Here is a 115,343-nt window from a genome sequence, read left to right as displayed (position 1 = left end):
GGTTTGGCGTCGGGTATTTCCACTGTTTTCAAGCAGCTCTCTCCCAAAACACAGCTTATCGGCGTGGAACCGGAAGGCTCGCCTACCATGCATCGATCCATCCAGGAGGGGCATGTGGTGACGCTGGACAATATTGACAAGTTTGTGGATGGCGCGGCCGTGCGGCGTGCGGGCGACATTACATTCGATATTTGCAGCAAGAGTTTAAATCAAATCCTGCTTGTGCCTGAGGGCAAAGTTTGCTCTTCGATTTTGCAACTATATAATGAAGAAGCAATCGTAGCCGAACCTGCCGGCGCGTTGACAGTGGCGGCATTGGACCTGATCCGGGAAGATATCAAAGGCAAAAACGTTGTCGTATTGATTAGCGGTGGTAACAACGACATTACCCGTACCGAGGAGATCAAGGAGCGCTCGTTGCTTTATGAGGGATTGAAGCATTATTTTATCATCCGTTTCCCGCAACGCTCGGGCGCATTCCGGGAATTCCTGAATGTCCTTGGTCCGAATGATGACATTGCGCGTTTTGAATATGTAAAGAAAACCAACCGCGAGCAGGGGCCTGCATTAGTCGGCATTGAATTAAAAAGCAGGGAGGACTTTGCACCGCTGATCGAGCGAATGGATGCGAACCGCGTGGTTTATGAGTATCTGAACGATCAGCCGGATTTGTTTCAGTTTATGGTTTAAATATTACGGATATCATTCTATGAATTCAGGTTTACGAAGTAACTCGCGTTGCTTGCTTATCGGCGGATTGGTTGCCATAGCGGCTCTTTCACGCGGCTTTGGTCAGGGGAAAATGCTGGATAGCTATATCGTTTCGGCTAAGGGTGATACGGTCAGGGGCTTTATCCGTTACGACGGCTGGGGTACGAGTCCGATGACCGTCGATTTTGCCAGAGAAAAGGATGGCGGAGTCGAAAAAGTGGGACCGGGCGCGGCGGCACAGTTTTACATTTCATCGCTTAACGAGCGTTATATCAGTAAAAGGATTGGGATACTGAATATCGATTTGAGCAAAACATATGAATTGGCACCGTCTTTCGAGGCCACGGATTCGGTAACGGTTTATTTGCGCCAGGTAACCTCTGGCCCGAAAGCGGCTTTACTGGAATATCTGGATCTGACCGAGCAGTCGCATTTCTTTCTGGAAAAGGACGGGAAGTTGACGGAACTGTTCAATTATCCTTTTTACAGAGTGACCGGCGGAAAAAAGTACCTCATTCAATATGATGAGTATGTGCGCCAGCTACCGGTGTTACTGTCCGACGGTGCGGATAATGGCCCTGTTCGTAGCTATTCGGCAAAGGATTTAGGGCGCTATGTCGACCGTTACAATGGAGTGAGTGCTTCGGAAAAGCAGCGCAAAGGTGCCGCCGCTGAGTCGGAGATGGAGGTAGACGCGTATGTGATGGGGGGTATCGAGGCTTGGGAGGAGACCGATGTTAATCTGGGGGCAACGCCTACATTCGGAGCGGGGTTGCGGATAAACCTGCCGAGAAGATTTCACAACAGGTATTTCAAAATACTGTTTGCGACAATGCCGGGTGTTTCGGTGAGCAAGGTGTACAATTACATCCCGGACGAAAAGATCAGTTTAAACACATTGGATGTTGGTGCAGGAACTTACATAGGTTCGGGTGATTTTCGGCCTAACATCGGTTTTGAGTATAGCTTTCCCATGGATAGCTGGCGGACTTCCATCTTGGGGCCGCATGTTGGTATTTCTTATCGGAGACGGTTCAGTCTTGAAGTCACGCATTTCGCGAATTTTTCATCGTTGTTTTCAGACGACGTTACATTTTTCAATCGCCCGCGCATCAGTTTGAATTACTATATGAACCTGAACAAACTTTTTAAAAGCGGGAGATAGCCGCCGACCTACAATGCTCCGCGTACCATCCGACATCAGCTCCCAGGAATTCGAGTCCCTGAAAATTCAGGATATGACCTTCGTGGCCTATCGGAATGAAGTGTATCCTTCTAAATATGATGTGTTTTTTGAGGAACATGCGGTGATTGTGGTGTTGGAAGGAGAAAAAAAATTCACCAGCCCTACGCAGGAAGTACATGTTGAGAAGGGGGATATTCTCTTCATTCAGAGGGGCTTTTATCTGATGTCGGAATCCATTCATGAGGCTTACAAAAGCCTGGTTTTCTTTTTTGATGAAAAGCTTCTGAAAGAATTCGTAGGGCTGCATCCCGAGCTTTTCGGCGCGCAGCAACCTTCCGAAACCGTTGAGTATCCGATTCTGCTTTTGAAATCCGATGATAACTTTGAGAAGTTCATCCAATCGGTATTTCCTTATTTCCGCTCACGTACGGAGTTGAAGAACCACTTTCTGAGGCTGAAATTCCAGGAACTGCTGCTGCATTTGATGGAGCTGGATAATTCAAACCAGCTTCGGGGTATTTTGTATAGTCTCTATAAAGGCGAAAAGGTCGATCTTTCTTTTTTGATGAACAGCTACTATTTGAAACCGCTTACATTGAATGAGCTGGCGCGGCTATCCGGGCGGAGCCTTTCGGCATTCAAACGTGACTTTCAGGATGAATTCAACACTTCCCCTGCATTGTGGCTGAAAAACAAGCGGCTGGATTATGCGGATTTCTTGCTGAGGAATAGTACGAAGAACGTTTCGGAGATTAGCACGGAGATCGGGTACGAGAGCGTTTCGCATTTTATCAAGACTTATAAAGAGAAGTACGGGACTACGCCGAAGCGGCAGGGGTAAATTAAAACAGTCCGTGAACAATATCCGGAAATCGAATGGATGAGAATCATCCGGTCGCGGCACATTCTGGTACATGATTACGCAGGGATTGATTATGAGATAGTTTGGCGAATTATCGAAGTGCATTTACCTCCATTAAGAAACGCACTGCGTGATATTTTGAACGACTCCAAATAAAGATTTCCGCTCAAACTACTGCCCCAAACCAAAATCACTATTTTTTGAACCTTTACCGTTATACATATTCGTTTGAATTTGCGGTAATTTGTAATGTCGGTTCTCCTTTTGAGAAAGGCGTTGATTATCAGCTCTTTCTTTGAAGCCTGAACGACGAGGCGAAATTCTAATTTTAATCAAAATGAGTAATCAAGCGAGTACCCTTTTCGACAAAGTGTGGGATGCCCACGTTGTCCGTAAAATCGAGGACGGTCCCGATGTTTTCTTCATCGACCGCCATTTTATTCACGAAGTAACAAGCCCTGTTGCTTTCCTAGGACTCGAAACCAGAGGCATTGGCGTGATGTACCCGGAGCGCACGTTCGCAACGGCAGATCACAACACTCCGACCATTAACCAACACCTTCCGGTAGCCGATCCGCTTTCTGCGAACCAGCTGAAAGCCCTTGAATCAAATGCTGCGAAATATGGCATTTCACACTGGGGACTGGGTCACGCTCGTAATGGTATTGTGCACGTGGTAGGACCTGAAAACGGTATTACGCTTCCTGGTATGACCATCGTTTGCGGTGATTCCCACACTTCTACCCACGGTGCATTCGGCGCGATCGCGTTCGGTATCGGTACTTCGGAGGTGGAAATGGTGCTTTCTTCGCAATGCATTATGCAGCCTAAGCCTAAGAAGATGCGTGTAAACGTGAATGGCCAGCTGGGTAAAGGTGTAACTCCGAAAGACGTAACGCTTTATATCATCTCGAAACTGACTACTGCCGGTGCAACGGGTTATTTCGTTGAATATGCAGGTGATGTGTTCGAAAATATGTCGATGGAAGGTCGTATGACCGTCTGCAACATGAGCATCGAGATGGGTGCACGTGGTGGTATGATTGCTCCCGACGAAACAACATTCGCCTACATCAACGGCCGCGAGCAAGCTCCGAAAGGCGAGAAGTGGGACAAGGCACTGGCTTACTGGAAAACTTTGAAAACAGATGAAGATGCTGTTTTTGACAAAGAATACAATTTCGATGCTGCCGACATCGAACCGATGATCACTTACGGTACCAACCCGGGAATGGGTCAAGGTATCAGTAAAGCGATCCCTACTTCGGATCAGGTGGAAGGGGGTAAAGCTACTTATGACAAGTCGCTGAATTACATGGGCTTCCATGAGAATGAGAGTATGCTGGGCAAGAAAATCGACTACGTTTTCATCGGTAGCTGTACCAATGGCCGTATCGAGGACTTCCGTGCATTCGCTTCTATCGTGAAAGGCCGCAAAAAGGCGGATAATGTAACAGCGTGGATCGTTCCGGGCTCGCACATTGTGGAAGCGCAGATCAAAGAAGAGGGTATTTTGGATATTCTTACAGAGGCTGGTTTCGAATTGCGTCAGCCAGGCTGCTCGGCTTGTCTTGCGATGAACGACGACAAGATCCCGGCCGGCAAATATGCGGTAAGTACTTCCAACCGTAACTTCGAAGGTCGCCAGGGTCCAGGCGCGCGTACCTTGCTCGCGAGCCCGCTCGTGGCAGCTGCCGCTGCCGTAACCGGCGTAGTAACCGACCCAAGAACGCTTTTATAATCAGCACCAAAACAATGGCTTACGATAAATTCACCATACTGAAAAGCTCGGCAGTTCCTTTGCCGATTGAAAACGTAGATACCGACCAGATCATCCCGGCGCGCTTCCTGAAAGCGACCAAGCGGGAAGGTTTTGGCGACAACCTGTTCCGCGACTGGCGGTATAACGGCGACGATACGCCGAAGCAGGATTTCGTTTTGAACAACCCTATTTATTCCGGCAAAATTCTTGTAGGAGGCCACAACTTCGGTAGTGGTTCCAGCCGCGAGCACGCTGCCTGGGCAATCTACGATTACGGTTTCCGCTGCGTGGTTTCCAGCTTCTTTGCAGATATTTTTAAAGGGAACTCATTGAATATCGGTATTTTACCGGTACAAGTGAGCCCGGAGTTTCTGAACAAGATATTCGAAGCGATCGAAGCCGATCCTAATGCGGAACTGGAAGTAAACCTGCCCGAGCAGAAAATCACGATCCTCGCGACCGGCGAAAGTGAGTCTTTCGACATCAATGGTTATAAAAAACATAACCTGACGAACGGCTTCGACGATATCGATTATCTGCAAGCTATGAAGGGGGAGATCAAGGAATTTGAAGCAGAGAGAATATTTTAACGGGCTGTCGGCGATCGGCAGTCGGCTGTCGATTTTTCTGACCGCCGACTGCTCATTGCCGACGGCTGACCGCCTATGAACAGCCGCTATATTGAAATAATGGATACGACACTTCGCGATGGTGAGCAAACCAGCGGGGTGTCGTTTTCCGCATCAGAAAAACTGACCATAGCCCAGATCCTCTTGCAGGAAGTGAAGGTCGACCGCATTGAAGTAGCCTCGGCACGTGTGTCGGAGGGTGAATTTCAGGCGGTTAAAAAAATCACGGATTGGGCCGGTGCGAATGGTTTTTTGGATAAAATAGAAGTACTCACATTCGTCGACGGCGACGCGTCCATCAACTGGATGGTGCAGTCCGGCGCGAAAGTGATGAACCTCCTCACGAAAGGGTCTCTTAACCATTTGACCCACCAGCTTAAAAAATCGCCGCAAGAACATTTCGAAGACATTCGTAATGTGATCGAGCTTGCGGAGACGAAGGGCATTCAATGCAATGTGTACCTGGAAGATTGGAGCAATGGCATGCGCAGTTCGCATGATTATGTATTTCAGTCGCTTGATTTCCTTACCACATTGCCGGTAAAGCGCATACTTCTTCCCGATACGCTGGGTATTCTGACGCCGTCGGAATCATATTCCTTTGTGAAGGAGATAGTAGACCGCTATCCAAACCACCATTTCGAATTCCACGCACACAATGATTACGATCTGAGCGTAGCGAACGTCATGGAAGCGCTTCGCGCGGGTGCGCACGGGCTGCACCTGACCGTGAACGGTATGGGTGAGCGTACGGGCAATGCGCCGCTCGCGAGCACGATTGCCGTCCTGAATGACTTGATGCCCGAATGCACGACGGCCGTGAATGAGAAGTCGCTGTACTCGATCAGCAAGCTGGTGGAGACTTTCTCGGGTATTCGCATTCCTGCCAACAAGCCCATTGTAGGGGAAAGTGTTTTTACCCAAACAGCTGGTATCCACGCCGATGGCGATAAGAAGCACAACCTCTATTTCAGTAAATTGATGCCCGAGCGCTTTGGTCGTCAGCGCTTGTATGCATTGGGTAAAACTTCTGGGAAGGCCAATATTGAAAATAACCTACGCGACCTGGGTATTACGCTTTCGGACGCCGACCTTAAAAAGGTAACGCAGCGGATTATCGAGCTCGGCGATCGCAAAGAAGCGGTTACACCCGAAGACCTTCCTTACATTATCTCCGACATTCTCGACAGCGATGCTATCGAGGAGAAGGTGGTAATTACCAATTACGTGCTCACGCATTCCAAAAACCTGAAACCTTCCGCCACATTGCAGATTTGTTTTGGCGAAGAGGTTTTTGAGGAAAATGCACAGGGCGACGGGCAGTACGATGCGTTTATGAATGCATTGAAAAAGATTTACATTAAAAAAGGGATCAGCCTGCCTATGCTGACCGACTATACCGTTCGCATTCCTCCGGGCGGTAAAACGGATGCATTGTGCGAAACCATCATTACCTGGGAAATTAATGGGAAAGACGTGAAAACCCGCGGCCTCGATTCGGACCAAACGTTCTCGGCGATCATGGCCACGCAGAAAATGCTGAACCTGATCGGTATTCCGGAAGAAAAGGTCACTCCCGAACCATTAGTTGATGTATTGCCGTGATGTGATGCGTCTATTTATTTATAATTTATTGATTATCAATTAAACCACTTGATGAAAAAGCATATCCTTATCGTTCCGGGCGACGGAATCGGACAAGAAGTTACAGAGGTAGGAAAGGCAGTGTTGGTAAAAATCGCCGAGAAGTTCGGCCATGAATTCACTTACGACGAGGCATTAATGGGCCACGTAGCGATCGAAGCTACCGGTAACCCGCTTCCTGACGAGACATTGGAAAAGATGCGCAATTCCGACGCAATTCTTTTCGGTGCGGTAGGTCACCCAAAATATGACAATGATCCTACTGCCAAAGTTCGTCCTGAGCAAGGCTTGCTGAAAATGCGCAAGGAGCTGGGCTTGTACGCCAACCTTCGTCCTATCAAGTTGTTCGATGAACTGCTAGGGGCATCTTCTATCCGTCCTGAAATCCTGAAAGGCTCGGATATCCTTTTCTTCCGCGAACTTACCGGCGACATTTATTTTGGAGAAAAAGGCCGTAAAAACGATAACAACACTGCTTACGACATCGCTGAATACAGCCGTTACGAAGTAGAACGCATAGCCCGCAAGGCTTTCGAAGCTGCTCGTACGCGTGGAAAGCGCCTTTGCTCTGTGGATAAGGCAAACGTACTGGAAACCAGCCGTCTGTGGCGCGAGGTGATCCAGGCTTTGGCTCCTGAATATCCCGACATCACCGTTGAGCACCAGTTTGTAGATGCAGCAGCGATGATGCTCATTAAGGATCCTAAGCGTTTCGACGTAGTTGTGACGGCTAACCTCTTCGGAGATATCCTTACGGACGAGGCGAGCCAGATCGCCGGATCGATGGGAATGCTCGCTTCGGCGTCGGTCGGCGACAGCACAGGCGTTTATGAACCGATTCACGGCTCGGCGCACGACATCACCGGTAAAGGTGTTGCAAATCCGCTGGCATCAGTGCTTTCGGCGGCATTGCTTCTCGATATTTCATTTGGTTTGAAAGAAGAATCGGAAGCGATTATTTCGGCGGTCGACAAGTTGTTGAAAGATGGTTTCAGAACGCGCGACATTGCCGATGCTACCACGCCGGCTGACAAGGTTCTGAACACGCAACAGGCTGGTGAAGAGCTTTTGAAAAGAATATAAAAAATATCAAAGTTTTGCCAAACAATATTTGTTGCAATCAAAACTTATGCTTTCTTTGCAGAAGAAACTCGCGGCCAGCGAAATTTCGCAACAAAAGGATGAACCAGAAAAATAGCCTTAATCTTAATCTCCAACAACTACCGTGAGACCGGGAAAGGTTATGTTTTGATAAGTTTCAAACCCTTTCCCTCACACGGAAAGGGTTTTATATTGCCTGAAATATTGTTAAATTCGTGTCCCATAAAAAAATTAATACCCACCAATGAGTAATCGAGTTCAGATCTTCGACACTACTTTACGAGACGGCGAGCAGGTACCGGGCAGCCAATTGACCACTGAGGAAAAGATTGTTGTTGCCACACAACTCGAAAAACTGGGGGTAGATATTATCGAAGCCGGTTTTCCGGTGTCAAGTCCTGGGGATTTCCGTTCTGTGGTAGAGATTTCCAAAGCTGTTCGCGAACCCATCATCTGTGCGCTGTCACGTGCGGTGCAAGGCGATATCGACGCTGCGGCCGAAGCATTGCAGTACGCCCAGCGGGCACGGATTCACACGGGCATCGGTTCGTCGGACATTCACATCCAGCATAAGTTCAACACAACACGCGAAAAGATTATCGAAAGGGCGATTGCGGCTACGAAATATGCCAAATCGAAGGTAGAGGACGTTGAGTTTTATTGCGAAGACGCGGGTCGTGCAGACCTCGTTTTCCTTTCACAGCTTGTAGAAGCGGTGATCGGCGCAGGTGCGACGGTGGTGAATATCCCGGATACAACAGGCTATTGCTTGCCCGACGAGTACGGAAACAAAATCAAATACATTTTCGAACACGTTTCGAATATCCACAAAGCGACTATCTCGATCCACTGCCACAACGATCTGGGCCTTGCTACGGCGAACTCCATCGCAGGTATTAACCAGGGTGCGCGCCAGGTAGAGGTGACTATCAATGGTATCGGCGAGCGCGCCGGTAACACTTCGCTGGAAGAGGTGGTAATGGCATTGAAAGTACACCAGGAGCTGGGTCTTGAAACAGGTATTAACACGCAGCACATTTACCCGACGAGCCAGCTTGTCTCGAAAATGATGCGTATGCCCGTGCAGGCGAACAAGGCGATCGTTGGTCGCAATGCATTCGCGCATTCATCGGGTATCCACCAGGACGGCTTCCTGAAAAACAACCTGAATTACGAAATTATGAACCCGCAGGATGTGGGTGTAGATAAATCCGATATCGTTCTGACTGCCCGCAGCGGACGCCACGCATTGAAACACCGCCTGGAATTGCTTGGGTTCTCCTTCGAAAAATCTGCCCTGGACGAACTGTATACAAGGTTCCTTGAAGTAGCCGATATCAAGAAAGAAGTAAACGACGGAGATCTGGTTGAACTGGTGCGTACAGCCGAAGCAGTTTAATTAGAATATCCTTAGAATTAGTTAACAGCTTGAACCTGAATTTGATGTTTTAAAGAATTTTTTGTAAGATTACATATTCAATAACATCCATCAGATTGTAAAAAGCCCTCGGTGATTCTGACTAAGGGCTTTTTCTTTGTTTTACAGAATAATGGTGCGGTTGTGGTGGATGAAAACACGGTCGTTAAAAACCAATTTCAACGCCTTTGACAGAACTGCTTTTTCGGTATCTTTTCCCAAAGTTGCCATATCCGAAGCGGTCAGTTTGTGATCCACCTCCTTAACATCCTGCGCGATGATCGGGCCTTCATCCAGGTCATTATTCACAAAATGCGCGGTTGCCCCAATAATCTTCACACCGCGCTCGTAAGCCTGCCGGTAAGGGTTTGCCCCGATAAATGCGGGTAGGAATGAATGATGAATATTCACGATCCGGTTCGGGAAACGCTCCACAAATTGCGGCGTGATGATGCGCATATATTTCGCCAACACAACGTAATCGGGCCTGTAAATATTCAGAGTTCTTAATATCGCCTGCTCATGCTCCTCGCGTGTTTTGTTTTCATGCGAAACAAAATGAAAAGGTATTCCAAACTTACTTACCAGCGGCTGCAACGAGTTATAATTGCTTACTACCGCCAGAATCGTAGCGTCCAACTCGTTGAATGCGTAGCGGATAAGCAACTCGCCCAGGCAATGATGTTCTTTGGTGACCATCAGCACAATATCCTTGTTCTTTTTAGGATTAATGCGAAGGTTCAGGCCTGCCGGCAATTCGGATTGAAGAGCCTTTAACAGCTCGGGAATATCGGTGTCGCCCTCGAATTCAGTACGCATAAAGAAATAGCGCGATGGGCTTACGTACTCGTCGTTACTGATAATGTTCTGATTGTGGGCAAAAAGAATGCGGGTAACATGGTAGATCAAACCCTTGTGATCGGGGCCGTCCATTAATAAGATATGTCGTTGACTCATGAAGGGGCTTGCTTGTAGCGCTTATCGAACTTCAAATATACAACAGAAGCGGTGGTAGTAGCGGCCCGGACCGGGCGCATTTGAATATTTTTGTAACTATTCAAAAGGCATCTGTGTTTACCAAAAATCCAGCAGTATTTAAAGTTATGGCAGAGACATTATTTATACCAACTGATACCAGCAGAGCTGAGATTTATAAAGCACTTTTTCCACAAATCGAAGCGCTTGTCATTGACGAAAGCGACCTTACTGCCAACCTCGCGAATATAGCAGCAGTTTTAAAGGAAGCATTCGGCTTCTTCTGGGTAGGTTTTTATTTGGTAAAGGAAGGGCAGCTCGTACTTGGCCCGTTTCAGGGGCCGATCGCCTGCACGCGGATACCCTTCCACAAGGGCGTGTGCGGCGCGAGTTACACGCGTGCTGAAACGATTATCGTGCCGGATGTAGAGCAATTTCCGGGACACATTGCATGCAGCTCGGCATCGCGCTCTGAGATCGTAGTGCCTGTTTTCCATAGAAATGGAACATTAGCAATGGTGCTGGATGTGGATAGCGATCAACTCGACGATTTCAGTGAAGCCGACCGGTTCGAGTTAGAAAAGATTGCAGCCCTGATAACCAGAAAGCTCTGACTATCAATAAAAAACCTCGCACAAGCATTGTGCGAGGCCGCTTGGGCGAGGGTACTTTTGCCCTGCCACGGAATGTTTTCAATGAGTGTCAGTTCAATGAGAACATGGGCAAGCGAAGGGCTACCACATTATTGAACATAAGCTTGGTTATTTTGGGATCCATATAATCGATCAGCGGAAATTCCGAGACGAGTGACATTACTTCAAATTCTGTTTCTGCTCTTACCACGCACCAGAGCCGGGAGTAATCGTCGGACAAAGCATAAGACATCAGCCTTCCTTGCTCCATCAGTTCATTTATCTTTTTTCTCTGAGCAGGTATTTTTGCTGTGAAATCTTCCGACATGACAGCCGGCAGCTGGATTTCAACCATATATTGGCTCATGGGCGATAGATTTTAGGTTGTACTTATTAAATGATATGCGCCACTGAATAGTTCCTTGGCGTAAAGTAGCCAACATTTGGCAATAGTTTTACGAAGTGTTCCAACCATTTTCATAATGAGGGTGTCAGACAATTTACGACGGGCTCGTGAGAGCGAGTCGGATCATAACGCAACAGTAATCGGCTATCTTATGGGTAGAGGTGCTGAATTTTTTTACAAACCGAACGAAGCACCCCTAACCTTCGGATGACGTTTAACGAACAGGAACTGGTGAAAGGCTGCAAGCAGCGCAACCGCATCGCCCAGAAACAGCTATACGATGTTTTTGGGGGTAAGTTGTTTGCTATTTGTATGCGCTACACGAAAAACCGCGCCGACGCGGAAGACGTGTTGCAGGATGCCTTCATCAAGATTTACGAGAATATAGATTCTTTCAGGGCCGACAGCCCGCTGGAATATTGGCTCAGATCGGTGGTAGTGAATACAGCGCTGAACCATTTGCGGCAACAGAAATACCTGAAAGAGCTGGATGACATAGATATACATCATAATGGTTTGTCCGACAGGGAGTTTACCCTCGGAAATTTTCAGATGCAGCAGTTGATGGAAATGATCCGGGAACTACCGCCCGGTTGTCAGACGATCTTCAATCTGTATGCGATTGAAGGTTACCAGCACAATGAGATCGCCCAGATGTTGGGTATCTCCGAAGGAACGTCCAAGTCGCAGTACTCGCGTGCAAGGATGTTGCTTCAACAAAAATTGAACAAAGAAAAAAGATTTGATGATGGATCCGTCCAACATAAACAATTTTGAGGAACAGTGGAGAAAGGCCTTGAAAGAGGCCTCCGAAGCTCCCCCGCCATCGGTGTGGGAGGGTATCGAGGCGCGTCTTGACGGGGAACAGGAAAAAGTTACTCCCCTTTGGTGGCAGTCACCGAAAATGTGGTATGCAGCCGCGTCCATTGCGGCATTGCTGCTGGTAGGCGGCGGGCTCTGGTATTCAGGCGGCCAGAAAGACAAGGTAGAAGTGGCAGTGAGCACAAAACCGGTTCAAAAAGCTGAAACGGAGCCTGCTAAATCCGTGGAAGAGCAGCCAAATGCGGTTCAAGGCCAGGATAAGGAAGAGCTCGCAGCAACTGTTGAACAAGGCCCAATTGCCGCAACAGGCAGTGAGCCAACCCGGAGTGATCTGAAAGGTGGTATCGCCGGAAACTCAAATACTGGTATCGCAGCAGCAGCCCGGACAAATGCGCGTGGCAAACAGAATGAGCAGCATGCGGATAACATTTCTTCGGCGGCAAGCATCATCCAGGAAAGGCCGGCAAGCAACAATCAGGATGTTATTGCGAGTAAAACAGAGCCTGCTAATGGAACCGTTGAGGTTTCTGTTGAGAATAGCAACGCCGCAGTGGCTGCGGTGCAAAACCAGGCGACCTCTGCGGAAATGCTGGCGTCCTTGCCCTATAACGACCTGGATGTTTACGTTCAGAAGCGTCATGTTTTTTTCCGGCCCGAGGTCAGAATAGAAGAGCCGGTTAAAACCACAAAACCTAAGGAGTATTATGCAGGAATAGGCATTATGCCCGCCTCGTTTAATCCTAATGTGAAATTGAGAGAAGCCCCGCAGGCTTTCATGGCGCAGTCGGTGAGCCAGAAGCGGTCGGTTTCCGGAACCAGCGAGGCGCGTGCTTCGTATGCCGTGCAGACGCAGGGTGGGGTGCGCTTGTCGAAACACTGGTCTGTGGAGACGGGAGTAAGCTATCTCCGGGGGAATTCGGCCTACGAGGGTGGCGGATATGTACTGAATGCATATAACAGTGCGGCGTCCAATGTGCTGGAAAATGCATTGGCAGCCAATAATCCTGCTTTGAGCGATAAGGCGGCCGGCTTTAACAATGGTGCATTGTATATTGATGTGGCCAAGAAGGTCAGCAATAATTACCAGTATTTGCAATTGCCGGTTCAGGCGGGCTTTACTTTAAACCCCGATAAGAAATTCAGCTATTCGGTATTGGGCGGGATGATGGCGAACTTCTTTTTAGTCAACGAACTGGAATCTGCGTCGGGAGATATTATTAGAACAACCGCCAGTGATGAAATATACCGTGGCACAAACTGGGCCGCAACAACAGGATTGCGGTTGAATTACAAGCTTTCTGCCAACTGGGGCGCTAACCTGACGGGCTCGTACCAGAAAGCGGTTTCATCGAGCTTTAAATCCAATCAAAGCCTCGATTCCAGACCGTATTTGTATGGCGTTTCGTGGTCGGTCCGCTATTCTTTTTGAGATAATTTTAAATAGTTTCCAACCAATGCCGGTTGATTTGAATCTATTGATTTGTGGGTTGATTGTGGAGAAAGAAGATATTCTTGCATCTGTTAGCCATGAAAATTTTAAAGAAGTCGATCACCGTTCCGATGCTGGCAGCCGTAATGCTGTTTGGCTGTACAAACGATAATGTTGGTCCGGATAACGAGGTGAATCCGGTTGAAATACCGGCCTTGGTTTCGAACGGGACCACTTCTTTCGCATTTGATTTTATTCACGCGTTACAAAAAACGCAACCGGCGGACGATAATTTCTTTGTATCGCCGCTCAGCCTGCACATGGCTTTGGGAATGCTTTTAAATGGAGCCGAAAAAGAAACTGCCGGCGAAATTCAAAAAGCATTAAATATGGATGCCGTCGCATTGGCTGATTTGAATGCGGCATATAAAACATTGATCAACGATTTGCCCGTCGCCGATTCGAAAGTGAGTTTGGGATTAGCGAATTCGGTTTGGTATAGAAATGACTTTTCCGTTGAAAATGATTTTCAATCTGTTCTGAAAGACTCGTTTGAATCGGAGGTAACAGGTTTGCCATTTGATGATGCCGCAAAAGATCGCATTAACAAATGGGCAAGCGACAAGACCAACGGTAAGATCAAGAATGTTCTTGACAAGATTCAGCCACAACACGTAATGTTCCTTTTGAATGCATTGTATTTCAAAGGCGATTGGCAAACCAGGTTTGATCCCAAGAAAACGCAGGACGCACCGTTCAGGATGGAAAACGGACAAAGCAAGAACGTCAAAATGATGTATGCCGAATCCGATTTCAAAGTAGGCTCAGGAAGCAATTACAACGCTGTTCGCCTTCCATACGCCAATGGGCAATTCAATATGACCTTGCTCATTCCGAAAGGTCAAAGTACAGTCGATGAAGTGCTGAAAGGAATCACCGGCGAAGGATGGTCGGGTCTGAATAGCGGGATGGCAGAGCGGGGTATTACAGTAGGTTTACCCAAGTTTACAGTCGACTATTCAGCTCAATTGAAGGAGACATTGCGGGGAATGGGTATCAAACGCGCATTTGAAGATAGCGCACAACTGGGTAAGATCAATAAAGCAGCCGAACTCTATGTCGATTTTGTGAAGCAGGATGCCTACCTGGGTATCGACGAGCAGGGAACAGAGGCAGCAGCAGTGACGACAATCGGTGTCGGCCTTACTTCCGCCGGGCCCGAGTCACCAAGGTTCATTTGTGACCGCCCATTTGGATTGGTGATCAGTGAAAATACTTCCAATACCATTCTTTTCGTAGGCAGGATCAAAAATCCGGAATCGAAATAACAGTGCTGAAAAGCATTTAAAAATATCAAAGATAAAAAATACCGGTTCGCCGGTATTTTCGGGGTGCGTTATCGTCCGAAGGCCTTGCTTTCGGACGATTTTGTTTTGTATTCCAACTAATTACAAAAAAACAGTGTCCTGCATTTGTCGAAGTCATAATATAATTTTTACAAGCCTCTAATATCTAACCGTATGAAACCTAAACTTTTACTGTTATGCGCCGTGGCATGGCTTTGCTGGTCATGCAACGATCAATGCAAGGAGACACGCGTAGTGCGTCGGTTTAGTAACGTGACACATTCTTTGATGGAGCTCCGGACGCAGGTAAAGGCCGAATCGCCGCGTACCTTAGAGCAGCCTGGAAAGATGTATGTGAAAGGCAAGTATTTATTTGTCAATGAAATAAAAAAAGGGATTCATATTATTGACAACGGCAACCCTGCCAACCCCAAATTTGTGACATTCATTAATATTCCGGGGAATGGCGATATCGCCGTTCGCGATAATGTTCTCTATGCCGATAGCTTTTCAGACCTCGTTTCAATCGATATTACCGATCCCGCTGCCCCGAAAGAAGTAGGTAGGGTTAAAAATGTATTCAAGACAGGCCTTTTCGACGGAGGCGGCTGGTCGCTGAACGAATCAGTCGGCTCTATTACCGATCAGAATGTTGAATGGGTCACCGAAACGGTAACCGTTAATTGCGAAGACAACGTTCCGCCCATGACGTGGTGGGGCGGCATCTGGATGCTGGCCGATAGGGTGTCTTTCAATAGCTCATCGTCGGCTTCGCCGCAATCCTCTGGTGGTACCAGTGGTCAGGCAGGCTCGATGGCGCGTTTTGCATTGGACCGCAATTTCCTCTACGCGGTCAGCCAAAGTGACTTGCATCTTTTTAAGATCGACAAACCTGCACAGCCGGCCGACTTCGCCACGGTGAATCTGGGCTGGGGCATTGAAACCATTTTTCCCTACGACAATAAACTCTTTATAGGCTCTTCCACCGGGATGTTTATTTATGACAATACCAACCCGGCAGAGCCGAAACAGCTCTCGAACTTCCAGCACGGCCGCGCCTGCGACCCCGTGGTAGTGCACGAAAACATTGCGTATGTGACGCTGCGTACAGGTACCGCATGCGGAGGCGGGCAGAACCAGCTGGATCTCGTCGATGTAAGCAATCCGGCGGCTCCACAGCTTATTAAAAGCTATCAAATGGAGAGTCCACACGGCCTGAGTATCGATTTCCCGACGCTTTTCCTTTGCGAAGGCGAACATGGTTTGAAGGTCTTCGACGTGACCGACAAGTTTTCAGTGGACCGCAACCAGCTGGCACATTTCAAGGATATGCATGCCTATGATGTGATTTCACTAGGCAAAACATTGATGCTCATCGGCGAAGACGGATTTTACCAATATGATTCGTCGAATCCGAAAGATTTGAAAATGCTGAGTAAAATTCCGGTTGGAAAAGCGATTTGATATGAAAAAGATCGCCTACTTTCTGCTATTGCTGGTCAGTTCGGTGTCTTACGGGCAGACGGCCAGGGGCGTGAGATTTGTCAACCACACCGAGTTCGGTGGATTGTTCGGGAGGGTCAAATACCAGAATCCTTATGCCGGAAATGGCGATCAGGTCGATAGCAAAACCAGCCTCACGGTTCAGACCTTTAATGGAGTCCAAATCAACAGGAAGTTGTCGGCTGGGGTAACGCTTGGGATGGATTGGTACAAGACGGCCTTGCTGAACCCGATCGCCGGCGGTGTTCGATATGATCTCCTCGGTCGTAAAAACGTGCAACTGTTTGGAACAGTCGATGCCGGTTATGCATTCGCGTGGTTTCACGACGATCCCGACGGCGCCGATACGAAAGGCGGACTGATGGTAAACCCAGGCGTAGGGATGAAGGTAGGAAAACCGGGAGTCGCTGCATTTACGATTGCATTAACCTACAAAAGACAAGAGGCGCACGTTACCAAAGTGCCTTTGTGGGACCAAAAAGAGCGGTTTGAAGACCGGGTTTACAACAGGCTGGCATTGCGGTTAGGGATCAGTTTTTAAAATAGATGAGCCATGAAAAGGATCGCGTTTTTATTTCTCTGCGTCTGTTTTCTTGCATTAACTGCATTCGAATGCGGGGGTGGCAAGGATTGTTGTGCATTTCCGCCATGTTCGGAAATCGCTTCATTGAAAGGAGCCTGGCGCCTGGATTACTTCCAGAATACCGCGACGGGTGCAGTGGACAAAGACCCGGAGATCAGTGGCAAAAGTGTCGTTTTCAGCTTTTCCGATGATCAAAGGAGCGGAACGATTGAGGGCCATACTTTTGTGAATACGATTAGCGGGGCTTATACGCTGGGGGCAAATTGTACCTTCAGAATAACCAGCTTTGGCGGAAGCAAAGTAGGTGAGCCGGAATGGAGCCGGAAGGCCTGGCTTCCATCTGATTCAACAGGCGGTAAGGGGAAGTATCACGTATCGGGCGATAAGTTGATCCTCAAATTCGATCAAAACCCCGAACAGCTTGTTTTCAAGAAAGATAAGTAAGGTATCCGGCGGAAAGTATCAGATCTCCGATTGTATTTTCCGCCGGATATCAATTGATTTTTCAAATTCCGCGATTTCCCGTACAAACATTTGATGCCCGCGATGGTACCAGTCCCTGAATTTCTCCGACTGGTCAATATGCTTCGGCAGGTAATCAAAAATCACTGAGAGATCGAACGATCTGGACATTACTCCTGCGCCCGATATAACCCCATCTATCGCATTGCATTCCTGCTCGAAGTGGTTAGGGACAGGCACCATCATCACAGGTTTCCCGAGATACATGGCCTCGCAAACAGATTCGAAACCGGCCGTGGTAACCAATGCGCGGCAATTTGCGAGCATTCGCAGGTATTTTTCGCTGTTGATTTGGTGAAAAGTAAGTGTACTGTCAAAAACAAATTCCTCCGATGCATCCGGGTTGTCCCAAAAGCAGTGCAACTGCACATCCTTATGCTTCCGATGCCAGTCGATGACCTGCGTGCTCAGGCTGTGGTGCGTCATGTACACGAGTATAAATGAGCCCTTTTGCGGAATGAGGCGTGTAACTTCCTTGCGGAGCAATGGAGGTACGACCGTGATTTTAAGATTGGGGGCCGAGGGCATTTCCCGGAAAGATAATGCAAGCCGGTTCGCCGAAAGCCACGACGTCGACTTGGAGTTGAGGTTGATCAGGAACTGGTTGACCCGGCTGTGTTCCGGAAATATAAACTTCGGATGAAGCAAAAGGTATTGATGCGCAATGCAGACCATCGGTATGCCGGAGCGGTAGATCATGTTATAGAGCCCGCCGTAGGTATCGTAGAAGCTCACGATCAGGTCGGGGTTGATCCGCCGAACCGTTTCGTGGATGCGGTGAAGGCTTTTGAGGTATTTGGGCAAATGTGCCAGATGTGTGGCAATCGTGCGGCCTACATTCATGCCGCCGCCCTGGGCTTTGTAAATGATATTGGGCGCGGCGAAATGATGTACCGGCGCAAAGATCTGCTCCTGGAAGAATGAAGGGATATTCCGACCCGGAGACGTCCCTACCATCGCGCCCACAACCTTGTGTCCCGCACTACGTAATACCTGGCCGAGCGAAATGGCTTGCGTCAAATGCCCCCGGCCCTCTCCCTGAACCAGAAAAAGGATTCTCATAATTATAGATAGCGCTGATTCCGCCCCGTTAGAAAACCGGTGAACGCCACCTGCTTTTCCATGCCGGGGAAGTTTTCAACGACTTTTTTGGTACTCGTTTTTTTTACAGGCTTCTCGACGATCTCTTGCTGGTCGTAATAGAGCAGGCTCCAGTTACCGTCGAAATCCTCTACCAGCGCGCTCAGGGTTTCGACCCAGTCGCCGGAGTTCATGTACTTGATACCGTCGATTTCTCGGATCGCCGGATGGTGAATATGCCCGCAGATCACGCCGTCGCAGCTGCGAGAGCGGGCGAGCTCGGTTAGTTTCTCTTCAAAGTCGGTCATGTAGTTCACAGCCATTTTTACCGATTGCTTCACACGTTGCGACAAAGAGTAATAGGAGAGGCCGCGCCATGCGCGGTATTTGTTGTAAAATTTATTGACCCACAGGAGGAACGTATAACCGATATCGCCCAGGTAGGCCAGCCATTTCAAATGCGTGGTAATGGAGTCGAAAACATCGCCATGGGTAACATAGAACCGCTGTGTACCGGAAGTGAGTATGTAGTCTTTCCGGATCTGGAAATGCTTGCCAAGGCGCAGGGGGATAATCTGGTCGAGGAAATCATCGTGGTTTCCGCGGATGTAAATCACTTTCGTTTTGTTGTCTTCTATCATTTTCAGCACGCGCTTGAAGAAAAGCGTGTGCTTCCGTTTCCAGACACCATATTTTTTCAGCTGCCAGGCATCGATAATATCACCATTCAGGATAAGCTTTTTGCAAGAATAGTTTTTCAGAAAATTGGTGACTTCTTCTGCCTTCGAGCCTCCGGCGCCGAGGTGAATGTCGGAAATGATGATCGTGCGAAAGTGAGTTGTATCTCCCATGATACAAATTTTCTCATTTTATATTAACTGCATATTACTGGCAGGTTATCAGTTGGTTAAGTTTATATTCAAAACTAGTTCTACGAATCAATTTTGAAATATTTGCAGAGTAACTATGAGTTTCTTTAAAAGAAAAACATCATTTTTACTATTGGTATAACTCATCAACCCTAATGAAAAAACTGTTTACGTTTCTATTGTTTTTAGGCACGCCCGCGTTCGCGCAGCAAGTTTATTTGCCGCATGAGGTAGAAAACAAGGCCGAGCCGGCGGGGGGCCTTGCTGCACTCAATCAGTTTGTCAATTCCAACCTTCAGGTACCTTTTTCTTCATCTGTGAAGGGCGTGAATGGCCGGGTTTATCTCAAAGGTGTTGTACAGCCAGACGGGAGTATGAGCGACATCGAGGTAACGCGCGGGATCGACACGCTGTGCAATGCGGCGGCTGTGAATGTGCTCCGTATGTATCGCGCCTGGCGACCCGCAACGCTGGGAGGGCAAAAAGTGCGGCAGACGGTATTTTTCCCCGTGACATTCAAAGCGGACGCCAAACCGACCTACGACACGGCAAGGCGGGCATTTGTGGACTATTTCAACGAGAACTTCGCGCCAATCGATTCCGCACGGGCCAAATACCGCCGGACAATGCCTGTCGATGAACGGGGATTTGTATCCGGGGATGTGGCTTACGAAGAAGCCATGAGGAGAAAATGGAAGCGGCTCGGCGAGGCGAAATTTGCCAAAACGCCAATCCGCTACAAATCGCGTTTTGTAAACCCGGAAAGGGACTCAATACCTGCTTACCGCATTTCTGCCCGAGATTACAATGAGGCCAGCCATGCTACCGAGGTCACATTCGATTCCGACGGGCATATACTTTCTTACGTAGAATATGGTGTGGATGGAAAAGCATCGCTTATCAAGGATTATGACCTAACCGGCATGGTAAGGCATCAGCAACTCCTGACCGATTCGCTAGTTACGGACGTCTACTGGGACTCCAACGGGCAAATAAGGGCTCACAGAGATTTTCCTATCAACAAAATGGGCGTAAAGGACGAACCGTTTCTGATGAATTCGTGGGGGCCGGATGGCACACAGTATGTAAAAAACGGCGAAGGATATTGGCGGGCGGTTGGTGAAACGCCACACGGGAAATGGCTTTTTGAGCAAGGAAAAGTTGTGAATGGGATCAAGGAAGGCAAGTGGAGCGGAAAATTGGCCGATAGCACCCAATACTACGAGGAGATTTACGATCTCGGACAATTTAAAAGCGGGATTTCCTGGGTAAATGGCGAAAAAACAGAATATACCAAACCGCAGGTGCAACCTGAATTCAAAGGTGGGATCAAAGAATTCTATAAGTTTCTGGGCATGAATATTCGCTATCCTTCCGCAGCGGCAAGGAGTGGTGTTGCAGGGCGTGTGATGCTTTCATTTGTGGTATGCGAAGACGGGTCTATGTGCGAGTATAAAGTGGAGAACCGGGTCGGCTACGGCCTCGATGAGGAGGCATTGAGGGTTGTGAAGCTCATGAACGGGAAGTGGAACCCGGGGGAGCTGAGGGGCCAAAAGGTAAGGGTTAAATACAATGTCCCGATCAATTTCCAGATAGAAACCAGTCACCAGATGATCATCCATAGGTAGAAGCATATATTTAGCCATTCATCCCTTCCCGGAGCCGGTCACAGGCCCCGGGAATTTTTTGTACCAAATAGCTTAGGAAATTATAGGGAGTTTGATAATATTGTGATATTAATTTAATATCAATTTAAACCAGCTATGATCGAAAAGGAATTACGCTCAATCTCTGGCTATCTGCTGTTTGTGATAGGCCTGGCGCTGCTTTTTGGTGGCTTTGTGTATTTTATAACCACCGGTAGTCCGGTTACGGGGATCGTCATTGCGGTAACCGGATTTATCATTCTCATCGGACTCACGGTCATTAACCCGAACGAAGCAGTGGTAACCACTTTTTTTGGCGACTACATGGGTACTATGAAGCAAAATGGGTTGCGCTGGGTAAACCCGCTGTTCCGCAGAAAAAAGATCAGCCTCCGTGCCCGCAACCTGAACGGCCAAAAGCTGAAAGTGAATGACAAGCTAGGTAACCCGATCGAAATCGCGGCGGTGGTCGTGTGGCGCGTGGGAGATACGGCCAAATCCTCGTTTGAAGTGGACGACTATGTGAAATACGTCGAAATCCAGTCGGAAGCGGCCGTGCGGCATTTGGCGGGGATATATGCTTATGATTCGATGGAAGACGAAGAGGCGAGCACCCAGGAGGTGACGCTGCGCGATGGCAGCGGGAAGATCAACGAAATGCTCGAAGCCGAGCTGACCGAACGTTTGAGTCGTGCGGGGATCGATGTCCTCGAATCGCGGATAAGTCACCTGGCATATGCGCCCGAGATTGCGGGTGCGATGCTGCAACGCCAGCAAGCGTCGGCAGTAGTGGCGGCGCGGCGCCAGATCGTGAATGGGGCAGTTGGAATGGTGGATATGGCTTTGGCCATGCTTTCGGAGAAGGGTATTGTCCAGCTCGACGAGGAGCGTAAGGCGGCGATGGTGAGTAATTTGCTGGTAGTTTTGTGCGGTGAGAAAGCGGCGACACCGATTCTGAACGCCGGAACTTTGTATCCATGATATGGCGGAGAAAAAAGCATTTGTTTTGCGGATCAATCCTGATGTGCTACGGGAACTCGAGACCTGGGCACAGCAGGATTTCCGCAGTTTGAACGGCCAGATCGAGTTTTTGCTGAGTGAGGCATTGAAAAAACAAAGGCGCTCAAAATCAAAGGGACACGATGAGGACGGTGCAAAAGATTAATTAAAATGTTAAAATTGCACTTATATAGTTGTCGTACTAATTTTTTTAAGCTCACATGAAGCAAATAATCAGGACACTTTCATTAACAATCCTCTCCTTTCAGCTTTTTGCGCAGATTCCCGACACATTTCAATGGCTGCCCGACGGTAGCGGCTACCGCGATGCCGGCGATGGCCAGATCGTGGAGGTAACATTGCCCGCCAATCAGGAAAAAGTCATTGTTTCATCAGCGGAGCTCACGCCGCAAGGGGGCGCGCCGTTGACTATCCGCAGCTATTCCATCAGCAAAGCCGGGGATAAGGTTTTGGTTTATACCAATACCAAACGGGTGTGGCGCTATGACACCCGCGGCGATTACTGGGTGTACGATATGACAGCCAAGACCCTGAAACAACTCGGGAAAGGCTTGCCGGAGTCGTCGCTGATGTTTGCTAAATTTTCGCCCGATGGCAAAAAGGTCGCGTATGTGAGCAAGCATAATGTATATGCTGAAGACCTGACAAGCAATTCGATCAAGCAATTGACGACCGACGGTACCGACCGCGTGATCAATGGTACATTCGATTGGGTATATGAAGAGGAATTCGACTGCCGCGATGGTTTCCGTTGGAGCGACGACAGTAAATCCATCGCCTACTGGCAGCTCGATGCCCGCAAGATCCGTAACTTTTTGATGATCAATACCACGGATTCCATTTATTCATTCAATGTGCCTGTGGAATATCCGAAAGTAGGTGAAACACCTTCTCCGTATAAAATCGGTGTGGTGGACATCGCTTCGGCCCAGACCAAATGGATGAACATCCCTGGTGACCCACAGAATACCTACGTTCCACGCATGGAATGGTCGGGAATGCCGAACGAGCTCGTGATCCAGCAATTGAACCGCAAGCAGAACGAGAGCACATTGATGTACATCAATACCACCGACGGGAGTGCCAAACCATTTTATAGTGAAAAGGACGAAGCCTGGATTGATATCAAAAGCCGTTGGGAAAGTGATCCGATGGGCTGGGACTGGATCAATGGCGGTAAGGAGTTTTTGTGGGTAAGCGAGAAGGACGGCTGGCGCCATACTTACCGCGTGAGCCGAGACGGAAAGAAGGAAACACTCATTACTGCGGGCAATTTTGACATGATCAACCCCGTCCGCATCGACGAGAAGAACAATACCTATTATTTCATGGCCTCGCCTGACAATGCGACGCAGAGCTATTTGTACAAAACCACGCTGGACGGCAAAGGAACGCCTGTACGCATAACCCCGGCCGATCAGGCAGGAACGCATGCTTACGACATCTCGCCACTTGCCAAATTTGGTCGCCACCAGTTCTCAAATGCCAAAACATCACCTTTGGTAGAATGGATTTCCTTCCCTAAGCACGTTTCGATAGACCCAAACAGTTCCATTGCGCAATCAAAAGACAAAATCAATTCCTCAAAAGCGAATATTGAGTTTTTCAAAGTAAAGACCGACGAAGGCGTGGAAATCGACGCATGGATGGTGAAACCTACCAATTTCGATGCCGGCAAAAAATACCCGATCGTGTTCATGGTGTATGGCGAAGCAGCCGGAAGTACTGTGAAGGACGTTTGGGGGACCGGCCGCAACCGCTTGTACGCAGGCAGTATGGCCGATGACGGGTACATCTACGCTTCCATCGACAACCGGGGCACGCCGTCGCCCAAAGGTGCCAAATGGCGCAAGGCCATTTACCGTAACATCGGCCGCATCAATATCAAAGACATGGACGGTGCTGCTACTGCCATGTTCAAACAATTTGCATTCATTGATACCAGTCGCGTGGCAGTACACGGATGGAGCGGTGGCGGTTCGTCGACTTTGAACCTGCTATTTCAATATCCGCAGCATTTCAAGACCGGGATTGCGGTAGCTGCTGTGGCCAATCAGCTCACTTACGACAACATTTACCAGGAGCGCTACATGGGCATTCCGCAGGAGAACCGCGAGGATTTTGTAAAGGGATCACCGATTACCTACGCTAAAAATCTGCGTGGAAATCTGCTGTATATTCACGGGACCGGCGATGATAATGTGCATTACCAGAATGCAGAAATGCTTGTTAACGAGTTGATCCGGGCTAACAAGGTCTTCCAGTTTATGCCTTATCCCAACCGGACGCACAGCATTTCGGAAGGTGAAGGTACCTCGCGGCATTTACAGTCACTGTTTACAGATTATTTGAGAAAGAACTGCCCTCCGGGAGCGAGATAATGCTGGGAAAGATATTCTGCGTAGTAGGCCTGGCGGGAATACTCCCGCTTGGCTGCCTCGCGCAGCTGAGCGAAGGTACGAAGGTCGGAATTAATACAGGCACCGGGCTGGATGCTCCGAAATCTGGCGTTTTTTGGACGTCGCCGGCGGAGCAGTCTGGCGTGGTCGGCGATTTTTATATTGATTCACTTTGGCATGATGGCGATGTAAAACTGATGAAGCCGGTCGCGCAAATAGGCGGGCATGAATCGGACTCAATTGCGGGGATCAGCATTCGTTACAATGTTCTCAACGAGGAACTGGAAGTACTGGCCGATAAAGCGAAGAAGGACATTCGTGTGATCCGCGGGAGCCAGATCAAAAGTTTCACGATTCGTCATGAGCTCGGAGATGTCAGGTATCTAAACCTGGCAAGTAATGATCCGAAAGGAGAATCAAAGGGTTTTGGAGCAGTGCTTGCCTCAGGCAGGGTTACGCTTGTGAAAGTGTATAAGCCAAAAATCACCCGACCGAACTATAACCCCAGTTTTGGCACAGGTGAAAAGAACACGGTTGTTCGGCTTTCGACAGCTTATTACCTGCTTTCAGGTTCAGGAGTGCAAAAGGTTAATTTGAATAAAAAGAGCCTTCTGCCGCTGTTAGCAGACAGGAAGCCGGAAATGGACCGGTATTTGAAAGAACACGATCCGGACTTCAAAGATGAAACGCAAGCAGCAAGCCTTATTCAATATTACAATTCCAAATAGAAAAAGCCTTCCGGAACTACTCCGGAAGGCTTTTTACTTCTGTTAAACTTATTACTTTCCGTACAACTTTTTAGCCGCCGGTTCATATTTGTCCCCTGCGCTCCATTGCGGTGCCGTTTTGCGGTCGGCGATCAGCCGGGTCGCGTAAGTGTAAGCCTGGCTGAATTTCAGAAGGTAGTTGAAATCCACGGTTTCGGGATGGTCGGTTACCTGGTGGTAGTTCTTCATAATATCGCCATTGAACTCTTTGAAACCAGGCGTGAAAGTCGGTGCGGGAACACCTTCTTTGGCGAAACTCACATTATCCGACCGGTCGAAAAGACCTTGTTCCGGGGAAGGGTCAGCATAAACGCCCAGTCCGAATGCCTTGCAAGCGGTTTCGATCTCCGCACGTGCGCCGGTACGGTCGAGGCCCATGACCGAAACGATGGTGGTATCGTTATACCCTGCCCCGTCGGAATTCATATTGAAAATGCATTTGTTCAAAGGCATGATCGGATGTGACGCGTAATATTTGCTGCCTAGCAAGCCTACCTCTTCGCCAGTCAGCGCCACAATCACAATCGATCGTTTCGGTGGGTTTTTGGCCAATGCTTCTGCCGCGGTGAGCAATGCTGTTACGCCAAACGCATTGTCGCGTGCGCCGTTGAAAATGCTGTCCTCGGGCGTGTATGTCTGCCCGCCTTGCTTGCCCACGCCCACGTGGTCATAGTGCGCGGAGAGCAGGATGTATTCTTCTTTCAATTTAGCGTCGGTACCGGGAATGTAGCCGGCCACATTATAGCTGTAAACAGGCTTGGCAACTCTTCCGGAAGTTTTAAAAGTAACCTCTTTTACGGCGCGCAATGCACGAGCGAATTTGGCTTCCTTGCCGTTCACCCAGGCATGGGGGATCGATTTGGCAGCTGAACCTTCCGCCAGGGATATTTTTTCTCCTGCAAAAAACTTGCTTACGGTATTCCAGGGAATAGGCGCGTTGAAAAGCTCTATAACGGCAATAGCGCCCTTGTCCTGGGCGATTTTGCGCTTTTCGGTCGAAGTAGCGATGATTTCGGAGGGCGTCTGCGTTTCCGGTGTTCCGCTTTCTACCAATACAATTTTTCCTTTTACATCCAGCCCCTTATAATCGTCCCAGCTTTTGGCCGCGTTTTCCAGCCCAAAACTGGCATAAACGAGCGGCGCTTTCAAATCCACAGCGTCACCCGCCATCAATATCCAGTCCGTGCCGCTTTTCATAATTTCCGCATCCGCGGCGATCTCACCGGCGCCATTAGCACCCATTTTTTCGAATGGTACCCGCTGGAAATAGCTGGAAGTACCCGTTTCTGCATTGCCCGGAACAGGTACAACTCCCAGTTTGCGAAATTGCTCGGCAATGTAGCGGGCCGCTACGAAGTTGCCTTGCTCTCCCGTACGCCTGCCCATGAGCTCGTCTCCCGCGAGGAAACGGATATGCGCTTCGGTTTCGGATTTTTTGATTTGAAATTCAGGTAATGAAGAAGTCTTTTTCTGCGCATCGGCGGGGAGCGTGAGGGCCAGTCCGAGCGGTAGCAGGAGGAAAGGTAGTTTCATGACTGTTTTGTGATGATTTTAAAAAGAAAATGTGAAGATGTAAGATAATCAGACATCTCCACATTGTATGTTACAGCAATCGGAATTCGCTACCGTTTGTTCAATAGCACGGCCGCTTCTTTCGCGAAATAGGTAAGGATGCATTTGGCGCCTGCGCGGCGGATGCTCGTGAGCACTTCCATCATCGCGCGCTCGCCATCGAGCCAGCCGTTTTGCGCGGCGGCTTTCACCATCGCATATTCACCGGAAACGTTATAGGCAGCGATCGGAATATCGAAGTTCTCGTCGAGCAGGCGGATAATATCCAGGTACGACAATGCAGGCTTCACCATCAGCATATCGGCACCTTCTTCAAAATCCAGTTGCGCTTCGAGCAATGCTTCCCGCTTGTTGGCAGGGTTCATTTGGTAAGTCTTTTTATCCCCAAACTTAGGTGCCGATTCCAATGCATCGCGGAACGGGCCGTAAAATGCGCTGGCATATTTGGCAGAATACGACATGATGCTCACATCCATAAAGCCATGCGCATCGAGATGCCGGCGGATGTAACCCACGCGGCCGTCCATCATATCGCTCGGGCCAAGGATGTCGGCGCCGGCTTTGGCCTGTGCGAGCGACATATTGGCGAGGATTTCCAGCGTGGCGTCGTTCAATATCCTGCCGTTTTCTACAAGGCCGTCGTGGCCGTCGGAGCTGTACGGGTCCATGGCCACGTCGGTCATGATCACGAGTTCGGGAAACTGCTCCTTAACTGCCGTAATGGCTTTCAGGTAAAAAGTATCTTCTTGATAGCTTTCCGTTGCGAAACGGTCCTTTTTGCTTTCAGGATAATTGGGGAAAAGGTCTATGGATCTGATACCCAGGTCGGTAACTTCTTTAAGCTCTTCGAGCAGGTTGTCCAGTGAATAGCGATAAATACCGGGCATCGACTTCACCTCCGACTTCTGCCGTGTTCCATCCACGACAAACATGGGAAAAATAAAATCGGACACCTGCAGATTGGTTTCCTGCACAAGGTCACGCACACCTGCGGATTTTCTATTGCGTCGGGGACGACGGGATAATTGAATCATGATATTGGGCAGTCGGCGATCGGCTTTCGGCCGTCGGCCTTTTTATTGAAGCTTTTCAAAAAACACTAAAAGGGAAACGACGCAAAGAAAGTGAGAGTTTCCCAAACCGCCCGCTTTTTGCAACTCGTCATCGCTTTCCTTTTCGTCCATCCTCCCTTTCCTCCTTCCTCCCTTTTACCCAACCATCAACTTGAAGCCCTCGCCGTGCAAATTCATGATCTGGATCGAAGGGTCTTCACGGAGGTATTTGCGCAGTTTGGTAATGTAAACATCCATGCTTCTCGCATTGAAATAGGAGTCGTCTCCCCAAATGGTTTTCAATGCGAAGCTGCGGCTGATAGGCTGATTGAGATTTTGGCAAAACAACCGGAGCAACTCCGATTCTTTGCTCGTGAGGCGGGCGGAATGGTCGCCGATTGCTAATTGCTGGTGATTATAGTCAAAGGTGTATTGGCCAATCCGAAATACTTTTATCTCTTCCTGCTGATCGGATTGCCGTGTGTAGCGCCTTAAAATAGCCTGGATACGCATGAGCAATTCTTCGCGGTCGAAAGGCTTGGTAACGTAATCGTCCGCCCCGACACGAAATCCCTGCATCGTGTCCTCCTTCATCGACTTCGCCGTTAGAAAAATAATAGGCACATCCCGCCCGCTCATCCGCACCTCTTTCGCCAGCGAAAAGCCATCTTTTTTGGGCATCATCACGTCGAAAATGCACAAATCGTATTCTTTATCCACAAAATGCTGCCATCCCTTTTGTCCATCAGTAGCAAGGTCGGTAGGGAAGCCTTTATCGGTCAGATATTCCTGAAGAAGCATTCCCAGGTTGGCGTCATCTTCAACGAGTAAGAGATTGGGCATTTAGAAAAAGGTAAATCGGTTAGGTGTGCAAGATACAATATCTGACCAAGGTGTGAATTGGCCAATGAATAACAGAATTCAGGAAAAATTGCTGAATGGTTACATCCTGCGTAAATTAACCCGATAAAACTAGCGATCTTTCGTATCTGTGAAACCTTCATAACTCATAAAAAATGTTAAAATTCATCCTATGGGTCGCTGCGATCCTCGTGATCCTCGGTGTGGTTTACCTATCCGGGCCAAAAGTGCCGGAAGCACGCCTTACGCCGGTTTTGCCCACCGTTACCAGCGACCTTGTGAAGCTGGAAGAAGAGGTGAACCGTACCGAAAAAGCTACGCCGCTCCTGAAACCGGACAATGAGGCACGCATTGTATGGGCTAATGATAGTTTGAAGCAGAAAACAACTTACAGCATCGTATACATTCACGGTTTCGGCGCAAGCTGGGCCGAGGGGGATCCGGTACACAAAGACCTCGCAAAAAAATATGGGGCCAACCTTTACCTTTCGCGTATGCACGATGCCGGTATAGCCGACACCAATGCATTCGACGATCTGACGCCTCAGAACTTCCTGGCCGGAGCCAAGAGGGCATTGGCGATCGGTAAGGTGCTGGGCGACAGTGTGATCGTGATCGGAACTTCCGCGGGAGGGCTAATGTCGGTGTACCTGGCGGCTACCCATCCGGAAATAAAGGGGCTGATCCTTTATTCGCCTTGCATGGCCATTGCAAACCCAGCGATGAAACTCGTAACCGGTCCGTGGGGCCAGCAGATTTTGCATAAGGCAATGGGTACCCATAATATGGGCAGGGATTCCATTCCGGCGCAGGCGCAGTTCTGGTTACAGGGGTATCATACCAATGGGCTCACGACATTGCAGCAGATGATCGACGCCATTGCACGGCCGGAGGTTTATGCGGAGGTGAAAATGCCGGTTTTTGTGGGGTATTATTATAAAAATGAAGAGGAGCAGGATAAGGTGGTGTCCGTGAAGGCAATCCGGAAAATGTTTGAAGGGCTGGGAACGGCTGCGGAGCTGAAAGAGGAAAAGGCATTTCCCGAGACTGGCGACCACGTGATCGGCTCTCGCCTGCGATCGAAAGACGTAAAGAGCGTGTACGAGGCCACAGATCGGTTTTTTCAGGAAAAGCTGCATCTGAAACCAGTAGAAAAGCCTGTCGCTCAGCCTTGAACGAGTATCCAAAAGGCATCCTGGCACGGCATATTGTGGTTTAAGCCGCTAAAAATGCTTTACTTTGCCGCTTTGAACGGACATCCGAATTAATTAACAATAAAAGGAAACATGGCTTACGGTTTATTAAAAGGAAAAAGAGGAATCATATCGGGAGCATTGGACGAAAACTCCATTGCCTGGAAAGTAGCGCTGAAAGCGAAGGAAGAAGGTGCCACGTTTGTCCTTACCAACGCGCCTATCGCGATGCGTATGGGTGCTATCAATGATCTGGCGAAGCAATGCGACGCCGAGATTATCCCTGCCGATGCTACCTCCCTGGAAGATATCGAAAACCTTTTTACCAAATCGACCGAGATCCTCGGCGGCAAGATCGACTTCGTATTGCACTCGATCGGCATGTCGCTGAACGTGCGCAAGGGTAAGTCCTACGGCGATCTGAATTACGACTGGTTCCAGAAAGGCGTGGATATTTCGGCACTTTCGCTGCACAAATTTTTGCAGGTGGCGGAAAAACTCGACGCGATCAACGATTGGGGATCGGTTGTGGCATTATCCTACATTGCGGCGCAACGCACCTACTCGTTCTATAATGATATGGCCGAAGCGAAAGCCATGCTCGAAAGCATTGCGCGCAGCTATGGTTACCGTTACGGAAAAGCCAAAAATGTGCGGGTGAACACAATCTCGCAGTCGCCTACTAAAACAAAGGCCGGCTCGGGAATCGAAGGATTCGACGCATTCTATGATTTCGCAGAAAAAATGAGCCCGCTGGGCAATGCTTCGGCAGATGATTGCGCCAATTACGCGATCACACTCTTCTCCGACCTGACCCGTTTCGTGACCATGCAGAACCTGTACCACGATGGCGGTTATTCTTCTACCGGTATTTCCGAAGAGCTCGTAACGATGATCCAGCAGCAGGCACAGGCGCAGCAATAAACATTGGTTAAGCATTTAAGGAAACCCTTCAAGGCACGCGTTTTGAAGGGTTTCCTTTTTGTATTAAAATAAATGCGTATACACACCGTTTGGCGTTGTGTAATGTTTGAAGAACCAATTAGTTTAGCCAAATAAATTCCATTTATGAATCAGCAGACTCATCACCCCTTTTTCAGCAAACTCGGGGAGCAGGCAAGTCGCCTGTTGTTCGCAGCCATGTTCCTCACTTTACTTTCATGCGGAGGCGAAAAAGAAGCAACCCAGCAACAAGCCGTACCCGACGCGCCGGTCTACACACTGGTGTTTCTGGATAAAACACAAAGCGTGCATGTCGATAAGCGCTATGTGAATGACAAGTACCGGCAGGCGTTGACGGACATTGTAGAACAGAATATGAAGAATAAGGGCGATAAACTGGAAGTGTATTTCATCCATGAAAACACCTCGAAAGCCCGTGCATTATCCCTCACCGTTCGCAGCGAACGCGATAACCTCGAAGGCGCGAATGCAACCGACCGCGAAGGCATCGAAACGGCATTCCAGCTGACATTACAAAAGGAAAAGAGCATTTACCTGCGCCAGCTGCTCGCCAAGCTCAATCAGCAAAATACAGGCGCATCCAACCTCTCGACCGATATTTGGGCAAGCTTGCCTGTAATCGCGAAAGCCGGCGAGAGCGGCTCCGAAGTAAAAGTGTATTATTTCAGTGATATGGTCGAAAGCGTCAAAGGCGCCGACCGCCGCGATTTCCACACCAATCCACCGAAAAGCGACGCGGAAGCCGAAACGGATGCCAAAGCAGATACGAAAAAGCTGGACCGTTACGCAATCGGCTCACCGCAGGTTACGATCGTGTCGCCATTTGAACCAACTGCTTCAAGCAAAGAGAATAACCCGCACGTGACGCATTACTGGCAGACGCTGTTTCAGGAACTGGGCGGGGTGAGTGTAGAGGAACTTTGAGTAGGATATTATAGATTTTGAATGGCTTTCAGGTTCTCGGTATCGTCGAAGATGGCACGGATGGGGATCTGGAAGCCTGCTACTGTGAAACTTGATACGTCAATGTTTGGAGCCTTAAGAATCAACTTATACTCTTCATCGATGAGGTGATACTGTTCAAGTGTTTCGTTTTCCGGATCAATGATCCAATATTCCTCAATTCCGTGTGCCTGGTAATCATCAAACTTTACGCCACGGTCGCGGGCTTCAGTTGATGTTGAGAGCACTTCCACAACCAGATCAGGTGTGGGGAAAAGAGTCTGGTCAGCTGTAAACATCATGGACTTCTCTTTGCGAAAAAAGCAAATTCATAATCTCCGAAAAAATGCGGCTACTCATCTCTTTTGTCAATTGTAGTGTTTCTAAATTTAACAAAGTTTAGGGTGAAAAGATAGATTTTGGGTACTTCATCCGGCCCAATTCTCCCGGTCCAGGCTCCGGTATTGAATCGCTTCCGCCAGATGTTCGACCTTAATATCATCGCTATCGGCCAGGTCGGCGATGGTGCGGGATACTTTGAGGATGCGGTCGTATGCGCGGGCGGAGAGGCCCAGGCGTTCCATCGCTTTGCGGAGGAGTATTTTGCCGGAATCTTCGATAATGCAGATCTGCTTTACCATTTCGGGTGTCATCATCGCATTAGAGTATATTTCCTTGTGGTTTTTAAAGCGCTCGGTCTGGCGCTCGCGGGCGAGTATTACGCGCTCGCGGATTTGCCCGCTACTTTCTGACTTGCGGGTGGAGGAGATTTGGTCGAAGGAAACAGGTGTCACTTCTACGTGCAGGTCGATGCGGTCGAGGAGCGGGCCGCTGATTTTGTTGAGGTATTTCTGAACCACGCCCGGGCCACAAACACAATCCTTGTCGGGATGGTTATAATAGCCGCATGGGCAAGGGTTCATGCTGGCAATCAGCATAAAGTTGGCGGGGAACTCAACTGCCATTTTCGCCCTTGAAATACCCACTTTCCGCTCTTCCAATGGCTGCCGCATTACTTCCAGTACCGATCTTTTGAACTCCGGCAGCTCGTCCAGGAACAGCACGCCATTATGCGCCAAAGATATTTCACCGGGCTGTGGATAGCTTCCGCCACCAACCAATGCGACGTCGCTGATAGAATGGTGCGGCGAGCGGAACGGACGGCGTGATACCAATGTAGCCTCCTTTCCCAATTTGCCCGCTACTGAATGGATTTTGGTCGTTTCCAATGCTTCCGGAAGGGTCAGCGGCGGCAATATGCCTGGAATGCGCTTGGCGAGCATGGTTTTGCCTGACCCCGGCGGACCGATCATGATGGCGTTGTGCCCTCCCGCAGCACTGATTTCCAGCGCACGTTTGATGTTTTCCTGTCCCTGCACATGCTCGAAATCGGCTTCGTAGTCGTTCTGGGACGTGAAAAAGAGGTCACGGGTATCTACGATAAGCGGCTCAATATCTTTGGTACCTTTGAAAAATCCGATCGCATCCGCTAATGTTTCGACGGCGATCACGTCGAGGTTATTGACAATGGCAGCTTCGGACGCATTTTCGGCAGGCAATACAATTCCCTTGAAGCCCTGTTTGCGCGCTTCAATCGCAATCGGAAGGACGCCTTTGATCGGTCTGAGGATACCGTCGAGGGAAAGTTCGCCCAGAATGATATAGTCTTCGGTATTGCGCACGCAGGCCAGCTGATCGGAGCATTGCAACGTGCAAATGGCAATGGGCAGGTCATAAGCCGAACCTTCCTTACGAATATCGGCAGGTGCAAGGTTGACGACCAGTTTCTGGCGCGGCATTTTGTAGCCAAAGTGTTTCAATGAGGCTTCTACCCGCTGCTGGCTTTCTTTGACAGCGCTGTCCGCCAAGCCGACCATGTAGAATCCCAGGCCCTGGCCCACATTGACTTCAATGGTAATGATCGTTGCATCGACACCGAAAACGGCGCTTCCGAAGGTTTTAGCAAGCATAAGTGTGTGCTTTGAGTAAGTAGAAAGATTTTTGTAAAAATAGCAGGAAAAAGGGTAAAGCAGGGAAACCGTCGGGAAGGCTTGCGTAACCGCCTGATCATTCCTAATTTATGAATCCATTATATAAAACCCCATGAACCGCATTCTCCTGACCCTGTTTTTTTTCGTAGGTATCGTTTCAATTACCGTAGCGCAGTCCAGGCGCAAGCCGTTGAAAAGGAAGATTATTTGCATCGATCCCGGTCACGGAGGTACGGCTGCTACGGATAGTTACCGTGTCGGCCCCGGAGGTGAGCGGGAGGAATGGATCAACCTCCGTGTTGGGTTGTTGTTGCAAAAAATGCTGGAAAAAAAAGGGGCGAGGGTGATAATGACACGGGTCGAAGATGTCGAGGTACCATTGATCGACCGCTCGAAACTTGCCAAAGACCGTAAGGCGGACCTTTTTGTATCGATCCATCATAATGCGACTGCTGATTCGTCAGTTAATTTTCCAATCATTTATTTTCACGGTAATATGTCGGAGAATGTTGCGAGCGTAGATTTTGGAAAGGAGCTGGCAGCCAGTTTACTTAAACATCTACATAAACCGAATACCCCTGTTTCACTGGTTTCGGACTTTACAATTTTCGCGGATGCCGGGGCATCGGTGCTCAGAAATACCTACGGAATACCGGCACTTTTGGCAGAAGCATCATTCTTCACAAATCCCTCCGAAGAGCAACGTCTGAAACAACCTGGAAATAACGAGAAAGAAGCCCTTGCCTATGCCGAGGCGATAGTCGCATTCTTCGCAAAGCCTCTCGCTCCGATTGCCGCTAAAAATTCAAAAGTACCCGTCATTCCCGCATTCAAGGTTTTTCAGGAAGCCGAGCGCATGACGCCTATCGCGAAGCGCTGGCGGCAGGATTTCGAAGAAGGCAAAGTATTTATGACTAAAAAAGATACCGCGTTGCTCAGGGAATCATATGAACTTTTCACACGGTCGGCCCGGTCGTTTCCTGACTCGTATGTGGCTGGCCAATGCCATCAGAACCGTGCAGTGTTGTTAAGAAAGCTCGGCAAGGCTGTCGAAGCGGGGCAGGAAGACCAGCGTTTTCGGGAGTATTATGTGCCTGTTTTGGCCGTAACGGCTGTTCGTTAACGGATTACGGTCGTCCGGTTGCGGACAAAAAAATTGTTTTATATTATATGTAATTAATTGATATATAAGTATCTTTCAAATTGGCATGATTATTTTATCTACAAAAGTGAAATATATAAGTAATGAAACGGACTTACCTGGGAGAATTTGAAGAACTGGTGCTGCTCACGGTGGCTGTGCTTAAAGAGAAAGCCTACGGTGTAGCCATTGCCGATGAGCTGCAAAACCAGACGGGCCGCTCGGCCAACATCAGCGCTGTGCATGCCGCATTGCACCGGTTGGAAGAAAAAGGAATGCTTGCATCGCACCTGGGGGAAGCCACGGCTGAGCGTGGCGGCAGGCGCAAGCGGCTGTTTGTCGTGACCGCGCTGGGTAGCGCAACATTATCGGAGATCAAGGAAATGCGTAACCGGCTTTGGAATGCAATCGGACCAGACACTTTAATACCCACCACGATATGAATCCTCCTCGTCCTCCCCGCTGGGCCGATGCCCTGCTTAGGTTACTATGCACACCTCATTTGCTGGAAGAAGTACAGGGCGACCTCTATGAGCGGTTTCTAGCCGATTACCTGGCTTTTGGCCGGAAAGAGGCGAGCAGGCGCTATTCCCTGAATGTAATAGGCTTCCTCCGCCTGCGGTTCGGGTTCGAGCGGGCAGGCTGGTCGAAAGCTTTAAGAACCCGGACTAATTCGAACCATCAGACCCCATACCTGGCCATGTTCAACAACTACTTCAAAATCGCCTTGCGGAACCTTTGGCGCAATCGTACGACCAGCATTGTCAGCATTCTGGGCCTTTCGGTAGGGCTTGCGAGTGGACTGGTGATCTTTTTGCTGGTCGGTTATCTGTTTAGTTTTAACCGGTATCACGCCAAATCGGAGCGCACCTACTGGGTCGTAACCGACATCGTGAACGATAAGCCGCAGCCGACGGATGTGACACCGAGGCCGCTCGGGCAGGTTCTTCGCGATGAATATCCGTTTGTTGAAAGTGCCGTGCGACTGAACAATGTATTCGGGGCGTTGGTGAGTGTCCCGGATGGGAAGGGTGGCATGTCAAAGAAATTTGAGGAATCCCGGAATATATGTTTTACCGAACCGGAGTATTTCAAAGTCTTCGATTCTGAATGGGCAGCGGGTGACCAGCGTGCGGCATTAAGCGCTCCAAACACCGTGGTGCTATCGAGGGAATATGCGGAAAAGTATTTCGCCACCGATCAGGCCATTGGCAAAATATTGCGGCTGGATAACAAAACGGACCTTACGGTAACTGGTATTATCGAAAATCCGCCTTCGAATACTCAGCTGCGGTACGATGTGCTCATTTCTTACTCCACGCTGCCAGGCTTGTGGAACGAACCGGGCATGATGCAAACCTGGGGTGAGCCCATTACCATGTGCTGGGTGGCGTTGAAAGAAGGTGCCGGAGTTGCCCAGCTGGATCAGGCTCTGGCGGAAATCACACGGAAGCGATACAATGCAAAAGACGCAGGAACATACAAAATGCGGACAATTCCGCTGCACGAAATGTTCCATATGCCCGGCTTTGGCCCGGCGCCACGCCCTATTTTATATGCATTGATCGTCGTCGGCTTATTTCTGGTGATTGCGGCCTGTGTGAATTTCATCAACCTCGCCACTGCCCAGGCGATCAGGCGGTCGAAAGAAGTGGGGGTGCGTAAAACAATGGGCAGTTCGCGGGCGCAGCTGATCGGGCAGTTTATGCTGGAAACGGCGATACTGTGCGGGGCGGCGTTTGTTATAGCATTGCTGCTCACCCAGCTGAACTTACCGATGCTGAATGGTGCATTGTGGATGCTGCGAGCAGATATTTCCGTGCTGAATTTATTGAATTACAATGCATTGTGGTGGTTTGGGAGCCTGGTAGTGCTGGTGATCGTGCTGGCGGGGCTTTATCCATCGGCCGTGCTGGCCCGCTTCAATCCGGTCGCCGCTTTGAAAGGCAAGCCGGGAGCTCAGCGTGGTGGAAGGTTTTCGGTAAGGAGGAGCCTGGTGGTCGTGCAGTTTTTCATCACGCAGCTTTTCATCATAGGTGTGATCGTGATGTCGGCGCAGGTAAAGCATTTGAAAACGGCGGATCCCGGGTTTGATCGGGAAGCCATTCTGATGGTGGGCATTCCGGGAGGTAATGCGGCGAGAAACGATGCCTGGGCCAATCAGCTCGGTACAATACCGGGTGTGCGGGCTGTGGCGCTGGGTGCGGAGCCGCCTATGTCACAAATGGATGCCGACGAGCCGTTCACATTCGATCACCGCACGGAAAAAGAGAAATTCCAGGTGCGCGTGCGGATGGGGGACGACCATTATGTGCCTGTTTTTGGATTAAAAATGCTGGCAGGGCGGAACCTGGAATCCGGGGATACTTCACGGCGGGAGGCATTGGTAAACCAGGCGATGCTGAAACAGCTGGGCGTTGGCAAGCCGACGGATATTTTGAATAAGGACATCCGGCTTTGGGACCGTGAACGCACGGTTGTCGGAGTCATCAAGGACTTTAACCTGGACCCGCTGAGCAATTCCGCACAGCCTGCGGTCGTGATCAACGAGCCTGCGGCTTATACCATGACAGCCATTAAGCTTCAAACCGGCACGATGGATGTGACTTTACCCCGCATTGAAAAGGCCTGGAATGCATTGTTTCCCGAGAACGTTTACCATTCCGGTTTCCTGGAAGACAAAATCAACGATTTTTATTCTACCGAACAAATACTGTTGGATCTAATCCGCGTATTTTCCGCCATAGCGATCCTGATCGGCTGCCTCGGACTGTACGGTCTCGTCACTTTCATGGCCGAATCCCGGTCGAAAGAGATCGGTGTGCGAAAAGTGCTCGGCGCGACCGAAAACCAGGTTCTCTGGACGTTCGGAAGGGATTTTGGGCGGTTACTGGTAATAGGTTTTGTACCCGCGGCGGCATTAGGCTGGTTTCTGATGTCCAACTGGCTCCAAAGATATACCTACCGCATCGATGTCGGCTGGTGGATCTTCGCATTGACCATCGGGGTAACAGCCCTGATCACGATCCTGACCATTTCCGTTCAATCCATGCGGGCGGCGAGGACCAACCCGGTTTTAAGTTTGCGGAGCGAATAACGCTATTCAACTACTGCTGATACGCAAATGTAAGTCGGAATGATACCGGTAGCGCGGATACGTACCTCTGCATCTTCCGCTTGCGTGTTACCTGTGAGCACCAGCGCGGTGTCGAGACCGAATTTGTTGCCGCCGAGAATGTCGGTATTCAAAGTATCGCCAACCATGAGAATGTCCGTTTTGCTCACATTCGGGTGATTTTTGATGTGTTGGTAGGCAAAAATAAACATTTGCGGGTCGGGCTTACCGAAGCGGATGAACTGCCGGCCGATCGTATCCTCTATCATCTTGGCTAATGCCCCGATGGCGAACGAAACGCGACTTTTGGAAGCCGGGTAAGTCCTATCCGTATTGGCGACGATTACGGGTATGTTGCGTTTACGGAGGAGGTTGAGCGTTTTAGTCAAATCTGTATTCCAGTCGAAACCTTCGTCGTCCAGGAACACCAATGCATTGATATCACTCACATTTCCCAGGTCCAGTTCCCGGATGGAGAGCGTTTTCAGATCCGAAGTTTCGATATAATGTGCCGAGTTCTCAGTGCCGAGGTAAGCGACCGTCCCTTTTCTCACTTTCAGGTCCAGGTACTCGCGTGCGAGCATGCCCGACGAAATGATCCGGTCCGGCGTCACGTCGTTGATACCCAGGTTTACATAGCTCTGAGCAAGTTGCTCCGGACTCCGTGAGGCGTCATTGGTAACTACATAAAAATCCTTTTCGTGTTCGCGCAGGTAGGCAAACGTGTTCTCGATGCCCGGTATCAGTCCGTTATAGGTTTTTAACACGCCAAATGCATCGAAGAAAATTACATCGTATTTCGAAATGACGGATTTGAAGTTATCGAGGATCATACAGTCGCGGTGTCTTGGAGTGAAGTTGAATAAAGGAGGAGTACTAGATTTTCAGGGCACGCAAAATTTTGTCGGCGTCGAAGCCGTCGATGGACGGGAAATACAACTCGTAAGCTTCACGCTGCAACTTGGTGCAATAGGAGCGGTGGAAGAAATATTTGCCGTATTTAATCACATAATTCAATATAAAAAACCGGTAGGCCTCTTTCATAAAGCGCACCTCATTTTCTGTAAGCGGATATACTTTGTGATATTCCTGAAGAAACATGATAAACCGGTCTTCCATCAATGGTCCGATAAGATAGCTGAAAACCGTGCGGTCGCCAACATTGGAGCATACCCGGCTGAAAAAATAGAAATCCATCACGCGAGACGAGACACGGAACCAGTCGTAATCCCATCTTGAAAAGAACTTCAAATCGTCGGTTACAGAGAAGTTCCCGATGTTCCAATCCACAAAAACGGGCATAAGATCGAACGAGCTGACATTCAGGCGCTGGATATTTTTCATGAAAATATCGCATTGCTTTTTGAGAATATTGATATATCCCCGGTGCTCGTACTGACCCGTGTCGGTTTCCAGTATTTCCAGCAAATGGTGGATGTCCGTTCTGAGGTTTTTGGAAGATTTTGGAATAGACCTGCTCGCCCGGAAACATGCCTGATGGAATTTCGCTGTCTCGGTGCCCAATTTGCGAATGTGCTCTTCTTCCAGGCGCCGTGGCAGACGGTTCATGGCGCGGATAGGATTGTAAAAAACGACCCACGTATCGACAAAATCCTCCTGATAACGATAAGTATAAACCTGGTTGTTCTTTACGAGCGACTTTGCAAGGACATTCTCGAACGGATAAAGCAAATTGTTGGAAAGAGCCTGGATGATCCGGTGATCCTCCTTAAAATGTTCATATTTTCCAAAATAGGAAAGTTTCGCAACCACGATATCGTCATTGTCGAGCGTGACCCGGAAAACGTGGTTGGTCGAAACTTTGGCACTGATATCCTCTACAAACTTGACCCCGATGGAATTATCAAACCCTGCCCAGGCTTTTCGGATAATTTCGGGATAATCTTTTAAACGCATTCCTGATCTCGCAATTAGCTTTATAGATGTCGATACAACGCTCCGGAGCGTTCATAAGTGGCACCAAAGGTAGCAAACTAGCCGGAGCAGAATACCCTGGCTGTAAGGATTGAATAAAAAAATAATCGCATAATTTTGCAAAAACTTACTACTGATACCTTGTTTTACTATTTCTCTCGCTTTCTGGTTCGTCTGGCATTGCCTATTTATCTCAGAAAACTTTGCGTCTCCAATTTCGATAAATTGCCCAAGGGTGCGCCGTTGCTGCTCGCGTCCAATCATCCCGATTCTTTTTTTGACGCTGTTGTGATCGGTTCGGTACTCGAACAGCCGATTCATACGCTCACGCGCGGGGACGTTTTCCGGAAGAAGGCGGCCGCTTTCTGGCTGAGGCAAATCAACCTGATACCGGTTTTCCGTGGCTCGGAAGGTCGTCAATATGTTAAAAACCATGATGTTACGGCCCAGGAAAGTCACGATGCCCTGAAACAGGGTGATGCGGTGGTCGTATTTTCAGAGGGGATTTGTGTAAATGAATGGCGGTTGCGCCCGCTCGGCAAAGGCACTGCGCGGATGGCCTATAAAATCTGGTACGGCGACGACGCACTCCAAAGCATGAAAGTAATCCCCACCGGCCTGAACTACGAAAACTTCCACGGCCCCGGGAAACGCGTTTTGCTCAATTTCGGCGAAGCCATTGCCGCGGACGACATTGAAACCAGCCCGCTGGAATACGAAAAATGGCTCCGGGAATTTAACGATATTCTCGACCGTAAAATGAACGCGGAAATCCTCACGATCCCGGCCGACTTACCGAAAGCCGAGCAGCAGCGACAACTGAACGCGTTTTTCGACAAATGCGCAACACCAAAAGCGAAAAGTAACCCGTTACTTGGAGCATTAGGCTGGATCGGTCGCGTGATTCACCTGCCGCTATATTCCTTCTTCGAAAAAAAGGCCGCGAAACTGACCGCCAGATCTGTTTTCTATGATTCGGTACTATTTGGAATGTTGCTGTATTTGTATCCGGTGATTGTTGCGCTGCTTTCGATTATTGTTGCTGTGTTTGCTGGTTGGCAGATTGGACTGGGGCTGTTTGTGGGGTTGCCGTTACTGGCCTGGGTGGGGAGCAAGTACTAGATTTTGAGTCGACCTAAAAGGAATTAACCATACAAATTTGCACTTGACTTGCAAAATTGCATGGTTAATTCCTTTAAAATAGCATTTAATAAGGAAGCAAATGGTACTATTTGTCTTTCACCTTCCCTAGTCCCATTGCCTTCAACATCCAGTTCGGCAAAGGTTTCCTCAGCCCGCGTTTCTGTAAATCCATAAACCAGCCAAGCTTTTTCAGAATAGGCACTTTATGGGTTTCCACGAGTTCGATCAATGTTCCGTCAGGATCCTCGAGGTAGGCGAAACGGCCGGCAGCATTTTCCATACCGAACGAGCTCTCGCTATCGATCGTGAATGGGTAGCCTTGCGCTTGCAGCTTGGTTTTTAATGTGTCCATATCCAGCGTGTCGAAGCACAGGTGGATGTAGCCGCAATCACCCCAGTAACGGTTTTCGAATATTTTTTTAGGCGTGCGGTCGAGCGCTTGCACGAGCTCGATTTGCACGTCGCCAAGCAGGCGGCTGAATGCGCCGTCGGGAGTGAAATTTTTACGTAGCAGCATTCTGCGGAAGCGCTGGCCGGGAATGGAGGTCGGCAGGTCCTCGAAAACACCGGTTTTATCGTAAACAACATTCAGGGGTTGGAGCAGCTTTTGGTAGAAAGCTACTGCCCTATCGATGTCCGACACGCCGATCACGACGCCGGCAACGCCGCCTACATTTTTGCCCTTGGTCTGAAACCAGGTGGCATCGCTGGTGATTTGGAAGGTATTGCCGTAAGGATCGGTTCCCCAGAAACCTTCACCTTCGGGTAGCTTCACGAGCGGGCCGGTGGCTTCTTTGGAATGGCTTTTCACCCAGTCGTGCGCCTTTTGTACATCCGGAGCTTTAAAACGGATCGCATTAATGCCGAGGTCGCCGATTTCGACTTTGAAATTAGCCGGTTGTGATTGGCGGCTGGTGAATGACCATATCTCCAGCCCACCGCCGCCAGCCATATTGATCGCCAGGGCAGCCTGCCGGGAATGGACTTTGCCGCCGGTATAGGGCGTCATGAGCGGAGCTTCCGCTTTTTCATCGAAAACAGGTACGTCGAAACCCAGCACCTGCCGGTACCATTTCCAGGTGTCGGGTACGTTCTGGCAACCAATTCCTACCTGTTGAATTCCAGAGATCAGCGGAGCACTCATTTGTTGAGATTATATGAGGATAAGGTGGATAATCTTTAAGAAGCGGCAATTTTACAAAATAAAAAGCAAACGAACCGTGACACAGACATTTGAACTGGGAATGCGACCTGTGGAAAAATTTCTCGGGATACAAAAACTAAATGATTATTTGATAAGCATAATAATTGCTATCTTTAAAATGGTTTTCCAAAATTTTATTTTAAAATACTGGAAATCAACGCATCCATTTGGTTGCACTCATCGTATCTGTGATGAGCCCGTCTCAATGATAGTCTAGAATGAACCAGTCAGTAATAATTGCACCGATAGGCGAGAGCTTACCGGATTTTTTGAGTTTAAAACAGTATTCAAAAATCGTAGTAATAGCCGATAACAACACCAAAAGGCATTGTTACCCCATATTGAAGGCATTTCTGCCGAAGCATAGTGTTATAACCGTTCCCAGCGGCGAGGCGCATAAGACGTTGGCGACTTGCGGAATAATCTGGGAAGCCATGACAAAGGAGGAGCTCGACAGGCATGCATTGGTGATCAATGTAGGCGGCGGGGTGATCGGCGACATGGGTGGTTTTTGCGCTGCGGTGTACAAGCGTGGAATAGATTTTATTCAGGTGCCCACGACTTTGCTTTCACAGGTGGATGCAAGTGTGGGTGGGAAGTTGGGAATTGATTTTCAGGGTTTCAAAAACCATTTGGGCGTTTTCAACATCCCGAAAAGCGTGCTGATCGACCCGGTGTTTTTGAAAACATTGCCGGAACGGGAAATACGGTCGGGGTTTGCGGAAATCATCAAGCATTGCCTGATCGCCGACGGTGCGAAATGGAATGAAATCCGGGAAAGGGACTTTGAACAGCAGAACTGGCCGGACCTGATCGCGCATTCGGTGAAGATTAAGCAGCAGGTCGTGGATCAGGACCCGACGGAGAAGGGTTTGCGGAAGATATTGAATTTCGGGCATACACTTGGACACGCGGTCGAGACGTGCTTTTTAAGTAAACCCGCGAACCAGCGCCTCTTCCACGGAGAGGCGATAGCGGTGGGCATGATCATGGAAGCGTACCTGTCGTTCAAGCGGAAGATGATCGACCAGCAGACGCTGACGGACATTGAAGAGTTCCTGTTTGCAACCTATGGGAAAGTGAGGATCAAACCGGAGGATATTGAAGAAATTATCGCGCTCACGCGCCAGGACAAGAAGAATAAGGGAAAGGAAATCAGGTTTTCATTGCTGAGTGGAGCCGGGCAATGTGCCTTTGATATTGTAGTAACGGCAGCAGAAATGCGCAGATCAATAGCTTATTATTTGGGATAGATTTACAGGTCGGCATAAGCTATTGGTAGTGTAAAAGGAGTATTTGAAATACATTCTTGATATATCTTAATTCACAACCTGACAAATTTAAATGCTTATGCTGAGGTCTATTTTTACTTATGCCGCTTTACTGCTAGTAGTCGTGATTGCAGGGTGTTCCAGTGGCCGGAAAGTGTTTGTGGAGCATGATTACAGCTACGAAACCAATTTTAAAGATTACTCTTCCTATACGTTTCTGGAATGTGAGAGGGATACCAACAATCTTTGCACCGAAATTTACGAGGCGATCCGTCGTCAGATGCAGGTAAGGGGCTACAAGCTCACCGCCGAGAAACCCACGCTGCTGGTGAATTACGGTATTTTCTATGATAACCTGCGTTACCAGGGCTATATGCAGCCGGTAATCAAAAACTGGGTAGATACGGAGAATGAAGGGTTCCGCTACGAGCCGATCAAATACGCGCTCGATAAGGGCACATTGATCGTTTCATTGATTGATGCCGAAAGTGACCAGGTGGTTTGGAGGGGCTATGCTTCCGGGATATTCAAAGGAACGGAAAGTTCCAATAACCATTACCGGAGCGTTGTAAGGCGCATTTTTGACCAATATCCGCTGTTTGCGAAAGGTTATGACCCCCGGCGATACAGCGAGCAGGTTGGTAGATAACGATATTGTAAGGCCGATCAGGAGATCGGCGACATAGGTTTTGCCAGCCCGGAGGTTGGCAAGATCGTACGAAATCTAGCCGATCTCGCGTGCTCTTTGTCAGGGACACGCGGGACCGGCATTTTTAATGCTACTTGGTCAAACCGGCATCGTCGGAAGCTCCCAGCGCCAAAGCGCCCCAGTCGAGGTTTTCGCGGCCTTTGGCGAGGCCCGAAATGAAGCGGTTTTTAATGATATCGGCAAAAGGCATGGGCGCATTTACGTCCGAAGCGGTTTGGAGTGTCAGGTTAATGTCTTTTAAACCAAGCGGAAAGCGGAATGCGACGGGCTCATACGCATGCTGTGCGACGATCTTTCCGTAATTCTGAAAAATAGGTGCCGCGAACAAGGTCGATGTCAGCATCTCGTAAATGCTTTGGCGGGAAATGCCATTCTTTTCGGCCATTGTGAATGCTTCGCCCATCATTTCAAGGCTGCACGCGATCATGAAGTTACCTGCGAGCTTGATCACGTTGGCGGCTCCCGGATCATCTCCGAAATCGAACACGCCTTTTACGAAACTCTGCACAATAGGCTTAATGCGCTCTTTTGCAGCTGCATTGCCGGAAAGACAGATGTTTCCCACTTTCGCACGTACGGCTTCCGGGCGGGCGAATATGGGCGCGGCCACATAATGTGCGCCGTACCAGTCGTGCACCTGCGCAAGCTGGCGGGAGGTTTCCGGTGAAATGGTGCTCATGGAAATGTGTACACCGTCTTTCCCTAGCTTTTCGACGAGCTCCATCGAAAACAGTTCTTCGACAGCCGCATCGTCGGCGAGTACCGAGAATACCAGCCCGCCTGTTGTAATGGCCTCTATCGGATCTTCCACAACTGTGGCGCCCAGTTTGATCAAAGGTTCTGCTTTGGAGGCCGTGCGGTTCCAAACAACCAGTTCATAACCGGCCTCGAGCAGGCTTTCAGCGATAGGAGTACCAAGGTTCCCGAGACCGAGAAACGCTATTTTTTCAGACATAATAATGGGTTTGGATAGTGAAAATCAAACTTGAATGACACCCACATTGAATGGTTTCTCAATGGGTGCCTGGTCGGCGGCCCTAATGCCGGCCGAGATAATGCCCCGCGTTTCCACGGGATCGATGATACCATCGACCCAAAGGCGCGCAGCGGCGTAGTAGGGGGATAATTCTTCGTTGTAGCGGTCTGTGACTTGTTTTAATAAGTCTTTTTCTGCCTCGGGCGTGATCGTTTGGCCTTTGGCTTTCAGTGTTGCAGTTTGCACTTGCAGCAAAGTTCGTGCCGCGGTAGCACCGCTCATCACTGCCATTTGCGCCGTCGGCCATGCAAATATCAATCTCGGATCATAAGCTTTGCCGCACATGGCATAGTTGCCGGCACCGTAAGAATTTCCGACAATGAACGTAAACTTTGGTACCACCGAATTGGCAACTGCATTCACCATTTTGGCGCCATCTTTGATGATTCCGCCCTGTTCGGCCCGGCTGCCTACCATGAAACCGGTGACATCGTGAAAAAATACGAGCGGGATTTTCTTTTGGTTGCAGTTCATAATAAACCGGGCTGCCTTGTCGGCTGATTCGGCGTAGATAACACCGCCCATTTGCATTTCCCCCTTGCCCGACTTGACCATTTTGCGCTGGTTGGCAACAATGCCTACCGCCCAGCCGTCCACACGCGCGTATGCGCATATGAGGGTTTTACCATAGTCGGGTTTGTATTCATCCAGCTCCGAGTTATCCACAATGCATTCCAGAATAGGCAGTACGTCGTAGGGTTTCAGTCTGTCGGTTGGGAGGAGGTTGTAGATTTCCTCCGGCTGCCTGGCGGGTTGTTGCGCGGGCTTCCGGTCGAAACCGGCGGATAGTGGTCTGCCAATTTTATCAATATGCCTTTTAATCGCATCGAGGCAGGACTTGTCATCAGGAAATTTGTTGTCGGTCACACCGGAGATTTCGCAATGCATTGAGGCTCCGCCAAGCGATTCGGCATCGATATCTTCTCCGATGGACGATTTGACGAGGTAAGGCCCGGCCAGAAACACCGAACCGGTGCCTTCCACAATGAATGCTTCATCCGACATGATTGGTAAATATGCCCCACCTGCCACGCAAGCTCCCATAATGGCCGAAATCTGCACAATCCCCATCGCGGACATCTGGGCATTGTTCCTGAAAATGCGGCCGAAATGCTCCTTATCTGCAAATACTTCCGCCTGCATGGGAAGGAACACGCCCGCACTGTCGACCAGGTATATCACCGGCAACCGGTTTTCCATAGCGATTTCCTGGGCACGAAGGTTTTTCTTGGCCGCGATCGGGAACCAGGCACCGGCTTTCACGGTGGCATCGTTCGCGACGATCACGCATTGCTTCCCGGAAACGTAGCCGATACCTGCTACCACGCCGCCCGACGGACAGCCGCCTTCTTCTTCATACATCCCGTCACCGACGAATGCACCTATTTCAAGAAAATCAGAACCTGTGTCGGTCAGGTAATCGATCCTTTCCCTGGCAGTAAGTTTGCCTTTCTGGTGTTGTGCTTCAATTTTTTTCTTGCCCCCGCCGAGCTTTACCTGCTCGTATTTCTGGTTCAGGATTTCGATAAGGTGTGGTAGGCTTTCCTGGCTGGTCATGATGATGAAGAATGGTGTGAGTAATTGAAATGGGCTTATTTCAAATGTAAAAAGTCGTTTACCGGTAAGCAAACGACTTTCATATTTATTTGAAAAATGTCAGACCCTATTTGACCGTAGTGGCGGTGTCGAGCGGCGATTCGGAAGGCCCTTTGTCCTTTTTGCCAAAAACAGAAACGTGGACGTAACGCTTCGGCTGCTCACGGAAGTTGGTAAGCAGCTTGTTCATGCTGATCATCGTACGGTTGAGGTTGTTGTATAATGTCTCGTCCTTGATAAGTTTCCCGGCGGTCCCTTTGCCGGATTCAACGCTTGCGAGCAATGTATGCAGCTCTTCAATGGTTTTTCGAGCACTTGTTACTGTCTCGCCCAGGCGCAATGCATTCAGGGAATCAGCGAGGCTGCCGGTTTTGGCAAGCAAAGGTTTCAGTTCCTTTTCAGTTTCTACGAGCGAGGTTGTAAGTTTATTCAGGTTTGAAGTCATGGCCAGCAGGTTTGCGCGGTTTTCGGCCAGGAGGCCTTGCAGGCTGGTACCCGTCTGGTTATAGTTTTTCAAGACCTGGTTGAGGATCAAACCGGTTTCCTGGAAGCCTCCTACTACCAGGTCGAGGTTTTTAATGAGTGAATCGGCGTGCGAAACGAGGGGCAATGCTTTTTCCTGCAAAACAGCGGAAATACCGGATTCTTTTTTCGCTATCAGGGTATCGCCGTCTTTCATCGGTGCGCCCGTACCCATCGCGAGGTGGATCACCTTGCCGCCGAGCAAGCCGCCATCGGCGAGTACCGCGCCTGTTCCCTGAGGGACTACAATGCCTTTTTGCACGTCAATGGTTACGAGCAAATGGTTTCCGCGGTTTTGGAGCAACTTGATTTCCTGCACGCGGCCGACATTCAAACCATTGAGCAAAACCGGGTTCGAGGCCGTCAGACCGTCGATATTGTCGTAAACAATATGGTATTTATATGTTCTGGAAAAAACGTCGGAGCCTTTGAGGATGTGAAAGCCGAAATACAACATGACAATGGCTAAAAGTGCCATAAATCCGACTTTTGCTTCTCTTGATATTTTCATGGACTAATTGTTTTTCCTGCATGCAGCAGAGGCAGGCTAAGCGGTGTTAACACCAAAGTATCAAAAATTGTTTTGACAAATCAAAGCAATATGTGACCGTTGAGTTAGCGGTCCATATCTTTTTTATATGCCATAAATGCCGAGTGAATACATTTGGCCACTTCCTCCTGTCCGGCTTCGGAGCTCAGGTATTCTTCTTCGTCGGGGGACGACAGGAAGCCTGTTTCGATGAGCACGCTCGGCATCGCGCAACGCCAGAGAACGAGGAATCCCGCTTGTTTTACGCCCCGGCTGTCGCGCTCCGAGATGGATTGAAATTTCTTTTCTATCAGATCGGCCAGGCGTAAGCTGCTGGAAATAAATGCGCTTTGGTAGTTGGCGAGCATGATGTGCGCCAGGGGCGAATCGGGGTCGAAGCCTTTGTATTTCTGCTTATAGTTGGTCTCCTGCAAGATTACCGAGTTCTCGCGTTTCGCTACTTCGAGGTTACCTTCGGTTTTGTGCAAACCCATCACGAAGGTTTCCGTGCCTCTTACGCTCCTGGAACGCGGCGTCGCATTGCAATGGATGGAAATAAAAAGGTCGGCATTGTTGCGGTTGGCGAAGGCGGAACGTTCACCGAGTTCGATGAAAACGTCGGTAGAGCGTGTGTAGAGTACCTTTACATCCGGCGTTTCCTCTTTGATCTTCTTACCAAGCTCCAAGGCAACAGCCAGTGCTACGTCTTTCTCCTTCGTATATTTGCCCCTGGTACCCGGATCTTTGCCGCCGTGGCCGGCGTCGATTACGACTGTATTAACCTTGCTCCCCGATTTCACAGTAACCGGTTCTTGCTGGAAAACAAAGGCGACGCTCGCCAGCAAAAAACTTGCTACAATTACTAATTTAAGAAGTTTTAACATTATTTTTTAGTTGCGACCTTACGGGAAAGGGGTTTCTCTGCTAATTTTGAAATTCGTTATGCAAAAATACGCTAATTGTTAGAACTGAAAAGAAAGGCGATTATTATATCGTCGGTAGTTGCGGCGTTTCTTCTGTTCAGCACTGTGGCATGTGTGCAGCAACGCTCCAAGGGTTCCGGGAAAAATCAGGGTAAGCTTAAAAGTTCGACTTCTGCAAAGCAATCAGCGGATTCCCTTCTTACAGTGCAAAAGCAAGCAGGTGCGGATACTTCCCGCGCCGGCAAATCAGGTGCGTCCGTGCCGAGAGGTGGTGTAAATGCAGATAGTACCCTCGCTAACAGTGCATTGGCCGATTCTACGGCCGCTGATTCTCTTAAAAATCCCGATGATCTCGAAAATGCAGTCCTATATACGTCCGAGGACTCGACGATCATGGATGCGGTTTTGAAGCAGGTACATTTGTACGGAAATGCGGAAGTGACGTACGGTACCATCAATCTGAAAGCAAACTACATCCGTCTCAACTGGGTCACAAACGAGGTCTATGCCATTGGCACGTATGATTCAACGGCCAAAAAAATGGCCGGTGAACCGATTTTTCAGGACGGTCCCGAGACTTATAATACGAAAGAAATCCGCTACAACTTCAAGTCTAAAAAGGCGCTGATCCAGGGCATCGTGACTCAGGAAGGCGATGGTAATATCCGGGGTGAAAAGGTAAAAAAGGATACGGAGGGCAATTTCTATATCCGGCATTCCATTTATACGACCTGTAACCTCACGCACCCCCATTATTACATCAATGCGCCGAAGATCAAAATGGTGAACAAGAAGCAGGTGATTTCCGGGCCTTTCAACCTGGTTATCAGCGACGTCCCATTACCGATCGCATTGCCTTTCGGTTTTTTCCCTTTTCCAAAAAAGAAAGAGAACGGTACGAGCGGCATCATCATCCCTACTTATGGCGAGGAGCCAAACGGACGGGGTTTCTACCTGCGCGACGGCGGTTATTATTTTGCCATCAGCGAGTATGTGAATGCGATCCTGACGGGTCAGATCTACTCCAATGGGAGCTGGGGACTTGGTGTTACATCAACATATATCAAACGCTACCAGTATTCGGGGAACCTGTCGTTGCGCTTCAATAAAAACAAATCCAGCGATGAACTCGACAAGTTGTTCAAGCGCGGTAATACCAACGATTTCAGCATCGTATGGTCGCATGCGCCCAAGGCGAGAGGAAATTCGACGTTTTCTGCGAACGTGAATGTCAGCAGTAACACGTATAACCAGCAGCAGGAAGCCAATGTAAATAAATATACATCTAACGTTGCGAGTTCTTCGGTACAATACAACCGCACATTCGGACAGTACATGCGTGCTGCGGGATCGTTGCGCGTGAACCAGAACTTCGGGCAGGTTGATCCGAAGCAGAACGGGAAGCGTGTAGGTGGTAAGACCAACGTTTCGACCGATTTCAGCTTCGGCGTGAACCAGATCGCCCCATTCGCATTGAAAGGCGGCCGCGGACGTTGGTATGAAAGCTTCCGTCTGGGCCTCGACTTTAATGGTAATTATGCCCTGGCCAATGCATTGACGGCCATTGACACATCATACAGCAGTCTCGGCTTTGTAATAGCCGACGCGAAGATCGATACCACCCGGCTCAACAAAACCAAAGTTGTGGCATTCAACCTGAGCAACCTGCCTGAAATGCTTAAAGATGCGCAGTTCACAGGCCGGTACAGCCTTCCAATCTCCCTGCCTAACTTCAAGGTGTTGCGTTTCGTGAATATCACGCCGAGTATGTCGCTGTCGGGTGAAGTGTTTACCAAACAATACCGCTATACCCAAACGGGCCGGGATTCGATTCGTATCGATACGCTGAGAAAGGTAGGAACGGAGTATTCGTATAATTTCGGCGCAGGAATGAACACGCGCTTTTATGGAACATTCTTCTTTGGGGGAAAGCGGCTGGAAGCGATCCGGCATACGGTAATTCCTTCGGTTTCATTTACCTATACACCTGATTTTACCGGCGATGCATTTGGTTTTTATGAAAGGATACAGGTAACAGATAAGAAGGGTAATGTGCGGGATCTTTCGCTGTCCAAGTTCCGCGGGGTAGGATCGGGCGTGGGCAACGGGCGGGCGTCGAGCGTTATTTCGTTCAGCTTGAACAACTCTTTTGAGATGAAACTCAAAAGCAAGAGCGATACCGCCGCACAGCAGTTCGAGAAGGTTTCGCTGCTCGATAACCTGAGCTTAGGTGGAAGCTATAACCTGCTGGCCGATTCATTGAATTTGTCCAACATTACCATCAATGCCAACGCGCGAATCGGGCGGAATCTGAACCTGAACTTCAACATGAACCTCGATCCTTACGCTTATAAGGCTAATCCTAATATTATCGGAAACCAGATGGGGACGAAGATCAACAAGTATGCGATTACGCAAGGTCAGGGCATTGCCAATTTGCAAAGCCTTGGCTTTACGTTGGGGACGAGCTTCTCTCCGAAAAGCAGCACTTCCAACGCCAAGACCCCGCAGACAACCAATCCGAACGATCCTAATGCGGCTGCCAAGCAGGAGGCCAAGGAGTTTATCGCGCAAAACCCCGACTTGTACGTAGATTTCAATATCCCCTGGAATGTGTCCCTGAACTACAACTTTGGGCTTACGAAACCTGGCTTGTCGAAAGCGCAGATTATCCAGGCCATTCAGGCAACGGGTGATCTGAGTTTGTCCAAAAACCTGAAACTGACCCTCAGTACCGGCTTCGACTTCGTCGCATTCGAACCTACCATCACGCAGCTGGGCCTCATGCGCGACCTGCATTGCTGGGATATGAGCTTCAACTGGACACCGTTCGCAGGCAGCGCAGCGCGTGTGAGCAATTACAACTTCACATTGAAAGTGAAGTCGGCAATCCTGCAAGACCTGAAAGTGACACGCCGCCGGTCGTTCTACGACAGATCAGCTTATTAATCAGTGATTTGTGCTAAACAAAAATGGCCGTCCCACTGGAACGGCCACTGCAATGCTTGCGGATAATGCTTATTTCGAAGCAGGCTTGGCTGCCTTTGGAACCACTTCTCCGTTCAGGTAAAGGGTAATTGAACCACCCTCGGTGTTGCTGAAAACGGTTACAGGCTTGTTGAAAGAACCTGCCGCAGCAGCGTTGAAAGTAGCTTTTACTGAACCTGTTTTACCCGGAAGTACAGGATCTTTCGACCATACAGGTGTAGTACATCCACATGAAACGGTTACGTTAGAAAGAATTACGGGATCGGTACCAGTGTTGGTAAATACAAATTCATGTGTTACAGGAGTGCCTTGTGGTACTTTACCGAATTTGTGTGTTTCTTCTTTGAATTTCAGAACACCTTTCTGTGCAAAACTTACGGTGGTCAGCCCGAGGATTAAAACCAGCGCTGAAAAGAATACTTTCATAGTTGTAACTATACTTTAAGTGGTGAAAAACTTACGGTTAAACAAGATTAACGCTTAAAAAGTTAAATATAATAATCATTAACCAATATTAACAATGGTCTAAAAGTAGGCGTTCCGATGCCGGGGTTATTATTTTCCTGCATAATTTTGGCTTGCATTCAAAAAAACGTAATTTAACTTACGGATTAAAACCCGTGATTTTTGCTTATGCTTCAAAATGATAGTTTGACCGGTTCCAGTGTTTTGAGTAAGGAAGATATTATCGGTGATTACCGCTTGGCATGCGAAAGTCGTCAGGTAAGTTTGCTGGGGAGGAAGGATACAATGGGCGGCCGTTCTAAATTCGGAATTTTTGGAGATGGTAAAGAAGTAGCGCAGATTGCACTTTCCAAAGTTTTTCAACCAGGAGATTATCGTTCCGGATATTATCGGGATCAGACCATCGAAGCGGCTGTCGGGAACCTTTCCTGGCAGCAATTTTTTGCCCAAATGTATGCCCACGCCGATCTCGAACATGAGCCAAATACTGGTGGCCGGTCCATGAACGGCCATTTCTCGACGCGTTGGCTGGACGAAAATGGCGAATGGCTTGATCAGACCAAATTGTACAATTCCGTTTGTGATATTTCCTCCACCGCCGGTCAGATCCCGCGCGCATTGGGGCTCGGATATGCTTCCAAATTATACCGCGAGAATCCCGACCTGCATGATATGACCACGTTTTCCCACGAGGGAAACGAGGTAGTATTTGCGACCATCGGTGATGCTTCCACCTCTCAGGGAATGTTTTGGGAAGCTATGAATGCGGCTGGTGTGTTGCAGGTACCCCTCATCGTTTCGGTGTGGGACGATGGCTATGGAATTTCGGTTCCTATTGAATATCAAACCACGAAAGGCAGTATTTCCAAGGCCCTGGCGGGATTGCAGCGTAATGAGGACGGCGACGGTATCGAAATCATGACCGTGAATGGCTGGGATTATCCAGCCTTGGTTGAAACGTATCAACGGGCCGCCAAGATCAGCCGTGAAAAACATGTACCGGTGCTGGTGCACGTTACTGAACTGACTCAACCTCAGGGGCATTCCACTTCGGGCTCGCATGAGCGCTACAAGTCGAAGCAACGGTTGCTTTGGGAGCGCGAGCATGATTGTAATGTGCATTTCCGCGATTGGATCTTAAAGAACGGGTATGCGTCCGACGACGAGCTTGAAGAAATCGAGCGGGAATCGAAGGAAAGAGCCCTTAACGAGCGTAATGCGGCCTGGCAGGCTTTCCGGAAAGAGCTCGATGCAGAATACCATGAAACAATCCAGCTTTTGCAGGCAGTGGCCGGCGCGAGTGCTTTTTCGGGAGAAATAAATAATGCGATCCTCGAATTGCAGAAGACCTATTTGCCGGTTCGCAGGGATATGATCGCGGCTGTGCGTAAGGTTTTGAGGATTATTGGAAGAGAAGAAAATGCTCAAAAACATACTTTACAGCAGTTTTTGCGAGATAACTTAAAGGCTAATAAGGAGCGTTTCAATACCCATTTGTACAGCGAAACGGTGTATTCGCCGATGCTGGTAGAGCCGGTCAGTCCCGTATTTTCGGACAATAGCCCGCTGGTCGACGGTCGCGAAGTAATACGGACCTATTTCGATGCGCTTTTTGAAAAAGACCCGCGCGTAGTGGCGCTAGGGGAAGACATTGGTTTTATCGGCGACGTGAACCAGGGTTTTGCCGGCTTGCAGGAGAAATACGGCGAAGTCCGCATAACCGACACCGGTATCCGCGAAACGACAATCATCGGACAGGGCATAGGAATGGCCATGCGCGGCTTACGGCCGATCGTGGAAATCCAGTATTTTGACTACATCTATTATGCATTGGCCACGCTTACCGACGACCTGGCGTCGCTCCGGTACAGGACAGCCGGCGGCCAGCGGGCCCCGCTGATCATCCGTACACGCGGACATCGTCTCGAAGGTATCTGGCATTCGGGCTCGCCGATGGGCACAATGCTCAGCAGTTTGCGTGGCTTGCACGTGATAGTTCCACGGAACTTCACCCAGGCAGCAGGTTTTTATAATACATTAATGAAAGGCGATGATCCTGCATTGATCGTAGAACCGCTGAATTCGTACCGTCAGAAAGAAATTTTGCCTGACAATGTGGGTGAATATTACATTCCACTGGGGCAGCCTGAAATTTTAAGAGAAGGAAATGACCTCACTATTGTTACTTATGGCTCAATGTGTCGTATAGTAATGGAGGCCGCTTCTCAATTGCAGCATTCAGGAATTGAAGTCGAAGTCATCGACGTGCAGACGCTCCTGCCCTTCGATGTCGACAACAGGATAGTGGAGTCCATTAAAAAGACGAACCGGGTTATTTTCGCCGACGAGGATTTGCCCGGAAGTGCATCGGGTTTTATGATGCAGCAGGTTTTGGAAAAACAGCAGGCTTACCGCTGGCTCGATTCGGCTCCGGTAACCATTGCTGCAAAAGATCACCGCCCACCTTATGGCTCCGACGGCGATTATTTCTCGAAGCCTAATATGGACGACATTTTTGAAACTGTTTACAACATCATGCGAGAAGCAGCCCCAGATAAATATCCGGAGCTCTTTAACGCATGATCTAATGTACCGTTCAAAAGGAAAAAGAATTTTAGACATTTTACTAGCGGCAATGGGGTTGATTACCTCGTTGCCGTTTTTTATTGTTCTGCCGCCGCTGTTGTGGATGCACTTCGGAGGTAATCCGTTCTTTGTACAAGAGAGGCCGGGACTCAATGAGCGGCTTTTTATGATCTTGAAATTCAGGACAATGCATGAAGGCTGCCAGCGAATTTCCTGGTTCGGGATATTGCTGCGAAAGTCTTCGCTCGACGAATTGCCGCAATTCTGGAACGTGCTGCGTGGCGAAATGAGCATTGTAGGACCGCGCCCCTTGTTGGCAGAATACCTGCCTTTGTATAATGCCTGGCAGCATTTGCGGCATAATGTAAGGCCAGGAATGACCGGCCTGGCACAGATTAATGGTCGGAACAGGCTTGGCTGGGAGGAAAAGTTCGAACACGACCTGCACTATGTGAATAACCTTTCGCTGGCACTTGATCTGCGAATCATGGTCGTGACAATTGCGAACTTGCTGTTGCCTGGTAAATCTGCTGGTCCCGGTGTTGATGCTCAGCCGTTTAGAGGAAATGGAATATGCTGATATACGGAGCAGGCGGGCATGCGAAAGTGGTAGCGAGCATCCTTTCGGCATGCGAAGAGCGGGTTGTTGGCCTGTTTGACGACGATTGGCAAAACGTAATATGGCCCGATCAATGCATTTTACACGGTTACGACCCATTGATCATGCCCATTGAAAAGCTGATTATCGCTATCGGCGGGAACCAGGCGCGCAGGCAAGTCGCAGAGAAGGTCGTCCATTCATTCGGGTTAGCGATTCACCCTACGGCACTTGTCGATCGTTCCGTACGCGTTGGCACAGGCGTTGTAATTGTCCATAATACAGTCGTGCAGGCGGGTGGTCGCATTGGCGATCATGTGATCATCAATACCGCCGCTATCGTCGATCATGAATGCATTCTTGGCAATTTCGCACACATAGGCCCAGGCGCCACAATATGCGGCGGCGTGCGGGTAGGCGAGTGCTCGCTCGTGGGTGCAGGAAGCGTGGTACTTCCGGGCGTTAGTATCGGTAAGGAATGTATAATCGGTGCAGGTTCAGTGGTGACCCGCAACGTACCCGATTATGCGAAGGTGGCGGGAAACCCTGCCAGAAACATTGATTGAAACAAAACACACTATGAAGTACAAAATCTACCTGTCGCCCCCGCATATGAGCGGGCGTGAAATGAAATACATTCAGGAGGCTTTTGACAGCAACTGGGTAGCGCCCGTCGGGCCTAATATCGATGCTTTTGAGGAAGAGCTATGCCGCTATACCGGTAGCAGACATGCGTTGGCAGTATCGTCGGGAACAGCGGCGTTGCACCTTGCCTTGTTGGCATTGGGAGTTCAAGAGGGCGATATTGTCCTTTGCCAGTCACTGACATTCGTGGCCACCGCCAATCCGATTGTGTACGTGGGCGCGAAGCCGGTTTTTATAGATAGCGAGCCGGTAACCTGGAATATGTGCCCCGATGCATTAGAAGAATCGATCAAGCACTATTTAAATGCAGGTAAAAAGCCCAAAGCAGTGATAATTGTGCATTTGTACGGCATGCCTGCTATGCTTGACGAGATTTTGTATTTATGTAGAAAACATGATATTCCTTTGATTGAAGATGCGGCGGAGGCTTTGGGTTCTGAATATCGAGGCCGGAAAGCGGGTACTCTCGGGGATATCGGGATTTTGTCATTCAATGGAAACAAAATCATCACCACTTCGGGTGGCGGTGCGATGTTATCGGACAACCCTCTATACATCGAAAGAGCACGCTTTCTGGCTACACAGGCCCGCGAGCCGGTGAGGCACTACGAGCATCGCGAAGTGGGATATAATTATCGAATGAGTAATGTATGCGCGGGGATCGGACGAGGGCAATTGGAGGTTATCGATGAAAGGGTGTTTCAGCGGAGAGCTAATTTTCAGTTCTACCAAACTGCTTTGAGACGAATTCCAGGCATTAGTTTTCAGAAGGAGTTCGCCGCCATAGTTTCGAACCGGTGGATAACGGCCGTAATCATTGAAGGCCACGAGGCAGGTCCTTTTCAAATACAAAATGCACTTTTGGAGCAAGGCATCGAATCGCGTCCTATCTGGAAACCGATGCATTGCCAGAAGATATACAAAACGCTACCCCGGTTTGAAGGTAGCGTTTCGGAAAGGTTGTTTGAGCACGGGATTTGTCTGCCGTCAGGTTCAAATTTGAGTGAGCCAGAAATGTGCACTATTATTGCAAAATTACTCTCTGTTATAGAGCATCGGCGCTGACCATAAACTGAGTCAGCGCCGACGTTACGACAAGCCATTTCGACTATTGGGTTCTTATGAGCCGCGTGCTGGATGTTTTCAAAGTTCCGTTAAACCTGTCGTCCAAGGCTTTCGCTTCAATGTCATAACTCAAAATCTTTCCACCATCAGATATCGTTTTCGAAATTGTCCTGATGCCGCTTTCGATATAACTTCCGGTGATAGTTTCGCCTTGGTTTTCAACTAGCGGTGGGCGATGACGAACAAACGACCATGCTAATTCATAGCGCTCAGGAATTTCTTTGTCCTTCTGGAGAAGTCCATTTGCAAAATACACCAGATCAACGACCGCAGTATACCGATAAATATACCCGCCTGGGGTTGGGGTAGGGCAAATAGCACAGCCAGGAATGGAATAACCTCTGATTTCCAGAGTTGCCTCTACATACCATTTCCAGAATAGATCACCCCCTATATCATTGCCCTGCTGTGTTTTCCTTTCAATGACAACACTCTCGTCCGATGTCCTGGCGTTCGGCGCAGTTGTACTTACTATCTTCACCTCACTTGCGGTAATTCCATTGGCTTCATATTCGGCTTTGGTCTTACTATTAAGTAGAGAGGCTATTGCGGATTGAGAAGTTCCGTCAATCTTTTTAATCTCTTTATAAGTAAACTGGTAGGTGCTTCCGCCAACGATAACGAGCCCGTCTTTATTTGTGATGCGAGCGTAGTTGGAGTTCACACTGTTCAAATGCAAATAGCCACCCTCTTCATCTTTAATGAGCGACCCTCCGGGACGAAGATCACTTTCAGATAGCGTCTTTTTTTCTATTTCCCCCTGGTACTCGGTGTAGCGTGAGAAGAACTTATTATCCTTGCTCCATCTATCATAATCTTTACTGTTTAGCGCGCCGATTTTTTCGGAGGCTGAAAGAAATGTTTCCATGTCGCTGAATATAGCGATCCCCTCTTTGATTTCCATCCCGACACTGCCCGAGGGATTTGTGGCAGGTTCATTAGTTGGCTTTTCGCACGATAATGCGAAAGCGCAAATAATACACAATAAGAGTTTTTTCATAAAAATAGCGTTATGTTTAGTAAACTATCGGTTACAAACATAACGCTATTTTTATGAAACTCAAATTAATTGTATTTTAAGAAATCAAAGTAGTTCTATGGAAGTATTTCGATTTCAAATTGAAGTGGTGAATACCTTGGAATTACGCCATCAGAACTTCCAAGGTCTTTGTAGCCCAGAGGAGACGGGAATATAACGATCGCCTTTTCAGTTTTTCTCATTTTGCGAATAGCCCTGTCGAATCCTGGAATGGTTCCGCTGGTTCCGGTTGTGTGATTAAAACTTCCCTCGCCAAACTTCTTGTCATCCAGGAATTTACCAACATATTTTACCGTCACCGATTTGCCGACACCCAGTGTGTCACCGGTTACGGTGTTGGTCCGAACGATGACGAGGCCGTCGCTGGTGCGCTCAGAAACAGGGAATTGCTTGATTTTAAGAAAATCATCTATCTGTTGTTTTTCTGTTCGCGTTTTAATGAATTCCAGTTCGAGCCTAACGACAGAATAGGCCGGAATATTTACACGATCAATATTACCGAATGCAAGATAATATGGGAGCAGAAATGTCGCCTTCTCCCCTGTTTTCAGAAGAAAAATGGCGCGTTCAAGCCCTGGCACGCCTGTGGAATACCCCAGCACAGGAAAACTAACAGAAGAATCTTTTTCAATCGACAGGACTTTTGTGCCGTTAAGAAGGTAGCCGTTCAGTTTGACCGTAGCCGCGTCGCCTGTTTTGGCATATGAACCGGAAGGATTGGATTTCCGGATGATATAGTAGAGTCCGGTACTGTCTCTTGCCGCTGAGCTGCCCTGGCTGTCAGCCTTTATAAAAGCCTCAATTTCTGCTTCATTTTCCGTAATTTTCTCTTCGTCCTTGTTGTTGTCTTTCATACAAGACGCCAAGCCGATCATCGTTGCCAGTAGTATACACCATACCAGATTAATACGCTTCATTTCTTTCCTTTCTAAGTAATTAATGGGGACTGTTTTAGTTTCAGGGTAGACGCTGTGAGATAGAGATTGGTTGTAATCACGAGTGAAAAACATCGATTTTTACATTTTTTTCAAAGTATTTGCAAAATGGTGACAGCGGGCACTGGAAGCATTGCGGGTTGCGTGCGGTACACACGTAGCGTCCGTGGAGGATCAGCCAGTGATGGGCTTTGTGAATCAGATGCTTTGGAATATGGCTTACGAGCTCCTTTTCCACAGCCAATGGTGTCTTTGCCGTAAGCGGCACCAGTCCTAGTCGGCGCGATACTCTAAAAACATGTGTATCGACCGCCATTGCCGGCATACTGAAAATCACAGAAGCAATCACATTGGCTGTTTTACGACCTACGCCGGGCATTTTTTGTAACTCTTCAACCGTCGACGGCACCTCTGAGTGGAACTGCTCCACCAGCATCCTTGCCATGCCTACTAAATGCTTCGCCTTATTGTTGGGGTAGGAAATGGATCTGATATAGGTAAAGACTTCCTCCGCATTGGAAGCGGCAAGCGACTCAGGATCCGGAAAACGCTCGAAAAGCTTCGGTGTGACGATGTTCACGCGCTTGTCGGTGCATTGCGCCGACAGGATCACAGCTACCAGCAGCTCGTACGGGTTGGAATAATGCAGCTCGGTTTCGGGCTCCGGGAAATTCTGGGTGAAATAGTCCAGGAAATGCTTATAACGTTCTTTTTTTAACATAATACTATCATGGTTCTGCGAAGGGTTGAGTATCCGACACAGAAATCTTGCAGAACCGGCAGTCGATGGCCTGATTACCGGTCCAAATCTTTAAAGTAATGACAACTTCCAGCCACCGGACCGATAGCTGGAAACAAAAAAACCTGCCGACTCGCCCTAGTAAAGGAGTGCAGCAGATCTTTTAGAAGAGAATTGTCGCGAATATCTGAAAACTTCTGAAATCACCTTTTCGGAAGGAGTCCGTGTGATTTTATTCATCTGATTCTGGATTTCCAGGGAATCGAGATAAAAGTTCATCAAGTTGTCGTCAAGTGCGAGCGCCTCAACAATCTGTTCATTTTCATTCTCAGTTGTTTCGGCATATAAATACCTTACAACATCATCGTAGGTAAAGGTTTTTGTCATACTGTGGGGCACGTTGGTTAAATTGCTTACGCAGGTTTATCAACGCGTAACGCATTCTCCCCAATGCCGTATTAATACTCACACCCGTGGCATCCGCAATTTCCTGAAAACTCATGTCCTCATAGTGGCGCATGATCAGGACTTGCTTCTGTACGTCAGGCAACCGCTGGATCATCTCCCGCAGCTGCTCATGTGTTTCCTGACGAATCTGGATCGACTCAACGGAATCTTCCGAAAAATCCAGCGTGTTGAAAACACTGCTCCCATCTTCGAACACTACATTGGGGTAGCGTTTATCGCGTCTGAAATAATCAATGGCGAGGTTGTGTGCGATTCGTATAATCCATGGAAGGAACTTCCCTTCGTCGTTATATCTCCCACCTTTTATCGTGTCAACAGCTTTAATAAATGTATCCTGTAATAGGTCTTCGGCTACATATTGGTCCTTGACAATCAAATAAATAGTGGTGTATATTCTCGACTTATGGCGCTGAACAAGCTTCTCGAAAGCCTTCTCATTGCCCCGGATATACAATGTTACCAACTCACTGTCGCTAACTTGGACTTTCTCCATTTTACTATTCGATTTAGTTAACGTAGAGCAGTTCGTCGATATTGTTTCTCCTTTCTGGTTTGGTGAAAAATTAGATGTGACTTTTCGGCATTTCGAATTATACGAATCAAAGAAATAGATTTGGAAAATCATTTGCAAATGTTTGACTTTCTTTTTGCAGAAAAATTATTTCCCGTTAACAGATGTTAACAAGTTGTGCATGTTTTAGATGCGTTGTGTTCGTTGCTACCGGCGTGTATTCATATTAGAATAAATAATAGTACTTAATACATAATATACGATACGCATGTCGAAGAAGATTGATTTTAGTGTGCAGATCCCTACTTTTTTCATTAGCGCGTCGTAATTTCACTTTTCTTATAAAAATTGAATTTTTACCAGATATGAAATACAGGCATATCTTCTTCGATTTGGACCACACACTTTGGGATTTTGAAAGAAATTCGTCCGAATCCCTGGAAGAGATTTTCCACCAGCATCAGCTTGCCCGCTACGGGATCCCGTCATTAGAGGCATTTGTGTGTTCTTTTCTTAAAATCAATACAGCATTGTGGGATGCGTTCGACAGGGGGCAGTTGCACCATAGCTATATACGTGAGAACCGGTTCAGGATGGTTTTCGAGGAATTGGGGGCCGAATGCCCACCCGAACATACGGAGATCGGAGAGCTATACCTCACTTCGCTGCCGACAAAGAAGCATCTGCTGGAAGGCGCGCTCGATCTATTGAATTACGTTTCCGCGGCAGGCTACGGAATGCACATTATCACCAACGGTTTTAATGAAATCCAGGCGAGGAAAATAGCCAGTTCAGAAATCGGCCACTTTTTCGATCACGTAGTAACATTTGAAACGGCCAGTGCCAAAAAGCCCGACCGCCGCATTTTTGAATTTGCATTGGAATTGGCGCAAACAACAGCGGAGGAAAGCCTGATGGTAGGTGATAACTGGGTCGCGGATATTCTTGGTGCAAAACAGGTGGGTATGGATACGGTGTACCTCAATCCGGCCGGGTTGCAGTTTGGCGAGGAACCAACCTATAATATCAGAAGACTGGAAGAGCTTTTGCTTGTGTTGTGATGATGGCGGTCTTTACGCAGGCTCGGCTTCATAATAGCGGATATGCTTTTCCTTTAAAAACTGCTTGATCACGTCGACATGCACGCATTGCCCGACGTTCAGGAACGGGTAATTGGAAACCCTTTTTCGATGCCCGTCGATGGTTACTTCGCGGTTGACCTGGTCGAACCCAAGATGCAGGTGCCGGGTGGAGCTCTGCATTCCGTAAATAACGCCGTTCTGATCAAAGAGCGGACCGCCGCTCTGGCCACGTAGTCCCGGTGTGCTCATTTCGATACCTACTATCTCACTGTTGTCGCCGATATGGCGGGTAATGATGCCGTCGATCGGGAAACTGGGTGTCTTAATCTTCCCTTCCGTGGTCCATTCAATATCCGCAGTATGCTTGTTGTACCGGTAATTGGTGAATTCGGGGAATGGATAGCCCAGCCGGCACAAGTAGCGGCCCTGCTTCACCATTCTGGAATCTTTGAGAAATCGGGCGTGGGACTGGTATTGCTTGGATTCGTACTGCCGGAACTGTACAATCGCGAGGTCCTGCGTAGGATGCAAATGGACCGTGAGGCCCTTATAGGCCGATACGCAATTAATAAAGTTGAAAAGTATGCGGATGGGGCTATCCGGCGTGATCTTGTATTTTGTTTCCAGCAAATTCCGCTGTGTGGCGAGGCCGGGATCTTTCTCGAATTTGCGAAGCTCTCCTTTGAATTTGAGGTAGTTTTCGTAAATGCTGTTGGCATACAGTATTTGCCTCGCAACATGCCTGCACGTAACCGCGAAGCCATCTTCATTAACAAAAAACAATGTAGCTGTACCGGGAACAATGTCGCTCCCTGCGTAATATCGGACGATAAAGTGAACCGGACGGGTAAACTGATCTATTTTTTCAATAGCATCAACAAACATAAAAACTGGCCGCAGCCATATCGAACTAAGGGTGGGTAAAGGGAACGAGTGCCTCTGTCTGGTCCCAGCTCAGGACCATATTGACGCCATTGGGGATTTTTTCAAAATAAATTTGGAACACTTCCTGAACCGAAGGACGGATCCGAATCGGCACTTCAACACTCATGACATTCTTGCCATCGTTGTATTCCGTGCCCCATTGCCCGGTTTCGGAGTTGAGGATAATTTTCCAGCTGCTCTGTCCGGGCACTGAAAAAAGGGAATAAGTACCGGCCTTAACCGGTTTGCCGCCCATTATTACATCTTCCTCTAATTCGAGAATCGTTGCCTCATTGGCGCCGGTGCGCCATACTTTTCCGTAGGGTAATAGTGCTTTGTCCTGCTCCCTGCCGAAAATCATGCGGCCTTTTTTACTTGGCTGGCCATAAGAGATTTTGAGTTTGACTCCATTCAGGGTGGTTTCTGCTATTGCCTCGGGACTGAATGACTTGGTGTATTTTCTAACTCCCCAAAAGCCTGCAAACGCAACGATGATCAAGGTAAAGACTATCAGTAGAATTCTTTTCATAAATCAGGGACAGAAGATTTTGTAGAAGGTGTAGCTCACCGAAAGACGGACGTAAAAGTAGGTGTCTTTTACGGAAGGATCGCCCTGTTGAAATTTGTCCGTGGATGTGGGATCGCCCCCGAGGTTGTCGAGATAATCCGTAAAGGTTTTCCGCGTGCCGTATTCCAGCCCGATGTTCCATGGGCGGCGGATCTGATATTTGATGCCCACGCCATAAGGCAGCACAAGCCCGGAGGTTTTGTAGGAGCCTGTTTGAATGTTGGGGTTAAATTTGTTGAAACCGAGCCCACCAAATACGTAAGGGCTCCAATTGACTGCAAAACGGCGATCCTGGAAATTCAGGAAGTTATATTCTGCCACGGCACTTCCTTCGAATATCGTGGTTCGAAATGACATATTCCTGACCTGCTGGAAAGGGTCGTCGCTATGTTTGTCGTCGGCGCCAATGAGTCCTCCCGCAACTTCGGCACGAAGCGACAAGGCCTGGTTCGGATTGAAACGGAAAAAGAGGCTACCAGCTGGTTTGAAAAAGCGGAAACGAAAAGTCGGCGAAATATCTCCCCGGTAATTGAAACCGCCTACACCCGCACCGATCTCGATCCGCTGCGCGCGCGCCTGTGCGACGGCCAGAAAAAAACAAATACCTGCAAGCACCATGGCCGGCAAGTATTGTTTGTTCAAATGTTTGAAAACGTATTCCAACGGGGTAAGTCAATTATTTCAGTGGAGGACATTTAATCTGCGAGGGCAGCATGTAATGGATGCTGATCATACCAAACAGGTAAGCATCCTTTTGGGTTGGGCTATTGCCGCGCTCGGAGCCTGGGGAGCCAAATCCGGTGGTGGGCAGCACTTGCAGCGGATTGGCGCCGTCAGGTAAAGAACCTGGGTAGTTGACATTAATGAATTTTCCGACACCTTCCGTTCTATCGACGCCCTTTCGCACTGCGTACTGCTCGGCCGTGCGGTTTGCCATGTGTGCGGCCAACGGATCGTCTGCAAAGAGTGCAGGGTCGGCGTAATCACCGTGCGCGTCGTCGAGGTAATCCGTGAAAGTTTTACGGTATCCTAATTCCGCCGAAATGTCGAATTTGGAATTGATTTTATAACGGACACCAATACCCACCGGAATCGCGAACTGGACCAGTGAATACGGTTTGGCATAGCCTTCATTGCCTTGCCCTTCAGTTCCCAACGGCTGCAATTTTACCCAGTCACCTTTCAGTGAATCGAGCGCTTTCGGGTTATGCGCTGTAAGCGCAACACCTGCGAACAGGTACCATCCCAATTGCGGACGACGGTCGTAGCTGCGGTTATCAGGCGTCAGTTTGTAAATGCCCTGAACAGAGAATTCTTTAAGGTCATTCCGGAAATGCAGGTTCCGGGCGTAGAAGACGCTCGTCTCATGTTTCGAATCACGGTTCATAATATAATCATCACCGGCGATTCTGGCGTAAATGAAACTGGCACGTGCGGCCAGGCGTGGGGTAAAGTGGCGTGTATAGTTTCCGCCGACACTCCAGCGGGCCATTTTAAAGGTAGAGGACAACGGGCGGCGGTATGGCGCAAGGTCGCCGTAGTAGCTCGAAGTACCAATGCCAAAACCTGCCGTAGAATAGGGAACGAAGAAACCTCTGCTCTGCGCCTTTACCTCTTTGCCAGACAGTAATAGCCCCAAAACCAAGGTTAAAGCCAACGCTCCGGATACTCTTCTCAAGTCGAAATTTCTACGCATTTTCAGATCGATTTTTTTGCAAAAATAGAATAGTTGTTGGTTTTCTTCAGGATGCAACACCATTTCAACGATTTTAACAATGTTTTATTTGTGTGGATATGATTTTTTAGAAACGCGGCAAATCTTCCTTATCATTGTGTAGTCAAATAGCGCCACAGAAAATGATTTCGAGTAACCAGCTACGGTTTTCTTATTCCGCTCAGAAAAAATTCAGCTTCCCCGACATTCATTGCAATGATAAAGAAACGCTCCTGATTCTCGGTCAGTCGGGAAAGGGAAAGACTACATTGCTGCATCTGCTCGCATTACTACTTACACCCGAATCCGGCGACGTGGCCATCGCGGGCAAATCGGTCAGAAACCTGACGCCGCAGGAAATTACTGCTACCCGGGCCAAAAACATCGGCATAATCTACCAACGGCCGCATTTTGTGAGTTCGCTTTCCGTGATGGATAACATTCTGCTGTCCAACTACCTGGCCAATCAGCAGGAAGACCGGCAAAAAGCGCGGCATTTGGCCGAACAGCTGGGGTTTGCGGATCATTTGTCCAAAAAAACGAACCAGCTCAGCCAGGGCGAACAGCAGCGCGTAAGCATTGCGCGTTCGCTGATGAACAACCCCAATATCATCCTTGCCGATGAGCCTACGTCAAGCCTGGACGACGACAACTGCCAGCGTGTGATACAGCTTTTGAAGAAACAATCCGCGCAGATTGGCGCGAGCCTGGTGGTGGTTACCCACGACCAGCGCCTCAAAGACGAGTTTTCGAACCAGGTTTTTCTGTAAATTATATGAACCTCTTCAAGATCAGCGTTGCCAACCTCAGGGAAAAGAAGCTGAACAGCTTTTTGAGTGCCTTGCTACTAACCCTCGGCATTGGCATGATCTCCCTGCTTTTGCTCCTCAATAAACAGCTCGACGAGCAGTTCAAGCGCAATCTGAAAGGCATCGATATGGTGGTAGGTGCCAAAGGCAGCCCGTTGCAGGTGATCCTTTCGAGTATTTATCAGATTGACGCACCTACCGGCAACATTCCACTGGCCGAGGTGAATGCGTTGCGGAAGAATCCGTTTGTAAAAACGGTCATCCCGCTCTCGATGGGCGATAATTACCAGGGCTTCCGCATTCTGGGAACGACGCCGAAATACGTCGAGCACTTCAATGCAAAACTGGCCGAAGGACATTTATATAACGCATCCATGGAGGTGACGATCGGCAGTAAGGTCGCGCGGGATTCGAAACTGAAAATCGGCGACCAGTTTTCCGGTTCGCATGGACTGGATTCGGAAGGGGAGAAGCATGAGGACAAGAAATACAAGGTTACAGGCATATTCGAGCCGAGCGGCACGGTGATCGACCAGTTGATCATAACCCGGCTTTCGAGCGTATGGGACATTCATGAGCATTCGGACGAACCAAAACTGCCTGTTACGGCCGAGGTGGAGCATAGCCACAGCCAGACACACGTGGACCCGGAACCCGACGAAGAAGGAAAGGACGTGACCAGCGCATTGATCCAGTTCCGCAACCCGATGGGCCTGATGACCATTCCGCGTCAGATTAATGAAAACACCTCCATGCAGGCGGCATTACCTAGTATTGAAATCAATCGCTTGTTTTCATTGCTGGGCGTTGGTATCGAAACATTGCGCACCTTAGCCTTAATTATCATCTCCATTGCCGGTGTCAGCGTATTTATTTCTTTGTATAACTCGTTAAAAGACAGGAAATACGAAATGGCGCTTATGCTTTCGATGGGCGCGACGCGCACGAGGCTGTTCCTGATGCTGCTGATCGAAGGGCTATCGCTCGCCGTGATCGGATTTTTTGCGGGTATCATTGCCAGCCGGGTCGGTTTGTGGGTGTTTTCCAAATCGGCGGAGAAGGATTTTCATTATTCGCTGGGCAAATTTGCATTGCTGCCGGAGGAAATCTACCTGTTTTTCGGAGCTCTCATGATTGGCGTGGTAGCGGCAGCATTACCGTCGCTAGGCATTTACCGGCTGAATATCTCGCGGACATTGGCGGAGGAATAATAATGTGTGTAAATTTGTTAAACCGGTACAAATCATCGTAATACAAAATTGAAATACTAATGAAATCTGTCAAAATCAGCATATTGTTCTTCTGCATCGTTTCACTGCTTGCTTTCAAACCGGCGGTTGAACCGGTGAAACTGACGTGGGAAACCCTGCGGGACGTTACCTTCAAAAAGAAATGGTATGCCGAAGAGTCGATCTACATGCTGCATCCGACGTTCGGGCCAAGCGTGCAGAAGCTGAAAAACCAACAGGTTGCCATTACGGGTTATATTTTACCGGTCGACCTGGAAGCCAATTTGTACGTATTGTCTGCATTTCCGTTCAGCGCGTGCTTTTTTTGCGGCGGCGCAGGTCCGGAAACGGTCATGACCCTGAATTTCAAGAAGAAGGACGGGAAGAAATTTAAAACCGATGAACGGCTTACTTTTACAGGCACATTGAAACTCAATGCCGATGATATTTACCAGATGAACTACATTCTGGACGGGGCGGAGATCGTCAAATGATCATACCCCGATCAAACGCCAAACTCCTGAAATAAAGAACAATACAAGGCCTACGGGCGTGAGGACCTTCCAGCCCAGGTACATGAGCTGATCTACGCGCAGGCGCGGTAGCGTCCAGCGCACCCACATCTGTATCAGAATGCCGAATAATGCCTTGGACAGCAGCCAGAATATGCCCGTAACGTAGCCAAACCACGTTCCCGGTTCACCGCTGGTCCAGTCAGCCAGTTTTACCGGACCCATGTTGGGCAGTGGCGTGTTCCAGCTTCCAAGAAAAAGAATAGCGCCCAGCAGCGACACCAGCAGCATCATACCATATTCCGAAAGCATGAACAATGCCCAGCGCATCCCTGAATATTCGGTGTGAAAACCTGCTACCAGCTCCGATTCGCCTTCGGGAAGGTCGAAGGGTGCACGGTTACATTCGGCGAGTGAAGCAATGAAGAAAACAACGTAGGCGATCAGCAAGAATGGGTTGCGTACGATATTCCAGGAAAGAAATCCCCCTACGCTTGTCACATCGATGCCCAGTTCCCGTATCCCGAAAAGGTAAACCGTTTCCGGGGAGAAAATGCCTTGCTGATAGCTGATAACCTGCAAATCGAGCGTCTGCGTAAGCATGATCACACACAATATGGAAAGGCCCAGCGGTATTTCGTAAGACACGATCTGCGCCACGGCGCGCATCGCGCCGTACAATGCAAACTTGTTATTGGAACCCCATCCGGCCATCAGCAGACCGATTACGTCTACGGAAACGATCGTCAGCAGGAAGAATACACCCACTGCTGCACCCGAGCCCGCCAGTTCCGGAGCAAGTGGTACTACCGCAAATCCTGCAAAAACAGATATGAAAATGATAAACGGGGCGATCAGAAACAGCCGCCGGTCGGCGGCTTTGGGTACAATATCTTCTTTTTGAAGCAGTTTGAGCAAATCAGCGAACAGCTGCAACAATCCCCATTTCCCTACTTCCATAGGCCCCAGACGATCCTGAATGAAGGCCGAAACCTTCCGTTCGAGGTATACGCCGATGACGACAAAACCGGGCACCAACAGTAGGAAAATGATGAGCGTAAAAGGCATTAAATGCTATCTGAACAATGGTTTGACGCAAAAGTAAGTAAAAAACTTACTCTTCTTCGTCCGTCTGCCCCTTATATCCCGATTCCTGCAAAATTCGGCCGGCATTGTCAATCGCCATCAATTGAGGCAGCGTAGTGTCCGGGTTCTCCGCCAAAAAACGGCTCACGATCCGCCAACCGACCCATCGGCCGATGGCGCCCGGTACCTTGTTGCCAATTTCGGTCGTAAATGGACGGTCGTCGATGAATTTTCGTTTTTTCAGATCGCTTTTTTCGTACAGGAGCTTACTGGAAATCAAATATGCCCAGATGTCGGTCTGGCTATTGTAGGTTTTGCTCAGATCTCCTTCCGAATAACCGATGATAAGGCTGTCGGGCGTTTGAGGCATTACCTCTTTTACAAATTCGTAGCCCTTGCCATAACCGATCATGTCGGAAAGCAATGTCTGGTCGCCGGCATTCATGTTATTGAACTGGTTCGATTCGAAGAAGATAATCGAGGGAACAATGTAATCGTGCTGGTAGCGGCGGAGTTGGTAATCATATACATTGGGCCGGTAACGTGCAGCCGGGCCACCGAAATAATCGAGGCCGATGACGATCAGCGAATCGGAAATGTAGAGGTCATTGCCGGTGAAGCCCGTGACTATAAAATTGACTTCGGGAATCCTGAATTGGGGATAATGGTATTTAATTTGCTTGAATGCATCCGAAAGCGGGTTCAGAATGCGCGTCTTACGGTCGCCGATGATCGAATCCAGTTGCGAGCGGAAGCCTTGTAAATCGGGGTTTTGCAGGATCGAAAACAAATGCGCAGCCAGTTTGGCCGGTTCCACGGGTGCATCTGTAAAATAGGCTTTTGCAAGATAGGGATGACGATCGAGGAACTTTTGTACATCTTCCACCGATTTGCAGGAGAACAGTTCCTCATCGAGATTCTTGGAAACGAGTTCAAACCGGATATTGCTGGTGTCGGCTTCCCGGCGCTGGTCCGTTTTACACGAGAATTGGAAGAAAGCTGCAACAAGAATGCACAATAAGGATTTGAAATAAACCATTTGGTGGAGAGAAATTATATGTCGGAACAAGTTTCAAAAGTAGAAAAAAAACGCATAAGCATCCTGGGCTGCGGCTGGCTCGGGTTTTCATTAGCTAAACGGTTACTGAGCAGCGGTATTACATCGGTCGTAAAAGGCAGTACTACTTCTGAGCACAAGCTCGATCAATTTGCGGCTGCGGGGATCGAGGGTTACCTGCTACCACTCAACCCGGAAGCGGGACTGAACGCAGGCATTTCCGAGCCGTTTTTCGAATCGGACATTATCGTTATTTCCATTCCGCCGCGCATGTCTCAGAATGTGGCCGGAAATTACGCCGCACAAATGCGGATGGTGGCCGAAGCAATCCGAAAGTCCCCGGTGAAGGAAGTTGTCTTTGTCAGCTCAACCGGCGTTTACCGGGATTTGAGCCAGAGGGCGGTTGAATCGGACGTACAATTGCCGGAGCATTCGGCCCAACCCGAAATGGTTGCCGCCGAAAATGCCATATCCGCATTAAGACCAGAAAAAGCGATTACTGTACTGAGATTGAGCGGATTGCTGGGGTACAACCGTATTCCGGGGAAGTATGTAAAAGGCCAAAAGGACCTGACTACCGGAGATATTCCCGTAAATTACATTCATCGCGACGATGCGGTGGGCATTATTCAAGCCATTATCCAGCAAGGTATTCAAAACGAAATATTGAATATCACCGCGCCGTTTCATCCAACACGCGCTGAGGTCTATGTGGATTCCTGTTCGCAATTCGGCTGGGAAGCGCCGACGTTCAAAATACCGGAACAGCGCCCGGCATTCAAATTGATTTCAGGGGATAAATTTTCAAAAACTTATCAATACGAATTCAAATACCCCGATCCGCTGCTGTTTCATTACCAGCTGGAAGACTTGTAAAGCAAAAAATCCGCAGGATCAACTCTGCGGATTTTATTATTTATTAACCAAAAAGTGTATTACTGAGCCCCTAGCAACTCGGTTAGCTTGGTTTCAAGCGCCGCGCCGCGAAGGTTTTTTGCAATGATTTTCCCTTCTTTATCGAGCAAGAATGTAGCCGGGATCGCATTGACGCCATAACTCTGCGCTACGCCCGAATTCCATTTCTTCAATTCCGACCCATGAAGCCAGGTCAGCTTGTCGCGCTCGATAGCTGTTTTCCAGGCCTTTTCGTTGTCGTCGAGCGATACGCCGAAGATATCGAAGCCCTTATCCTTGAATTTGCCGTACATGCGCACCACATTCGGGTTCTCCATCCGGCAAGGTCCGCACCACGAGGCCCAGAAGTCGATCAGCACATATTTGCCGCGCAACGAGGACAACGCGATTTGTTTGCCTTCAGGGCTGGCAAGTGTGAAGTCGGGGGCCTGCTCACCTACCGCAAGGCCGGCCATTCTCTTAACAGAACCTATAAAACCTTTTGCTAATGTAGGCACAGGATCTACTTTAGAATAATCGTCGGCCAGCTTTTTCAGAACGTCCAGGTCGCTTTCGGGTGTCAGGAAGTTGTTCGCTGCAAAAAGCGCGATGAGCGACGTGCCCATTTCGGGGATCATCTGGCGCAATGCGGTTACCCTTTCCTTCTCTGCGGCCTGGTAGGCCTGCTGTATTTCCTGAATTTTCTTGGTATCTTTTTTCTCTTCCGCAACCGCATATGCTTCGTTCCAACTCGTCACTTTTGCAGAAAACGATTGCATCAGCTGGTCGACTTTGGCATAATATTCCATGTTTTTGGAACCGGTGATGGACACCTTTCCGCCATTGCCTTTCTCGTCGCGCGTCGTGCCGTCGGCCGTTACATTAAATGTTTCCCCGCCTTCCACGAGCAAGGGGAATTTCTGTCTGTCGGCGATATTGATGGTGAAAAAGCTGCCGCGGTCCTTCTCAACACCTTTCAGAGCGAAACTGCCGTCGGCGCCCAGTTGCGCAGAATCGAGTTTAACAGAAGATCCCGCTGCTGTGGATTGCGACAGAATGACTTTTTCGCCTTTGGAGCCGTTTTTAACCTTTCCGTTGACGGTAAAGTCTTTCGGTTCGATCTGCGCCATGACCTGGAAGCTCAGCAACGCGCCGCCCAAAATCAATGCACTCTGTTGAATAAAATGCTTCATGATCTTCTGTAACTGATTATCAAATGTGTGACCTATAACTTTTGCGCCAGCAACTGGTTCACAAGCTTGGGATCTGCGGCTCCGTTCGACTTTTTCATCACTTCGCCGACAAACAATCCCATAAGCCCTTTTTTGCCTTTTTTATAGGCCTCAACTTTGTCCGGCATAGCGCTGATTACCTCATCTACCAACGTTTCAAGCTCGTTTGTATTGCTGTTTTGCAGCCAGTTATTTGACGCCGCGATCTCCGATGGCTGGCGGTTCGGCTCGGCCAGCATGACCGGGAAAACCTTCTGTGCAGCCACCGAATGGCTCACGGCACCAGACTCGTTCAGTTCGACGAGTGCCGCCAGGTTCCCGGCGCTGATCGGGAAATGCGCGATGTCGCCGTGGTGATCGTTCAGGTACGATTTCACCGGGCCCATCAGCCAGTTCGACACGGTTTTAAAATGGGTTGTTTTGGCACAAACAGCTTCGAAATATTCGGCCAGTTCGCGGGTATCGGTTAGTACCGCGGCATCGTAAGCCGGAATACCGTATTGTTTGACAAATTTTTCGCGCAGTTCGTGCGGTAATGCCGGCATGCTCGATTTGATGCTTTCAAGCCATTCATCAGACACCACTACCGGGCTCAGATCGGGATCGGGGAAATAGCGGTAGTCGTTCATGGTTTCCTTCACGCGCATGCCGTAAGTCTGCCCGGTTTCCACGTCGAACATCCGCGTTTCCTGCTGGATCGCCTCGCCGTTTTCGAGCATGGCAGCCTGCCGTTTTTCTTCGAACGCGATGGCCCGCATCATGTTGCGGATCGAGTTCATGTTTTTGATCTCGACTTTCGTACCATACTCGGCAGCGCCCTTCTTGCGCAGGGACACGTTCACGTCCGCGCGCAGGGAACCTTCTTCCATATTGCCGTCGCTGATGCCCAGGTAGCGCACCAGGCGGCGAATTTCGGTCACAAATGCTCCGGTTTCTTCCGCAGAACGCAAATCGGGTTCCGATACCATTTCTACGAGTGGTGTTCCGGCGCGGTTGTAATCGAGCATTGTTTCGGTATGGCTGCCGTCGTGCACCGATTTCCCTGCGTCTTCTTCCAAGTGGATATGGTGGAAACGAATGGTTTTCTCAATGAATTTACCGTCGTGCTTGAAGGAAATATTGACGCCGCCCTGGTCGCAGATCGGTTTTTTGTCCTGCGAAATCTGGTAACCCTTCGGAAGATCGGGGTAAAAGTAATTTTTGCGGTCGAAAATCGTCCTTTTGCTGATCGAACATCCGCAGGCAATACCGAGGCGGATGGCGTATTCAACGGCTTTTTTATTGACTTTGGGCAAAGTTCCCGGCAAAGCGATCGTCAGCGGACCGATATTGGTGTTGGGTTCTGTGCCGAAAATGTTGAAATCTCGGGTAAACAGCTTGGATTCCGTCAGAAGCTGACAATGTACTTCGAGGCCGATTACGGTTTCATAAGTGGCCAAAAGTTCATCGGTAACGTCAGCGGGGTGAATTGCGGTTTGACTCATATTATATTACTAATGCTTTCGCAAAGATACAAATACGGGCCGTCCATAGCATGAACGACCCGTATTTTATGGAATATAGCAGGTATTGCCGGTGATCAGAGCGAGTTGATCCAGTTGGCGATAACGACGATGTCAGCTTTTGGAACGTGAGCCAGAGGCGCCATCGGAGGATAGCCAGGCCAGTGCTCAGGTTTTGGATTGTGAACCAGTTCTACAATCTGGTCGGGCGTATATTTTTTCTTCGCTACTTCCGAATAAGCAGGGCCGATCACCTTGTCGTAAGCCTGGTGGCAAGCGAAGCAGGCATGTTTGTTCAACAATGCAGAAACATCGGCAGGAACTGGTTTACGTTTTGGGGCCGCTGCGGGTGCATCGGCTGCGGGAGCGGCTTTGGCGGTGGTATCACCGGGCGCTGCTGGCGTTGCCGCGGGTGCTGCCGCTTTTTCGGCTGCTGCCGCCGTTGCTTGTTCAGCTGCTGCTTTTCTATCGCTTTGAAGCTTCACCAGGGCTGATTCCTCACGCGCTTTGCTTCCTGAGCCGTACCATTGATCATATTTGTCACGGTCTTCTTTGGAAGAACAACCGATGAAGAAAGAGACTGCCAGGGCCATCACGGCCAAAGAAGCGCTTTTTTTGAGTGTCATTGTGTTAATTTTTAAGAATTTTCGCCAGATTAAGGTTGCGATACCAAATCAACCACGAAGAAAGCAAGTTTGCGTTAGATTTCCGTCATGCACAGGGCAGAAATTCGGACGATTCGTTCAAACTCCCGATTCTATCCTATTGTCCGACAATCGCTTATCCGGGAACAGCATTTATTAAAATCAGGAAAATTTCTTGTTTATTTGTCTGGAACTGTTGCGAGTAAAGTAAAATGTCTTTACTTTTGCACTCCTATTTGTAAAACGATGTAAAGCAATGGCTAAGAAAGGCAATAGAGTACAGGTCATATTGGAATGCACAGAACAAAAAGAAAGCGGTGTTCCAGGCATGTCACGTTACGTGACCACAAAAAATCGGAAAAATACGCCAGGCCGTATGGAATTGAAGAAATTCAACTCTTTCCTGAGACGTTATACACTCCACAAAGAAATTAAGTAAGTTCGTTTTGTTACCCGTTAACTGTCACGTGAAGCTGAACAATAACTGGGTAAGCGCGGAACAGTTAATCATTAACAATATAACTTCTAACTGATATACAGACATGGCAAAGAAAGTAGTTGCTACCCTGAAAAAAGAAGGCGGTAAAGCATTTGCGAAAGTGATCAAAGCCGTAAAATCTCCTAAAACAGGAGCTTATACCTTCAAAGAAGAAATCGTTCCCCTGGACGGTGTACAGGGTGCATTGAAAAACTAAGGTTATCCTAAGTTTTGATATTGAGTTATTAAAAAGTCCCTGTCCGGGACTTTTTTGTTTTATTTTTGAGCCATAAATGTATCATTACTATGGGTTTATTTGGCTTTTTTTCAAAGGAGAAAAAAGAAACATTAGATAAGGGCCTCGAGAAAACCAAGGATAGCTTCTTTGGCAAACTCTCGCGCGCCATCGTGGGTAAGACCACCATCGATGAGGACGTTCTGGATGAACTGGAAGATATATTGGTGAGCTCGGATGTGGGCGTGGAAACGACCGTAAAGATCATCAAGCGCATTGAAGAACGTGTAGCCAGAGATAAATATGCATCTACCGCCGAGCTCGACGGCATTTTGCGGGAGGAAATAGCTGCATTGCTCACGGAGAATAAATCGGTGGATATCCAGGACAGCTTCGAAACCGAGCATTTGCCGAAGCCGTATGTGATTATGGTTGTGGGGGTAAATGGGGTAGGTAAAACGACAACGATCGGTAAGCTGGCGCACCAGTTCCACCAACGCGGACACAAAGTGGTACTCGGCGCGGCGGATACCTTTCGCGCGGCGGCCGTAGATCAACTGAAACTCTGGGGCCAGCGCGTGAATGTGCCGGTAATAGACCATGGGATGAACACTGATCCATCGGCCGTAGCTTTCGATGCATTGAAAAAGGGCACTGAGACCGGCGCGGATGTGATCATCATCGACACCGCCGGCCGTTTACACACGAAAGTCAATCTGATGAACGAGCTTTCGAAGATCAAAAGGGTCATGCAAAAGATCATCCCCGACTCTCCGCATGAAGTTTTGCTCGTTCTCGACGGCAGTACCGGCCAGAATGCCGTGATCCAGGCGCGCGAGTTTACCAAAGTGACCGATATAACGGCATTAGCCATTACCAAACTTGACGGAACCGCGAAAGGCGGCGTTGTAATCGGTATTTCGGACGAATTCAAAATCCCGGTGAAATACATCGGCGTAGGCGAGAAAATGGACGATCTGCAGGTCTTCGACCGTGCAGAGTTTGTGGATTCGCTATTCAAGAAAATAGGATAATAGCCACTGGTCGGATATTGTAACCGTTCGGGCTGTTATTGTTTCAGCAATATTTAAAAGAGGTATCTTAGGGCAGGTTGTTCTCAGGTACCTCTTTTTTATGGAAACACTGATCATCTTTTTAGGCGTATTTGTGCCGGTTGGCTGGGGCATCTGGCGGCTGGTGCGGCACACAAGAGATACCATAGGTACGAATTCTCCGGTAAAGGTTAAGCGAAATTACCAGATCGACGCATGGGCGTATTTTTTGACGTTCGATAATGCCTTCTTGTGTTTAGTGCTGATAGCGGGCTCATTTTTTTTAGTGGCTGCATTCACAATCCCGATGGCGCCGGATACTGGCTACCCCTTTGTAGGAAGGCTGCTGCTGTTCAGTTTGAGTTGTATTATGATAGGACTTTCCCTGTATGTGTTGCTAATCGACGCAAATCACTGGAAGTACGCGGAGGGTGTAATCATTGAAACATTTCCGGAAGAGCACGAGCTGGAACTAACCTTCGGAGATTCGAGGCTAAGATTGAAAGAAGGCGATATCACACGAGTGCTGATCACGAGTAACGAAGGAGCTAAAATGCCGATTACCTATACCACCTATTACCTCGCAAACGGCGATTATTTCATTCTGCCCTATAAAATGCCCGGCGCGTGGGTCATTCAGGAGTATTTCAAGAAAATCCCGACCGAATTTAAGCGTAAGCGATTTCCTTTCATTCCATAGTGCTTCCTGTCTGATTTTTTCCGAACTTTGCACCCCATTTGGCCGTTCATTATCAGTCACTTTGATGTGAACGCCGCTCCAAACATTTAAAGCCGATAGCTGACAGCCGATAGCCGACAGCTCATTACAATGAAAACCAAAGGAATAGTCAAGAATAAAGTCAATATCGTGACGCTGGGTTGCTCCAAAAACCTCGTGGACTCGGAAGTGCTGTACACGCAGCTCAAAGGAAACGGGTTCGCAGTGGACCACGAATCTAAAAAGGATGATTCGCAGATTGTTGTGATCAATACTTGCGGGTTTATCGACAATGCGAAGGAGGAATCTATCAACACGATTTTGCGCTACGCCGATGCCAAAGCAGCCGGAATGGTGGATAAGGTTTATGTTACAGGTTGCTTGTCGCACCGGTACAAGGACGAGCTTTCGGTTGAAATACCCACAGTGGATGCCTGGTTCGGGACCAACGAGTTGCCGCGGCTACTCAAAACGTTGAAAGCCGATTACAAACATGAACTCGTAGGCGAGCGCCTGCTCACGACGCCAGCGCATTATGCGTACTTGAAAATCGCCGAAGGCTGCGACCGCCCGTGCTCGTTTTGCGCGATCCCGCTCATGCGCGGAGGACACGTTTCACGGTCGATCGAGGACCTGGTAAAAGAAGCCAAATCACTGGCGAAACGTGGTACCAAGGAGCTGATCCTCATTGCCCAGGACCTGACTTACTATGGCCTGGATATTTACAAAAAAAGAAACCTTTCCGACCTGCTCCGTAACCTTTCGGATGTGGAAGGCATTGACTGGATCCGTTTGCAATATGCTTATCCGGCAGGCTTCCCGATGGACGTGCTCGATGTGATGAACGAGCGCAGCAATATCGCCAGATATCTTGATATGCCGCTGCAATCGGGCTCTACGGAAATGTTGAAACTGATGCGTCGCGGCATTACCCGTGAAAAAACCGAAGCGCTCATCCATGCTATCCGCGACAAAGTGCCTGATATCGCATTGCGCACAACGCTGATCGTCGGTCATCCCGGCGAAACAGAAGCGCTTTTCGATGAAACTTACGAGTTTGTTGAAAAAATGCGTTTCGATCGCCTGGGTGCATTCCAATACTCGCATGAGGATAATACACATTCATTCACAATGCCGGACGATATCGACCCGGAAGTGAAGCAGGAGCGTGCCGACGCGATCATGGAATTGCAGCAGGGTATTTCGGCGGAACTTAACCAGGAGAAAATCGGCAAAACTTTCAAAGTGCTCTTCGACCGTAAGGAAGGCGGCTATTTCATCGGCCGTACCGAGTACGATTCACCCGAGGTCGACAATGAGGTACTCGTTCCGGCAAGCCAGTATGTGCGGTTGGGCGACTATGCGCAGGTGAAAGTAACTTCGGCCGAGGAATTTGACCTCTATGGTGAGGTGATTTCCTGATCCTATTTCCGGCAAATGCCGTCTTTACCTAAATTTGCCGATCATTTGAAAAAGAACAACTCTTAAAAAAGCATGTTACAACGTATTCAAACTATCTTCCTGGCAATGGTCGTCATTGGAATGGGTATTTTTCTCGCATTCCCGATCTGGTCGAAAGTAGCGTTAGCGGGAGGACAAAGTGCCGAACTGACGGCCCTGAAACTGCATCATCAGATCAACGAAGTGCAGTCCAATGTTCAGCCGGTATATTATCTCGTCGCGCTGGCAATCCTGGTGGCGGGTATAGGTGCCTATTCGATCCTGCAATTCAAAAACCGCGTGCTTCAATCGGCACTTTGTGCGGTTAATTCGATATTGCTAACGGTGCTCATGGGGCTCGTTATCTATTTTACTTTCTACAAAACTGCCAAGTTGTTCGATCCGGAACTGCCAGGCAAATACGATATCGGCTTCTACGGGCTGGTAGGCGCAATGCTCGCCAATGTTTTTGCCAACCGCTTCATCCGCAAAGACGAGCGCGCAGTGCAGCAATCGAAACGCTTCAGATAGTATAGTATGTCACGCCGAGCGGAGTCGAAGCGCGGTAACAGTACCGCGCTTCGACTCCGCTCGGCGTGACAACTGGGTTATACCAACCCCTCTCTCAGCAAATCGTGCAAATGCACAAAGCCCAGCGCCTTACCCTCTTCGACCACCACCACTTGCGTAATGCTTTTAGACTGCATTACTTCCAGTGCGTTCACCGCATATTCATCAGGAGAAACCGTAATCGGTGATTTTGTCATGATATCGCTGGCATGGAGATCCAGCAAGCCGGCTGCGCCATAAGTTTTTAGCATTCTGCGAAGATCGCCGTCGGTAATGATACCAGCCATATCGCCGTTTTCTGCGACTACCGCCGTTGCGCCCAGCCGTTTCGAGGTCATTTCGAGAATCACCTCCTGCAATGTCGCCTGCTCGTTCACAGTTGGTAATGCATTATGCGGGTAAATGTCGCAGACTTTAAGGTAAAGCCGCTTGCCGAGCGAGCCGCCGGGGTGGTACCGGGCGAAATCGTCGTGTGTAAAGCCGCGTGCTTCGAGCAGGCATATCGCGAGCGCATCGCCCAGGGCCATTGTCACCGAAGTGCTAGTTGTGGGTGCGAGGTTGAGGGGGTCCGCTTCCGCCGGAGCGTATGCATGAAGCGTAAGAATGCAGTTTTTGGCCAGGTAAGAGTCCTTGTTGCTTACCATCGCGATCATTTGCACACCGGTCCGTTTTAACAGGGGGACAAGCACTTTGATCTCGGGCGTATCGCCGCTTTTGGAGATGACGATCACCACGTCGTTGTCCTGAATCATACCCAGATCGCCGTGGATTGCGTCGGCCGCGTGCATAAATAATGCCGGCGTTCCGGTGGAGTTCAGCGTCGCTACAATCTTCTGTCCTACAATGGCGCTTTTACCCACACCAGAGACAACAACGCGTCCTCCGGAATGTAAAATGGCATATACGCATTTTTCAAATTCATCATCGATCAATTCAATCAGATTACGCAGCGCTTCTGCCTCCTGACGTAATACTTCTTTTGCGGTTGACTGAATATTTTTTATTAATTTCAAATCTGAAAGACAGTTTAAAGAGACAAAAAGTCATTATTTATTTCAAAGCGCAAAGATAGGGAAGTTTGGAATAACCATTTTGTGAACAGAGTATGGTACAGCAGGTTGATAAAGTCGTAACAGACACGTTAAAAGGGAAGCTTAAAGAAATATTTGGATACAGTCAGTTCCGCGGAGATCAGGAAGTTATCATACAAAATATCCTTTTAGGTAAAAATACATTTGTGATCATGCCCACGGGCGCAGGCAAGTCACTCTGCTACCAGCTTCCTGCCCTCGTCAGCGACGGACTGACCATCGTGATCTCGCCACTGATCGCCCTGATGAAAAACCAGGTCGACCAGCTTACTGCGTTCGGTATCAACGCTCAATTCCTGAATTCCACGCTTACCAAAGCTGAAATGACACGCGTCAAGACCGATGCGCTCGACGGAAGTCTCAAACTGCTTTACATTGCCCCTGAATCGCTTACGAAAGAAGATAATCTCGATTTTCTCAAAAGAGTACAAATCTCGTTCGTGGCTATCGACGAAGCCCACTGTATTTCGGAATGGGGCCACGATTTTCGTCCTGAATATCGCCGGATTTACGGAATTATAGAGAATATCGGCAAGCTACCGATTATTGCGCTCACGGCCACCGCTACGCCGAAAGTGCAGCAGGATATTCGTAAAAACCTGCAAATGGAAGAGGCTGAGACGTTTAAATCTTCTTTTAATCGGAAAAACCTCTACTACGAAATTCGTCCGAAAAAGGATGTCAAAAAGCAGCTGATCCGCTATATCCGTAACAACAAAGGGAAGTCGGGCATCGTGTATTGCCTGAGCCGGAAGACAGTAGAGGAAGTAGCGGAGCTTTTGAATGTCAACGACGTACGTGCATTACCGTATCATGCGGGCCTCGATGCCAATACACGGATGAGCAACCAGGACGCGTTCTTGAACGAGGAGTGCGACGTGATCGTGGCTACAATTGCATTCGGAATGGGGATCGACAAGCCTGACGTGCGTTTTGTGATCCATTATGATGTACCCAAGTCGCTGGAAGGCTATTATCAGGAAACAGGGCGTGCGGGCCGTGATGGGCTGGAAGGGAATTGTCTGATGTTTTACAGCTACGACGATATCCAGAAGCTCGAAAAATTCAATAAGGATAAAACCGTTACCGAACGCGACAATGCGCGCCATTTGCTGAATGAAATGGTAGCCTATTCGACCCTGGGCATTTGCCGTCGCCGGCAGCTATTGAGCTATTTCGGGGAATACCTCGAAAAAGATTGCGGCTTCTGCGACAATTGTAACAAGCCGACCGAGAAGCTGAAAGTGCAGGACGATGTGATCCTGATCCTTAAAGCGGTATCGCTGACAGAACAGCGCTTCGACGCCGACCATATTGCCGATCTGCTGACCGCCACCGACAATCAGTATGTGAAAAGCTACGAACACGATCAGCTGGAAGTTTCTGGTAAAGGTTTGGAACTGAATGAATCGCGTGATTACTGGGTGTCCGCGATACGCCAGCTGGTGATCCTGAATTACCTCGAAAAGGACATCGAGAATTACGGAGTGATCAGACTGGGTGAAAAAGGGGCCAAATACCTGAACGATCCTTACCCGGTTACGTTGCAAAAAGATCACAACTTCGACGAGGAGGAAGTGAAGCCGGAGGACGACGATAAGGAATCCGTGAATGGAAGCGGCAGTGCGCATGCTTACGACGAGGCGTTGCTCGGAATGCTGAAAGCGTTGCGTAAAAAGGTAGCGAAGGAGAAAAACCTGCCCCCATACGTAATCTTCCAGGACCCTTCGATGGAAGAAATGGCCACAACCTACCCTACCACCCAGCAGGAAATGGCGCAGATCAACGGCGTGGGAATGGGGAAGGTGCAGAAGTTCGGCCGGCCGTTTATCGAGCTCATTTCGCGTTATGTGGAGGAGAACGAGATTGAAACGGCGAAGGACGTGGTGATCAAATCCACGGTTAACAAATCTAAAATCAAGATTTTTATCATCCAGCAGGTCGACAGGAAGGTAAGTCTCGACGAGATTGCCGAAGTGAAGGACCTTGCCCTGGCTGACGTGATCGAAGAAGTAGAACACATTTGCTACTCCGGTACGAAGCTCAATCTGGATTATTATATCAACCAGGTGATCGACCGCGAGCGCCAGCAGGATATTTACGATTATTTTATGACCGCCGAGACCGACAACATCGGCACTGCGCTGAATGAATTTGAAGGCGAGGAAGTCAGTGAAGAAGAATTGCGGCTGATGCGGATCAAGTTTTTGTCGGAACTAGCCAACTAGCACCCCCGGAATACTTGCCGGACAATCAGTATTTTTGAATTTTTAAAACCTGTTATGAACATACTCATCTTGGGCTCGGGCGGAAGAGAACACGCTTTTGCCTGGAAAATAGCCCAAAGCCCTCTTTGCGACACCTTGTTTATGGCTCCCGGAAACGCCGGGACAGCGGGCGTGGCAACGAACCTATCCATTTCTTACAACGATTTTGACTCGATTGCCAACGCGGTAATTGAAAATAATGTCGAACTTGTGATCGTAGGCCCCGAAGAACCGCTGGTCAACGGAGTAGTCGATTATTTTAATGCCCGGGAAGACCTATCCAAAGTACGCATCATCGGCCCCGACAAGGCAGGTGCACAGCTGGAAGGCAGCAAAGACTTCTCCAAGCAATTCATGCAGAAATACGGCATTCCAACCGCTGCATCTCGGACATTCACGGCCGAAGAGCTGGAAGTAGGTTTGGAATACCTGGAAAACCAGTCGCTGCCGATCGTATTGAAAGCCGATGGCCTGGCCGCCGGCAAAGGGGTGATCATCGCCGAGAAGCATTCGGACGCCACGCAAGCGCTTCGCGAAATGCTGCTGGACGGCAAATTTGGCAAGGCGGGTAACAAAGTTGTCGTTGAACAATTCCTTAAAGGGATAGAATTGTCGGTATTCGTGCTTACTGATGGAGAGCACTACAAAATCCTGCCCGAAGCGAAGGATTACAAGCGTATCGGAGAGAACGATACAGGCCTCAACACGGGTGGAATGGGCGCCGTTTCGCCAGTGGTGTTCGCGGATACGAATTTTATCCGGAAAGTGGAAGAAAAGGTCGTTAAACCAACACTATACGGCCTTCAAACCGAGGGTATCAAATACGTGGGCTTTATTTTCATCGGTTTGATGAACATTAAAGGCGAGCCTTATGTGATTGAATACAACGTCCGGATGGGCGATCCCGAAACCGAAGTAGTAATCCCGCGTATCCAGTCGGATTTTGCAATGCTGATGGCATCGACTGCCAAAGGTACCCTGCAAGATTTCGATTTGCAGATCTCACCCCAAGTGGCCGTGACCACCGTAGTAGTGTCGGGCGGTTATCCTGAGGATTATGAAAAAGGAAAAGTGATTTCGGGAACAGAAAAAGTGGATGATGTGCATGTGTTTCATGCAGGTACCACTTTTAATGCAAACGCCGAAGTCGTGACAAACGGAGGACGGGTTATGGCATTGACCGGCCTGGCCAATTCCCTCGAAAACGCGGTGCACAAATCACAGCGGGCTGCACAGGCAGTGCAATATGAAGGGAAATATTTCCGGCACGATATTGGCGTGGATTTAATTCGTTATAACGATTGATGAAGCGGAGAAATTATGGGATGTGGATCATGTTCATCCGGGGGAGGCTGCGGTACTAATGGTACGGCCGTCGCCGGATGTGGAAGTAGTGGAAGCTGCGGAACAGGCGGATGCAATAAAATGAATGTTTTCGATTGGCTCAGTCATATGGACGTGCCGTCGGGACAGCGTTTTGATGTAGTCGAAGTCAAGTTCAAAGGAGGCAGAAAGGAATATTTCCGGAATATAAATCAGCTGGAATTCGTCACAGGCGACTATGTGGTTTGTGAAATGGCCTCCGGCCAGCATATTGGAACGGTATCGTTGCAGGGAGAGCTCGTGCGTTTGCAAATGAAGCGCAAGGCTGTCCAGATGAACGACGACCTGCATGTGATCTATCGTATCGCGACGGAGAAGGATCTCGACAAGTCCACACAGGCGATGGCGCGTGAAATGCCTACGCTCTACCGCACGCGTGAGATTATCCGGGATATGAAGCTCAACATGAAGCTTTCGGATGTGGAATACCAGTCGGACAATACCAAAACGACATTCTACTATTCTTCCGAAGAGCGTGTGGACTTCCGGGAACTCATCAAAATGCTGGCTTCGGAGTTCAAGGTGCGTATCGAAATGCGGCAGATCAGTCTGCGGCAGGAAGCGAGCCGTTTGGGCGGATTAGGCTCTTGCGGCCGCGAACTTTGCTGCTCGACGTGGCTCACCGATTTTAAGAATATTTCAACTGCTGCGGCGCGTTATCAGAACCTATCGCTAAACCCGGCGAAGCTTTCGGGGCAATGCGGGAGGCTGAAATGCTGCCTGAACTATGAGCTGGAAACGTACATCGACGCATTGCGGGATATCCCTGCGGTGGAGGCACCCCTGAAAACAAAAAAGGGCGTTGCTACATTGCAGAAGACGGATATTTTCAAGAAGATCATGTGGTTTGGGTTTGATAAGGATACGAACTGGTATCCTGTGCCCATCAACAAGGTCCTGGAAATTATTGAGTTGAATAAAAAGGATATTATCCCTGAATCACTCGAAATCCTGACGCCCGAGGCCGAAAAAGGTGCAGATAGAGTCCCCGGCAAACTGAACAGTGACCTGGAAAATCTGGACAAAAAGTACAGCGACGAGCAGAGGAAAAAGAAAAAGAAGAAGAGCCGTTCAGGTAAAAACCGTGGAAACGGCGGGCCTGAGAACAGCGTTGCTGAGAACCCGGGGAATGAGCCGGGAAACGGTAATCCCGGAAATGCGCCTTCAAACAAAAGTAACAACCAAAATCAGGGGCAACGGAACCGGGGCAATAACTCCGGGGAAGAGCCCAGAAACAGAGGCAATAACGGCGGAGAGGAACCTCGCAATAAAGGCAATAATCCGGGAGAAGAGCCGCGTAATAAAAGCAATAATCCCAACGAAGGCCAGCGGAATAAGGGGAATCAGGGCGGCGAGCCGAGAAATAAAGGGAACAACAACCCAAGTGGAGAGCCCCGGAATAAGGGCAACAACAACGAGGGAAACAGGAATAGTAACGAAGGAAACAGGAATAATAGGAACAACCGGAACAGGGGGCAACAGAAACCTTCCGGCGCTCCGTCGGGAGCCGGACCAAAACCTGGTGGAGCGCCTCCCGGAGGCGAAAACAACGGGTAATACTGTTTCCCAGAAATCCAATCGGGCCAGCTCATTCAAAGGCTGGCCCGTTTTTTAGCAATACCGCTTGTGAAAGAACACGTTGAAAAGCTGTACGCGCTGAGCCGCAAGCCCTCGCGCAGGATCATCGGGCTCATGTCCGGCACCTCGCTCGACGGGCTGGATGTGGCGCTTTGCCACGTCGTGGGGAGCGGCCCGGAAACGCGGCTGAAGGTGGAACACTTCAAGACTGTTCCTTATGAGGATGGTTTCAGGAACGCCGTGCGCGAGATTTTTGCTAAAAGGCAGATCGATTTTCAACAGCTTTGCTTGCTGAACCCCTTCATTGGTTTGCAACACGCACAAATGATCCTCGAATGCCTCTCAGAATGGGGGATTCCTACCTCGGAAGTCGATTTAATCGCGAGTCACGGGCAAACCGTTTTCCACGCCCCGCAAAAGCAGCACGGAATTGCAGGCTTTCCCAATGCAACATTACAAATCGGAGACGGTGACCATATTGCCGTCAAAACCGGTATCATTACCCTTAGCGATTTCAGGCAAAAACACATCGCAGCAGGCGGGGAAGGAGCACCGCTGGCCGTGTATGGCGATTATTTTCTGTTTTCTCAAAAGGGGGAGAGCAGGATATTGCTGAACATGGGCGGTATCGCAAACTTTACTTTCCTGCCCGGTAACCTCGACACCTCAGCCGTTTTTACCACCGACACCGGCCCCGGAAATACATTGATCGACGCATTTACACGCCTGCATTTCGGGAAGTCTTATGATGAAAATGGCAGCATTGCATCCAGCGGTGTCATCGATGAAGCGTTGCTGAAAGCACTTAAAGATTCACCGTTTTTTGAACAGCCTTTTCCGAAAACCACCGGTCCGGAGGTGTTCAGCGTGGATTACGTGAAAAATGCAATGCAGGTCTCGGGGCGTGGTGGGATTGCCCCCAACCACCTAATTGCTACTTTGACGCAATTCAGTGCGGAAGCGATCTCGGAAGCAATACGCGACGCGATGCCCGCAGGCGAAGCATTTGAAATGTACGCCAGCGGCGGCGGCGCGCATAACCCGGTGCTGATGAGCGCGATTGGTGAGTTACTTGGCCGCCATATTCGCCTGATCGATGAGCTGGGGGTGTCAGGTGACGCAAAGGAAGCGGTGTTGTTTGCGGTCCTGGCGAATGAGGCAGTTGCAGGGGAGGCCTTGTATTTCGGCGAAAAGAAAGGTGTCCCGGGCGTTTCAATGGGGAAAATATCCTTCCCCGGTTAAGTGAGAAAAAAGTATTTGAATATATGTACGACATTACCATTATAGGCGGCGGCATCGTAGGCCTTGCAACAGCGCTGAGGATCAAAGAGCAGAAACCTGCATTGAAGGTGCTTTTGCTCGAAAAGGAAAATGAGGTAGCCAAACACCAGACCGGCCATAACAGTGGTGTGATCCACTCAGGGCTTTATTATAAACCCGGCAGCCTGAAAGCGACCAATTGCATCCGCGGCTACCAGATGCTCATCGATTTCTGCGAGAAGGAAGGTGTCGCATATGATTTGTGTGGAAAAATAGTGGTAGCGACCACCGAAGAGCAGCGCCCGTTGCTGCGAAACCTGTTTGAGCGCGGAAATCAGAATGGATTGGTCGAGAACCGCATGATCTCCGAAGGGGAAATGAAAGAAATCGAGCCGCATGTGAAGGGACTTGAAGGCATTTGGGTGCCTTATACCGGCATAATCGATTACAAAACGGTCTGCGAAAAGTATGCGGAAAAATTTCGGCTACTCGATGGCGAAGTCGTTTTTGGCGAGAAGGTAACCAACGTAAAAAACCGCAATTCACATTCGGAAGTGGTTACGGCTACCGGGAAGATCTTTGAAACAAAACTCGTCGTGAACTGCGCGGGTTTGTATTCTGACAAAGTGGCCCAGCTTACGCAGCCAGAGAATATCAACGTCCGCATTATCCCTTTCCGAGGTGAGTATTACAAGATCCGTCCCGAGAAGCATTATCTCGTCAAAAACCTCATTTACCCGGTTCCTGATCCCAACTTCCCGTTCCTGGGCGTGCATTTTACGCGAATGATCGAGGGCGGGATTGAAGCGGGGCCGAATGCGGTTTTCGCGTTCAAAAGAGAGGGTTATGGCAAGCTGGACATTGATGTAACGGAGATGCTGGAATCGCTTTCGTGGCCGGGTTTTCAGAAGGTGGCGATGAAATACTGGCGTACCGGGTTAGGCGAATATTACCGCTCGTTTTCAAAAGCGGCATTCACCAAAGCCTTACAAGGCCTGATCCCCGAGATCCAGAGCGAAGACCTCATTCCCGGCGGCTCGGGCGTACGCGCCCAAGCATGCGACTACGACGGTGGTTTGCTGGATGATTTTTCCATTATCGAAAATAAAACGGCTATCAACGTGTGCAATGCACCATCCCCCGCGGCAACATCGTCGCTCTCCATCGGGCAGACGGTCTCTGAGAAAGTGTTGTCCAGATTTTAGGATTGATTTGCCCATAAAAGAAAAGAGGCCATTCCAATGCGGAATGGCCTCTTTTCTTTTATGTTTTAAGGATTACGCTGCTTTCTTCGTTTGCGCCACACCGAACATCACAAGGTGAATCAGGGCGAAAACCATGGAGAAGTAGTAAATACCCGTATCAGCACCTTCGGTTTGCAGGTGGTGGAAATAGGCGATAACGGCCAGCATAACAGCCAGTACGATACCCACCAGCGCCACCGTTTTGCTACCCGCTGCAATAGAGGCTGGTAACCTGTTCGACAGGAAGCTGTTTTTGATTCCATAATACAAATACACATCGAAACCGATGATCATCCACACGAACAGACGGATCCAGGTATCGAGCGGCAGGAACGCCATCATAAAGAAACAGGTGGCAACACCGAGTATCGGAACCAATGGCACGAGCGGTGTTTTGAATGCACGCGGCGCGTCCGGCATTTGCTTACGCATCACGATGATTCCGATACAAACAAGGATAAATGCGAACAATGTGCCGATACTGGTCATTTCTCCTACTACCCGCGCAGGTACGAATGCCGCGAAAAGGCTTACGAATACCAGGAACATGGTATTGTTTTTGACGGGTGTCTGGAATTTAGGGTGTACCGCCGAGAATACGCGTGGCAGCAAACCGTCTTTGCTCATGCTGAAAAACACGCGGCTCTGTCCCAAAAGCATTACCAGGATCACAGATGCGTATCCTGCAAGGATCGCCACGATAATCGCGCGGTTCAGCCAGGGGTAATCCGGGTGAATTGCGCCGCTGGCGTCAGGCGTGCCCATGGATTCGATCGCCACCGCAACCGGTGCGATACCGTCCTGGCCTTTGAATGAGGTGTATGGGGTTACACCGGTCATCACATGCGCAAAAAGAATATAAAGAACAGTACAGATTACCAGCGATCCCAGGATACCGATCGGCATGTCTTTTCTTGGATTTTTGGCCTCCTGCGCCGCGGTACTTACGGCGTCGAAACCAATGTAGGCGAAAAACACGATCGCGGCGGCCCGTATGATCCCGCTGAAACCATATTCACCAAATTTGCCCGTATTGTCGGGGATATAAGGTACGTAGTTCGATTCGTTGATGTATTTCCAGCCCAGGATGATGAAGATGATCACGACGGCTACTTTCAAGCCTACGATGACACCATTCACGGTTGCACTTTCCTGCGTTCCTTTCATCAGCAGCAAGCTCATCAGGATGACGATGAAGATAGCAGGCAGGTTGATGATCCCTCCATCCCACGGACCCACGGTGAGTGCCGTGGGTAAATGCACGTCGAAACCCTCACAAAACTTGACTAAATACCGGCTCCAGCTGATACTGACCGTGGCCGCACCCACCGCATATTCCAATACAAGGTCCCAGCCGATGATCCACGCGATAAACTCGCCCATGGTGGCGTAGGAGTAGGTGTAGGCGCTACCCGCAACCGGGATCATGGATGCGAATTCGGCATAGCACAGACCGGCGAATGCGCAGCCCAGTGCCGCTACGATAAAGGAGATGGTGATGGCAGGGCCAGCCTGGTTCGCGGCTGCTCCCCCCGTGATGGAAAATAGACCTGCGCCGATGATAGCACCAATCCCGAGCGCAACCAGGCTTCCGGGCCCTAGCGTGCGTTTGAGCTGGTTCCCCTCACCGGAGGACTCCTGCATTAGTTTTTCAAGTGGTTTCTTAATCCAGAGTTGACTTGCCATATATTAAGTTCGTTGTTGTAGAAATGATGGTCTGATAAAGCTAAAAGAAAATTTGCTAACTACGTATAGACACCAAAGAAAAAGAGGGTAAGTGCAAAACTTACCCTCTTTTATTCTTTTATATTAAGCCTTAACTTTTTTCGTTGCCGCCGCCGCAGCGTCAGTCGCTACCGCCGGTGCCGGCTCATTCTTCTGTGAACGTTGCAGCAAGTCAACCACGATCGGTGCTGCTACGAAGAGTGAAGAGTAAGTACCCACGATTACCCCAAGCAGCATACAGAAGGTAAATCCGCGGATCACGGCTCCACCAAAGATCATCAGAACGATCAATACGAGGATTACCGAGATACCGGTTACAGCCGTACGGCTCAAAGTACTGTTCAACGCGTTGTTGATAACGGTCGACAGGTTTTGCCCGCGCGACTTTTCGTCGGCCAGGTAATCACGGATACGGTCATAAATTACGACGGTATCGTTCATCGAATAACCGATCATAGTCAGGATCGCGCCAATGAATGCCTGGTCGATATCCAGTGACCATGGTAACCAGCCGTTGAACAACGAGAAGATCGCAAGGATGATCACCACGTCGTGCGCGAGGGACATTACCGCACCGTACGAGAACGCTACACGTTTGAAACGGATGAGGATGTACACGAAGTTGGCTGCCAATGCAAGCAATACCGCGTAAACTGCGCTCCACAATGTGTCTTTCGCCATGGTAGGACCTACTTTGTTCGAGCTAACGATCTTGGCAGGGTTGTTGGCGATTTTCTTGGTTGCTTCAATGATTTTCGTTTCCGCTTTCTGGTCAGCTTCCGGGGTCGTATCCTCGATAAGGTAAGGTGTAGTGATTTTCACCTGATCCTGTCCTCCGAAAGTTTTTACTTCCGTAGTCGAGCCAAGTACCTCATCCATGTTGGCACGGAGCGCATCCGCATCCACATTGTTTTCAAAACGCACCACATAAGAACGGCCACCTTTGAAGTCGATACCCAAGCCGAAACCTTTGAATATAAATGAACCTACACCGATTGCGATGATGATCGCGGAAATGATGTAGAAACGGCGGCGTTGCGAAACGAAGTCGAAATGATTGTCTTGAAACCAGCCTTTAGTCAGTGTATTCGTGAATGCGAAAGTTTTGCCGTTTTTGAGCTTTTGTTCGAGCAGCAGTCGCGTAATGAAGATCGCGCTGAACAAAGATGTCAAAAGACCCAATACCAGGGTTGTTGCAAAACCCAATACCAGACCGGTACCGAATGTGTAAAGGATGATACCTGTTAAAAGCGTGGTAACGTTGGAGTCGATGATGGCGGTCAATGAATGCTTGAAACCGTCACGGATCGATTGCGCAAATGGTTTTCCTTCCGCCAGTTCAGTCTTGATACTTTCGTAGATCAGTACGTTGGCATCCACCGCCATACCGATTGAAAGCACGATACCCGCGATACCCGAGAGCGTCAATACGGCTCCGAGAGAAGCCATTACGCCCAAAAGGAAGAACAAGTTGATCAAAAGGGCAATGTCGGCGATCCATCCGGCCTGGTTGTAATAGGCCACCATGAAGACGAGAACGATCAGAAGACCTACCGCAGAAGACCACAAACCGTCGTTAATCGCCTCGGCACCCAGTGAAGAACCTACAACGGCTTCTTCCACAATGTGCGTTGGAGCTGGCAGTTTACCGGCTTTCAACACGTTCGACATATCCTTGGTTTCTTCCACAGTGAAGCTACCGGTGATGGACGAGTTACCGTTAGGGATCTCTCCTTGTACGGTTGGAGCAGTGTAAACGAGGTTATCGATGATGATTGCTACCGGGCGGCCAACGCTGCGGGCAGTAAGTGAACGCCATTTGCGTGCACCTTCGCCGTTCATACGCATGGTTACTTCCGGACGGCCACGGTCGTCGTAGTCGTGCGTTGCATCCACGATCACGTCACCTTCCATGGCAGCTTCTCCATTGCTTTTCTTGATGAAATACAAAGGCAGGATCAACTGGTTGCCACCTGCTTCGGTGCCTTTGCGGTCCCACATGAATACAAGGTCCGCAGGGAAAAGCGAGCGTACTTCGGGGCGACGCAGGATTTCGCTGGCGCGTGCAGTGTCTTTCAGGTAAACGCCAAGGCCTTGCGGCATCGGTACGAAAAGGCTCGTCAATGCAGCGCTCTGAGCGGCCAATGCAGCCGAATCGGTGGCAGTAGAATCCGCCTTCTTCTCCAACTGGGCAGCCAGGCCGCCGTCTGTTGATTTTTTGGTTGTATCGGTAGAAACGGCAGCGGCAGGTGCGCTGGTTTTCTTAGCAGCTTTTTCGATTTCGGCTTGCTGTGTCAGATAACGGCCAAGGCCTTCAAGGCCGGCACCGAGTTCGTTGGTCAGGTATACTTCGGCAAATTCCAGTTTTGCAGCACCTGAAAGCAGGCGGCGAACACGCTCGGGGTTATCCACACCCGGAAGCTCCACCAAAACGCGGTTCTGGCCGGGCAGACGCTGGATGTTCGGGTTCGTTACACCGAATTTGTCGATACGTGCCTGTGTGATCTGGAATGCGCGGTCGATAGAACCGTCGATCTCCGTTTTCAGCATTTTGATCACGTCCGAATCCGGCGAGTTGCTGTTGATCTTGCCGCGGTTGGCGCTGGTAGCGAATACCGAAGCGAGGCTGGTGTTTGGAGCAGCTTCTTTATAAGCGCTTACAAAACGGTTGATAAATGTGCTGTTGTTAGCGGATTTATCTTCCCCGGCTTTTTTCAACGCATTCTGGAAAGCTACGCTGCGTGCGTTACCGCCGGCCATTCCTTTCAGGATGTCCGCGGGTGCCACTTCCAATACCACGTGCATACCTCCCTGCAAATCGAGGCCGAGGTTCAGTTCGCGTTCCGTTACTTCTTGCAAAGTATGGCCGAGGTACACCTCTTCACGCCAGAGGGAGTCGATATAATGCTGTTTTTTGGTCACATCTACCTCACCTTTCGCATCGGTTGCATAGGCCACCGCCTTGCTTTTGAAATTGCGCGACACAAAAGTGAAGGATAGATTATAGACGCTAATAAGGGCGATGACGATCGTCAACGCGATTATCCCGTTCTTGTTGGTCATTTTGAAATGGAAAATTTAATTGAAATGCTTGAATACAACTGGAAACCGCCCGGCCGGAATTGGTGAAATGGCACAGGCATGCGTACGTACGGGCCTGTTAGCCCGCGGTTACGCTACGGGGCGTTGGTGACGATAAATCTGCCGAAGACCCGCTCGAAACAGGAGACCAGGAACACCGGTTCGCTGAATGCGGTACGGACAACGAGTTGCTTGGCAACGAAATGCCAGACGGGTTGTGGTAAAAAATGCAGGTATTGATAAAAATCGAAAGAAATAGCGGGTGTTATGACCGCATTCAGACTGAGCGCACTCACCTCCGGCTGTTCCGACCGGTCCGATTGGGCATTGGCCTTTTTAGCAAGATCCTTGGTAATGGCCTCTGTTTTGGCACCGTGGCAGGCTCCCCGATCCGTGTGATCCGACCATGACCGCGCTCCCGCTACCGTCAGCAACATGACGGCTAGCATTAAGCTGATGGCCTGGTTAAACAATCGTACGGTCTTCACTTTCAGATTCGGGATTTCGATGAAACCGCAAATTTGATTCTAAAAAATTAGAATCGCAAGATAAATTTCCTGGTAGCCGATATTACTATTTTGTTAATAACTTGTGTTTTACTTGCCTTTTGGTTAAAAACGACCTTTTCGGTTACTATTCCGTAAGCGAATGAGAATCAATAAAATAAAAGCATCAGTAGGAATTCTGACGGGAATACTAGCCTGCTGCCAATGTGGCGTAGCCCAACGGAACTGAAAAGCCGTCGTCGGAAGCGAGGGCGAAAGCGGATACTCCGGCGGGCAATTTTAGTGAAACAGCGAAATCGTATTCCACCGGGATAAACCAGCCCAGCAGCCAGTTTACCAACATGTCGAAATTTTTGTTATGCAGGTATTTGTCAAGATCGGCGGGACTCGGAATTTCTATCCCGACATTGATTTGTGGCAAATAGGTGTCCAGCTCGCCCCCGAGCGACGTATCAGCACCCAGCAAGGCATCGCCCATACTTGCGCTGGACTCAAAATAGTATTTTAAGCCGAAAATAGTCTGGAAATCAACGGGTAACCGCAATACAGCGGACATGACTTCCGCGGCTTTGTCGAGATTACCGCGATTCTGAGCAACGAGAGGAAGAAAGGGGAGCAATTGCACGAACACACTTTCGTCGAGCGATGCGGGTGCCTGCCAGAATGTTTTTAGTTCTTCGAGTAACCCCGAATCCGCGCCAAGCTCCCAGGCGCATTGTTCGAGGCGCGCAAGGCTCACCCGGTTGAGAAAAAACTCCTGTTCCAAAGGGAGGAAGAACAGCCGTGATTTCTGCTCCTTCTCGCGTTGCAGGCGTATTTCATCGACTTTCTTTTTGACCGTATTCAAACTGGACGACGATGGCAAATGAAAGAGCTGCTCCGGTAAATGGTCGTAAATTCCGCTTCGGTTGGACTCTATTACCTGCCCTTTGAAGTTCCCCAGTTCGAGCTCGCGCGTGTTTTCGATGTCGTGGTGGCTGCGCCTTTTGAAATCGCCCAGCGGCCGGAAAAGGATTTGCCCGGGCGGAATGGCGTTTTCGAGCCAGGCGCTTGCGATAAATTCGGCTTTCAGGTCGGGACGGAGTTCCATTTGGGGCTGGTTTGTAGTCGGAAGTTCTCGGTTATAGTCGGGTGTTGTTAGGTATTGCCGGGGATTGTGATGACCTGGATGGGATACATGCCGGTCGAGAGGCGGGTTACTTTAAGTTGCAGCACTTCGCATTCGCGGGCCCAGTCTTCGCTTGTGCGTGCATTTGAAGCTGGTGTGAGGCCGATCTGTAAACAACGTACAAAGCCCTGCCCGGGCATTTTGCCTGGCATGAAATGCGGCTTTACCTGCACCTTCCGCAGCCGATTGCCCAGCTCCGCGGCGCAGAATGCGCGTACATCTTCCAGCGTTACGAGCCGGTTGCGGGTGACGATGTTCTTCCTGAGCTGGTTCACATAATCCGTTTCGTCCGGCCTGGCTTTTCCATCCGACGACCGCGTGAGCATGACAATGTCCGCTCCGCTCACGCCCGAGGCGGCGTATGATTGCAGCCGGGTACCCGCAGGAATTCCGTTGGCCTGTTCGGCCAATGTACTCCAGTAGGAAATGAAAAGTACATCGGGGCTCTTATCGCCCCGGATCACCAAAAACGGCTGTGCTGTGGTTTCACTGGCTTTTTTGACTCCTAGTTTCTGCTCGATCCGAGCCATATTCTGCGCGACTTCGCGGAGAATGGACGCGAGGAAGTCCTCGCCAATGGCATTGAAAGCGGTCACTTCGTCGCGCAAAAGTTCCAGGAGCTGGTACAGCACGGCACGCGCGTCACGTTTGTCAAACCGGCCGATGCCCTGCCTGCGGAGCGTGTAAATGCGGAGCTGGGCCTCTTCGTCGGTATAGAGGTTTTTTTCAGAGGCGGTATAGACCTGATTTTTCTGGTTAATAACATTTTGAATACCCATAAAGGCATCGCCGGTGGGTAGTGCGATGCCATTGAGGCCGGTTTGCAGGCGGTAGGTGATCTTGTTAAGTTGTTTGTTCTGAACCGGAAATGCGTTCAATGCAACATTCATTTGTTCAAATCCTGCCGTTGGAAATATGGCCGGCCAGGTTACCTGGATCCATACCAGAGGCTTTTTCAACATTTGCAATGTGCGTGTGTCGAACATTCCTTCAAATGCCTCGGGATAAGGTTCAGCGTTTGATTTCCCCTTTTCCCAGGAATCGTCGCTACTAATACGCATGAAACTATCATTATATATAAGGATAGCATCGTCAATCGCTCCGTCTTGCAAGCCATTCAGCATTGGTAGCTGCTTGCCATTTCCCGACCATCTTGTTGCTTTCAAAAACTCGCGGTACTGATATTCCGCCGGATCGCCGGCTGCCACATCACCCGCCCAATTGAAATAGAAGCGGAAACCTTCCCACGACGTAATACCGGGATCAATTTCCAGCCCAAGCCAGATGCTTTGCTCGCCTCCGGGTAGTGGCAACGTTTTGGAAACCAATGTTTTTGCCCCCTTTTCCAGAGAAAAAAGTCCTTGTGGCGCTGCATATTGTACAATGGTCGCATTCACCAGCGGGTAACGGCCGGCGGGTGCGAAATGCGCTTCGGCCGTTTCACCCTTCCGTACATTCACGCGCTTGCCGGTCAGCTGGTTTTCAGGTTCGATCCAGCCCGTGGGTTCCTGCGGGCGCGCCTGCACGATTGCCGTGGCGGGTTGCGGGCCGTTATGGGTTTCGGGGGAAAGGATTTCGGCGAGCCGTATCATCAGACGAAGCTCGGTCTGCTCGATTTCCTGTCCAACTTTTTCAAATTCCACCGAACATGCCTCCACCAGCAGTCTCACCAGCGGGTCGAAGTGATCGGCCTGGGCGTCGTCGATGCCCCAGAGCTCGGCACAGCGCTTAATCAGCCTGCGCGAGATGTTTTCCTTGGTATAGTTGCGTGTTTCAGGCATGTCATTCAAGGGATAGGGGAGATATGAAAATGCGTTCAAAGAATACGAATGGCTCGTTGGTCCGCCGGATCACCGCTTTGATCTCGATGCCTACCCGCTTGCGGACATAGTTGTTCGTTTTGGTCAATACCTCGAATTCCTCCATTTCAACCCTTATTTTTACATTTGTCAGTCGTAGTTCGTAGGCGCCCACCGCCTCTTCGAGCGATTCGCGGATAAGATCTTTCCATTTAATTTGAGATAAAACCGAAAAATCATGCTCCCAGAGCGCACAGCCGTAGCGGCTATCGAAACGGTTTTCGTCGAAATGGGTAACCATCAAAAGGTACAAATGCTGATGGATCGCCTCTCTGTCGGGGCATTTCGGATGCAGCAAGCCGCCCACGATGCGGTCGAGGGAGAGCGGCAGAGCATAGTTTTGATCTTCCATCAGGCGTTTAATAATTTGTGGTTGTATTAATGAAAGTCTGGCTTATTTTTGTCTGTTCACCAACTTCCGACCTCCCCGATGAACCTTCCGTTTGTTAAAACTGTCACGCAGCGTCTTCAACTATTGTATGCAGTCGTTCTGATAGCCGTGCTGACATTGGTAGGAGCCTTGGGTTTCTGGGTGATCGATTACCGGGATGCCTACCCGATGGCCATGGGCTGTTTCCTGGTATTCGGTATTCTGCATGTTTACCTGCTCTCGCAATGGTTTGACAGCCTTTTTGAGAACCGTTCCGCCAGGGCAATCGGTTTTACATTACTGATTACATTACTGACAGCGCTCCTGGTGATTTTTCTTTACCATAAACTAGTCCAGGAGCTTTCCAAGGGATTAGGGATGGCCACCGCGCTGGTCGGGTTTCTATTCCCGGTTTTCGTCGCGAGAGTTTATCAGAATTACCTTGAAATACCACTCAGGGACTACAAAAAGTGGTATTACCCCGTTGGTCAGCCGCTGCCGGATATGGACTTGCTCGATCTCTCCCGCGTGCTGGTGATCCAGTTCGAGTTTACCAAAAAGGCCGATGAACCCGCATTTACGAACTTCCGCGCCAAAGCCCCCCATTCTATGCTTTTCGGTGAGCTGTTCTTTATCTTCCTGAACGACTACAACGACCGCAACCCCGCCAGCCAGGTCGAATACCTCGGACCCGACGGCACTTCTTACGGATGGCTGTTTTACAAAAAACAACCCTGGTATAAGCGCCGCGTTTACATGGATCCTGACCTTACGTTTCAGGCCAATCACATTGTTGATAACGAGACGATCGTGGCCATCAGAGGCTAGTCCGGGGGAAGGATCAGAAATTATACAGCTCTTCCAACACGGTAAGGAAAGATTTTACTTCCCAGAAATAAATGATACGAGGTGCATTGTCGGTGTCGACATCCAACCAAAGGACGTTTTCGAGATAGAGCCCCGTACCGCCGGACTGAAAATTACGGCCGTTCCAAAGATCGATATGACGCCCTCCGAAAGCGATCACGCCTTTTCTTCCACCGATTTTCTGGGCAAGGTTCCGAGCGCTTCCCATTCCCGAATAAATTTCAGGCGGGAAATAACTTCTGGTCAGATATAATCTCATATCGGGAACGCTAAGGAGATATTCCATTCCATGGTCGTCCGTCATGACGCGATTACCCGGCAAAATCCCCGCATTTTGTATCATGGGTCCGGTTTTATTAAATGCGTAACTCATTTGTACGCAGCAAGTTTCGTATTTATAATTCCCTTTTGCGTCCTTGGTTTCAAAAAATCGGCCCACCTCGCCGCTCAGTACTCCCTGGTTATGAATCTGTTTATAATTCAGATGGTTGCGCTCCAAAATTTCATATTCCGAACATATTACCATGACGTTAGAAATTTACGGTATAACTGGCACGAATCAATTTGGGCAAGAGGCCGTCGGCGGGGTATGCGATCACACACCGCCAACGGCATAGTTCTCGGCTTACCAGCGGTTGGTATGCGGAGTACCGAACAACTTCACTTCTCTGGCCGACAATGTCAGGCTGGTAGTCATCGGCATCGAACCTGTTTCGATGAAACTTTCGCTATACTGTACGCAGTAGACATCGGTAAGTTCCAGTTCTTTTTGAGTTTGCTCTTCGTCTACATTCTTGAATGTAATTTTCGCTGAGGATTTTTTGCCGTCCGGGTCTATCATCCATTCCCAAAGACCCTGACTGTCGGAAGCGCTGGATGAATCTACCTGAATGAACACCGTTCCCCCGTATACTTTGGAAGAAACACGGCCCTTATCGTCTATGGATTGTGACAAAGAATAGTTGCATGAGATCACTGCAATCCCGTCGCCCGACGGGCCGCCATCCCAGGTGAAATAGGCGTCAAAACTTGAAGCTGGCATAGTTGTAAGTGTTTAAAAGTGAATGGATTGATTATGGATATATTGACTTAATTAAGTGTAATGAGCGAACCCTGCACGACCGTGGTGCCACTGCTTTTCAGTTCGGCAAGTGCGTCACCTTCGAGGCTGAGTTGCGCCCCTTTCATTTTAGCACTGGCGGTACCTTCGGTGTCCAATTCGGTGCCCGCCTTGATTTTGGTGTCGGTGCCGCTTTCTATTTTGATACTCTGATCGGCCTTGATAGAGATTTCGCCGGCATGCAAATCAAATTTTCCGCCTGCACTGACCGTAATGTCCTCGGTCGCCTCGATGGTAATTTCTTTGGTTTTGACTTCCAGAAGCCCGTTTTCTACGTGCAAGCTGATTTTCCCGTCGTCTTTGAATGCGAATTCCAGGAATGTGTCCACCTTCTCGCGGTTACCGATCTGAATTTTGGCATCGCCATCCTCGTCGATGAAGATGACCATATTGCCCGAACGCGTCGCGATCACTTTAATGTCGTTGTTATCAGAGGTGTAGTTGATGTCCTCTTCCGGTTTTGGATAAAGACAGGTCATCACGAACGGATTTTCGGCCAGATTGCCTTCATAACCCACCATTACCATCGCCCCGACTTCCGGAACGAAGTTGACGCCGCGCCCGGTCGAATTGTGAATCGTCCCTACCCGCATCCATATCGACTCCTGGTCCTGTTGCCTGCCCTGGCTCCAAAAAAACTTCACACGTACGCGCCCGAGGCTTTCGCTGTCGTCGTTGGCGATCACTTCCGCTTGCTCCGTTTCGCCCAGCGGGTTGCGTACGTTAGGATTATTGGGCGGATGCCGGGCCGACTCGGGCACCGCATTGAATGTATTCTGATAGCTCCCGGCTGTGTTGACCTCATGACGGATATGCACGACCCGGTACTTTCCAAAATTTTCTTCGTATTCCTCGCCGCGCTCGTTCAACCGCTGTCCTTTCACCGCGAGCACAGTGCCGACACTCATGGTAGGCGCTTCGCCCGAGCCCTTGAAATCGACCATCGACGTAACCCTTGCCGACCGTTCCATTTTGGTAAGCTCGTCGACCTCGCCCTGGCCGCCCGCGATCTCGGGGGACGGCAGGAGGGAGGTTTGGGCAAAAAGACTATCCGACTGTTCCAATGCAAACTCGCTGAGGGACGTCAGCCCGTCGACATTCTGCTGCGACGATTGCCCGGTGAATGCTTCGGGAATAGTATAATTGTATCCTTCAAAGCTGAATGCAGCCGGTTGCAGTTTTAGTGCTACATCAAAATTTTGCAAGCCATCCACCAGGAAATCAACCTCTTCTGAGCTGTTATTGCCGAGCACAAGTTCCCGCCCATTGTAGTAAAACCACTCGCAACAGCGGTCGGCAACGCGGCAGAGGAATTTGTAATTACTTTCATTGTACTGGGTAAATGGGACCTGCCTGCCTCCATTTTCGGGATTAAGCTGTTTTCTGAGCAAATTTTGCGGATAGGGTTGAAGCACCGTGTTGAAAATATCCTGAACCGTGCCACGCAGGAACGACCGCCGCTGCACGGAATCTTCCAGTACAATAGTGGGGCTGTATCCTTTCAGCACAAATGCACTGCTCATGTCGCTCAGGCTTCTCAGGCGGATTTCTGTCACAATGCCTTGAAATACGAAATCGAATGAAGCGGAACCGAGGCGGGGGCTGAAAGAAAAAGTGATTTTTTTGCCCATTACCGCACGGTGCGAACGATTGAAAAAGTGCTCGCCCTCGTCTTCCAGCTGATCGAACGGGACCAGTAGCTCAAACCAGTGATGCGCAAACAAATCCTGCTCAATCACCAGCCCGAGGTGCCGGGTAATCTCTACGCCGCCTTCGATTTCAATGCTCGTGTTAACCTGTCGTGCCATTTAGCTGCTTATTTCAACCTGTCCGATTTTGATTTTCTGAGGTAAAATCACCAGCTCGTAAACCAATGCGAGACTGCTGTCGCGTAGGAAATAGTCCTTGCCCCGGTGCTGAGGCAAATAGCCTTTGGTGTCCGGCACGTGCGCGAGCTGATGTCCGCGGATCGTCGACCGCTTCGCCCGGAACGATTCCCGGAAACCCACACAATAGGCTTCTTCAAACTCCATTTTTCGCAGGACCTGCGAGTCGTTGTCGTATTTGAACTCCACCTGCCCGCTGAGCTGCCGGTCGTTTTTAAATGCCCAGTCGTAGAGCAATGCGAAATCGTCGTTCTGCGTCGGGGTGATCGTCATGCGTATCAGCCGCGCCTTGGGCGAATCCGTCGGGCTCCCGCGCTCGTCGGCATTGCGGTTGCAGCCGTATGCGATCTTTCTGACCGTAAATTCCTTCCCATCGAGGGTAAGGTGCGCTTCGACCCCGATGCTGGCGTCCTGGTCGGCCATGTGCTAAAAGTTTTCGAGTTTTGCTTCATTGATTTCTACGTTGCCGGCCGTCACGGTAATGCAGGTGATAAAATTCTGCAACCGGTTGGCAAGCGCCTTATCGAGGTCATCGGTCCCGTCGTCAAACATTTCCACAAATTCAATACAAACCGCCTCCTTGAAACTGAGCGTTTTAAATGAGCCGACCTCGCCAAACTGTTCCACCGTGAGATCGTATTTCTGCGATGGCTTGTTGGCCCATTCAATCAGAAAATCGTCGAGCACCATTTCCAGCTCCATGTATAAATGCGCCCACTGGATCGGCGAGGTAATGGACATCGCGTCGTCCACCGTCTGATGCAACTCGAATTGCATAAACATGACGCTGTACTCGTGGTCGCCGTCGATTTTTACGTTGGTGCTGAAAGGCATGGTCGGTTACTGTTGCGCATATTCCGCCGCCCAGGCCGCAGCGTCCAAGTCATCTCCTTTTTGTCCGGTCAGCGCGATCATGAAGTTTTTCGCAGGGAAATAGGGTACCATGTGGATGTCGAGGTAAACTTTGTCCTTTTGGTCCTTATCCTGCTCGAAACGCATCACGCTGAACTTCTCGATGAGTTTGCCGGGGCCGGTAACGCTGTCGAGAAACTTGATGATCTGCTTTTTCAGGTCATTCTTGGTATTATAGTCGAAGTTTTCGAACGCCCGGCGGTTCAGGAAGTCGATCAGCACTTTGGTGATGTAGTCGAAAACGCGGACTACCGAGTATGTCTGCAAACCTACGTTGTCGCCGTTGAAGAGTGTCTTCGCCGAGAAAGCCATTACTTTGCTGTACTCATTCACCATCGGGATCAGCCCCATTTTTTCCAGATCAGCGATTTCCGACTTTTTGAGCGGGAAACGCACGCCGTCCACTTCGCTGAGCGTGCCATGTTTTTTACCGGCAGCCACTTGCGACATCAGGGTTTTATACACATTACCAGCCAACGCGGTCGAAGGCGGAATGTACAAATCGTCCTCTTCGCCCAGGTCGTCGTGTTTTGCACGACCGACCAGCCAGTTGCAGGTCATCATTACGTTCGACAAGTGGGCCGCGCCGCCGGTCAGGTTAGCCGATTCAAAAAGCTCCATGACATCTTCCGGCGCATCCAGGTGCATGAAATCGGTTAAGAGCATCGTCTTGTTCTTGTATGCCAGTTTCGCCCATTTATCCACCACTTTTCCAGAACCCAGGTAACCCGGCACATTCAGGATCGAATAGTTTTCGCGCAGATCGAGACGGTCGTATTTCGAAGCAAGCTCCTCGCCAACGGCGTCGATGAATGTGGTGACATCAAGATCTTGTAACTGATCGGCGGCGGCATTCAGGAATGTGACATTTTTGACCTTATCCTGTTCTGTATTTTTGAAAAACATCGCCACCGAGCGGTACGATTGTTCCAGGGGTCGGATCTGCTCAACAGCTTTACCAAGGTTTTCTTTCAGCAATGCAAATGCGGAATCCGCCTGTTTCTGGCCGGCTTCTATCATTTCCGGTACGTTTTCTGAGCTGCTCAGCAGCTCAGACCACAGTTCCAACCGCTTTTTAAGTTGCTGGCGTTCTTTCTTCTTGTCGGCTTCGGTGAGAAATATCTTTTTCCTGGCCTTTTTTTCCGGGTTAATGTTCGCCGCACCCTCAATAATCGTTTCCACGAGGTCGTAGCTGCCATATTTGGCGAGAAGCGGCAGGCCTGTTTCCAGCGGAACGGCTACACGTTCTTTGAGCGCTTCCTGCACCGGTGCAGTTTCATCAGATGTTTTTGTATCGTTTGCCATGATCGAATTTTGAATGACTGAATGATTGAATGACTGAATGTGTTACCCCGCCTCCTCCAACTCGTTAATCAGCGTCTGGAAAACGCCCAGCAAGGCTGCCTTCGCTTCGGGTTTTTCCAAGGCGGCTTTTAGGATTTTGTTTACTTTCAAATGCCTGACTACCTGCTGGTAGGCTTCATTTCGTGCGTCGAGGTCTTGCAGGAATGCGCTTTGGGCTATAATTCCTTTTTTACCAAAATCTCCGAGATTCCTGAACCGCAGGTTTTCGTTGATAAAACTACCGTCGGACGTGATGAACTCTACTTCCGCTTCCGGTTGATAATGCGCGAAAACTTCTTCGATGGTTTTCAGGTCGTAGACCATCTCCGGCCGGGGCGCGGGGTCGCCGGTCAGCTGTGTGGCGAAAAGGGTGCGGTTTTGAGGAATATCAGCAATCCCTTCACTGGATTGGTCAATCTTGCGTTCATTACCGCCTATTCCGTAGTTGAACATAGTTGTATGGGATTAAGTAAATACTGTTGTTACTAACCGATTAAAACTGTGGGACAACCCACCACAATACTTCCGCCGTGGGCGGTAGTGTCGCCGAGGCGCGCTGCCGGTTTCCCGCCGATCAGCACGGACGTAGAGCCCATTACGATCGAGTCGGGAGGGCCGGTACAGACACACATATCGCCAACACAAGCGGCCGGCTGCCCGCCTATGAGCACAGTGGGGGTGCCTGGGGGCAGCACGGGTCCGCCTACATGGGGCACCGGAGGCGTTCCGGGAGTAACCATCGGGCATACGTGCATATCGCCTATTCTTGCTGCTGGCTGGGGCATAATTTTTAGATTTTCGGCGGTACGTGGTCAGCCGTCCGTCTGATGAATGTTACAAATCTGTTGGACGCACCCGCGTCACTGCGATAGCTGCTTCGCGCGTTTGAAATCGAAGAGCGACGTAAGCGATACGCCGATCCCGACCGCCGCTGCGCCTACCGAGACGTAAATGCCCGGTTTTGCGTAGCTTGTGAGGCCTTCCGGATTATCGATCCGCTTTTTGTAGTCCTTGTAATCTTTATTGAGCATGCTGTAAGTGACGGCGCCAAATGCGAGGGCTGCCACCCCGGCACCTAGCTTGATAGCCCCCCATTTGCGTGCATTTGCGGCGGCGGCCTGATCGGGTTTGTTAAGTTCTTTGAAAACCCGTTCGCCCTCCTTCGCGTCCTCGGGCTTCGCAACCGGCTTGCGGTCGGAGGCCTGGCTTACCACCGGTTCTTTTTTGCGTTGCAGTGAATCATAAGTGGCGGAAGGTTTGGGGGTTACCGGCACTGATTTTGCGATGTCCGCCGAATTGAATGCGACGCGCGTCAGGAACACGAACCAATCGTTGCCGGATTTGTCGGCGCGGAGTTCGGCGACACGGGCAATGGGCGTGTAGGGCGTATTGTCCCTATTGCTTTTGCCTTTGAAATGCTGGGTATAAAAAACTTTGACAAACGGGTATTTGTCTACTTTGACATCCGAAACCACCAGGTTCGTAAATTCGATGGTGTTGGTTTCAGATTTGGTATAGAATAGGTCAAAATTGCTGAGGTACTTTTCGATGGGCGTATCGAGGCCCGGAGCACTGATTTTGTGTTTCGGATCGACATCGTCCTCTACGATCACACCGTCGTTGACGAAAATCTGGTCATTGCTGGGCATGTAGCTATTCATCATCAGGTAGCGGCGCTCGTAGTTGCTGAGGTCTTCGTTGGCAATCGCATTGAGCAGATCGTTGAGCCCTTTGACCTTCTCGCGCGCCAGTACACGTATTTCGTCCGCGTCCCTGCGTGAGAGCGTTTGCGCGCCGGCCTGCAAAGCGGCGCCCATGACGCCCAATGCCAGCAGGGCCATCCGCCATTTGAAACTGGTAAAGTTTTTCATTCCCGTTTTCATATTATCAGTTGCTTTTTGGATCTAAATCAATGATCTGCACCTCCACGCGCCGGTTCATGCGGCGGTTTTCCTCGCTATCGTTCGGGCGGACGGGAAACTTGCTGCCCACGCCCACCGCCGCAATGGCACCTTCGGGCACGCCTTTGCCGATGAGGTACCGCGAGATCACCCGCACACGGTATTCGGATAGCGTGAGGTTAAGGCCAGCGTTGCCAACATTGTCGGTATGGCCCGTAATGCGCAGGCCTTTGTGCTTATTTTCTAGGATATACATCGCTACCGAATCGAGATAGGTCCGCGATTGCATGGGCAGTTTATAGTCACTTCTCGGAAAGTAGAGGGTCTTGTCCGAAGCGGTAATGCCCCTGGCCACGGGTGTTTCAACCCGGGTAATCGCCGGCGCCGGGCGTTCGGCTACACGCAAAGTTTTTACGGTAATGCCTTCCCTGACCGATGCCATCGCTGTGACAAGTTCCGGTGCGCTCGATGTGGGCGCTATGCCCAGTTTGTAGCTCCGGCCCGGTACGAGCTCGGCGAAATAATGGCCGTCGTTCACCCGGTTCAACCCAATATCCGACTGGCCGTCGCTCCATAACCGGCACAGTATTCCCGGTTGCGCTTGCAGGATATTCACCGAAAGGATCGTGCGCTGGCGGTTAAGTTTGATAATGTAGGTCCGTGGCTCCTGATCGGTTTTGTCGAGGATAAGGTTGCCGTTGTAGGCCTGGTAGCCCGCCGATTTGACTTCGATGGCGACAATGTCCTTTTCCGTAAAGACGATCTCGGCCCTTGGGCGGTCCGTGGTCAGCGCGAAGCAGTCTTTTTTCTGTTTTTGAGTATAATAAAGACAAATCTCTGCGGGAAGCCGCTGGTCGGACAGCGCATCGCGTGCCTCGATCCGCCGTACAATGGAAACCGCTTTCAGCGAATCTTTCAATTCAAAATGCTTTTGTTCCGATTGTGCATAGGGCTCGTCGCTGGTTTGTTTGCCCAAAGGCATCATGGCTAATGAGATGAAAAACGTGCCTTCGGTTTTGCCGTCGATATTCACCGGAATATGCTGCGTTTGAAACTGGGGGCATTCGATGGTCAGCTCGATGATCTGGCAGGGTATTTCCACATTGAATACGCCCAGGCTGTCGGACTTGCCGAGCCTTTGCTTACCTTGGTCGGTTTTGGCCGAGAGGCTTGCGACGAGCGGCGTAGCACCGGAAATATCGGTGATCTTGCCCGCCAGGTAACCGCATTGCGCATGCAGCGAAGTGGTGACGCCCTGGAAGGCCGCCTGAAACAGAAGCAGGATGATGTATAGCCTGGTTTTCATTGTCCCTCGTTGGTTTCAACCCCTATATTTCCCAATAAAACTTCCCAGTTCACCGTATCCTTGCCGTCGATGGTTTTCTGATACGATTCGAGTTTTACGCGGATATTCTTGCGGGTAATATCCCCGTAGGCAACCTTTCCATTTGCCGCGTAACCTTCAAATACCTGCTGGCCAGCGATAATGCCATAGTAATTCCCATCGGCCTCCTGTTTCAGTTCGCTCACATATTTGACCTCGTTCCAGGTAATGTTGATTTTGGAATAGGGCAGAAGTTTAAGCCGGTTGAGGTATTCTTTAACGGGATATTTTTTCACTCCTTTGGGCGAGCTGACAGCCACTGTGGCCTGCGGTTCGAACAAGCTAAGCGCTTGCTGCACAGCCTTGTTCTTTTCTTCCGATTTCTGGGTTTTGTCTCCGATAATGCGCAGATAGGACGTAAATTCATCCACCCGTCGAATGCCTTTCGCGCTGTATTCCTTGTATTCGGCGTCGGTCAGTACGGGTTTTGTTTGCTCTTTCGGCGGCGGCGGAACTTCTTTTTTGGTAACCGGCTGATTTTGAGTATTATCTTGCTCTTTTCTGACGATCTCCCTTTCCTTTTTCTCAATATCCTTATGTGCCAGGGCGAGCAAGGGGGCCACATCTACCACATCCCGCAGGATTTCGTGCCTACCGTTGCGGTAAATCACCGTCGCCACCTCCTCCTTATTGATCGACGCCGCATTGCCCTCGATCGTCAGGTAGTTGATCACTTCGTCGCTCTCGTAAGAGATATTGCCGGTGATCACCGTCAGCGGGACGCTTTTGATGATAATGTCCTGACTTACATTTCGCGGGGGAGCCTTATAAAATGCCTCGATCTGCGTCTGTGCCTTGTTCGGGCTTTCGTTCAGCTCCGAAATCACCATGAATTGCCCGGCCGACCCGAATATGATCAGAAAGCGTTTTCTATGGTAAACACGCGGAATGCCGTCCGAAGCGATCCATTCCAACTTGCTGTCCATCGCACGGCTGAGCCTGGCCTGCACCGGATTGCCGTTATCGAGCCAGATCCGGTCCTGCGCCAGCGCCTGCACGGCGAGCAGCGTCATCAAGAGCGTAAAGAGTTTCTTCATCATTCCATTATTTTTCATACGTGGCCAGGCTTATCGTTAACACATTCCCCGAAATGGATTCTATCCGCCATTTGCCCAGCCTGCCTTCTCCGGTCTTGAATGCAATCACCGAATTGGCCGTCTGCGTGTTGACAACGAAACCGACGGCTTTGGGGCTCATATCATTGATCAGCGCCAGATCGAGGTAGGTGAGCTTGTCGTAATCGACGACACCGAGATTTTTGAGCTGTAAATTGCCGGCTCCCGTGATCGACAACGTCGTTCCTCTTCCGGTAATGGTGAACAGATCGAGTATCACATCTCCTTTTGGGTCGCTGGACGAAATCATATTCCCTGCATCCAAATCGAATGCAAGTCCGGGACCATTGGTAATTTTCACCGAACTTCGCGTAGCGGAAATAGCGGGTGATATGGTCGTTTTGGCTTCCAATATTTCGCTGTAAGCAATTCCACCACCTTCGTTGCGGGCGAAGAGGGCCACATAGTATCGGGTATCCGCAGCAAGGCCCGTTATTTTCTGATTTTGGATTGAAATCGGGACCTGCGCCGGTTTTTCTCCGATCTTAATCACCTTATCTTTCTGGATATCCAGCTGAGATGTTGTTCCATACACCAGTCCGTATTCCAGAATGCCACCGCTCTTCTTTTCCTGGCGGTCATTTTTACTGTCAGGGTTGAATATTGTGCCGCTTACAGTGAGCTCCGTGCGCCTGATATCGACCAGTTCCAGTTTCGAAAATGCCGGTGGAAGCGGATCAACGGGCGAAAAGAGATTACATGACTGGAAGATCACAGCAGCCAATAGCATTACATATCTTTTCAGCCGGTTTTTCATGGGGTTTCTACTTAGTTAATCCCGGTTACGGGTTTGTATATACGCTTACTGTTTGTCGTAAGTCAAAATGGTCACTTCCATATCTCCTCCACCAGCCGTGCCAGGCGTGCGATCTTCGCCGTGGGCATCGATGAGCATCTTGCCATACCTGCCCTGATTCGTCAGAAATGCGATGACGGTTCCGTTTTCCAGCTGGTTCGCCTTGGTATCGGTGTAACTCCCGTTAATGAAATTCGGAGAGAGGTTAGCCCGCGCGAGATCCGCGTATTTAACCTGATCAAAATTCACTTTGCCCAGGACTGCAAACTTCGCCCCGTTCTTCGGGTAAATGCCCGGCTTGTCATTGTAGGGATACCACGTACAGTCATCGGAGCCCATTTGTGACACCAGTTGGCCCAGATCCAGGTCATATGGATTGGAATAGTACATAATGAATGATTTTTTGGGGGTAAAAACAGAAGGTTCACCCAGTGTAAACCCTGTTGTAGCGTCACTGTAAATGATACCACCCAGCGTGATGGCGAATGCACGCGCATAATAAGTAGTTCCAGGGGACAATCCGCTCACATTGACAGTGAAGGCGCCTTTGGTCGCTTTGCCATTGGCATTCGCCCGGCTGTCCTTGGTCGTCGGCTCATTGTTCGTAGGGGAATAGCAAACTCCGAAGGACGTGATTTCGGCATTGCCTAGTGACAGGATATTGACTACAACATCCGCCGATGCCTTAGAAGTTGTTGTGATCTTGCCGATTGAAAGTTCTGCGAAAACATAGTCGTCCGTTTTGAAAGTCGCTACCGGGCCATATCCCACGCCGCCGCCCTGGTTCCGGGCATAAGTGCGGACGTAATAGGTGGTCAGCACAGACAAGCGGCTTATCTCCCTTACAAATTCAAACGGGGTCGGTGGATTATCTTCTCCTACTTTAATCACCGTTCCGGCTTCGAGAGTAGGCTGGTTTTGTGTAGCCCAAACAAAGCCGTATTCAAGAATCTTGCCGCTTTTCTTTTCCTGGCGGTCGTTTTTAGGGTCAAGATTTTCGATTTTCCCCCTCACCGTCGCGCCCGAGGTCCACACCTGCTCAACACTCACTTCCGATGCCGCCGGTGTGAGCGGATCTACCGGGGCAAACATATTGCAAGACTCGAAAAGAAAGGCAATACCCGTAATGATTAGTAGTCTGGTTAACTTTTGCATGGCTGTAATCGCTGTATCCAGCGGATTTAATCATTCATTTTCAGGAAGCTGCCGTGGGGGCAGGTTGCCAGTCGTTGTCCCAATATTCGATCAGTTGCGGGGTAGCAACCCTTCCGCGGAAGGTAACCGTGGCGTCGTAATGCGTTTGCGGAATAAGGTGGTTGCGCAGGCGCCTGATCCAAGGCTGTGCGTGACGTGCGGTGAGCAGCCCGCCCATGCCCATCTGGTTTTCGCGTTCCGACAATGTCACGCCATAGTGACTGTCGCTGTTCCCGGTCCCATTGACGTGTTCCAGCCCGAGCGTGTGTCCAAATTCATGGTTGATGGTAGTTTGCAAAAACGACACGCTGTGCGTTTCCGAGCCGATACGGGTGCGGCGGTCGTTCCAGTGCGATTCAAGGTCGTGTTGGGTGAATACGCCGGTCCGGTCGGCTTCGACTACAAAAGATCTGAATGTATCTTCCTGCGGATGGATGATCCGGTAAGTTTGATGTGCCTGGGCAGCCGAGTCGACCAGCTGAATGGACAATCCGCATTGAATGATGGCCGAATTGCGCGCTGCGTTGGTGCGGGGAACATACCAATCTTTGTTAGGATCTAGTACCATTTTATCGCTCCAGTGCCTTTGTACCACTGTAACAAAACGACTCTTGTAGTCTTCCCATTCGCGGTCGGGCCACCGTTGGAGGTGGAAACGGCCATAAGTATCATGCAGAATGCCATTTCCGGTGGCGTAGGTTTCGCCCATGAAAAAACGGGTGGTCGGTTCTACGCGCACAAGATGCACCTTGAACTGCAAGATCATTCCGAAGGTGGTATCGTCGATCGGGATGAGGCAGGAATCCCACCGTCGCGCATTTCTGAATAGGTGAATGTGCATAATGTTTAAGGTTTTTGGATGGATAACTTCTCGCAGGAAAGGTCAGGTAGTCGGTCGTTCCTGGGGACGGTAAAACCACATTTGTCCCGAGACGGTCACGCTCCCACCGCTCATGGCACCCGTGCGGAGGTACAGGCGGTTTTGCTGTACGTTTCTGCTGTTATTTACATTGCATTCATATACTTCTACGGTACCGGAAGTGTCGACAGACATCACGATCGCTGTATGATGCGGGCGAGATTCTGTCCGCCAGGCACCATCCGAGCTGTCGAACCGGAACCTATAATTGCGGAACTGGATAATATCACCCGCTTCCAGGTTGGCCGAGGTGATGGCGGTGCCCCAGACGTAATTGTCATCCGTGCCCACATGGCCCATGATTTGGGTGGATGTTCTGGCGCCTGCGCTTTGAAGTGCGCGTTCGGCCAGGGTCCAGCATTCTCCGTTTCCAACCTGGCTAGCCAGGTTAGATTGCGCAAACTGTGCGACTGCATTACCAAGTACACTCATTTTCGATCTAGGAAGGTGTGAATAGTTTGATAGAATGGGTGCTATTCGAGAACGCCTTCGGATTGATGGACATTCCAGACCACCTCACCGTTTTCGTTGGTATTGATTTCAATGACCGATCCCTTGCCGGCCTCGCCTGAGATGATCATCCGGCTTACCGGCCTCCGGAGCAGGTTTCGGATGACGCCTTTCAGCGGCCTTACGCCATATCTCGGTGTAAAACCCTGCATCGCGATGTTTTTCCGTGCTTCGGGCGTAAGATTGAGGCTGATACCCTGTTTGTCGAGCAGGTCTGTAAGGCTGCGCAAATGGATATCAAATATTTTAACCACATTATCCTCTGAGATCGGTGCAAACGGGACAATCTCGGTTAATCTCGCCAAAAACTCCGGCCGGAAATATTTAGCCATGATCTCCATCAGATCTGATGACTGCGGAATGCCACCCTTGCCGAATTCCTGAATAATATGTTCTTGCCCTATGTTGGAGGTGAAGAGTATCACGGCATTGGAAAAATCACCTTCTTTCCCCAACCTGTCGTGTAACTTGCCCTCGTCGAGAATTTGGAGGAAAAGGTCGAAAACAGACGGATGCGCCTTTTCTATTTCGTCGAAAAGAACCACTGAATAGGGTTTCTGACGAATTTTATTGACGAGCAAGCCGCCTTCTTCATACCCCACATAACCTGGAGGCGCGCCGTAAAGCAATGCAGCCGAATGTTCTTCCTTGAATTCCGACATATCGAACCGGATCAGGAAAGACTCGTCGTTAAACAGGAAATCCGCGAGTGCTTTCGCGATTTCGGTTTTCCCAGTTCCTGTTGGTCCGAGGAGAAAAAATGAACCAATAGGCTGTCCGGCTTTGATGAGGCCTGAGCGGGATTCAAGAATTGCCTCGGTCAATGCTTTCACGGCCTGGTCCTGGCCTACCACCCTTTTTTTCAATACTTCGTCAATTCCCAGCAACTTGTCGCGTTCGGAACTTTGGAGCTTACCGAGCGGTATGCCGGTTTTGTGGGAAATAATGGCGGCTATATCGTTTTTGTTGATCGAATCTGAGCGTCGCGTGGCGAGGTTTCGTAATGCCGATAGTTTGGTATTTAATTGGTTATGAATGCCTTCTGAGGTATCCAGGTCGGTTTCGTCGTTCGCGTCGAGTTGGCCGGTAAGCAGGGGGCTCAGCCTGTTGGGCAGCTGCCGGGCAAACCATTTGAGCTCGTGCAGTCTTTCGCCCTCGTCAACCGCCATCAGTGTGTCGAGATCGGTTTGCAAGGTTATTAACTCATTTTCAGATACTTCGTCCATTAACCGCATGGCGGCCATTGTCCGGTCGAGCAGATCGAGGGCGACGTCGGGGAGGCGGCGGTCTTTTACATATCTTTTCGCAAGTTTGACCGCCTCGGCCGCCGTGCCTTCGGAGACTTTCAAGCCATGGTGCGCTTCGTAAACGGGCAGCATATGCTCGATCATACGCGTAGCTGTGGCTTCGTCGGGTTCTTCCACATGGAGTACCTCAAACCTGCGGGAGAACGCTTCGTCTTTTTCAATATACTTTCTATATTCTTCCGGCGTAGTAGCGCCGATTAGTGTGAGCTCACCACGTGCCAGTTCCGGTTTGAGCAATTGAGCAACCCCTGCGCCAATGGAGCCTTTCGGGTCCAGCAGCATGTGGATTTCGTCAATGAAGAGGATGGCTTTATCAAAGCCCTTCAATTCATTTAGAATGCCTTTTAACCGCTCTTCGATTTCTCCCTTATAAGATGCCCCGGCCACGAGCGCGCCTGTGTCCAGTTCGAGCAAGCGGGCATTTTGGAGTAATTGCGGGACTTTTTTTTCTGCAATGAGTTTGGAAAACCCTTCCACCAGTGCCGATTTGCCAACACCCGGTTCACCGGTTAATATCACATTCGGTTTGCTGCGCCTGCCCAGGATTTCGGCCATCTGACGGATTTCCCGGTCACGGCCAATAATGGGATCTGTTTTACCTTCGGCGGCTCGCTGTGTTTTATCGGAAGTATATTTTTCCAGATAGCCGGTACCTTTCGCTGCCGAAGCTATCGGTTTTGTGCTTTGATTTTCCCCATTTCCTGAAACAGGCGGAGCATTATGAAGGGCCAGTACTTCTTTTTGAGTAATGGGCAGGGATTTCAACTGGTCTGATGAAAAACCCACGCCGGGTTTGAGCAATGCGGCTAATGCACAAAGCGGATCGGTATCGATATTGAACTGCAATGCGATGAGGTCCGCCAGTTCGAGCGCCGCCGCGGCCTGGTTGTCGGGTTGTGACAACTCGGGAACCCGAACCGATTTGGCGCTTTCTTCCAGGCGTACCTCTGCCCAGTCGCGCAGGTATGGGAGGTCTTTGCCTGCCATCACGAGCTCGGAAGCGAGGCCCACGTCATTGTGCAGCAGGCCCATGAGCAGATGCGCGGGACCAAACCGCTCCTGCCGGTATTCGCGCGCTAGCGACTGTGCGACCGTGATCGCGTATCTGAGTGCTTCGGTTTGCATGGATAAATAGGATGGGGTGGATGCTACTTTTCAGGGCTGATTTTTCTGTAATGCCAACAGCCGCTCTGTCGCTTTGGCCTTCATGTCCTTATTGGCGGTTGAAACCTGTAAACCGTCAAATATCTGTTTCGCCTGGTCGTAATATACCTTCCGGTCGTTTTTGCGCAGGTTGCCCTGGGTCAACAATTGGTAGTAACCTTCCGCTTCGGAATATCGGAGCCATTCGCGGTAAGTGACGGCGGTGCCGCTTTTGGCTGACAAGCATTCGTCGAGTTGCTTTTGAATAGCCACAATATCACCACTGCCCGATTTTGAACTTCTGCAATTGTCGAGATCGCGTTGCAGCGTCGCTACTTTGGCTTGCAATTCTTTGTCGGGGCCTCCTCCGCCACCACCGCCACCACCACCCCCGCCACCGGCTACTGCAGCAGTCAGAAGCTGGCGTTCCATCCCTTTGATTTCCAGATCTTTCATATTAATCTGGTTACGGAGGTCATTCACCATTTGCATGTCTATGCCTTTGCTGTCCAATGTTCGCCGGAGTTCGCCGATGGTCTGCCGGTAGGTAACCAATGCCTCGGTCAGCTTTGCAATGCCGGTCGAAAGTCGCTTGTTCTGTTCGTGGGCCGCGGCTGCCGCCAGGTTATTAAAATGACTCATAATGCTATTGACGCGGCTTTCGATATCCACCAGCTGCGTCCGGGCTGTCGCTTTGGCCATTTCGTCGGTGGCGCTGCTGTACAGTCCGTCGAGCTGAATGAGCCTCCGCGATATCTGGCTAAGCGTGTCGGTATCAACCAGCATCGAGCCCTGTTCTTCGACGATCTCGCGGTATCGGCGGGTTTCCGAAGAGGAAACCGAGTCGGGGACCCGCATAAGCAGGTATACGGCTGCCAGCGGGAACGTGAGAGACAGTACATACATGCCCACAAACCTTCCTATTGCTGTTTTTCGCTGGGTTTTGTTAGTTGGTTCCATTGGTGCTACATGCTGGTGCGGTTATGGGGCTGGGTACCGTATCGTCTTGCGGCCCAGGGTTGAAACCCTGGGTTAGAATATCACAGGTTGCGACGCCAGAGGCGTCTATCATATATATCCCGGGGTTTAAACCCCGGGGAATGGGACGGTCAAAGGGGGCTCCACCTCGATTTGGTCTTCTCTGGTTGCACCGGCGGCTCGTGTACGGGGCTTTCGATGATAAAAACCTGCTGTCCTTTGCGTTTGCCGATAAATTCGAGCTGGCTTAGTTTGAGAAACAGGGCCGTCCACATGCTGTAAAAACTGTCGATTACCCGCAAACAAGGCAATATGTCGTTGTGGTTGTAAGGTGCCTGGATCACAGCCAGCAATTGCTTTTCTATACTTCCCGGCGAATCGTCCGCCCATTCGGCCAGGTAACCCAGAAGTTCTTCTTTTTCCCGGTCGGTGAGGCATTCCAGCGACACGCGGACCGCTTGTGCAGTCTGGCACATGGATGTTACCATTTGTACCGGTGGTTCGAAAGGGGCTAATCTCTGGAATCCGATATTGACGATTGTCATCGTGCTCACCAACCTTTCCACCATCATTTGAACACTGTCCGAAAGCGTACTTTTCTGACTCTTGGTCTTGATCTTTTGCAGGATCCGAAACGAATACATTTCTATGTCATTCAGATAGCCCGTCCACCGGCTGTGCCATTCGCGCAGGTTTTTGTGGCTGCGTACCGTGCAACTCGCCGGCACGAAGTCGTGCAAAACGCGGAGCTCTGAATTACTATAGGCAAGTTTGCCGATGATCAACCCCGGCCCGCCCCATTGGTCGATATTGATCAGTTCCGAAGGTACGAGGCTCACGCGGTAAAGCGGGAGCGTGTAAGGATGCCGCACAGGGATCTCCGATTCGGATGGTGTTCCGGTCGGCTGCCTTTCGAACATGCCTACGCTGAGTACGATATATATTTCAAGATTCTGCGTCATCGGAAGCCGGTATTGTTCCAGGATTCCGGAAAGCGAAGTATCGAGCCTGAGATCGTCGGTTTCTTCGAGGTCAAGCATGCTGCCGTCGGGCGAAATGGCCTGGCAGCGGTTCAGTTTTACCCTGATCTGATTTCCCGCGTCACCCAGTACCTGTATTTCCAGCGGATCGCTCCCGTCTTTCGGGAGCAGCAGGCCATAGTTTAGCGGCGTTAACAATGCGGCCCCGGCGCGTCGAACCTGATCGGTGTGGTAGTGATCTGTTTCGATAAAATGCTGCCGCGAGATTTTCATCCCGTCGACCCAGTTGACGGCCATGCGACGAATATCTGCCATACCAATTTATAATTACGCGAATTACATTTTCATGGCTGCTTTCACCAGCCCTATCACCGAACGTACACCGAATTTTCTGAACAGACTTCGCCGGTAGGCTTCCACGGTGGAAATGCTCACTTCCAGCCTTTCGGCGATCTCCTTGGAGCTCATTTCGTCCATGACCAGATCCAGGATTTCCTTTTCGCGCTTTGTCAGTTCCATAATTAAAATACTTAGACAAAGTTGTTGCGGCGCAGACGCTATTTCAATCGGCAGATACCCTGAATTTTTCGGATTTTTACCC

General features: G+C 49.6%; 109 protein-coding genes (1 of these 109 only partly in view). 52 read left to right on the top strand and 57 right to left on the bottom strand.

Annotated elements, in window-relative coordinates:
- The 9 genes from ilvA to IEY24_RS28635 all read left to right on the top strand — a co-directional run.
- A protein-coding gene (ilvA, locus tag IEY24_RS28675) for a threonine ammonia-lyase IlvA (protein ID WP_188938712.1) crosses the window boundary here: on the top strand, nt 1-690 show its 3' portion. It extends 567 nt beyond the left edge of the window; 690 of the gene's 1,257 nt are visible here — the last part of the coding sequence; its start codon lies off the left edge, out of view; it ends in the stop codon at nt 688-690.
- A 19-nt stretch (nt 691-709) separates the two neighbouring features.
- A complete protein-coding gene (locus IEY24_RS28670) occupies nt 710-1,876 on the top strand; it encodes a hypothetical protein (protein WP_188938711.1) in 1,167 nt (388 codons plus the stop codon).
- Between the two features lie 13 nt (nt 1,877-1,889).
- Complete coding sequence (locus IEY24_RS28665; protein ID WP_188938710.1) at nt 1,890-2,738, top strand: AraC family transcriptional regulator; 849 nt, start codon at nt 1,890-1,892, stop codon at nt 2,736-2,738.
- Complete coding sequence (locus IEY24_RS33160; protein ID WP_369009299.1) at nt 2,739-2,915, top strand: HepT-like ribonuclease domain-containing protein; 177 nt, start codon at nt 2,739-2,741, stop codon at nt 2,913-2,915. It begins immediately after the preceding gene.
- Between the two features lie 181 nt (nt 2,916-3,096).
- Nucleotides 3,097-4,500: a 3-isopropylmalate dehydratase large subunit gene (gene leuC, locus IEY24_RS28655; RefSeq protein WP_188938708.1), complete on the top strand. Its 1,404-nt coding sequence runs from the start codon at nt 3,097-3,099 to the stop codon at nt 4,498-4,500.
- Nucleotides 4,501-4,514: 14 nt separating this feature from the next.
- Entirely contained in the window at nt 4,515-5,111 is a 597-nt protein-coding gene (gene leuD, locus IEY24_RS28650; RefSeq protein WP_188938707.1) for a 3-isopropylmalate dehydratase small subunit, read from the top strand.
- A 75-nt stretch (nt 5,112-5,186) separates the two neighbouring features.
- A complete protein-coding gene (locus IEY24_RS28645) occupies nt 5,187-6,755 on the top strand; it encodes a hydroxymethylglutaryl-CoA lyase-like TIM-barrel protein (protein WP_188938706.1) in 1,569 nt (522 codons plus the stop codon).
- Between the two features lie 51 nt (nt 6,756-6,806).
- The gene (gene leuB / locus IEY24_RS28640) at nt 6,807-7,877 is read left to right on the top strand and encodes a 3-isopropylmalate dehydrogenase (RefSeq protein ID WP_188938705.1); all 1,071 of its coding nucleotides are present in this window, start codon (nt 6,807-6,809) and stop codon (nt 7,875-7,877) included.
- Between the two features lie 262 nt (nt 7,878-8,139).
- Nucleotides 8,140-9,294 carry a 2-isopropylmalate synthase gene (locus IEY24_RS28635; RefSeq protein ID WP_188938704.1) on the top strand — a complete coding sequence of 385 codons (1,155 nt, stop codon included), beginning with the start codon at nt 8,140-8,142 and terminating at the stop codon, nt 9,292-9,294.
- 141 nt (nt 9,295-9,435) lie between these two features.
- Here the strand turns inward: IEY24_RS28635 and purU are convergent, their stop codons facing one another.
- The gene (gene purU / locus IEY24_RS28630) at nt 9,436-10,269 is read right to left on the bottom strand and encodes a formyltetrahydrofolate deformylase (RefSeq protein ID WP_188938703.1); all 834 of its coding nucleotides are present in this window, start codon (nt 10,267-10,269) and stop codon (nt 9,436-9,438) included.
- A gap of 146 nt (nt 10,270-10,415) precedes the next feature.
- On the opposite strand from purU, the gene IEY24_RS28625 reads away from it, so the two are divergent.
- Nucleotides 10,416-10,901, top strand: coding sequence for a free L-methionine (R)-S-oxide reductase MsrC (locus tag IEY24_RS28625; protein WP_188938702.1), 486 nt, complete (start codon nt 10,416-10,418; stop codon nt 10,899-10,901).
- 88 nt (nt 10,902-10,989) lie between these two features.
- On the opposite strand, the gene IEY24_RS28620 is transcribed toward IEY24_RS28625, so the two are convergent.
- Nucleotides 10,990-11,286: a muconolactone Delta-isomerase family protein gene (locus IEY24_RS28620; RefSeq protein WP_090149248.1), complete on the bottom strand. Its 297-nt coding sequence runs from the start codon at nt 11,284-11,286 to the stop codon at nt 10,990-10,992.
- Nucleotides 11,287-11,532: 246 nt separating this feature from the next.
- On the opposite strand from IEY24_RS28620, the gene IEY24_RS28615 reads away from it, so the two are divergent.
- The 6 genes from IEY24_RS28615 (at nt 11,533) to IEY24_RS28590 (ending at nt 17,452) form a co-directional block, all read left to right on the top strand.
- Entirely contained in the window at nt 11,533-12,102 is a 570-nt protein-coding gene (locus IEY24_RS28615; RefSeq protein WP_188938701.1) for an RNA polymerase sigma factor, read from the top strand.
- Complete coding sequence (locus IEY24_RS28610; protein WP_229223316.1) at nt 12,071-13,576, top strand: outer membrane beta-barrel protein; 1,506 nt, start codon at nt 12,071-12,073, stop codon at nt 13,574-13,576. The genes IEY24_RS28615 and IEY24_RS28610 overlap by 32 nt, the downstream gene beginning before the upstream one ends.
- 98 nt (nt 13,577-13,674) lie before the next feature.
- A complete protein-coding gene (locus tag IEY24_RS28605) occupies nt 13,675-14,904 on the top strand; it encodes a serpin family protein (protein WP_229223315.1) in 1,230 nt (409 codons plus the stop codon).
- 192 nt (nt 14,905-15,096) lie between these two features.
- Complete coding sequence (locus IEY24_RS28600; RefSeq protein WP_188938700.1) at nt 15,097-16,386, top strand: LVIVD repeat-containing protein; 1,290 nt, start codon at nt 15,097-15,099, stop codon at nt 16,384-16,386.
- Nucleotide 16,387: 1 nt separating this feature from the next.
- Nucleotides 16,388-16,966: a hypothetical protein gene (locus IEY24_RS28595; RefSeq protein WP_188938699.1), complete on the top strand. Its 579-nt coding sequence runs from the start codon at nt 16,388-16,390 to the stop codon at nt 16,964-16,966.
- A 12-nt stretch (nt 16,967-16,978) separates the two neighbouring features.
- Nucleotides 16,979-17,452 (top strand): META domain-containing protein, encoded by a 474-nt coding sequence (locus IEY24_RS28590; protein ID WP_229223314.1) that lies wholly within the window; start codon nt 16,979-16,981, stop codon nt 17,450-17,452.
- An 18-nt stretch (nt 17,453-17,470) separates the two neighbouring features.
- Here IEY24_RS28590 and IEY24_RS28585 read toward each other — a convergent pair whose 3' ends face one another.
- Together IEY24_RS28585 and IEY24_RS28580 are read right to left on the bottom strand one after the other, a co-directional pair.
- Nucleotides 17,471-18,592 (bottom strand): glycosyltransferase family protein, encoded by a 1,122-nt coding sequence (locus IEY24_RS28585; protein ID WP_188938698.1) that lies wholly within the window; start codon nt 18,590-18,592, stop codon nt 17,471-17,473.
- A 2-nt stretch (nt 18,593-18,594) separates the two neighbouring features.
- Entirely contained in the window at nt 18,595-19,461 is an 867-nt protein-coding gene (locus IEY24_RS28580; RefSeq protein WP_188938697.1) for a UDP-2,3-diacylglucosamine diphosphatase, read from the bottom strand.
- Between the two features lie 173 nt (nt 19,462-19,634).
- On the opposite strand from IEY24_RS28580, the gene IEY24_RS28575 reads away from it, so the two are divergent.
- From IEY24_RS28575 to IEY24_RS28555, 5 genes are all read left to right on the top strand, one after another.
- The gene (locus tag IEY24_RS28575) at nt 19,635-21,107 is read left to right on the top strand and encodes an energy transducer TonB (RefSeq protein WP_188938696.1); all 1,473 of its coding nucleotides are present in this window, start codon (nt 19,635-19,637) and stop codon (nt 21,105-21,107) included.
- Nucleotides 21,108-21,242: 135 nt separating this feature from the next.
- Nucleotides 21,243-22,106, top strand: a complete 864-nt coding sequence (locus IEY24_RS28570; protein ID WP_188938695.1) for an SPFH domain-containing protein — start codon at nt 21,243-21,245, stop codon at nt 22,104-22,106.
- 1 nt (nt 22,107) lies between these two features.
- Nucleotides 22,108-22,290: a type II toxin-antitoxin system antitoxin gene (locus IEY24_RS28565; protein WP_188938694.1), complete on the top strand. Its 183-nt coding sequence runs from the start codon at nt 22,108-22,110 to the stop codon at nt 22,288-22,290.
- 55 nt (nt 22,291-22,345) lie between these two features.
- Nucleotides 22,346-24,526 (top strand): S9 family peptidase, encoded by a 2,181-nt coding sequence (locus IEY24_RS28560; RefSeq protein WP_188938693.1) that lies wholly within the window; start codon nt 22,346-22,348, stop codon nt 24,524-24,526.
- Complete coding sequence (locus tag IEY24_RS28555; protein WP_188938692.1) at nt 24,526-25,272, top strand: hypothetical protein; 747 nt, start codon at nt 24,526-24,528, stop codon at nt 25,270-25,272. Before IEY24_RS28560 ends, IEY24_RS28555 begins: the two co-directional genes overlap by 1 nt.
- 51 nt (nt 25,273-25,323) lie before the next feature.
- Here the strand turns inward: IEY24_RS28555 and IEY24_RS28550 are convergent, their stop codons facing one another.
- From IEY24_RS28550 to IEY24_RS28540, 3 genes are all read right to left on the bottom strand, one after another.
- Nucleotides 25,324-26,844: a M28 family peptidase gene (locus tag IEY24_RS28550; protein WP_188938691.1), complete on the bottom strand. Its 1,521-nt coding sequence runs from the start codon at nt 26,842-26,844 to the stop codon at nt 25,324-25,326.
- Between the two features lie 89 nt (nt 26,845-26,933).
- Nucleotides 26,934-27,917: a porphobilinogen synthase gene (gene hemB, locus IEY24_RS28545; RefSeq protein WP_188938690.1), complete on the bottom strand. Its 984-nt coding sequence runs from the start codon at nt 27,915-27,917 to the stop codon at nt 26,934-26,936.
- Nucleotides 27,918-28,091: 174 nt separating this feature from the next.
- Complete coding sequence (locus tag IEY24_RS28540) at nt 28,092-28,778, bottom strand: response regulator transcription factor (RefSeq protein WP_188938689.1); 687 nt, start codon at nt 28,776-28,778, stop codon at nt 28,092-28,094.
- Nucleotides 28,779-28,951: 173 nt separating this feature from the next.
- On the opposite strand from IEY24_RS28540, the gene IEY24_RS28535 reads away from it, so the two are divergent.
- From IEY24_RS28535 to IEY24_RS28525, 3 genes are all read left to right on the top strand, one after another.
- Nucleotides 28,952-29,971 (top strand): alpha/beta hydrolase, encoded by a 1,020-nt coding sequence (locus tag IEY24_RS28535; RefSeq protein ID WP_188938688.1) that lies wholly within the window; start codon nt 28,952-28,954, stop codon nt 29,969-29,971.
- Nucleotides 29,972-30,082: 111 nt separating this feature from the next.
- Entirely contained in the window at nt 30,083-30,913 is an 831-nt protein-coding gene (locus IEY24_RS28530; RefSeq protein WP_090385140.1) for an enoyl-ACP reductase FabI, read from the top strand.
- 144 nt (nt 30,914-31,057) lie between these two features.
- Nucleotides 31,058-31,876, top strand: coding sequence for a hypothetical protein (locus IEY24_RS28525; protein ID WP_188938687.1), 819 nt, complete (start codon nt 31,058-31,060; stop codon nt 31,874-31,876).
- Nucleotides 31,877-31,884: 8 nt separating this feature from the next.
- Here the strand turns inward: IEY24_RS28525 and IEY24_RS28520 are convergent, their stop codons facing one another.
- Both IEY24_RS28520 and IEY24_RS28515 read right to left on the bottom strand, forming a co-directional pair.
- Complete coding sequence (locus IEY24_RS28520) at nt 31,885-32,196, bottom strand: Uma2 family endonuclease (RefSeq protein WP_188938686.1); 312 nt, start codon at nt 32,194-32,196, stop codon at nt 31,885-31,887.
- 126 nt (nt 32,197-32,322) lie between these two features.
- Nucleotides 32,323-33,864, bottom strand: a complete 1,542-nt coding sequence (locus tag IEY24_RS28515; RefSeq protein ID WP_188938685.1) for a YifB family Mg chelatase-like AAA ATPase — start codon at nt 33,862-33,864, stop codon at nt 32,323-32,325.
- A 133-nt stretch (nt 33,865-33,997) separates the two neighbouring features.
- Between IEY24_RS28515 and IEY24_RS28510 the strand changes: the two genes are divergently transcribed.
- The 3 genes from IEY24_RS28510 to IEY24_RS28500 all read left to right on the top strand — a co-directional run bounded on the left by IEY24_RS28510 (nt 33,998) and on the right by IEY24_RS28500 (nt 38,123).
- The gene (locus IEY24_RS28510) at nt 33,998-35,008 is read left to right on the top strand and encodes an N-acetylmuramoyl-L-alanine amidase family protein (RefSeq protein WP_188938684.1); all 1,011 of its coding nucleotides are present in this window, start codon (nt 33,998-34,000) and stop codon (nt 35,006-35,008) included.
- 122 nt (nt 35,009-35,130) lie between these two features.
- Nucleotides 35,131-35,469, top strand: a complete 339-nt coding sequence (locus tag IEY24_RS28505; RefSeq protein WP_188938683.1) for a PadR family transcriptional regulator — start codon at nt 35,131-35,133, stop codon at nt 35,467-35,469.
- Nucleotides 35,466-38,123 (top strand): ABC transporter permease, encoded by a 2,658-nt coding sequence (locus IEY24_RS28500; protein WP_188938682.1) that lies wholly within the window; start codon nt 35,466-35,468, stop codon nt 38,121-38,123. Before IEY24_RS28505 ends, IEY24_RS28500 begins: the two co-directional genes overlap by 4 nt.
- 2 nt (nt 38,124-38,125) lie before the next feature.
- On the opposite strand, the gene IEY24_RS28495 is transcribed toward IEY24_RS28500, so the two are convergent.
- Nucleotides 38,126-38,974 carry a TIGR01459 family HAD-type hydrolase gene (locus tag IEY24_RS28495; RefSeq protein ID WP_188938681.1) on the bottom strand — a complete coding sequence of 283 codons (849 nt, stop codon included), beginning with the start codon at nt 38,972-38,974 and terminating at the stop codon, nt 38,126-38,128.
- Between the two features lie 43 nt (nt 38,975-39,017).
- Nucleotides 39,018-40,058, bottom strand: coding sequence for an aminoglycoside phosphotransferase/kinase family protein (locus tag IEY24_RS28490; RefSeq protein ID WP_188938680.1), 1,041 nt, complete (start codon nt 40,056-40,058; stop codon nt 39,018-39,020).
- Nucleotides 40,059-40,193: 135 nt separating this feature from the next.
- Between IEY24_RS28490 and IEY24_RS28485 the strand changes: the two genes are divergently transcribed.
- Complete coding sequence (locus tag IEY24_RS28485) at nt 40,194-41,198, top strand: 1-acyl-sn-glycerol-3-phosphate acyltransferase (protein WP_188938679.1); 1,005 nt, start codon at nt 40,194-40,196, stop codon at nt 41,196-41,198.
- A 106-nt stretch (nt 41,199-41,304) separates the two neighbouring features.
- Here the strand turns inward: IEY24_RS28485 and IEY24_RS28480 are convergent, their stop codons facing one another.
- On the bottom strand, nt 41,305-42,363 hold the full coding sequence (locus IEY24_RS28480) for a VOC family protein (RefSeq protein ID WP_188938678.1): 1,059 nt from the start codon (nt 42,361-42,363) through the stop codon (nt 41,305-41,307).
- A gap of 278 nt (nt 42,364-42,641) precedes the next feature.
- Between IEY24_RS28480 and aroB the strand changes: the two genes are divergently transcribed.
- Together aroB and IEY24_RS28470 are read left to right on the top strand one after the other, a co-directional pair.
- On the top strand, nt 42,642-43,676 hold the full coding sequence (gene aroB, locus IEY24_RS28475) for a 3-dehydroquinate synthase (protein WP_188938677.1): 1,035 nt from the start codon (nt 42,642-42,644) through the stop codon (nt 43,674-43,676).
- Nucleotides 43,677-43,767: 91 nt separating this feature from the next.
- Nucleotides 43,768-44,343 carry a DUF4136 domain-containing protein gene (locus IEY24_RS28470; RefSeq protein ID WP_188938676.1) on the top strand — a complete coding sequence of 192 codons (576 nt, stop codon included), beginning with the start codon at nt 43,768-43,770 and terminating at the stop codon, nt 44,341-44,343.
- A 130-nt stretch (nt 44,344-44,473) separates the two neighbouring features.
- Here IEY24_RS28470 and IEY24_RS28465 read toward each other — a convergent pair whose 3' ends face one another.
- From IEY24_RS28465 to IEY24_RS28450, 4 genes are all read right to left on the bottom strand, one after another.
- Entirely contained in the window at nt 44,474-45,358 is an 885-nt protein-coding gene (locus IEY24_RS28465; protein ID WP_188938675.1) for an NAD(P)-dependent oxidoreductase, read from the bottom strand.
- A 24-nt stretch (nt 45,359-45,382) separates the two neighbouring features.
- The gene (locus IEY24_RS28460; protein ID WP_188938674.1) at nt 45,383-46,996 is read right to left on the bottom strand and encodes an acyl-CoA carboxylase subunit beta; all 1,614 of its coding nucleotides are present in this window, start codon (nt 46,994-46,996) and stop codon (nt 45,383-45,385) included.
- Nucleotides 46,997-47,102: 106 nt separating this feature from the next.
- Nucleotides 47,103-48,068 carry an MlaD family protein gene (locus IEY24_RS28455; protein ID WP_188938673.1) on the bottom strand — a complete coding sequence of 322 codons (966 nt, stop codon included), beginning with the start codon at nt 48,066-48,068 and terminating at the stop codon, nt 47,103-47,105.
- Between the two features lie 104 nt (nt 48,069-48,172).
- Nucleotides 48,173-48,970 carry an N-acetylmuramoyl-L-alanine amidase family protein gene (locus tag IEY24_RS28450; RefSeq protein ID WP_188938672.1) on the bottom strand — a complete coding sequence of 266 codons (798 nt, stop codon included), beginning with the start codon at nt 48,968-48,970 and terminating at the stop codon, nt 48,173-48,175.
- Nucleotides 48,971-49,045: 75 nt separating this feature from the next.
- On the opposite strand from IEY24_RS28450, the gene IEY24_RS28445 reads away from it, so the two are divergent.
- Nucleotides 49,046-51,958 (top strand): putative LPS assembly protein LptD, encoded by a 2,913-nt coding sequence (locus tag IEY24_RS28445; RefSeq protein WP_188938671.1) that lies wholly within the window; start codon nt 49,046-49,048, stop codon nt 51,956-51,958.
- A 69-nt stretch (nt 51,959-52,027) separates the two neighbouring features.
- Here IEY24_RS28445 and IEY24_RS28440 read toward each other — a convergent pair whose 3' ends face one another.
- The gene (locus IEY24_RS28440) at nt 52,028-52,423 is read right to left on the bottom strand and encodes a DUF1573 domain-containing protein (protein ID WP_188938670.1); all 396 of its coding nucleotides are present in this window, start codon (nt 52,421-52,423) and stop codon (nt 52,028-52,030) included.
- A 207-nt stretch (nt 52,424-52,630) separates the two neighbouring features.
- Between IEY24_RS28440 and IEY24_RS28435 the strand changes: the two genes are divergently transcribed.
- Genes IEY24_RS28435 through IEY24_RS28420 form a run of 4 tightly spaced genes read left to right on the top strand, consistent with a single transcriptional unit; the run spans nt 52,631 to nt 57,356 of the window.
- The gene (locus tag IEY24_RS28435) at nt 52,631-55,045 is read left to right on the top strand and encodes an alpha-ketoacid dehydrogenase subunit alpha/beta (protein ID WP_188938669.1); all 2,415 of its coding nucleotides are present in this window, start codon (nt 52,631-52,633) and stop codon (nt 55,043-55,045) included.
- 4 nt (nt 55,046-55,049) lie between these two features.
- Nucleotides 55,050-55,628 carry a sugar transferase gene (locus IEY24_RS28430; RefSeq protein ID WP_188938668.1) on the top strand — a complete coding sequence of 193 codons (579 nt, stop codon included), beginning with the start codon at nt 55,050-55,052 and terminating at the stop codon, nt 55,626-55,628.
- Nucleotides 55,622-56,212, top strand: coding sequence for an acetyltransferase (locus IEY24_RS28425; RefSeq protein WP_188938667.1), 591 nt, complete (start codon nt 55,622-55,624; stop codon nt 56,210-56,212). Before IEY24_RS28430 ends, IEY24_RS28425 begins: the two co-directional genes overlap by 7 nt.
- Before the next feature lie 13 nt (nt 56,213-56,225).
- Nucleotides 56,226-57,356: an aminotransferase class I/II-fold pyridoxal phosphate-dependent enzyme gene (locus tag IEY24_RS28420; protein ID WP_188938666.1), complete on the top strand. Its 1,131-nt coding sequence runs from the start codon at nt 56,226-56,228 to the stop codon at nt 57,354-57,356.
- Nucleotides 57,357-57,399: 43 nt separating this feature from the next.
- Here IEY24_RS28420 and IEY24_RS28415 read toward each other — a convergent pair whose 3' ends face one another.
- From IEY24_RS28415 to IEY24_RS28395, 5 genes are all read right to left on the bottom strand, one after another.
- A complete protein-coding gene (locus IEY24_RS28415; protein ID WP_188938665.1) occupies nt 57,400-58,416 on the bottom strand; it encodes a hypothetical protein in 1,017 nt (338 codons plus the stop codon).
- Between the two features lie 95 nt (nt 58,417-58,511).
- Nucleotides 58,512-59,372 (bottom strand): FKBP-type peptidyl-prolyl cis-trans isomerase, encoded by an 861-nt coding sequence (locus tag IEY24_RS28410; RefSeq protein WP_229223313.1) that lies wholly within the window; start codon nt 59,370-59,372, stop codon nt 58,512-58,514.
- Nucleotides 59,373-59,448: 76 nt separating this feature from the next.
- The gene (nth, locus tag IEY24_RS28405) at nt 59,449-60,111 is read right to left on the bottom strand and encodes an endonuclease III (RefSeq protein ID WP_188938664.1); all 663 of its coding nucleotides are present in this window, start codon (nt 60,109-60,111) and stop codon (nt 59,449-59,451) included.
- A 156-nt stretch (nt 60,112-60,267) separates the two neighbouring features.
- On the bottom strand, nt 60,268-60,516 hold the full coding sequence (locus IEY24_RS28400; protein ID WP_188938663.1) for a hypothetical protein: 249 nt from the start codon (nt 60,514-60,516) through the stop codon (nt 60,268-60,270).
- Nucleotides 60,491-61,090, bottom strand: coding sequence for an RNA polymerase sigma factor (locus IEY24_RS28395; RefSeq protein ID WP_015813074.1), 600 nt, complete (start codon nt 61,088-61,090; stop codon nt 60,491-60,493). The genes IEY24_RS28400 and IEY24_RS28395 overlap by 26 nt, the downstream gene beginning before the upstream one ends.
- A gap of 383 nt (nt 61,091-61,473) precedes the next feature.
- Between IEY24_RS28395 and IEY24_RS28390 the strand changes: the two genes are divergently transcribed.
- Nucleotides 61,474-62,169, top strand: a complete 696-nt coding sequence (locus IEY24_RS28390; RefSeq protein WP_188938662.1) for a YjjG family noncanonical pyrimidine nucleotidase — start codon at nt 61,474-61,476, stop codon at nt 62,167-62,169.
- A 12-nt stretch (nt 62,170-62,181) separates the two neighbouring features.
- Here IEY24_RS28390 and IEY24_RS28385 read toward each other — a convergent pair whose 3' ends face one another.
- From IEY24_RS28385 to IEY24_RS28370, 4 genes are read right to left on the bottom strand one after another with little or no spacing between them, the layout of a single operon-like run.
- Nucleotides 62,182-63,075 (bottom strand): S1 family peptidase, encoded by an 894-nt coding sequence (locus tag IEY24_RS28385; RefSeq protein WP_188938661.1) that lies wholly within the window; start codon nt 63,073-63,075, stop codon nt 62,182-62,184.
- A 25-nt stretch (nt 63,076-63,100) separates the two neighbouring features.
- Entirely contained in the window at nt 63,101-63,643 is a 543-nt protein-coding gene (locus IEY24_RS28380; RefSeq protein ID WP_188938660.1) for a DUF2911 domain-containing protein, read from the bottom strand.
- Between the two features lie 3 nt (nt 63,644-63,646).
- Entirely contained in the window at nt 63,647-64,324 is a 678-nt protein-coding gene (gene porG / locus IEY24_RS28375) for a type IX secretion system protein PorG (protein ID WP_229223312.1), read from the bottom strand.
- 34 nt (nt 64,325-64,358) lie between these two features.
- Nucleotides 64,359-65,378 carry a hypothetical protein gene (locus IEY24_RS28370; protein WP_229223311.1) on the bottom strand — a complete coding sequence of 340 codons (1,020 nt, stop codon included), beginning with the start codon at nt 65,376-65,378 and terminating at the stop codon, nt 64,359-64,361.
- Between the two features lie 161 nt (nt 65,379-65,539).
- On the opposite strand from IEY24_RS28370, the gene IEY24_RS28365 reads away from it, so the two are divergent.
- Genes IEY24_RS28365 through IEY24_RS28355 form a run of 3 tightly spaced genes read left to right on the top strand, consistent with a single transcriptional unit; the run spans nt 65,540 to nt 67,928 of the window.
- A complete protein-coding gene (locus tag IEY24_RS28365; RefSeq protein ID WP_188938658.1) occupies nt 65,540-66,166 on the top strand; it encodes an ABC transporter ATP-binding protein in 627 nt (208 codons plus the stop codon).
- A gap of 5 nt (nt 66,167-66,171) precedes the next feature.
- A complete protein-coding gene (locus tag IEY24_RS28360; protein WP_188938657.1) occupies nt 66,172-67,416 on the top strand; it encodes an ABC transporter permease in 1,245 nt (414 codons plus the stop codon).
- A gap of 59 nt (nt 67,417-67,475) precedes the next feature.
- On the top strand, nt 67,476-67,928 hold the full coding sequence (locus IEY24_RS28355; protein WP_188938656.1) for a DUF3299 domain-containing protein: 453 nt from the start codon (nt 67,476-67,478) through the stop codon (nt 67,926-67,928).
- Here the strand turns inward: IEY24_RS28355 and IEY24_RS28350 are convergent, their stop codons facing one another.
- Nucleotides 67,929-69,014, bottom strand: a complete 1,086-nt coding sequence (locus IEY24_RS28350; RefSeq protein WP_188938655.1) for a complex I subunit 1/NuoH family protein — start codon at nt 69,012-69,014, stop codon at nt 67,929-67,931.
- A gap of 46 nt (nt 69,015-69,060) precedes the next feature.
- Nucleotides 69,061-70,071 (bottom strand): gliding motility protein GldB-related protein, encoded by a 1,011-nt coding sequence (locus IEY24_RS28345; RefSeq protein ID WP_188938654.1) that lies wholly within the window; start codon nt 70,069-70,071, stop codon nt 69,061-69,063.
- Nucleotides 70,072-70,074: 3 nt separating this feature from the next.
- On the opposite strand from IEY24_RS28345, the gene IEY24_RS28340 reads away from it, so the two are divergent.
- The gene (locus IEY24_RS28340; RefSeq protein WP_229223310.1) at nt 70,075-70,965 is read left to right on the top strand and encodes an NAD(P)-binding domain-containing protein; all 891 of its coding nucleotides are present in this window, start codon (nt 70,075-70,077) and stop codon (nt 70,963-70,965) included.
- 59 nt (nt 70,966-71,024) lie between these two features.
- Here IEY24_RS28340 and IEY24_RS28335 read toward each other — a convergent pair whose 3' ends face one another.
- The 3 genes from IEY24_RS28335 to IEY24_RS28325 form a co-directional block, all read right to left on the bottom strand.
- Nucleotides 71,025-72,176 carry a TlpA disulfide reductase family protein gene (locus tag IEY24_RS28335; RefSeq protein ID WP_229223309.1) on the bottom strand — a complete coding sequence of 384 codons (1,152 nt, stop codon included), beginning with the start codon at nt 72,174-72,176 and terminating at the stop codon, nt 71,025-71,027.
- Between the two features lie 32 nt (nt 72,177-72,208).
- Nucleotides 72,209-73,699, bottom strand: a complete 1,491-nt coding sequence (gene gatB / locus IEY24_RS28330; protein WP_188938652.1) for an Asp-tRNA(Asn)/Glu-tRNA(Gln) amidotransferase subunit GatB — start codon at nt 73,697-73,699, stop codon at nt 72,209-72,211.
- A gap of 95 nt (nt 73,700-73,794) precedes the next feature.
- The gene (locus IEY24_RS28325) at nt 73,795-74,343 is read right to left on the bottom strand and encodes a c-type cytochrome (RefSeq protein WP_188938651.1); all 549 of its coding nucleotides are present in this window, start codon (nt 74,341-74,343) and stop codon (nt 73,795-73,797) included.
- 274 nt (nt 74,344-74,617) lie between these two features.
- Between IEY24_RS28325 and rpmG the strand changes: the two genes are divergently transcribed.
- The 6 genes from rpmG (at nt 74,618) to IEY24_RS28295 (ending at nt 78,815) form a co-directional block, all read left to right on the top strand.
- Entirely contained in the window at nt 74,618-74,800 is a 183-nt protein-coding gene (gene rpmG, locus IEY24_RS28320) for a 50S ribosomal protein L33 (RefSeq protein ID WP_015813060.1), read from the top strand.
- A gap of 103 nt (nt 74,801-74,903) precedes the next feature.
- Entirely contained in the window at nt 74,904-75,056 is a 153-nt protein-coding gene (locus IEY24_RS28315) for a DUF4295 domain-containing protein (RefSeq protein WP_015813059.1), read from the top strand.
- An 89-nt stretch (nt 75,057-75,145) separates the two neighbouring features.
- Nucleotides 75,146-76,108, top strand: coding sequence for a signal recognition particle-docking protein FtsY (ftsY, locus tag IEY24_RS28310; protein ID WP_188938650.1), 963 nt, complete (start codon nt 75,146-75,148; stop codon nt 76,106-76,108).
- A 100-nt stretch (nt 76,109-76,208) separates the two neighbouring features.
- Nucleotides 76,209-76,826, top strand: a complete 618-nt coding sequence (locus tag IEY24_RS28305) for a PH domain-containing protein (protein ID WP_188938649.1) — start codon at nt 76,209-76,211, stop codon at nt 76,824-76,826.
- Between the two features lie 129 nt (nt 76,827-76,955).
- A complete protein-coding gene (gene rimO / locus IEY24_RS28300; RefSeq protein WP_188938648.1) occupies nt 76,956-78,266 on the top strand; it encodes a 30S ribosomal protein S12 methylthiotransferase RimO in 1,311 nt (436 codons plus the stop codon).
- A gap of 72 nt (nt 78,267-78,338) precedes the next feature.
- Nucleotides 78,339-78,815, top strand: coding sequence for a DUF4293 domain-containing protein (locus IEY24_RS28295; RefSeq protein WP_188938647.1), 477 nt, complete (start codon nt 78,339-78,341; stop codon nt 78,813-78,815).
- Between the two features lie 77 nt (nt 78,816-78,892).
- Here the strand turns inward: IEY24_RS28295 and IEY24_RS28290 are convergent, their stop codons facing one another.
- Nucleotides 78,893-79,867: a KpsF/GutQ family sugar-phosphate isomerase gene (locus tag IEY24_RS28290; protein ID WP_188938646.1), complete on the bottom strand. Its 975-nt coding sequence runs from the start codon at nt 79,865-79,867 to the stop codon at nt 78,893-78,895.
- A gap of 92 nt (nt 79,868-79,959) precedes the next feature.
- Here IEY24_RS28290 and recQ point away from each other — a divergent pair, with 92 nt between their 5' ends.
- The 5 genes from recQ to lhgD all read left to right on the top strand — a co-directional run bounded on the left by recQ (nt 79,960) and on the right by lhgD (nt 87,638).
- Nucleotides 79,960-82,173, top strand: coding sequence for a DNA helicase RecQ (gene recQ, locus IEY24_RS28285; RefSeq protein ID WP_188938645.1), 2,214 nt, complete (start codon nt 79,960-79,962; stop codon nt 82,171-82,173).
- Nucleotides 82,174-82,227: 54 nt separating this feature from the next.
- On the top strand, nt 82,228-83,517 hold the full coding sequence (gene purD / locus IEY24_RS28280) for a phosphoribosylamine--glycine ligase (RefSeq protein WP_188938644.1): 1,290 nt from the start codon (nt 82,228-82,230) through the stop codon (nt 83,515-83,517).
- Nucleotides 83,518-83,637: 120 nt separating this feature from the next.
- The gene (locus IEY24_RS28275; protein WP_229223308.1) at nt 83,638-85,152 is read left to right on the top strand and encodes a PSP1 domain-containing protein; all 1,515 of its coding nucleotides are present in this window, start codon (nt 83,638-83,640) and stop codon (nt 85,150-85,152) included.
- A 69-nt stretch (nt 85,153-85,221) separates the two neighbouring features.
- The gene (locus IEY24_RS28270) at nt 85,222-86,415 is read left to right on the top strand and encodes an anhydro-N-acetylmuramic acid kinase (RefSeq protein ID WP_188938643.1); all 1,194 of its coding nucleotides are present in this window, start codon (nt 85,222-85,224) and stop codon (nt 86,413-86,415) included.
- A gap of 23 nt (nt 86,416-86,438) precedes the next feature.
- The gene (lhgD, locus tag IEY24_RS28265) at nt 86,439-87,638 is read left to right on the top strand and encodes an L-2-hydroxyglutarate dehydrogenase (RefSeq protein ID WP_188938642.1); all 1,200 of its coding nucleotides are present in this window, start codon (nt 86,439-86,441) and stop codon (nt 87,636-87,638) included.
- A gap of 72 nt (nt 87,639-87,710) precedes the next feature.
- On the opposite strand, the gene IEY24_RS28260 is transcribed toward lhgD, so the two are convergent.
- From IEY24_RS28260 to IEY24_RS28235, 6 genes are all read right to left on the bottom strand, one after another.
- On the bottom strand, nt 87,711-89,363 hold the full coding sequence (locus IEY24_RS28260; protein WP_188938641.1) for an amino acid permease: 1,653 nt from the start codon (nt 89,361-89,363) through the stop codon (nt 87,711-87,713).
- Between the two features lie 123 nt (nt 89,364-89,486).
- Entirely contained in the window at nt 89,487-92,465 is a 2,979-nt protein-coding gene (secDF, locus tag IEY24_RS28255) for a protein translocase subunit SecDF (RefSeq protein ID WP_188938640.1), read from the bottom strand.
- Nucleotides 92,466-92,578: 113 nt separating this feature from the next.
- Nucleotides 92,579-92,971, bottom strand: a complete 393-nt coding sequence (locus IEY24_RS28250; RefSeq protein ID WP_229223307.1) for a hypothetical protein — start codon at nt 92,969-92,971, stop codon at nt 92,579-92,581.
- 208 nt (nt 92,972-93,179) lie between these two features.
- A complete protein-coding gene (locus IEY24_RS28245; RefSeq protein WP_188938639.1) occupies nt 93,180-94,079 on the bottom strand; it encodes a hypothetical protein in 900 nt (299 codons plus the stop codon).
- 47 nt (nt 94,080-94,126) lie between these two features.
- A complete protein-coding gene (locus IEY24_RS28240; RefSeq protein ID WP_188938638.1) occupies nt 94,127-95,938 on the bottom strand; it encodes a type VI secretion system baseplate subunit TssF in 1,812 nt (603 codons plus the stop codon).
- A gap of 1 nt (nt 95,939) precedes the next feature.
- Nucleotides 95,940-96,368 (bottom strand): GPW/gp25 family protein, encoded by a 429-nt coding sequence (locus IEY24_RS28235; protein ID WP_188938637.1) that lies wholly within the window; start codon nt 96,366-96,368, stop codon nt 95,940-95,942.
- A 78-nt stretch (nt 96,369-96,446) separates the two neighbouring features.
- Between IEY24_RS28235 and IEY24_RS28230 the strand changes: the two genes are divergently transcribed.
- Nucleotides 96,447-97,214, top strand: a complete 768-nt coding sequence (locus tag IEY24_RS28230; RefSeq protein WP_188938636.1) for a TssN family type VI secretion system protein — start codon at nt 96,447-96,449, stop codon at nt 97,212-97,214.
- Nucleotides 97,215-97,227: 13 nt separating this feature from the next.
- Here IEY24_RS28230 and IEY24_RS28225 read toward each other — a convergent pair whose 3' ends face one another.
- The 19 genes from IEY24_RS28225 to IEY24_RS28130 all read right to left on the bottom strand — a co-directional run bounded on the left by IEY24_RS28225 (nt 97,228) and on the right by IEY24_RS28130 (nt 115,261).
- Complete coding sequence (locus tag IEY24_RS28225; protein ID WP_188938635.1) at nt 97,228-97,779, bottom strand: T6SS effector amidase Tae4 family protein; 552 nt, start codon at nt 97,777-97,779, stop codon at nt 97,228-97,230.
- A 99-nt stretch (nt 97,780-97,878) separates the two neighbouring features.
- Nucleotides 97,879-98,295 carry a type VI secretion system tube protein TssD gene (gene tssD / locus IEY24_RS28220; protein WP_188938634.1) on the bottom strand — a complete coding sequence of 139 codons (417 nt, stop codon included), beginning with the start codon at nt 98,293-98,295 and terminating at the stop codon, nt 97,879-97,881.
- Between the two features lie 47 nt (nt 98,296-98,342).
- Nucleotides 98,343-100,181: a type VI secretion system Vgr family protein gene (locus tag IEY24_RS28215; protein WP_188938633.1), complete on the bottom strand. Its 1,839-nt coding sequence runs from the start codon at nt 100,179-100,181 to the stop codon at nt 98,343-98,345.
- Nucleotides 100,182-100,682, bottom strand: coding sequence for a type VI secretion system tube protein TssD (gene tssD / locus IEY24_RS28210; RefSeq protein WP_188938632.1), 501 nt, complete (start codon nt 100,680-100,682; stop codon nt 100,182-100,184). It abuts the gene before it with no gap.
- Between the two features lie 3 nt (nt 100,683-100,685).
- Nucleotides 100,686-101,093: a type VI secretion system tube protein TssD gene (gene tssD / locus IEY24_RS28205; protein ID WP_188938631.1), complete on the bottom strand. Its 408-nt coding sequence runs from the start codon at nt 101,091-101,093 to the stop codon at nt 100,686-100,688.
- Between the two features lie 6 nt (nt 101,094-101,099).
- Nucleotides 101,100-102,476, bottom strand: a complete 1,377-nt coding sequence (locus tag IEY24_RS28200) for a DUF5458 family protein (protein WP_188938630.1) — start codon at nt 102,474-102,476, stop codon at nt 101,100-101,102.
- A 42-nt stretch (nt 102,477-102,518) separates the two neighbouring features.
- Entirely contained in the window at nt 102,519-102,968 is a 450-nt protein-coding gene (locus IEY24_RS28195) for a hypothetical protein (protein ID WP_188938629.1), read from the bottom strand.
- A 32-nt stretch (nt 102,969-103,000) separates the two neighbouring features.
- Nucleotides 103,001-103,300 (bottom strand): PAAR domain-containing protein, encoded by a 300-nt coding sequence (locus tag IEY24_RS28190; protein ID WP_188938628.1) that lies wholly within the window; start codon nt 103,298-103,300, stop codon nt 103,001-103,003.
- Between the two features lie 75 nt (nt 103,301-103,375).
- On the bottom strand, nt 103,376-104,386 hold the full coding sequence (locus IEY24_RS28185) for a hypothetical protein (RefSeq protein ID WP_229223306.1): 1,011 nt from the start codon (nt 104,384-104,386) through the stop codon (nt 103,376-103,378).
- A gap of 16 nt (nt 104,387-104,402) precedes the next feature.
- Nucleotides 104,403-105,722 carry an OmpA family protein gene (locus IEY24_RS32855; RefSeq protein WP_229223305.1) on the bottom strand — a complete coding sequence of 440 codons (1,320 nt, stop codon included), beginning with the start codon at nt 105,720-105,722 and terminating at the stop codon, nt 104,403-104,405.
- Nucleotides 105,719-106,840, bottom strand: a complete 1,122-nt coding sequence (locus IEY24_RS28170) for a hypothetical protein (RefSeq protein ID WP_188938626.1) — start codon at nt 106,838-106,840, stop codon at nt 105,719-105,721. The genes IEY24_RS32855 and IEY24_RS28170 overlap by 4 nt, the downstream gene beginning before the upstream one ends.
- Nucleotides 106,841-106,844: 4 nt before the next feature.
- Complete coding sequence (locus IEY24_RS28165) at nt 106,845-107,672, bottom strand: fibronectin type III domain-containing protein (RefSeq protein WP_188938625.1); 828 nt, start codon at nt 107,670-107,672, stop codon at nt 106,845-106,847.
- 45 nt (nt 107,673-107,717) lie between these two features.
- Nucleotides 107,718-108,866 carry a fibronectin type III domain-containing protein gene (locus IEY24_RS28160; RefSeq protein WP_188938624.1) on the bottom strand — a complete coding sequence of 383 codons (1,149 nt, stop codon included), beginning with the start codon at nt 108,864-108,866 and terminating at the stop codon, nt 107,718-107,720.
- 40 nt (nt 108,867-108,906) lie between these two features.
- Complete coding sequence (locus tag IEY24_RS28155; protein ID WP_188938623.1) at nt 108,907-109,746, bottom strand: hypothetical protein; 840 nt, start codon at nt 109,744-109,746, stop codon at nt 108,907-108,909.
- A 42-nt stretch (nt 109,747-109,788) separates the two neighbouring features.
- Complete coding sequence (locus tag IEY24_RS28150) at nt 109,789-110,256, bottom strand: hypothetical protein (protein ID WP_188938622.1); 468 nt, start codon at nt 110,254-110,256, stop codon at nt 109,789-109,791.
- A gap of 41 nt (nt 110,257-110,297) precedes the next feature.
- The gene (locus tag IEY24_RS28145; protein ID WP_188938621.1) at nt 110,298-112,766 is read right to left on the bottom strand and encodes an ATP-dependent Clp protease ATP-binding subunit; all 2,469 of its coding nucleotides are present in this window, start codon (nt 112,764-112,766) and stop codon (nt 110,298-110,300) included.
- Between the two features lie 30 nt (nt 112,767-112,796).
- Nucleotides 112,797-113,744: a hypothetical protein gene (locus tag IEY24_RS28140; protein WP_188938620.1), complete on the bottom strand. Its 948-nt coding sequence runs from the start codon at nt 113,742-113,744 to the stop codon at nt 112,797-112,799.
- 149 nt (nt 113,745-113,893) lie between these two features.
- Nucleotides 113,894-115,057 (bottom strand): hypothetical protein, encoded by a 1,164-nt coding sequence (locus tag IEY24_RS28135; protein WP_188938619.1) that lies wholly within the window; start codon nt 115,055-115,057, stop codon nt 113,894-113,896.
- Nucleotides 115,058-115,078: 21 nt separating this feature from the next.
- Entirely contained in the window at nt 115,079-115,261 is a 183-nt protein-coding gene (locus tag IEY24_RS28130) for a response regulator transcription factor (protein ID WP_188938618.1), read from the bottom strand.
- Between the last annotated feature and the right edge of the window lie 82 nt (nt 115,262-115,343).

Source organism: Dyadobacter endophyticus (assembly GCF_014641595.1).
Classification (GTDB): domain Bacteria; phylum Bacteroidota; class Bacteroidia; order Cytophagales; family Spirosomataceae; genus Dyadobacter; species Dyadobacter endophyticus.
This window is presented reverse-complemented; position numbering and strand designations above follow the sequence as displayed.

Bases quoted from the DNA above. Each gene is read 5' to 3' on its own strand.
- IEY24_RS28670 (WP_188938711.1), top strand. From the start codon at position 710: ATGAATTCAGGTTTACGAAGTAACTCGCGTTGCTTGCTTATCGGCGGA.
- IEY24_RS28665 (WP_188938710.1), top strand. From the start codon at position 1,890: ATGCTCCGCGTACCATCCGACATCAGCTCCCAGGAATTCGAGTCCCTG.
- leuC (WP_188938708.1), top strand. From the start codon at position 3,097: ATGAGTAATCAAGCGAGTACCCTTTTCGACAAAGTGTGGGATGCCCAC.
- leuD (WP_188938707.1), top strand. From the start codon at position 4,515: ATGGCTTACGATAAATTCACCATACTGAAAAGCTCGGCAGTTCCTTTG.
- IEY24_RS28645 (WP_188938706.1), top strand. From the start codon at position 5,187: ATGAACAGCCGCTATATTGAAATAATGGATACGACACTTCGCGATGGT.
- leuB (WP_188938705.1), top strand. From the start codon at position 6,807: ATGAAAAAGCATATCCTTATCGTTCCGGGCGACGGAATCGGACAAGAA.
- IEY24_RS28635 (WP_188938704.1), top strand. From the start codon at position 8,140: ATGAGTAATCGAGTTCAGATCTTCGACACTACTTTACGAGACGGCGAG.
- purU (WP_188938703.1), bottom strand. From the start codon at position 10,269: ATGAGTCAACGACATATCTTATTAATGGACGGCCCCGATCACAAGGGT.
- IEY24_RS28625 (WP_188938702.1), top strand. From the start codon at position 10,416: ATGGCAGAGACATTATTTATACCAACTGATACCAGCAGAGCTGAGATT.
- IEY24_RS28620 (WP_090149248.1), bottom strand. From the start codon at position 11,286: ATGAGCCAATATATGGTTGAAATCCAGCTGCCGGCTGTCATGTCGGAA.
- IEY24_RS28615 (WP_188938701.1), top strand. From the start codon at position 11,533: ATGACGTTTAACGAACAGGAACTGGTGAAAGGCTGCAAGCAGCGCAAC.
- IEY24_RS28610 (WP_229223316.1), top strand. From the start codon at position 12,071: ATGATGGATCCGTCCAACATAAACAATTTTGAGGAACAGTGGAGAAAG.
- IEY24_RS28605 (WP_229223315.1), top strand. From the start codon at position 13,675: ATGAAAATTTTAAAGAAGTCGATCACCGTTCCGATGCTGGCAGCCGTA.
- IEY24_RS28600 (WP_188938700.1), top strand. From the start codon at position 15,097: ATGAAACCTAAACTTTTACTGTTATGCGCCGTGGCATGGCTTTGCTGG.
- IEY24_RS28595 (WP_188938699.1), top strand. From the start codon at position 16,388: ATGAAAAAGATCGCCTACTTTCTGCTATTGCTGGTCAGTTCGGTGTCT.
- IEY24_RS28590 (WP_229223314.1), top strand. From the start codon at position 16,979: ATGAAAAGGATCGCGTTTTTATTTCTCTGCGTCTGTTTTCTTGCATTA.
- IEY24_RS28585 (WP_188938698.1), bottom strand. From the start codon at position 18,592: ATGAGAATCCTTTTTCTGGTTCAGGGAGAGGGCCGGGGGCATTTGACG.
- IEY24_RS28580 (WP_188938697.1), bottom strand. From the start codon at position 19,461: ATGGGAGATACAACTCACTTTCGCACGATCATCATTTCCGACATTCAC.
- IEY24_RS28575 (WP_188938696.1), top strand. From the start codon at position 19,635: ATGAAAAAACTGTTTACGTTTCTATTGTTTTTAGGCACGCCCGCGTTC.
- IEY24_RS28570 (WP_188938695.1), top strand. From the start codon at position 21,243: ATGATCGAAAAGGAATTACGCTCAATCTCTGGCTATCTGCTGTTTGTG.
- IEY24_RS28565 (WP_188938694.1), top strand. From the start codon at position 22,108: ATGGCGGAGAAAAAAGCATTTGTTTTGCGGATCAATCCTGATGTGCTA.
- IEY24_RS28560 (WP_188938693.1), top strand. From the start codon at position 22,346: ATGAAGCAAATAATCAGGACACTTTCATTAACAATCCTCTCCTTTCAG.
- IEY24_RS28555 (WP_188938692.1), top strand. From the start codon at position 24,526: ATGCTGGGAAAGATATTCTGCGTAGTAGGCCTGGCGGGAATACTCCCG.
- IEY24_RS28550 (WP_188938691.1), bottom strand. From the start codon at position 26,844: ATGAAACTACCTTTCCTCCTGCTACCGCTCGGACTGGCCCTCACGCTC.
- hemB (WP_188938690.1), bottom strand. From the start codon at position 27,917: ATGATTCAATTATCCCGTCGTCCCCGACGCAATAGAAAATCCGCAGGT.
- IEY24_RS28540 (WP_188938689.1), bottom strand. From the start codon at position 28,778: ATGCCCAATCTCTTACTCGTTGAAGATGACGCCAACCTGGGAATGCTT.
- IEY24_RS28535 (WP_188938688.1), top strand. From the start codon at position 28,952: ATGTTAAAATTCATCCTATGGGTCGCTGCGATCCTCGTGATCCTCGGT.
- IEY24_RS28530 (WP_090385140.1), top strand. From the start codon at position 30,083: ATGGCTTACGGTTTATTAAAAGGAAAAAGAGGAATCATATCGGGAGCA.
- IEY24_RS28525 (WP_188938687.1), top strand. From the start codon at position 31,058: ATGAATCAGCAGACTCATCACCCCTTTTTCAGCAAACTCGGGGAGCAG.
- IEY24_RS28520 (WP_188938686.1), bottom strand. From the start codon at position 32,196: ATGATGTTTACAGCTGACCAGACTCTTTTCCCCACACCTGATCTGGTT.
- IEY24_RS28515 (WP_188938685.1), bottom strand. From the start codon at position 33,864: ATGCTTGCTAAAACCTTCGGAAGCGCCGTTTTCGGTGTCGATGCAACG.
- IEY24_RS28510 (WP_188938684.1), top strand. From the start codon at position 33,998: ATGAACCGCATTCTCCTGACCCTGTTTTTTTTCGTAGGTATCGTTTCA.
- IEY24_RS28505 (WP_188938683.1), top strand. From the start codon at position 35,131: ATGAAACGGACTTACCTGGGAGAATTTGAAGAACTGGTGCTGCTCACG.
- IEY24_RS28500 (WP_188938682.1), top strand. From the start codon at position 35,466: ATGAATCCTCCTCGTCCTCCCCGCTGGGCCGATGCCCTGCTTAGGTTA.
- IEY24_RS28495 (WP_188938681.1), bottom strand. From the start codon at position 38,974: ATGATCCTCGATAACTTCAAATCCGTCATTTCGAAATACGATGTAATT.
- IEY24_RS28490 (WP_188938680.1), bottom strand. From the start codon at position 40,058: ATGCGTTTAAAAGATTATCCCGAAATTATCCGAAAAGCCTGGGCAGGG.
- IEY24_RS28480 (WP_188938678.1), bottom strand. From the start codon at position 42,363: ATGAGTGCTCCGCTGATCTCTGGAATTCAACAGGTAGGAATTGGTTGC.
- aroB (WP_188938677.1), top strand. From the start codon at position 42,642: ATGAACCAGTCAGTAATAATTGCACCGATAGGCGAGAGCTTACCGGAT.
- IEY24_RS28470 (WP_188938676.1), top strand. From the start codon at position 43,768: ATGCTTATGCTGAGGTCTATTTTTACTTATGCCGCTTTACTGCTAGTA.
- IEY24_RS28465 (WP_188938675.1), bottom strand. From the start codon at position 45,358: ATGTCTGAAAAAATAGCGTTTCTCGGTCTCGGGAACCTTGGTACTCCT.
- IEY24_RS28460 (WP_188938674.1), bottom strand. From the start codon at position 46,996: ATGACCAGCCAGGAAAGCCTACCACACCTTATCGAAATCCTGAACCAG.
- IEY24_RS28455 (WP_188938673.1), bottom strand. From the start codon at position 48,068: ATGAAAATATCAAGAGAAGCAAAAGTCGGATTTATGGCACTTTTAGCC.
- IEY24_RS28450 (WP_188938672.1), bottom strand. From the start codon at position 48,970: ATGTTAAAACTTCTTAAATTAGTAATTGTAGCAAGTTTTTTGCTGGCG.
- IEY24_RS28440 (WP_188938670.1), bottom strand. From the start codon at position 52,423: ATGAAAGTATTCTTTTCAGCGCTGGTTTTAATCCTCGGGCTGACCACC.
- IEY24_RS28435 (WP_188938669.1), top strand. From the start codon at position 52,631: ATGCTTCAAAATGATAGTTTGACCGGTTCCAGTGTTTTGAGTAAGGAA.
- IEY24_RS28430 (WP_188938668.1), top strand. From the start codon at position 55,050: ATGTACCGTTCAAAAGGAAAAAGAATTTTAGACATTTTACTAGCGGCA.
- IEY24_RS28425 (WP_188938667.1), top strand. From the start codon at position 55,622: ATGCTGATATACGGAGCAGGCGGGCATGCGAAAGTGGTAGCGAGCATC.
- IEY24_RS28420 (WP_188938666.1), top strand. From the start codon at position 56,226: ATGAAGTACAAAATCTACCTGTCGCCCCCGCATATGAGCGGGCGTGAA.
- IEY24_RS28415 (WP_188938665.1), bottom strand. From the start codon at position 58,416: ATGAAAAAACTCTTATTGTGTATTATTTGCGCTTTCGCATTATCGTGC.
- IEY24_RS28410 (WP_229223313.1), bottom strand. From the start codon at position 59,372: ATGAAGCGTATTAATCTGGTATGGTGTATACTACTGGCAACGATGATC.
- nth (WP_188938664.1), bottom strand. From the start codon at position 60,111: ATGTTAAAAAAAGAACGTTATAAGCATTTCCTGGACTATTTCACCCAG.
- IEY24_RS28400 (WP_188938663.1), bottom strand. From the start codon at position 60,516: ATGACAAAAACCTTTACCTACGATGATGTTGTAAGGTATTTATATGCC.
- IEY24_RS28395 (WP_015813074.1), bottom strand. From the start codon at position 61,090: ATGGAGAAAGTCCAAGTTAGCGACAGTGAGTTGGTAACATTGTATATC.
- IEY24_RS28390 (WP_188938662.1), top strand. From the start codon at position 61,474: ATGAAATACAGGCATATCTTCTTCGATTTGGACCACACACTTTGGGAT.
- IEY24_RS28385 (WP_188938661.1), bottom strand. From the start codon at position 63,075: ATGTTTGTTGATGCTATTGAAAAAATAGATCAGTTTACCCGTCCGGTT.
- IEY24_RS28380 (WP_188938660.1), bottom strand. From the start codon at position 63,643: ATGAAAAGAATTCTACTGATAGTCTTTACCTTGATCATCGTTGCGTTT.
- IEY24_RS28370 (WP_229223311.1), bottom strand. From the start codon at position 65,378: ATGCGTAGAAATTTCGACTTGAGAAGAGTATCCGGAGCGTTGGCTTTA.
- IEY24_RS28365 (WP_188938658.1), top strand. From the start codon at position 65,540: ATGATTTCGAGTAACCAGCTACGGTTTTCTTATTCCGCTCAGAAAAAA.
- IEY24_RS28360 (WP_188938657.1), top strand. From the start codon at position 66,172: ATGAACCTCTTCAAGATCAGCGTTGCCAACCTCAGGGAAAAGAAGCTG.
- IEY24_RS28355 (WP_188938656.1), top strand. From the start codon at position 67,476: ATGAAATCTGTCAAAATCAGCATATTGTTCTTCTGCATCGTTTCACTG.
- IEY24_RS28350 (WP_188938655.1), bottom strand. From the start codon at position 69,014: ATGCCTTTTACGCTCATCATTTTCCTACTGTTGGTGCCCGGTTTTGTC.
- IEY24_RS28345 (WP_188938654.1), bottom strand. From the start codon at position 70,071: ATGGTTTATTTCAAATCCTTATTGTGCATTCTTGTTGCAGCTTTCTTC.
- IEY24_RS28335 (WP_229223309.1), bottom strand. From the start codon at position 72,176: ATGAAGCATTTTATTCAACAGAGTGCATTGATTTTGGGCGGCGCGTTG.
- gatB (WP_188938652.1), bottom strand. From the start codon at position 73,699: ATGAGTCAAACCGCAATTCACCCCGCTGACGTTACCGATGAACTTTTG.
- IEY24_RS28325 (WP_188938651.1), bottom strand. From the start codon at position 74,343: ATGACACTCAAAAAAAGCGCTTCTTTGGCCGTGATGGCCCTGGCAGTC.
- rpmG (WP_015813060.1), top strand. From the start codon at position 74,618: ATGGCTAAGAAAGGCAATAGAGTACAGGTCATATTGGAATGCACAGAA.
- IEY24_RS28315 (WP_015813059.1), top strand. From the start codon at position 74,904: ATGGCAAAGAAAGTAGTTGCTACCCTGAAAAAAGAAGGCGGTAAAGCA.
- ftsY (WP_188938650.1), top strand. From the start codon at position 75,146: ATGGGTTTATTTGGCTTTTTTTCAAAGGAGAAAAAAGAAACATTAGAT.
- IEY24_RS28305 (WP_188938649.1), top strand. From the start codon at position 76,209: ATGGAAACACTGATCATCTTTTTAGGCGTATTTGTGCCGGTTGGCTGG.
- rimO (WP_188938648.1), top strand. From the start codon at position 76,956: ATGAAAACCAAAGGAATAGTCAAGAATAAAGTCAATATCGTGACGCTG.
- IEY24_RS28295 (WP_188938647.1), top strand. From the start codon at position 78,339: ATGTTACAACGTATTCAAACTATCTTCCTGGCAATGGTCGTCATTGGA.
- recQ (WP_188938645.1), top strand. From the start codon at position 79,960: ATGGTACAGCAGGTTGATAAAGTCGTAACAGACACGTTAAAAGGGAAG.
- purD (WP_188938644.1), top strand. From the start codon at position 82,228: ATGAACATACTCATCTTGGGCTCGGGCGGAAGAGAACACGCTTTTGCC.
- IEY24_RS28275 (WP_229223308.1), top strand. From the start codon at position 83,638: ATGAATGTTTTCGATTGGCTCAGTCATATGGACGTGCCGTCGGGACAG.
- lhgD (WP_188938642.1), top strand. From the start codon at position 86,439: ATGTACGACATTACCATTATAGGCGGCGGCATCGTAGGCCTTGCAACA.
- IEY24_RS28260 (WP_188938641.1), bottom strand. From the start codon at position 89,363: ATGGCAAGTCAACTCTGGATTAAGAAACCACTTGAAAAACTAATGCAG.
- secDF (WP_188938640.1), bottom strand. From the start codon at position 92,465: ATGACCAACAAGAACGGGATAATCGCGTTGACGATCGTCATCGCCCTT.
- IEY24_RS28245 (WP_188938639.1), bottom strand. From the start codon at position 94,079: ATGGAACTCCGTCCCGACCTGAAAGCCGAATTTATCGCAAGCGCCTGG.
- IEY24_RS28240 (WP_188938638.1), bottom strand. From the start codon at position 95,938: ATGCCTGAAACACGCAACTATACCAAGGAAAACATCTCGCGCAGGCTG.
- IEY24_RS28235 (WP_188938637.1), bottom strand. From the start codon at position 96,368: ATGGAAGATCAAAACTATGCTCTGCCGCTCTCCCTCGACCGCATCGTG.
- IEY24_RS28230 (WP_188938636.1), top strand. From the start codon at position 96,447: ATGAACCTTCCGTTTGTTAAAACTGTCACGCAGCGTCTTCAACTATTG.
- IEY24_RS28225 (WP_188938635.1), bottom strand. From the start codon at position 97,779: ATGGTAATATGTTCGGAATATGAAATTTTGGAGCGCAACCATCTGAAT.
- tssD (WP_188938634.1), bottom strand. From the start codon at position 98,295: ATGCCAGCTTCAAGTTTTGACGCCTATTTCACCTGGGATGGCGGCCCG.
- IEY24_RS28215 (WP_188938633.1), bottom strand. From the start codon at position 100,181: ATGGCACGACAGGTTAACACGAGCATTGAAATCGAAGGCGGCGTAGAG.
- tssD (WP_188938632.1), bottom strand. From the start codon at position 100,682: ATGGCCGACCAGGACGCCAGCATCGGGGTCGAAGCGCACCTTACCCTC.
- tssD (WP_188938631.1), bottom strand. From the start codon at position 101,093: ATGCCTTTCAGCACCAACGTAAAAATCGACGGCGACCACGAGTACAGC.
- IEY24_RS28200 (WP_188938630.1), bottom strand. From the start codon at position 102,476: ATGGCAAACGATACAAAAACATCTGATGAAACTGCACCGGTGCAGGAA.
- IEY24_RS28195 (WP_188938629.1), bottom strand. From the start codon at position 102,968: ATGTTCAACTACGGAATAGGCGGTAATGAACGCAAGATTGACCAATCC.
- IEY24_RS28190 (WP_188938628.1), bottom strand. From the start codon at position 103,300: ATGCCCCAGCCAGCAGCAAGAATAGGCGATATGCACGTATGCCCGATG.
- IEY24_RS28185 (WP_229223306.1), bottom strand. From the start codon at position 104,386: ATGAAAAACTTTACCAGTTTCAAATGGCGGATGGCCCTGCTGGCATTG.
- IEY24_RS32855 (WP_229223305.1), bottom strand. From the start codon at position 105,722: ATGAAAACCAGGCTATACATCATCCTGCTTCTGTTTCAGGCGGCCTTC.
- IEY24_RS28170 (WP_188938626.1), bottom strand. From the start codon at position 106,840: ATGATGAAGAAACTCTTTACGCTCTTGATGACGCTGCTCGCCGTGCAG.
- IEY24_RS28165 (WP_188938625.1), bottom strand. From the start codon at position 107,672: ATGAAAAACCGGCTGAAAAGATATGTAATGCTATTGGCTGCTGTGATC.
- IEY24_RS28160 (WP_188938624.1), bottom strand. From the start codon at position 108,866: ATGCAAAAGTTAACCAGACTACTAATCATTACGGGTATTGCCTTTCTT.
- IEY24_RS28155 (WP_188938623.1), bottom strand. From the start codon at position 109,746: ATGCACATTCACCTATTCAGAAATGCGCGACGGTGGGATTCCTGCCTC.
- IEY24_RS28150 (WP_188938622.1), bottom strand. From the start codon at position 110,256: ATGAGTGTACTTGGTAATGCAGTCGCACAGTTTGCGCAATCTAACCTG.
- IEY24_RS28145 (WP_188938621.1), bottom strand. From the start codon at position 112,766: ATGCAAACCGAAGCACTCAGATACGCGATCACGGTCGCACAGTCGCTA.
- IEY24_RS28140 (WP_188938620.1), bottom strand. From the start codon at position 113,744: ATGGAACCAACTAACAAAACCCAGCGAAAAACAGCAATAGGAAGGTTT.
- IEY24_RS28135 (WP_188938619.1), bottom strand. From the start codon at position 115,057: ATGGCAGATATTCGTCGCATGGCCGTCAACTGGGTCGACGGGATGAAA.
- IEY24_RS28130 (WP_188938618.1), bottom strand. From the start codon at position 115,261: ATGGAACTGACAAAGCGCGAAAAGGAAATCCTGGATCTGGTCATGGAC.